General features: G+C 64.3%; 107 protein-coding genes, 1 rRNA gene and 1 riboswitch (2 of these 109 cut by a window edge). Of the genes, 54 read left to right on the top strand and 54 right to left on the bottom strand.

All coding sequences use genetic code 11. From position 1 onward, the window contains the following. A 16S ribosomal RNA gene (locus tag NLM32_RS42780) occupies positions 1-1,188 on the bottom strand (it extends 299 nt beyond the left edge of the window). Positions 1,189-2,209: 1,021 nt separating this feature from the next. Between NLM32_RS42780 and NLM32_RS42785 the strand changes: the two genes are divergently transcribed. Both NLM32_RS42785 and NLM32_RS42790 read left to right on the top strand, forming a co-directional pair. Then, positions 2,210-4,273: a M23 family metallopeptidase gene (locus tag NLM32_RS42785; RefSeq protein WP_254134645.1), complete on the top strand. Its 2,064-nt coding sequence runs from the start codon at positions 2,210-2,212 to the stop codon at positions 4,271-4,273. Positions 4,274-4,428: 155 nt separating this feature from the next. Next, positions 4,429-6,048, top strand: coding sequence for a hypothetical protein (locus NLM32_RS42790; protein WP_254134646.1), 1,620 nt, complete (start codon positions 4,429-4,431; stop codon positions 6,046-6,048). Positions 6,049-6,142: 94 nt separating this feature from the next. Here the strand turns inward: NLM32_RS42790 and clpB are convergent, their stop codons facing one another. Beyond that, complete coding sequence (gene clpB, locus NLM32_RS42795; protein ID WP_254134647.1) at positions 6,143-8,782, bottom strand: ATP-dependent chaperone ClpB; 2,640 nt, start codon at positions 8,780-8,782, stop codon at positions 6,143-6,145. Positions 8,783-9,025: 243 nt separating this feature from the next. Here clpB and NLM32_RS42800 point away from each other — a divergent pair, with 243 nt between their 5' ends. After that, the gene (locus NLM32_RS42800; RefSeq protein WP_254134648.1) at positions 9,026-9,829 is read left to right on the top strand and encodes an MOSC domain-containing protein; all 804 of its coding nucleotides are present in this window, start codon (positions 9,026-9,028) and stop codon (positions 9,827-9,829) included. Positions 9,830-9,962: 133 nt separating this feature from the next. On the opposite strand, the gene NLM32_RS42805 is transcribed toward NLM32_RS42800, so the two are convergent. Beyond that, positions 9,963-10,622 (bottom strand): TIGR02594 family protein, encoded by a 660-nt coding sequence (locus NLM32_RS42805; protein ID WP_254134649.1) that lies wholly within the window; start codon positions 10,620-10,622, stop codon positions 9,963-9,965. A 216-nt stretch (positions 10,623-10,838) separates the two neighbouring features. Between NLM32_RS42805 and NLM32_RS42810 the strand changes: the two genes are divergently transcribed. Further along, positions 10,839-11,702, top strand: a complete 864-nt coding sequence (locus NLM32_RS42810) for an alpha/beta fold hydrolase (protein WP_254134650.1) — start codon at positions 10,839-10,841, stop codon at positions 11,700-11,702. A 14-nt stretch (positions 11,703-11,716) separates the two neighbouring features. Here the strand turns inward: NLM32_RS42810 and metW are convergent, their stop codons facing one another. Further along, entirely contained in the window at positions 11,717-12,379 is a 663-nt protein-coding gene (metW, locus tag NLM32_RS42815) for a methionine biosynthesis protein MetW (protein ID WP_254134651.1), read from the bottom strand. 2 nt (positions 12,380-12,381) lie between these two features. Further along, on the bottom strand, positions 12,382-13,584 hold the full coding sequence (locus NLM32_RS42820) for a homoserine O-acetyltransferase (protein WP_254134652.1): 1,203 nt from the start codon (positions 13,582-13,584) through the stop codon (positions 12,382-12,384). Positions 13,585-13,676: 92 nt separating this feature from the next. After that, positions 13,677-13,756, bottom strand: a riboswitch (SAM riboswitch). Positions 13,757-13,950: 194 nt separating this feature from the next. On the opposite strand from NLM32_RS42820, the gene NLM32_RS42825 reads away from it, so the two are divergent. Genes NLM32_RS42825 through NLM32_RS42835 form a run of 3 tightly spaced genes read left to right on the top strand, consistent with a single transcriptional unit; the run spans position 13,951 to position 16,866 of the window. After that, the gene (locus NLM32_RS42825; RefSeq protein WP_254134653.1) at positions 13,951-14,799 is read left to right on the top strand and encodes a chorismate mutase; all 849 of its coding nucleotides are present in this window, start codon (positions 13,951-13,953) and stop codon (positions 14,797-14,799) included. Between the two features lie 34 nt (positions 14,800-14,833). Further along, entirely contained in the window at positions 14,834-15,928 is a 1,095-nt protein-coding gene (gene hisC / locus NLM32_RS42830; RefSeq protein ID WP_254134654.1) for a histidinol-phosphate transaminase, read from the top strand. Next, a complete protein-coding gene (locus tag NLM32_RS42835) occupies positions 15,925-16,866 on the top strand; it encodes a prephenate/arogenate dehydrogenase family protein (protein ID WP_254134655.1) in 942 nt (313 codons plus the stop codon). The genes hisC and NLM32_RS42835 overlap by 4 nt, the downstream gene beginning before the upstream one ends. Here the strand turns inward: NLM32_RS42835 and NLM32_RS42840 are convergent. From NLM32_RS42840 to NLM32_RS42855, 4 genes are all read right to left on the bottom strand, one after another. After that, positions 16,863-17,306: a hypothetical protein gene (locus NLM32_RS42840; protein WP_254134656.1), complete on the bottom strand. Its 444-nt coding sequence runs from the start codon at positions 17,304-17,306 to the stop codon at positions 16,863-16,865. The genes NLM32_RS42835 and NLM32_RS42840 overlap by 4 nt on opposite strands. 103 nt (positions 17,307-17,409) lie before the next feature. Continuing rightward, positions 17,410-18,987, bottom strand: a complete 1,578-nt coding sequence (locus NLM32_RS42845) for a hypothetical protein (protein WP_254134657.1) — start codon at positions 18,985-18,987, stop codon at positions 17,410-17,412. Positions 18,988-19,267: 280 nt separating this feature from the next. Next, positions 19,268-19,489 (bottom strand): hypothetical protein, encoded by a 222-nt coding sequence (locus tag NLM32_RS42850; protein WP_254134658.1) that lies wholly within the window; start codon positions 19,487-19,489, stop codon positions 19,268-19,270. A gap of 139 nt (positions 19,490-19,628) precedes the next feature. Then, positions 19,629-20,813: a DUF2125 domain-containing protein gene (locus tag NLM32_RS42855; RefSeq protein ID WP_254134659.1), complete on the bottom strand. Its 1,185-nt coding sequence runs from the start codon at positions 20,811-20,813 to the stop codon at positions 19,629-19,631. 110 nt (positions 20,814-20,923) lie between these two features. Here NLM32_RS42855 and NLM32_RS42860 point away from each other — a divergent pair, with 110 nt between their 5' ends. Beyond that, the gene (locus NLM32_RS42860) at positions 20,924-21,523 is read left to right on the top strand and encodes a gamma-glutamylcyclotransferase (protein ID WP_254134660.1); all 600 of its coding nucleotides are present in this window, start codon (positions 20,924-20,926) and stop codon (positions 21,521-21,523) included. Here the strand turns inward: NLM32_RS42860 and NLM32_RS42865 are convergent. The 4 genes from NLM32_RS42865 to ftsE form a co-directional block, all read right to left on the bottom strand. After that, entirely contained in the window at positions 21,520-22,293 is a 774-nt protein-coding gene (locus NLM32_RS42865; RefSeq protein WP_254134661.1) for a 1-acyl-sn-glycerol-3-phosphate acyltransferase, read from the bottom strand. The genes NLM32_RS42860 and NLM32_RS42865 overlap by 4 nt on opposite strands. Before the next feature lie 11 nt (positions 22,294-22,304). After that, complete coding sequence (locus NLM32_RS42870; RefSeq protein WP_254134662.1) at positions 22,305-23,009, bottom strand: YdcF family protein; 705 nt, start codon at positions 23,007-23,009, stop codon at positions 22,305-22,307. 72 nt (positions 23,010-23,081) lie between these two features. After that, the gene (locus NLM32_RS42875; protein ID WP_254134663.1) at positions 23,082-24,050 is read right to left on the bottom strand and encodes an ABC transporter permease; all 969 of its coding nucleotides are present in this window, start codon (positions 24,048-24,050) and stop codon (positions 23,082-23,084) included. Continuing rightward, the gene (ftsE, locus tag NLM32_RS42880) at positions 24,043-24,702 is read right to left on the bottom strand and encodes a cell division ATP-binding protein FtsE (protein ID WP_057746699.1); all 660 of its coding nucleotides are present in this window, start codon (positions 24,700-24,702) and stop codon (positions 24,043-24,045) included. Before ftsE ends, NLM32_RS42875 begins: the two co-directional genes overlap by 8 nt. A gap of 161 nt (positions 24,703-24,863) precedes the next feature. Between ftsE and NLM32_RS42885 the strand changes: the two genes are divergently transcribed. Continuing rightward, positions 24,864-25,739 (top strand): MJ0042-type zinc finger domain-containing protein, encoded by an 876-nt coding sequence (locus NLM32_RS42885; protein WP_254134664.1) that lies wholly within the window; start codon positions 24,864-24,866, stop codon positions 25,737-25,739. 37 nt (positions 25,740-25,776) lie between these two features. After that, on the top strand, positions 25,777-26,151 hold the full coding sequence (locus NLM32_RS42890) for a response regulator (RefSeq protein WP_027530607.1): 375 nt from the start codon (positions 25,777-25,779) through the stop codon (positions 26,149-26,151). Positions 26,152-26,338: 187 nt separating this feature from the next. Here the strand turns inward: NLM32_RS42890 and NLM32_RS42895 are convergent, their stop codons facing one another. Continuing rightward, positions 26,339-28,945 carry a TIGR02302 family protein gene (locus NLM32_RS42895; protein WP_254134665.1) on the bottom strand — a complete coding sequence of 869 codons (2,607 nt, stop codon included), beginning with the start codon at positions 28,943-28,945 and terminating at the stop codon, positions 26,339-26,341. A 181-nt stretch (positions 28,946-29,126) separates the two neighbouring features. Between NLM32_RS42895 and NLM32_RS42900 the strand changes: the two genes are divergently transcribed. The 3 genes from NLM32_RS42900 to NLM32_RS42910 all read left to right on the top strand — a co-directional run bounded on the left by NLM32_RS42900 (position 29,127) and on the right by NLM32_RS42910 (position 32,666). Then, positions 29,127-29,510 (top strand): carboxymuconolactone decarboxylase family protein, encoded by a 384-nt coding sequence (locus tag NLM32_RS42900; RefSeq protein WP_014491654.1) that lies wholly within the window; start codon positions 29,127-29,129, stop codon positions 29,508-29,510. Between the two features lie 201 nt (positions 29,511-29,711). Continuing rightward, positions 29,712-30,620, top strand: a complete 909-nt coding sequence (locus NLM32_RS42905; protein ID WP_254134666.1) for an NAD(P)-dependent oxidoreductase — start codon at positions 29,712-29,714, stop codon at positions 30,618-30,620. Positions 30,621-30,932: 312 nt separating this feature from the next. Further along, positions 30,933-32,666 (top strand): tannase/feruloyl esterase family alpha/beta hydrolase, encoded by a 1,734-nt coding sequence (locus NLM32_RS42910; RefSeq protein ID WP_254134667.1) that lies wholly within the window; start codon positions 30,933-30,935, stop codon positions 32,664-32,666. A 39-nt stretch (positions 32,667-32,705) separates the two neighbouring features. Here the strand turns inward: NLM32_RS42910 and lysA are convergent, their stop codons facing one another. The 3 genes from lysA to argH form a co-directional block, all read right to left on the bottom strand. Then, positions 32,706-33,971, bottom strand: coding sequence for a diaminopimelate decarboxylase (gene lysA, locus NLM32_RS42915; RefSeq protein ID WP_254134668.1), 1,266 nt, complete (start codon positions 33,969-33,971; stop codon positions 32,706-32,708). 23 nt (positions 33,972-33,994) lie between these two features. Beyond that, positions 33,995-34,285 (bottom strand): lipoprotein, encoded by a 291-nt coding sequence (locus NLM32_RS42920; protein WP_254134669.1) that lies wholly within the window; start codon positions 34,283-34,285, stop codon positions 33,995-33,997. 93 nt (positions 34,286-34,378) lie between these two features. Then, entirely contained in the window at positions 34,379-35,776 is a 1,398-nt protein-coding gene (argH, locus tag NLM32_RS42925) for an argininosuccinate lyase (RefSeq protein ID WP_254134670.1), read from the bottom strand. Between the two features lie 101 nt (positions 35,777-35,877). On the opposite strand from argH, the gene NLM32_RS42930 reads away from it, so the two are divergent. Next, on the top strand, positions 35,878-36,543 hold the full coding sequence (locus NLM32_RS42930) for a TlpA disulfide reductase family protein (protein ID WP_254135550.1): 666 nt from the start codon (positions 35,878-35,880) through the stop codon (positions 36,541-36,543). Positions 36,544-36,549: 6 nt separating this feature from the next. On the opposite strand, the gene NLM32_RS42935 is transcribed toward NLM32_RS42930, so the two are convergent. The 6 genes from NLM32_RS42935 to NLM32_RS42960 form a co-directional block, all read right to left on the bottom strand. Further along, a complete protein-coding gene (locus NLM32_RS42935; RefSeq protein WP_212297328.1) occupies positions 36,550-36,744 on the bottom strand; it encodes a hypothetical protein in 195 nt (64 codons plus the stop codon). A gap of 182 nt (positions 36,745-36,926) precedes the next feature. After that, the gene (locus tag NLM32_RS42940; protein ID WP_254134671.1) at positions 36,927-37,808 is read right to left on the bottom strand and encodes a 3-hydroxybutyryl-CoA dehydrogenase; all 882 of its coding nucleotides are present in this window, start codon (positions 37,806-37,808) and stop codon (positions 36,927-36,929) included. A 208-nt stretch (positions 37,809-38,016) separates the two neighbouring features. Beyond that, positions 38,017-38,967, bottom strand: a complete 951-nt coding sequence (locus NLM32_RS42945) for an electron transfer flavoprotein subunit alpha/FixB family protein (protein WP_254134672.1) — start codon at positions 38,965-38,967, stop codon at positions 38,017-38,019. Further along, on the bottom strand, positions 38,967-39,716 hold the full coding sequence (locus NLM32_RS42950) for an electron transfer flavoprotein subunit beta/FixA family protein (protein WP_254134673.1): 750 nt from the start codon (positions 39,714-39,716) through the stop codon (positions 38,967-38,969). The genes NLM32_RS42945 and NLM32_RS42950 overlap by 1 nt, the downstream gene beginning before the upstream one ends. 141 nt (positions 39,717-39,857) lie before the next feature. After that, on the bottom strand, positions 39,858-40,430 hold the full coding sequence (locus tag NLM32_RS42955; protein ID WP_254134674.1) for a cob(I)yrinic acid a,c-diamide adenosyltransferase: 573 nt from the start codon (positions 40,428-40,430) through the stop codon (positions 39,858-39,860). 1 nt (position 40,431) lies between these two features. Next, a complete protein-coding gene (locus NLM32_RS42960) occupies positions 40,432-40,626 on the bottom strand; it encodes a twin transmembrane helix small protein (protein ID WP_254134675.1) in 195 nt (64 codons plus the stop codon). A gap of 164 nt (positions 40,627-40,790) precedes the next feature. Between NLM32_RS42960 and NLM32_RS42965 the strand changes: the two genes are divergently transcribed. Further along, positions 40,791-41,684: a YihY/virulence factor BrkB family protein gene (locus NLM32_RS42965; protein ID WP_254134676.1), complete on the top strand. Its 894-nt coding sequence runs from the start codon at positions 40,791-40,793 to the stop codon at positions 41,682-41,684. Here the strand turns inward: NLM32_RS42965 and NLM32_RS42970 are convergent. Both NLM32_RS42970 and gluQRS read right to left on the bottom strand, forming a co-directional pair. Next, positions 41,611-42,888, bottom strand: coding sequence for an ATP-binding protein (locus tag NLM32_RS42970; RefSeq protein ID WP_254134677.1), 1,278 nt, complete (start codon positions 42,886-42,888; stop codon positions 41,611-41,613). The two genes, NLM32_RS42965 and NLM32_RS42970, sit on opposite strands and share 74 nt — an antisense overlap. 103 nt (positions 42,889-42,991) lie before the next feature. Beyond that, the gene (gluQRS, locus tag NLM32_RS42975) at positions 42,992-43,864 is read right to left on the bottom strand and encodes a tRNA glutamyl-Q(34) synthetase GluQRS (protein WP_254134678.1); all 873 of its coding nucleotides are present in this window, start codon (positions 43,862-43,864) and stop codon (positions 42,992-42,994) included. A gap of 102 nt (positions 43,865-43,966) precedes the next feature. Here gluQRS and NLM32_RS42980 point away from each other — a divergent pair, with 102 nt between their 5' ends. From NLM32_RS42980 to NLM32_RS42995, 4 genes are all read left to right on the top strand, one after another. Continuing rightward, on the top strand, positions 43,967-44,614 hold the full coding sequence (locus tag NLM32_RS42980) for a DNA-3-methyladenine glycosylase (protein ID WP_254134679.1): 648 nt from the start codon (positions 43,967-43,969) through the stop codon (positions 44,612-44,614). A 95-nt stretch (positions 44,615-44,709) separates the two neighbouring features. Continuing rightward, entirely contained in the window at positions 44,710-45,795 is a 1,086-nt protein-coding gene (locus NLM32_RS42985; RefSeq protein ID WP_254134680.1) for a DUF2855 family protein, read from the top strand. 77 nt (positions 45,796-45,872) lie between these two features. After that, positions 45,873-47,648, top strand: a complete 1,776-nt coding sequence (locus tag NLM32_RS42990) for an NAD(P)/FAD-dependent oxidoreductase (RefSeq protein WP_254134681.1) — start codon at positions 45,873-45,875, stop codon at positions 47,646-47,648. A gap of 58 nt (positions 47,649-47,706) precedes the next feature. Next, a complete protein-coding gene (locus tag NLM32_RS42995; RefSeq protein ID WP_254134682.1) occupies positions 47,707-48,684 on the top strand; it encodes a peptidyl-alpha-hydroxyglycine alpha-amidating lyase family protein in 978 nt (325 codons plus the stop codon). Positions 48,685-48,689: 5 nt separating this feature from the next. On the opposite strand, the gene NLM32_RS43000 is transcribed toward NLM32_RS42995, so the two are convergent. Next, positions 48,690-49,667: a tripartite tricarboxylate transporter substrate binding protein gene (locus NLM32_RS43000; RefSeq protein ID WP_254134683.1), complete on the bottom strand. Its 978-nt coding sequence runs from the start codon at positions 49,665-49,667 to the stop codon at positions 48,690-48,692. Positions 49,668-49,829: 162 nt separating this feature from the next. Between NLM32_RS43000 and NLM32_RS43005 the strand changes: the two genes are divergently transcribed. Next, positions 49,830-50,387, top strand: coding sequence for an HNH endonuclease (locus NLM32_RS43005; protein WP_008142962.1), 558 nt, complete (start codon positions 49,830-49,832; stop codon positions 50,385-50,387). Positions 50,388-50,452: 65 nt separating this feature from the next. Here NLM32_RS43005 and NLM32_RS43010 read toward each other — a convergent pair whose 3' ends face one another. Next, complete coding sequence (locus NLM32_RS43010; RefSeq protein ID WP_254134684.1) at positions 50,453-52,081, bottom strand: hypothetical protein; 1,629 nt, start codon at positions 52,079-52,081, stop codon at positions 50,453-50,455. A gap of 280 nt (positions 52,082-52,361) precedes the next feature. Between NLM32_RS43010 and NLM32_RS43015 the strand changes: the two genes are divergently transcribed. From NLM32_RS43015 to NLM32_RS43025, 3 genes are all read left to right on the top strand, one after another. Continuing rightward, on the top strand, positions 52,362-53,606 hold the full coding sequence (locus NLM32_RS43015) for a glycosyltransferase family 87 protein (RefSeq protein ID WP_254134685.1): 1,245 nt from the start codon (positions 52,362-52,364) through the stop codon (positions 53,604-53,606). Positions 53,607-53,714: 108 nt separating this feature from the next. Next, complete coding sequence (locus NLM32_RS43020) at positions 53,715-53,936, top strand: dodecin (RefSeq protein ID WP_254134686.1); 222 nt, start codon at positions 53,715-53,717, stop codon at positions 53,934-53,936. A gap of 180 nt (positions 53,937-54,116) precedes the next feature. Beyond that, complete coding sequence (locus NLM32_RS43025; protein WP_254134687.1) at positions 54,117-56,018, top strand: diguanylate cyclase domain-containing protein; 1,902 nt, start codon at positions 54,117-54,119, stop codon at positions 56,016-56,018. A gap of 189 nt (positions 56,019-56,207) precedes the next feature. On the opposite strand, the gene NLM32_RS43030 is transcribed toward NLM32_RS43025, so the two are convergent. Next, positions 56,208-59,678, bottom strand: coding sequence for an autotransporter domain-containing protein (locus NLM32_RS43030; RefSeq protein WP_254134688.1), 3,471 nt, complete (start codon positions 59,676-59,678; stop codon positions 56,208-56,210). Between the two features lie 466 nt (positions 59,679-60,144). Between NLM32_RS43030 and NLM32_RS43035 the strand changes: the two genes are divergently transcribed. Together NLM32_RS43035 and NLM32_RS43040 are read left to right on the top strand one after the other, a co-directional pair. After that, entirely contained in the window at positions 60,145-61,176 is a 1,032-nt protein-coding gene (locus tag NLM32_RS43035) for a helix-turn-helix domain-containing protein (protein WP_254134689.1), read from the top strand. A 43-nt stretch (positions 61,177-61,219) separates the two neighbouring features. Next, the gene (locus NLM32_RS43040) at positions 61,220-61,888 is read left to right on the top strand and encodes an HAD family phosphatase (RefSeq protein WP_309143719.1); all 669 of its coding nucleotides are present in this window, start codon (positions 61,220-61,222) and stop codon (positions 61,886-61,888) included. Positions 61,889-61,900: 12 nt separating this feature from the next. Here the strand turns inward: NLM32_RS43040 and NLM32_RS43045 are convergent, their stop codons facing one another. The 7 genes from NLM32_RS43045 to NLM32_RS43075 form a co-directional block, all read right to left on the bottom strand. Continuing rightward, positions 61,901-63,151 carry an MFS transporter gene (locus NLM32_RS43045; RefSeq protein ID WP_254134691.1) on the bottom strand — a complete coding sequence of 417 codons (1,251 nt, stop codon included), beginning with the start codon at positions 63,149-63,151 and terminating at the stop codon, positions 61,901-61,903. A gap of 68 nt (positions 63,152-63,219) precedes the next feature. Then, on the bottom strand, positions 63,220-64,188 hold the full coding sequence (locus NLM32_RS43050; protein WP_254134692.1) for an ABC transporter ATP-binding protein: 969 nt from the start codon (positions 64,186-64,188) through the stop codon (positions 63,220-63,222). Next, positions 64,185-65,180, bottom strand: coding sequence for an ABC transporter ATP-binding protein (locus NLM32_RS43055; RefSeq protein ID WP_254134693.1), 996 nt, complete (start codon positions 65,178-65,180; stop codon positions 64,185-64,187). Before NLM32_RS43055 ends, NLM32_RS43050 begins: the two co-directional genes overlap by 4 nt. Next, a complete protein-coding gene (locus tag NLM32_RS43060) occupies positions 65,180-66,097 on the bottom strand; it encodes an ABC transporter permease (RefSeq protein WP_254134694.1) in 918 nt (305 codons plus the stop codon). Before NLM32_RS43060 ends, NLM32_RS43055 begins: the two co-directional genes overlap by 1 nt. Continuing rightward, entirely contained in the window at positions 66,063-67,022 is a 960-nt protein-coding gene (locus NLM32_RS43065; RefSeq protein ID WP_254134695.1) for an ABC transporter permease, read from the bottom strand. Before NLM32_RS43065 ends, NLM32_RS43060 begins: the two co-directional genes overlap by 35 nt. Positions 67,023-67,051: 29 nt before the next feature. Beyond that, positions 67,052-68,842, bottom strand: a complete 1,791-nt coding sequence (locus tag NLM32_RS43070) for a peptide ABC transporter substrate-binding protein (RefSeq protein WP_254134696.1) — start codon at positions 68,840-68,842, stop codon at positions 67,052-67,054. Positions 68,843-69,102: 260 nt separating this feature from the next. Continuing rightward, positions 69,103-70,521, bottom strand: a complete 1,419-nt coding sequence (locus NLM32_RS43075) for a M20 family metallopeptidase (RefSeq protein WP_254134697.1) — start codon at positions 70,519-70,521, stop codon at positions 69,103-69,105. A 285-nt stretch (positions 70,522-70,806) separates the two neighbouring features. Here NLM32_RS43075 and NLM32_RS43080 point away from each other — a divergent pair, with 285 nt between their 5' ends. The 3 genes from NLM32_RS43080 to NLM32_RS43090 all read left to right on the top strand — a co-directional run bounded on the left by NLM32_RS43080 (position 70,807) and on the right by NLM32_RS43090 (position 73,175). Then, a complete protein-coding gene (locus NLM32_RS43080) occupies positions 70,807-71,796 on the top strand; it encodes a S1C family serine protease (protein ID WP_254134698.1) in 990 nt (329 codons plus the stop codon). A gap of 20 nt (positions 71,797-71,816) precedes the next feature. Next, positions 71,817-72,887: a phospholipase gene (locus tag NLM32_RS43085; protein ID WP_254134699.1), complete on the top strand. Its 1,071-nt coding sequence runs from the start codon at positions 71,817-71,819 to the stop codon at positions 72,885-72,887. 81 nt (positions 72,888-72,968) lie between these two features. Then, on the top strand, positions 72,969-73,175 hold the full coding sequence (locus NLM32_RS43090) for a hypothetical protein (RefSeq protein ID WP_254134700.1): 207 nt from the start codon (positions 72,969-72,971) through the stop codon (positions 73,173-73,175). Between the two features lie 78 nt (positions 73,176-73,253). Here the strand turns inward: NLM32_RS43090 and NLM32_RS43095 are convergent, their stop codons facing one another. Continuing rightward, positions 73,254-73,916, bottom strand: coding sequence for a DsbA family protein (locus NLM32_RS43095; RefSeq protein WP_254134701.1), 663 nt, complete (start codon positions 73,914-73,916; stop codon positions 73,254-73,256). A 171-nt stretch (positions 73,917-74,087) separates the two neighbouring features. Here NLM32_RS43095 and NLM32_RS43100 point away from each other — a divergent pair, with 171 nt between their 5' ends. Next, the gene (locus tag NLM32_RS43100; protein ID WP_254128465.1) at positions 74,088-75,518 is read left to right on the top strand and encodes an IS701 family transposase; all 1,431 of its coding nucleotides are present in this window, start codon (positions 74,088-74,090) and stop codon (positions 75,516-75,518) included. A 35-nt stretch (positions 75,519-75,553) separates the two neighbouring features. On the opposite strand, the gene NLM32_RS43105 is transcribed toward NLM32_RS43100, so the two are convergent. Both NLM32_RS43105 and NLM32_RS43110 read right to left on the bottom strand, forming a co-directional pair. Further along, the gene (locus tag NLM32_RS43105; RefSeq protein WP_254134702.1) at positions 75,554-76,030 is read right to left on the bottom strand and encodes a PaaI family thioesterase; all 477 of its coding nucleotides are present in this window, start codon (positions 76,028-76,030) and stop codon (positions 75,554-75,556) included. Between the two features lie 3 nt (positions 76,031-76,033). Then, positions 76,034-76,462 (bottom strand): thioesterase family protein, encoded by a 429-nt coding sequence (locus NLM32_RS43110; protein WP_254135551.1) that lies wholly within the window; start codon positions 76,460-76,462, stop codon positions 76,034-76,036. Between the two features lie 106 nt (positions 76,463-76,568). On the opposite strand from NLM32_RS43110, the gene NLM32_RS43115 reads away from it, so the two are divergent. Next, the gene (locus NLM32_RS43115; RefSeq protein WP_254134703.1) at positions 76,569-77,117 is read left to right on the top strand and encodes a TetR/AcrR family transcriptional regulator; all 549 of its coding nucleotides are present in this window, start codon (positions 76,569-76,571) and stop codon (positions 77,115-77,117) included. A gap of 107 nt (positions 77,118-77,224) precedes the next feature. On the opposite strand, the gene NLM32_RS43120 is transcribed toward NLM32_RS43115, so the two are convergent. Further along, complete coding sequence (locus tag NLM32_RS43120) at positions 77,225-77,725, bottom strand: hypothetical protein (protein ID WP_254134704.1); 501 nt, start codon at positions 77,723-77,725, stop codon at positions 77,225-77,227. Between the two features lie 186 nt (positions 77,726-77,911). Here NLM32_RS43120 and NLM32_RS43125 point away from each other — a divergent pair, with 186 nt between their 5' ends. After that, positions 77,912-78,193 carry a PsiF family protein gene (locus NLM32_RS43125; protein WP_254134705.1) on the top strand — a complete coding sequence of 94 codons (282 nt, stop codon included), beginning with the start codon at positions 77,912-77,914 and terminating at the stop codon, positions 78,191-78,193. A 100-nt stretch (positions 78,194-78,293) separates the two neighbouring features. Then, entirely contained in the window at positions 78,294-79,379 is a 1,086-nt protein-coding gene (locus NLM32_RS43130; protein ID WP_254134706.1) for an AbrB family transcriptional regulator, read from the top strand. Here NLM32_RS43130 and NLM32_RS43135 read toward each other — a convergent pair. Then, positions 79,376-80,005 (bottom strand): pyridoxamine 5'-phosphate oxidase family protein, encoded by a 630-nt coding sequence (locus NLM32_RS43135; RefSeq protein ID WP_254134707.1) that lies wholly within the window; start codon positions 80,003-80,005, stop codon positions 79,376-79,378. The genes NLM32_RS43130 and NLM32_RS43135 overlap by 4 nt on opposite strands. Positions 80,006-80,128: 123 nt before the next feature. Between NLM32_RS43135 and NLM32_RS43140 the strand changes: the two genes are divergently transcribed. Then, positions 80,129-81,013, top strand: coding sequence for a LysR family transcriptional regulator (locus NLM32_RS43140; protein WP_254134708.1), 885 nt, complete (start codon positions 80,129-80,131; stop codon positions 81,011-81,013). A gap of 3 nt (positions 81,014-81,016) precedes the next feature. On the opposite strand, the gene NLM32_RS43145 is transcribed toward NLM32_RS43140, so the two are convergent. Continuing rightward, positions 81,017-81,436 carry a PaaI family thioesterase gene (locus NLM32_RS43145; protein ID WP_254134709.1) on the bottom strand — a complete coding sequence of 140 codons (420 nt, stop codon included), beginning with the start codon at positions 81,434-81,436 and terminating at the stop codon, positions 81,017-81,019. 225 nt (positions 81,437-81,661) lie between these two features. Beyond that, the gene (gene pobA / locus NLM32_RS43150) at positions 81,662-82,831 is read right to left on the bottom strand and encodes a 4-hydroxybenzoate 3-monooxygenase (protein ID WP_254134710.1); all 1,170 of its coding nucleotides are present in this window, start codon (positions 82,829-82,831) and stop codon (positions 81,662-81,664) included. Between the two features lie 265 nt (positions 82,832-83,096). Here pobA and NLM32_RS43155 point away from each other — a divergent pair, with 265 nt between their 5' ends. The 9 genes from NLM32_RS43155 to NLM32_RS43195 all read left to right on the top strand — a co-directional run bounded on the left by NLM32_RS43155 (position 83,097) and on the right by NLM32_RS43195 (position 91,874). Beyond that, on the top strand, positions 83,097-84,113 hold the full coding sequence (locus NLM32_RS43155; protein ID WP_254134711.1) for a TRAP transporter substrate-binding protein: 1,017 nt from the start codon (positions 83,097-83,099) through the stop codon (positions 84,111-84,113). A 74-nt stretch (positions 84,114-84,187) separates the two neighbouring features. Further along, the gene (locus NLM32_RS43160) at positions 84,188-84,694 is read left to right on the top strand and encodes a TRAP transporter small permease (RefSeq protein ID WP_234684575.1); all 507 of its coding nucleotides are present in this window, start codon (positions 84,188-84,190) and stop codon (positions 84,692-84,694) included. 2 nt (positions 84,695-84,696) lie between these two features. Beyond that, complete coding sequence (locus NLM32_RS43165) at positions 84,697-86,016, top strand: TRAP transporter large permease (protein ID WP_254134712.1); 1,320 nt, start codon at positions 84,697-84,699, stop codon at positions 86,014-86,016. Between the two features lie 11 nt (positions 86,017-86,027). Next, positions 86,028-86,489 carry a DUF3237 domain-containing protein gene (locus NLM32_RS43170; protein WP_254134713.1) on the top strand — a complete coding sequence of 154 codons (462 nt, stop codon included), beginning with the start codon at positions 86,028-86,030 and terminating at the stop codon, positions 86,487-86,489. Between the two features lie 227 nt (positions 86,490-86,716). Next, positions 86,717-87,526 carry a crotonase/enoyl-CoA hydratase family protein gene (locus tag NLM32_RS43175; RefSeq protein ID WP_254134714.1) on the top strand — a complete coding sequence of 270 codons (810 nt, stop codon included), beginning with the start codon at positions 86,717-86,719 and terminating at the stop codon, positions 87,524-87,526. Next, positions 87,523-89,406 carry a feruloyl-CoA synthase gene (locus NLM32_RS43180; RefSeq protein ID WP_254134715.1) on the top strand — a complete coding sequence of 628 codons (1,884 nt, stop codon included), beginning with the start codon at positions 87,523-87,525 and terminating at the stop codon, positions 89,404-89,406. Before NLM32_RS43175 ends, NLM32_RS43180 begins: the two co-directional genes overlap by 4 nt. Before the next feature lie 22 nt (positions 89,407-89,428). Then, positions 89,429-90,190 (top strand): SDR family NAD(P)-dependent oxidoreductase, encoded by a 762-nt coding sequence (locus NLM32_RS43185; RefSeq protein ID WP_254134716.1) that lies wholly within the window; start codon positions 89,429-89,431, stop codon positions 90,188-90,190. Between the two features lie 22 nt (positions 90,191-90,212). Beyond that, positions 90,213-90,632 carry a thioesterase family protein gene (locus NLM32_RS43190; RefSeq protein ID WP_254134717.1) on the top strand — a complete coding sequence of 140 codons (420 nt, stop codon included), beginning with the start codon at positions 90,213-90,215 and terminating at the stop codon, positions 90,630-90,632. A 90-nt stretch (positions 90,633-90,722) separates the two neighbouring features. Then, on the top strand, positions 90,723-91,874 hold the full coding sequence (locus tag NLM32_RS43195) for an ABC transporter substrate-binding protein (protein ID WP_254134718.1): 1,152 nt from the start codon (positions 90,723-90,725) through the stop codon (positions 91,872-91,874). A gap of 78 nt (positions 91,875-91,952) precedes the next feature. Here the strand turns inward: NLM32_RS43195 and NLM32_RS43200 are convergent, their stop codons facing one another. Both NLM32_RS43200 and NLM32_RS43205 read right to left on the bottom strand, forming a co-directional pair. Continuing rightward, complete coding sequence (locus NLM32_RS43200) at positions 91,953-92,681, bottom strand: glutathione S-transferase family protein (RefSeq protein WP_254134719.1); 729 nt, start codon at positions 92,679-92,681, stop codon at positions 91,953-91,955. A gap of 38 nt (positions 92,682-92,719) precedes the next feature. Further along, complete coding sequence (locus tag NLM32_RS43205) at positions 92,720-92,983, bottom strand: hypothetical protein (protein ID WP_254134720.1); 264 nt, start codon at positions 92,981-92,983, stop codon at positions 92,720-92,722. Positions 92,984-93,095: 112 nt separating this feature from the next. Here NLM32_RS43205 and NLM32_RS43210 point away from each other — a divergent pair, with 112 nt between their 5' ends. Together NLM32_RS43210 and NLM32_RS43215 are read left to right on the top strand one after the other, a co-directional pair. Next, positions 93,096-93,794 (top strand): YafY family protein, encoded by a 699-nt coding sequence (locus NLM32_RS43210; RefSeq protein ID WP_027530661.1) that lies wholly within the window; start codon positions 93,096-93,098, stop codon positions 93,792-93,794. A 19-nt stretch (positions 93,795-93,813) separates the two neighbouring features. Then, a complete protein-coding gene (locus NLM32_RS43215; RefSeq protein ID WP_254134721.1) occupies positions 93,814-94,128 on the top strand; it encodes a YkgJ family cysteine cluster protein in 315 nt (104 codons plus the stop codon). Here NLM32_RS43215 and NLM32_RS43220 read toward each other — a convergent pair. Next, on the bottom strand, positions 94,125-94,523 hold the full coding sequence (locus NLM32_RS43220; protein ID WP_254134722.1) for a hypothetical protein: 399 nt from the start codon (positions 94,521-94,523) through the stop codon (positions 94,125-94,127). The genes NLM32_RS43215 and NLM32_RS43220 overlap by 4 nt on opposite strands. Positions 94,524-94,813: 290 nt before the next feature. Continuing rightward, positions 94,814-95,161 carry a DUF3307 domain-containing protein gene (locus NLM32_RS43225; protein ID WP_177248139.1) on the bottom strand — a complete coding sequence of 116 codons (348 nt, stop codon included), beginning with the start codon at positions 95,159-95,161 and terminating at the stop codon, positions 94,814-94,816. A 405-nt stretch (positions 95,162-95,566) separates the two neighbouring features. Here NLM32_RS43225 and NLM32_RS43230 point away from each other — a divergent pair, with 405 nt between their 5' ends. The 4 genes from NLM32_RS43230 to NLM32_RS43245 all read left to right on the top strand — a co-directional run bounded on the left by NLM32_RS43230 (position 95,567) and on the right by NLM32_RS43245 (position 99,429). After that, positions 95,567-97,015 carry a TAXI family TRAP transporter solute-binding subunit gene (locus tag NLM32_RS43230; protein ID WP_254134723.1) on the top strand — a complete coding sequence of 483 codons (1,449 nt, stop codon included), beginning with the start codon at positions 95,567-95,569 and terminating at the stop codon, positions 97,013-97,015. Between the two features lie 122 nt (positions 97,016-97,137). After that, the gene (locus NLM32_RS43235; protein WP_254134724.1) at positions 97,138-97,356 is read left to right on the top strand and encodes a hypothetical protein; all 219 of its coding nucleotides are present in this window, start codon (positions 97,138-97,140) and stop codon (positions 97,354-97,356) included. A 166-nt stretch (positions 97,357-97,522) separates the two neighbouring features. After that, positions 97,523-98,632, top strand: coding sequence for a cyclic nucleotide-gated ion channel (locus NLM32_RS43240; RefSeq protein WP_254134725.1), 1,110 nt, complete (start codon positions 97,523-97,525; stop codon positions 98,630-98,632). A gap of 11 nt (positions 98,633-98,643) precedes the next feature. Beyond that, the gene (locus tag NLM32_RS43245) at positions 98,644-99,429 is read left to right on the top strand and encodes an enoyl-CoA hydratase/isomerase family protein (RefSeq protein ID WP_254134726.1); all 786 of its coding nucleotides are present in this window, start codon (positions 98,644-98,646) and stop codon (positions 99,427-99,429) included. A gap of 3 nt (positions 99,430-99,432) precedes the next feature. Here NLM32_RS43245 and NLM32_RS43250 read toward each other — a convergent pair whose 3' ends face one another. Both NLM32_RS43250 and NLM32_RS43255 read right to left on the bottom strand, forming a co-directional pair. Further along, positions 99,433-99,867 (bottom strand): DUF6157 family protein, encoded by a 435-nt coding sequence (locus tag NLM32_RS43250; protein WP_254134727.1) that lies wholly within the window; start codon positions 99,865-99,867, stop codon positions 99,433-99,435. Positions 99,868-99,883: 16 nt separating this feature from the next. Next, positions 99,884-100,528, bottom strand: a complete 645-nt coding sequence (locus tag NLM32_RS43255; protein ID WP_254134728.1) for a glutathione S-transferase family protein — start codon at positions 100,526-100,528, stop codon at positions 99,884-99,886. Between the two features lie 87 nt (positions 100,529-100,615). On the opposite strand from NLM32_RS43255, the gene NLM32_RS43260 reads away from it, so the two are divergent. Both NLM32_RS43260 and NLM32_RS43265 read left to right on the top strand, forming a co-directional pair. Further along, positions 100,616-101,596 carry a YafY family protein gene (locus NLM32_RS43260; RefSeq protein ID WP_254134729.1) on the top strand — a complete coding sequence of 327 codons (981 nt, stop codon included), beginning with the start codon at positions 100,616-100,618 and terminating at the stop codon, positions 101,594-101,596. 137 nt (positions 101,597-101,733) lie between these two features. Next, positions 101,734-101,970 carry a hypothetical protein gene (locus NLM32_RS43265; RefSeq protein WP_148771245.1) on the top strand — a complete coding sequence of 79 codons (237 nt, stop codon included), beginning with the start codon at positions 101,734-101,736 and terminating at the stop codon, positions 101,968-101,970. A gap of 57 nt (positions 101,971-102,027) precedes the next feature. Here the strand turns inward: NLM32_RS43265 and NLM32_RS43270 are convergent, their stop codons facing one another. The 5 genes from NLM32_RS43270 to NLM32_RS43290 all read right to left on the bottom strand — a co-directional run bounded on the left by NLM32_RS43270 (position 102,028) and on the right by NLM32_RS43290 (position 107,643). Continuing rightward, positions 102,028-102,975, bottom strand: coding sequence for a fatty acid desaturase (locus NLM32_RS43270; protein WP_254134730.1), 948 nt, complete (start codon positions 102,973-102,975; stop codon positions 102,028-102,030). A 15-nt stretch (positions 102,976-102,990) separates the two neighbouring features. Then, positions 102,991-104,010, bottom strand: a complete 1,020-nt coding sequence (locus NLM32_RS43275; protein ID WP_254134731.1) for an alpha/beta fold hydrolase — start codon at positions 104,008-104,010, stop codon at positions 102,991-102,993. 150 nt (positions 104,011-104,160) lie between these two features. Further along, entirely contained in the window at positions 104,161-104,964 is an 804-nt protein-coding gene (locus NLM32_RS43280; RefSeq protein ID WP_254134732.1) for an MBL fold metallo-hydrolase, read from the bottom strand. A gap of 179 nt (positions 104,965-105,143) precedes the next feature. Next, complete coding sequence (locus NLM32_RS43285) at positions 105,144-106,757, bottom strand: acyl-CoA synthetase (RefSeq protein ID WP_254134733.1); 1,614 nt, start codon at positions 106,755-106,757, stop codon at positions 105,144-105,146. Positions 106,758-106,875: 118 nt separating this feature from the next. After that, on the bottom strand, positions 106,876-107,643 hold the full coding sequence (locus NLM32_RS43290; RefSeq protein ID WP_254134734.1) for a FadR/GntR family transcriptional regulator: 768 nt from the start codon (positions 107,641-107,643) through the stop codon (positions 106,876-106,878). Between the two features lie 163 nt (positions 107,644-107,806). Here NLM32_RS43290 and NLM32_RS43295 point away from each other — a divergent pair, with 163 nt between their 5' ends. Next, complete coding sequence (locus NLM32_RS43295) at positions 107,807-109,012, top strand: ABC transporter substrate-binding protein (RefSeq protein ID WP_254134735.1); 1,206 nt, start codon at positions 107,807-107,809, stop codon at positions 109,010-109,012. A 45-nt stretch (positions 109,013-109,057) separates the two neighbouring features. Here NLM32_RS43295 and NLM32_RS43300 read toward each other — a convergent pair whose 3' ends face one another. Then, on the bottom strand, positions 109,058-110,002 hold the full coding sequence (locus NLM32_RS43300) for a helix-turn-helix domain-containing protein (RefSeq protein ID WP_254134736.1): 945 nt from the start codon (positions 110,000-110,002) through the stop codon (positions 109,058-109,060). 268 nt (positions 110,003-110,270) lie between these two features. On the opposite strand from NLM32_RS43300, the gene NLM32_RS43305 reads away from it, so the two are divergent. The 3 genes in view from NLM32_RS43305 to NLM32_RS43315 are tightly spaced (at most 46 nt apart) and all read left to right on the top strand, a layout consistent with a single transcriptional unit that may run on beyond the window. After that, a complete protein-coding gene (locus tag NLM32_RS43305) occupies positions 110,271-112,160 on the top strand; it encodes an AMP-binding protein (protein ID WP_254134737.1) in 1,890 nt (629 codons plus the stop codon). 41 nt (positions 112,161-112,201) lie between these two features. Next, positions 112,202-113,173 carry an ABC transporter permease gene (locus NLM32_RS43310; protein WP_254134738.1) on the top strand — a complete coding sequence of 324 codons (972 nt, stop codon included), beginning with the start codon at positions 112,202-112,204 and terminating at the stop codon, positions 113,171-113,173. Positions 113,174-113,219: 46 nt separating this feature from the next. After that, positions 113,220-113,616, top strand: partial view of a sugar ABC transporter substrate-binding protein gene (locus tag NLM32_RS43315; protein WP_254134739.1) — the 5' end (the start) only. The gene runs 620 nt beyond the window's last position; the window shows 397 of its 1,017 coding nt (coding positions 1-397); it begins with the start codon at positions 113,220-113,222; the stop codon falls past the right edge of the window.

A 113,616-nucleotide genomic window follows, 5' to 3' on the forward strand; every position in this document is an offset into this window, starting at 1 on the left:
CCATTGTAGCACGTGTGTAGCCCAGCCCGTAAGGGCCATGAGGACTTGACGTCATCCCCACCTTCCTCGCGGCTTATCACCGGCAGTCTCCTTAGAGTGCTCAACTAAATGGTAGCAACTAAGGACGGGGGTTGCGCTCGTTGCGGGACTTAACCCAACATCTCACGACACGAGCTGACGACAGCCATGCAGCACCTGTGTTCCAGGCTCCGAAGAGAAGGTCACATCTCTGCGACCGGTCCTGGACATGTCAAGGGCTGGTAAGGTTCTGCGCGTTGCGTCGAATTAAACCACATGCTCCACCGCTTGTGCGGGCCCCCGTCAATTCCTTTGAGTTTTAATCTTGCGACCGTACTCCCCAGGCGGAATGCTTAAAGCGTTAGCTGCGCCACTAGTGAGTAAACCCACTAACGGCTGGCATTCATCGTTTACGGCGTGGACTACCAGGGTATCTAATCCTGTTTGCTCCCCACGCTTTCGTGCCTCAGCGTCAGTACCGGGCCAGTGAGCCGCCTTCGCCACTGGTGTTCTTGCGAATATCTACGAATTTCACCTCTACACTCGCAGTTCCACTCACCTCTCCCGGACTCAAGATCTTCAGTATCAAAGGCAGTTCTGGAGTTGAGCTCCAGGATTTCACCCCTGACTTAAAAACCCGCCTACGCACCCTTTACGCCCAGTGATTCCGAGCAACGCTAGCCCCCTTCGTATTACCGCGGCTGCTGGCACGAAGTTAGCCGGGGCTTATTCTTGCGGTACCGTCATTATCTTCCCGCACAAAAGAGCTTTACAACCCTAGGGCCTTCATCACTCACGCGGCATGGCTGGATCAGGGTTGCCCCCATTGTCCAATATTCCCCACTGCTGCCTCCCGTAGGAGTTTGGGCCGTGTCTCAGTCCCAATGTGGCTGATCATCCTCTCAGACCAGCTACTGATCGTCGCCTTGGTAGGCCATTACCCTACCAACTAGCTAATCAGACGCGGGCCGATCTTTCGGCGATAAATCTTTCCCCGTAAGGGCTTATCCGGTATTAGCACAAGTTTCCCTGTGTTGTTCCGAACCAAAAGGTACGTTCCCACGCGTTACTCACCCGTCTGCCGCTGACGTATTGCTACGCCCGCTCGACTTGCATGTGTTAAGCCTGCCGCCAGCGTTCGCTCTGAGCCAGGATCAAACTCTCAAGTTGGACTTGAACTTTGAACCGGCTGATCACAACGTTTGACGAGGTCCCACCATTGTCGACCGAAATCGACTTGCTGTCTGCGATTCACATCGCGGACAACGATGGTGTTTCCTTTGAAACGTGTACCGCCGAAGTCTTTCGTCCTCTCTCAGTACTTAAAAGCCGAAGCTCTTAAGTGGTCCGAGAGGCGCAAGGACTCCGCCGTCCACGTTTCTCTTTCTTCATCTTCACTTGTCAAACAGCCCGGGACCAGGAGGCCCCAACCTTCCAGAGTGGAAGGGTTCCGACACTCTTACCGACGTCGAATGACTCCAACCGATTGTGTCGGCTGTTGTGTCACTCAACAAGTTGAGGAGCATCAGTGGCGCGTTCGCTCGCCTTGGTCAGTGACCCGGCGGCGCCGCGCTCAGTGGTTGGGGTTATAGGCCCCACCTTCCGGGCTGTCAACGCCAATCGTCAACAAATCGTCGCACAGTGGATTGCGGAAAATAATCCAGCGATTCCAGTCAATTAGAAGGCCACTGGTTCGCCGAGGCGACGCTGCCCGGCAAAAAATCTGAAAAAAAGTTTGGGTCCCAGGGGGCTCGGAAGGGGCTCGGAAGGGGCTCCGGAGGGACCCGGGTGGGGACTCCGGAAGCGGCTTGGGGCGACCCTCTGCCTGGGGCCCTGGCGCCCGGCCGTTCAGGAAACTTTTTCCATATTAGGCGCCGTACTAGAGCCACAATCCCGCGGCGTTCTGGTATGAGACAAGCTTGAATCGCGGAATGCCAGTGGGGGCTGCCGGCGATTTTCATGGGGTTCAGAGAAGGCGATCTGATGATGACGCGGCCTTCTTCGGACATTCGAAAGACATCGAGAGACCTTCACCTGCCCAGCTGTTCGTAATTTCGGCCGGGCCCTGCATCGGGGCCTTCTGAGCGCGAACACCTGTACGGCGCGGCTTTTCCTGCGATGCCCCTGCAAGAGGGCGACCAGAGAACAGCACGGAGCGAAGGGTCTCGGGTCGTTGATTGGGGGACTTGGGTTGAACCAGAGGACGTCACGCGGCGCTTACGGGCGTGAAACCGGGATCATCGATCTCGGCCACGAGCCGCCGCTGTCCGTCGATGGTTCCGAGGCCGCCGTGATCGATCGCCGTCGCGTCTCGGTGCAATGGTTCAGCGGTACAATTCTGACCGGACTCTGCGGCGCAGCCCTGATCGGCGGCGCCGTTTTCGCATCTCTGGACGGCGAAATGACCTTCGCCAAGGTTCCGGAGCGGGTCGAAGGCGCGCTGCGCGGTGCGTTCAGTGCCGCCGATCGTGCAGCCACGCTGCACAAGAGCGACCGCCTGCCGCCGCCGAACGATTCCACCGCCTCGCGTAACATCGTGCGCGTCTCGACGGTCGCCCGCGTCGGCAACCGCGACGTGATGCGCGTGCGTCCCTTCGTCCGGATCGCCGGCAATCTGTCGATGACGACGAGCGATTTGTCGGCGAAGATTCCGCCGTTCAACGCGCAGCGTCTGCTCACCGACGTCGGCTCCGATCCGAAGACCGCAACCGACGATCCGAACAATCCCGAGGCCGTCGAGCCCGACGCCGAGGTCTCCTTCGTCACGAAGGATCTCTCGCCGGTGCTGCCGAAGGCCAAGATTTCCGCCGTGGTGGCGCTCGACGACATCCTGATGCGGGTGCGCGATGCCGCCAATTGGCGCGGCAATGGCGGGGTTCGCTACGCCTCGCTCGCCAATGCCACCGCCGACATCTCCGGCGCGACCGGCCCGTCCGACATGAAGATGGCCTATGCCACCGAAGTGTCGCCGTCCGATCCCTATGCCGGCTTCGAGACCCGCGTGGTGCCGGAAAACGTCACGCTGCTGCCGAAGACCAAAGAGCAGATCACCGGTGGCAATCCCAACGGCGAGCGCGTCCACGTCGTCAAGAAGGGCGACTCGGTCTCCTCCGTGCTGCGCGATCTCGGCGCCACGCCCGACGAAATCAAATCGATCGCCGCAACCCTCGGGCCCCGCGGCCGCGACGGCGGCCTGAAGGACGGCGAAAAGCTTCGCATCCTGATGGCGCCCGCAAGCCCCGGCGCCAGGCTCCAGCCCTATCGCGTCGTCGTCGCCAACGACACCATGGTCGAGGCGATCGCGGCGCTGTCCGATCTCGGCAAATACGTCGCGGTCGACGTTTCCAGCATGAACACCGTCGCCGACGCCACGGCCAACGCCAACAGCGAAGACGATGACGATGACGACGGCACCGGCGTGCGGCTCTACCAGAGCATCTACGAGACCGCGATGCGCAACAAAGTGCCGATGCCGGTCATCGACGACATGATCAAGATCTACTCCTACGACGTCGATTTCCAGCGCAAGGTCGCGCCGGGCGACTCGTTCGACGTGTTCTACGCCGGCGAAGACGAGGGCTCGACGGCGGTCGACAAGAGCGAGGTGCTGTTCGCATCGCTGACGGTCGGCGGCGAAACCAAGAAATATTACCGCTACCAGAGCCCCGACGACGGCGTCGTCGACTACTACGACGAGACCGGCAAGAGCGCGAAGAAGTTCCTGGTCCGCAAGCCCGTCAACAGCGCCATCATGCGCTCCGGCTTCGGCGGCCGCCGCCATCCGATCCTCGGCTATGTGAAGATGCACACCGGCGTCGACTGGGCCACCGCCTACGGCACGCCGATTTTCGCCGCCGGCAACGGCGTGATCGAAAAGGCCCAACTCGAAGGCGGCTACGGCAAGTACGTCCGCATCAAGCACAACAACGGCTACGAGACCGCTTACGGCCACATGTCGGCTTTCGCCAAGGGCATGGAGCCCGGCAAGAAGGTGCGGCAGGGCCAGGTCATCGGCTTCGTGGGCTCGACCGGCCAGTCGACCGGCCCGCACGTTCACTACGAAATCCTGGTCAACGGCCGCTTCGTCGATCCGATGCGCGTGAAACTGCCGCGCGGCCGTTCGCTGGAAGGGCCGATGCTCGCGGGCTTCGAGAAGGAACGCGACCGTCTCGACGGCATGATGAGCGGCCGCGGCGGCGCCATCGCCCGCATGTCGGACGCCACCGGCGGCCCGCTCCAGGTCAGCAACCGCTGATTGGATCAACGGTCGTCATCGACCGGACGTCTCTGCAAAAAAATGATCTGACATGACGTCGTGGTGCGACGTCATCCCACAGCGCTACAATTTCAAGTTTCGTTTGCCAAAGCGGTGCAACGGGCGAATACTTTCCAAAAAAGGGAGGTCTCGCCATGACGCACAGGCTCGCCTGCGCAGCGTTCATCGCTGCAATTTTCTCGAGCACGAGCACATTTGCGGAGAGCTGGGAGGTCACGAAGCTCGTCCCGGGCTCGGCGTTCCACGGCGTGCACGGACTCGGTATCGACAAGGCCGGCCATCTGTTTGCCGGCAGCGTCGCGGGCGCGGCCCTCTATGAGGTCGACATCGCGGGCGGCACGGCCAAGATCGCGATTCCCTCACCGATCGGAATGGCCGACGACATCGCATTCGCGCCCGACGGCACCATGGCCTGGACCGGATTCCTGGCCGGCGATCTCTATTCGCAAAAGGGCGACGGCCCGATCAAGAAGCTCGCCAGCGGCCTTCCCGGCATCAACTCGCTCGCCTACCGCAAGGACGGCCGGCTCTACGCCACCACCGTTTTCCTCGGCGACACGCTCTACGAGATCGACGTCGAGGGCGTCAAACCGCCCCGTCAGATCATGGAGAAGATGGGCGGCCTCAACGGCTTCGAGTTCGGTCCGGACGACAAGCTCTACGGTCCGCTCTGGTTCAAGGGACAGGTCGCCAGGGTCGACGTCGACAAGGCCGAGCTGACCGTCGTCGCCGACGGCTTCAAGGTCCCGGCCGCGGTGAACTTCGATTCCAAAGGCAACCTCTGGGTGGTCGATACTGCGCTGGGCCAGCTCGTCCGGGTCGATCCCAAGTCCGGCGCCAAGACCATGGTCGCGCAACTGAAGCCGTCGCTGGATAATCTCGCGATCGACGACAAGGACCGCATCTACGTCTCCAACATGGCCGACAACGGCATCCAGGAGGTCGATCCGACGACCGGCCAGGCGAAGCAGATCGTCATCGGCAAGCTCGCTTTGCCCGGCGGCATCGGCGTCACCTCGGACAACGGCAAGGATACGATTCACGTCGCCGACGTGTTCGCTTATCGCACGGTGGACGGGGCGACCGGCGAGGTCACCGAGAAGGCGCGCATGCATGCCGACGGCGTCACCCTCGAATATCCGATGAGCGCGACCGCGAAGGGCAACGACGTGATCCTGTCGAGCTGGTTCACCGGCACGGTGCAGGTGATCGACGGCAAGACCGGCGCCACGCGCGAGATGATGCACGGCTTCAAGGCGCCGCATGACGCGATCGTGCTGGGCGACGGCACTATCCTGGTGGCCGAGCTCGGCACCAAATCGCTGGTCCGCGTCAGCGGCGAGCATGGCAAGGATCGCACCACGGTGATCGGAGGTCTCGAGGGCCCGGTCGGGCTCGTCGGTGGCTCCAGCGACGAGGTCTATGTCACCGAAGCCTTTGCCGGCACCGTCTCCAGGATCGACAAGAACGGCGAAAAAACCGTGCTCGCCAAGGAGTTGAAAATGCCCGAAGGCATTGCGCGCGCGAGCGACGGCAGATTGATCGTGGCGGAGGTCGGCGCCAAGCGCCTGATCGAGATCGCGCCCGACAGCGGCAAGGTCACCGAGATCGCGGCCAATCTTCCGATCGGCCTGGCCGGTGCGCCCGGCGGCCTGCCCAGCAACATCCCGACGGGCGTCGCCGTCGGCGCCTCCGGCGTCATCTATTTCAGCTCCGACATCGAGAACGCGATCTACAAGGTCGTGAAGAAATAGCGCGGTCCTCGGCCGGCCGGTCGACGCGAACAAAAATCGCCCCGGAAAGGATGACCTTTCCGGGGCGATTTTATCTAGCTATGCGCGCCGATGATCAGTTCAGCTTGCGCTTCGATGTCGGCGCCTCGAACTGCGTGATCTCGGCGGTCTGCGACACCTTCCCGTTGAAGGTCAGCACGTTGCCTGCCGACGAGATCGCAACATGATCTCCGTCCCTGACATCGCCGCCCAGGATCATCTCGGCCAGCGGATCCTGGAGATAGCGCTGCACCACCCGCTTGAGCGGCCGAGCCCCGTAGGCGGGGTCCCAGCCCTTGGCGGCGAGCCAATCGCGGCCCGCAGCGTCGAGCGTCAGCACGATCTTGCGATCGGTCAGCAGCTTCTGCAGCCGCGCGAACTGGATCTCGACGATCCGTCCCATCTCGCTCCGCTGCAGGCGGTGGAACAGGATGATCTCGTCGACGCGGTTCAGGAATTCGGGGCGGAAATGTCCGCGCACCATCCCCATCACCTGCTCACGCACGGCAGAGGTGTCTTCGCCCTCGGGTTGATTCACCAAAAACTCCGAGCCGAGGTTCGAAGTCATGATGATCAGCGTGTTGCGGAAATCGACGGTGCGGCCCTGGCCATCGGTCAGGCGGCCGTCATCGAGCACCTGCAACAGGACGTTGAAGACGTCCGGATGCGCTTTCTCGATCTCGTCGAACAGCACGACCTGATAAGGCCGGCGCCGCACCGCTTCGGTGAGCGCACCGCCCTCGTCGTAACCGACATAGCCCGGAGGCGCGCCGATCAGCCGCGAGACCGAATGCTTCTCCATGTATTCGGACATGTCGAGGCGAACCATCGCGGTCTCGTCGTTGAACAGGTACTCGGCGAGCGCCTTGGTCAGCTCGGTCTTGCCGACGCCGGTGGGGCCCAAGAACATGAACGAGCCGGTCGGCCGGTTCGGGTCCTGCAGGCCCGCGCGCGAGCGGCGCACGGCGGTCGCGACCGCACGCACGGCCTCGGCCTGGCCGACGACGCGCTGTCCGAGCTGCTCCTCCATCTTCAGGAGCTTCTCCTTCTCGCCTTCCAGCATCTTGTCGACGGGCACGCCGGTCCAGCGCGAGACCACCTGCGCGATGTGGTTGGCGGTCACCGCCTCCTCCATCATCTCGCCGGAGCCTTCACGCGCCTCGATGTCGGCGAGTTGCTTCTCCAGCTGCGGGATCCGGCCATAGGCCAGCTCACCCGCCTTCTGGAATTCGCCGCGCCGTTGCGCATCGGCCAGATCGACGCGCAGGGCGTCGAGTTCCGACTTCAGCTTCTGGGCGTTGGAGAGCTTGTTCTTTTCCGAGCTCCAGCGCGCGGTGAGCGCCGCTGATTTCTCCTCGAGCTCGGCGAGCTCCTTCTGAAGCGACTCCAGACGGGTCTTGGAGCCGAGATCGCTCTCCTTCTTGAGGGCCTCCTGCTCGATCTTGAGCCGGATGATCTCGCGGTCGAGCGAATCCAGCTCTTCCGGCTTGGAATCGACCTGCATCTTCAGCCGCGCGGCCGCCTCGTCCATGAGGTCGATGGCCTTGTCGGGCAGGAAGCGGTCGGTGATGTAGCGATTGGACAGCGTCGTCGCCGCCACGAGCGCGGAATCGGTGATCCGCACGCCATGGTGCTGCTCGTACTTGTCCTTCAAGCCGCGCAGGATCGAGATCGTGTCCTCGACCGAGGGCTCGCTGACGAAGATCGGCTGGAAGCGCCGCGCCAGCGCCGCATCCTTCTCAACATGCTTGCGGTACTCGTCGAGCGTGGTCGCGCCGATGCAGTGCAGCTCGCCGCGCGCAAGCGCCGGCTTGAGCAGGTTGGAGGCGTCCATCGCGCCATCGCCCTTGCCCGCGCCGATCAACGTGTGCATCTCGTCGATGAACAGGATGAAGGTGCCCTCGCTCGCGGTGACTTCCTGGAGCACGGCCTTCAGCCGCTCCTCGAACTCACCGCGGTATTTTGCACCCGCAATCAGCGCGCCCAGGTCGAGCGACAGCAGCTTCTTGTCCTGCAGGCTCTCGGGCACGTCGCCATTGACGATGCGCAGCGCGAGCCCTTCCGCGATCGCGGTCTTGCCGACGCCGGGCTCGCCGATCAGGACGGGATTGTTCTTGGTCCGGCGCGACAGCACCTGGATGGTGCGGCGGATCTCCTCGTCGCGGCCGATGACCGGGTCGAGCTTGCCGTCGCGCGCAGCCTGGGTCAGGTCGCGGGCATATTTCTTCAGCGCGTCATAGGCATTCTCGGCGGTCGCGCTGTCCGCGGTGCGGCCCTTGCGCAGCGCCTCGATCGCGGCGTTGAGATTTTGCGGAGTGACGCCGCCCTTGGCGAGGATGCTGCCTGCCTCGCTGGTCTTTTCCAGCGTGAGCCCGAGCAGCAGCCGCTCGACGGTGACAAAGCTGTCGCCGGCCTTCTCGCCGGCCTTTTCGGCGGCGTCGAAGGTGCGCGCGAGCTCGGGCGCCAGATAGATCTGGCCGGCACCGCCGCCCGAGACCTTCGGCACCTTGTTGAGGGCGTCCTCGGTCGCCTTCAGAATTGCGCGGGAATTGCCGCCGGCGCGGTCGATCAGGCCGGAAGCCAGCCCCTCATTGTCGTCCAGCAGCACTTTCAGGACGTGCAGGGTCGAAAACTGCTGATGCCCCTCGCGCACCGCAAGCGACTGCGCGGACTGGATGAAGCCCCTGGAGCGTTCGGTATATTTGTCGATGTTCATGGTGTTTTTTGTCCCTCGGCCTGCCCCTGGGGCCCTCTAAGGCACCCCAAACGGCATCTTCATTGGGTTTCCGCATGCTGCGTTGACGTTCCTCAACCAACAGCGGTCGTTATCAGCCGACGCTGGCGCCGGCCTGACCCAGATGTGGGAAGCGTGCCCTCGGATCGGAAGAGGCGAGTTCACAATTTCGTGCTCTGATCAGCCTGCTTGGCGGCGGCGGGTCGAATCCCCATAAGTAGGCCCATGAACTTCAGCGCAAAGACAGCCAGCCGGACCGCCGAAATCACCGGCCTCTACCGCTACCCGATCAAGGGCCTGACGCCGGAATCCCTGCTCCGGGTTCCCCTGCGAACCGGCCAGACCCTCCCCGCCGACCGCCGCTACGCCATCGAGAACGGCCCGAGCGGGTTCGATCCGGAAGCTCCCGCCTGGAAGCCGAAAATCCAGTTCCTGATGCTGGCCCGCAATGAGCGGCTGGCGTCCCTCGATAGCCGGTTCGAGGACGCCACCAACAGCCTCACCATCCGCAAGGACGGCCAGGTCGTCGCCAGCGGCGATCTCGAGACCGCGGCGGGGCGCACCGCCATCGAGGGTTACTTGACGGAGAATTTCCAGCCGGAGCTGAAGGGGCCGCCAAAAGTGCTGTCCGGCCGGGACCACAGCTTTTCCGACGTCGCCCGCAAGGTCGTGTCGATCATCAATCTCAACAGCGTTCGCGCCATCGAGACCATGCTCGGCGGTGTCGCCGTCAATCCGCTGCGCTTCCGCGGCAATCTCTACCTGACGGGCTGGCCGGCGTGGTCCGAACTCGAGCTGGTCGGCCAGACGCTCGCGATCGGGCAGGCCCGGCTGAAGGTGGTCAAGCGCATCGTGCGCTGCCCGGCCGTCAACGTCGATCCCGACACCGCCATACGCGATCTCGAGATACCGCCGACGCTGTCGCGCAATCTCGGCCACATGGATTGCGGCATCTATGCCGAGGTGGTGGCGGACGGCGAGATCGGCGTCGGTGATGCTGTCGCGGTGGAAGAGCCGAAGCTCGTGTGAGCTGATACCGGTCCCGTAGGGTGGGCAAAGCGAAGCGTGCCCACGTTCTTTCCGACTTCAGAGAGGTGGTGGGCACGGCGCGTGCGCGCCTTTGCCCACCCTACGACACCCTCGCTACGGCACTGTCACTCCGTCAATTCGGCATCACATACGCATAGATCCGGCCGCGCGAGATCGGAGCTTCGCGGACGCGGTTGCCGTTGTTGCCGGAGATCATGATCGGATTGCCCTGCGCGTCGATGCCGGTGATGATGCCGACATGACCGCCGCGGCGGCCACGCGACATCACCGCGATGGCGCCGACCTGCGGACCGGAGACGCGCGTACCGTAATGCGCGAACGAGCTCGCCATGTCGGAGCCGGTGCCCTGATGGCCGGTGTGCTGCAGCACCATGTTCATGAAGCGCGCGCACCACAGGCTGCCGCGACCGGTCGGGTTGCCGCCAATGTAGCGGCGCGCCTCGGAGACGAGACCGGACCCGCCGCCAACACCGGCGCCTGCAGCCATGCCGTTATTGGCCATGCCACCGACATTGGCATTCGGATTGTAGCTGGCCTGGGTGTCGGCGAATCCGCTCGCCTGCAATTGCGCCGCGCCGCGCTCGAAGCGCGAGCTGCGTGCATGATGGCGATAGTGATGATGTCTGGCGTGATGCACGTAAGCGTGCCGCTCTGCGCTATGACGATAATGCGGCCGCGCTGAGGCCGGAGAAACGAACACGGCAACCGCCGCGAAGAAAATCGCCAGCGCGATAACACAGCGCGACAGGCGAGACGCAAACAACTCCAACATTACTCATCCTTCGTTGACACCCCCACTTCCAATCGGCCCGTGCGGTGACCGACCTCCGTCTGGCCGTTAAGCCGCCGGATGTGGCGAGAAAAAGACGCCGAGGACGGCGAATAGCTGCGATGATCTTGCGTCAGTGCTGGTGTGAAGCTGCCTCATTGCGGACAACAGCATTAACTGCAATCCTGAAGTCACGGCCTGAAGAGAGGGAAACAGTTAATGCCCCACGCCACGACCAGGGACGACGTCCGCATCTATTTCGAAGAAGCGGGTCAGGGAACGCCAATCATTTTTCTGCACGAGTTCGCGGCCGACTACACCAATTGGGAGCCGCAGATGCGTTACTTCTCGCGCGGCCACCGCTGCATCACCTATTCCGCGCGCGGCTACACGCCATCTGACGTGCCGGCGGGCGAGGTCTACAGCTACGAACATTTCTACAACGACGCGCTCGCGGTGCTCGACCATCTCAAGATCGAGCGCGCGCATCTCGTCGGTCTTTCGATGGGTGCTTACTCGTCGCTGCAGATCGGCTTGAACGCGCCGCAGCGCGCGCTGTCGATGACGCTCGCCGGTGTCGGCTCCGGCTCCGAGCTCGAGAACCTGGATAACTGGCGCAAGCAGTGCCGCGCCAATGCCGAGCAATTCGAGACACTCGGCTCCGCCGAGGTCGCAAAGGTCACGCGCGAGGCGCCGAGCCGGATTCCCTTCCTGGTGAAGGACCCGCGCGGCCACGCCGATTTCTACGCCGCGCTGGCGCGGCACGATTCCAAGGGATCAGCGAACACGATGCGCGGCTTTCAGGGCGGCCGTCCCTCGATCTATACCATGACGAATGCGATCAAGGCCGTGGCCACGCCGGCGCTGATCATCTGCGGCGACGAGGATGACCCTTGCGTCGGGGCGAGCCTGTTCCTGAAGAAGCATCTACCGGCGGCGGGGCTCGCGATGTTTCCGAAATCGGGTCACGTGCTCAATCTCGAAGAGCCCGCGCTGTTCAACGCGAGCGTGGAGCGGTTCGTGGCGCTGGTGGAGGCCGGGAGATGGCCGGTGCGCGATCCGAGGTCGCTGGCGGCGCACTGACTGCCAGCTCCTCGTCACTTCCCCTGCCCGCGGCTCAGCAGGAACACGCCCTGCTCGCCGAACAGATTCCACACCCACCAGGGCAATCGCAGCCGCAGCGGGCGGCCGTAGAGGTCGAGTGCCTCGGCGCGCTCCATCTTGACGCCGATGGCGTCGCAGAGCTCGACGAAGTCCTTGATGGTGCAGAAATGGATGTTGGCGGTGTCGTACCAGCTGGCCGGCAGATTCTCCGTGCGCGGCATGTGGCCGCCGACCAGGAGCTGCAGGCGCATCCGCCAGAAGCCGAAATTCGGGAACGACACGATGGCGCGACGGCCGATGCGCAGCAAATTCTCCAGCACGGCCTTGGGCTGCCGCGTCGCCTGCAGCGTCTGCGACAGGATCACGTAGTCGAAGGCGTCATCGGGGTAGTTGACGAGGTCGGTATCGGCATCGCCTTGCACCACCGCGAGGCCTTTTGCCACGCAGCGGTTGACGCCCTCGCGCGACAGCTCGATGCCACGGCCGTCAATGCCGCGGGTCTCGAGCAACTGAAGCAGATCGCCGTCGCCGCAGCCGACGTCGAGCACTTTCGAGCCCGGCTTGACCATCTCGGCGACCAGCAGATGGTCGGCGCGAAACGGGCCGGACTGCTCCGCAGTGAGACCGTTGAGCGGCAGCACTTGCTGTACAGACATCGCTAGCCGTCCTTGCTGGTGAGCCCGCGCGCCTTGCCTGCCGATTGCAGGAAGGCGCGGGAGATGTCGAAGAATTCGGGCACGTCGAGCAGGAAGGCATCGTGGCCGCGGTCGGTCTCGATCTCGGCAAACGACACCCGCGCACTCGACGCATTCAACGCGTGCACCAGCGCGCGCGACTCCGAAGTCGGGAACAGCCAGTCGCTGGTGAAGGAGACCACGCAGAAACGGGTCTGGATTCCCGCGAACGCTTTCGCCAGCACGCCGCCATGGTCGCCGGCGATGTCGAAATAGTCCATCGCGCGCGTGAGATAGAGATAGGAGTTGGCGTCGAAGCGCTCGACGAAGGACGAGCCCTGGTAGCGCAGATAGGACTCGACCTGGAAATCGGCATCGAACGAGAAAGTCGGCAGCTCGCGGTCCTGCATGCGTCGGCCGAATTTTCGATGCAGTGCTGCGTCCGAAAGATAGGTGATGTGCGCAGCCATGCGCGCGACCGCGAGGCCGCGATGCGGATGGATGCCCTGATCGGCGTAGGCGCCGTTGTGCCAGTCGGGATCGGCCATCACGGCCTGGCGGCCGAGCTCGTGGAAGGCGATGTTCTGTGCCGAATGCCGCGTCGAACAGGCAATCGCCAGCGCCGAGTAGACGCGCTCGGGATAGGCCGCAGTCCATTGCAGCACCTGCATGCCGCCCATCGAGCCGCCGACGACGGCGAACAGCGTGTCGATGCCGAGCCGGTCGATCAGCATCGCCTGCGCGCGCACCATGTCGGGGATGGTGATGACGGGGAAATCCAGGCCCCACACCTTGCCGGTAGCGGGATTGATCGAGGCGGGCCCGGTCGAGCCCATGCAGCCGCCGATCACGTTGGAGCAGATGATGAAGTAGCGGCTTGGATCGAGCGGACGGCCGGGACCGACCAGCGTCTCCCACCAGCCGGATTTGCCGGTGACGGGATGCACATTGGCGACGTGCTGATCACCGGTCAGCGCATGGCAGATCAGCACGGCGTTGGAGCGATCGGCGTTGAGTTCGCCATAGGTCTTGTAGGCGATCTGGAACGGGGTGAGATCGATGCCACAATCGAGCCGCAGCGGCTGGTCGGCGCCGAACTGCGCGACCTCCGAACTCGGATGATCGACTTCATGCGACCGGTCGTCGGCACTGATCGCGGGACTGGGGACAGACTTGACGCCAACCATCTCTGACCATCGACCTCGTTTGCGATCAAACGTGAGACCGCGATGAAATCAGGCCATGAAAAACCCGGCCTGAACGATAGGTTCGGCCGGGATCGAAAGCGTCCCCGGCCTGTTTAGCGAGTTTTTTAACGTGGCTGCAAGCCGGCCGGCTCAAATGACCACGGAACAGGCAAAAACCTACCGGCTTGGGCCCTTTTCGTCAAGTCACGGTCCGGATTAGCCAGAATGGCCTCTCTGCGGGCTCCCTGGCAGGTCGTCATTTCTCTTTGCTTTCGTCGCCCTGACTGCCTAATCAAGACATCGACCGCAGCGGATCCGGCTTGCCCGATCCGCATTGGAACGCCTCTCACAACAGCACTCGCAGATATGTCCCAACGTCCGCCCGCGCCACCATCTCTCCAGGAATTGCGCAAGGAGATCGACGCGATCGACGAGGGCATGCATCGCCTGCTGATGCAGCGCGGCGACATCATCGACCGCCTGATCCAGGTGAAGCAGACCCAGGAGGTCGGCTCGGCGTTCCGCCCGGCGCGCGAAGCCTCGATGATGCGTGACATCGTGCAACGCCATCGCGGCATCCTTCCGCTCGACACGGTCGAGAGCATCTGGCGCGTCATCATCTCGACCTTCACCTATGTCCAGGCGCCGTTCTCCGTGCATGCCGACATCTCGGTGAGCGAGCCGGCGATGCGCGATTCCGTGCGCTTCCATTTCGGCTTCACGGTGCCTTACGTCGCGCATTTCAGCGCACAGGCGGCGGTCGAGGCCGTGGCGAAATCCAAGGGCGACCTGGCGCTGGTCTCGGCGACATCGAGCCGCACGCCGTGGTGGCTGGAGTTGGAGGCTGATGGCGCGCCGAAGATCATTGCGCGCATGCCCTTCGTCGAGCGCGCCGATCATCCGGCGGCGCTGCCCGTATTCGCGATCTCGCGCGTCGCCGACAGCGCCGTGGTCACGGAGGTCGAGACCTTCAGCGTGCGCGTCTCGGGGTGGAACGCCGAGGTCGCGCGGGCGCTGTCGCCGCTCGCCGATATCGTGGCGGTGCCCGATACCGCCTTCGACGGCGCAGCGTTGCTGGTCTCGGTGACGAGCGACACCAGCATCGACAAAATCAGAGCTGCCCTGATCGAGGCAGGGGCCTCGGTGCGCTCCACGGCCCTCGTCGGCAGCCACGCAACGCGCTATACGGTGCCCCCGACCGGGCCGAAATCGTAAATCGCGTACCGCCTAAGCCTATCCGGAGTTGAAGATGTCCCGCCCCGTGCCGAATCCCGGCATTCTCGATATTGCGCCCTACACGCCCGGCAAGACCCCGGTGCCGGAGCCGGGCCGCAAGGTGTTCAAGCTCTCGGCCAACGAGACGCCGTTCGGACCCTCGCCCAAGGCAATCGAGGCCTTCAAGCATGTCGCGGACCATATGGAGGACTACCCGGAAGGAACCTCGCGCGTGCTGCGCGAGGCGATCGGCCGTTCTTTCGGGCTCGATCCGAACCGCATCATCTGCGGCGCCGGCTCGGACGAGATCCTCAACCTGCTCGCCCACACCTATCTCAGCCACGGCGACGAGGCGATCTCGACCACGCACGGCTTCCTGGTCTACCCGATCGCAACGATGGCGGTCGGCGCCAAGAACGTGGTCGCGGCCGAGAAGAACCTGACCTGCGACGTCGACGCCATCCTCAAGGCGGTGACGCCGAAGACGAAGCTGGTCTGGCTCGCCAACCCCAACAACCCGACCGGCACCTATATCCCGTTCGACGAGGTCAAGCGCCTGCGCGCCGGCCTGCCGTCGCACGTGCTGCTGGTGCTGGACGCCGCCTATTGCGACTATGTCTCGCGCAATGACTACGAGATGGGGATCGAGCTCGTCGCCACCACCGACAATACGGTGGTGACGCACACCTTCTCCAAGATCCACGGCCTCGCGGCCCTGCGCATCGGCTGGATGTTCGGCCCCGAGCACATCATCGACGCCGTCAACCGCATCCGCGGCCCGTTCAACGTGTCGACGCCGGCGATGTATGCCGCGGTCGCCGCGATCGAGGACACCGCGCACCAGGCGATGTCGAAGCAGTTCACCGAGACCTGGCGCAACTGGCTCACCGAGGAGATCACCAAGCTCGGACTGAAGGTGACGCCGGGCGTCGCCAATTTCGTGCTGATCCACTTCCCGCAGGAAGGCAAGACCTCGGACGCGGCCGATGCCTATCTCACCAAGCGCGGCCTCGTGCTGCGCGCGTTGAAGAACTACGGCCTGCACCACCAGCTGCGCATGACCATCGGCACCGAGGAGGCCAATCGCCTCGTCGTCGACGCCCTGCGCGACTTCATGGCCGGCAAATGAGCGTGGACCCGCACTTCCAGCGCGTCGCGCTGATCGGCTTCGGTCTGATCGGCGGCTCGATCGCGCGTGCTGCCAAGCTTCAGGGCTTGGCTGGCGAGATCGTCACCACCGCGCGCTCGGAGAAGACGCGCGCGCGGGTGCTCGAGCTCGGCATCGTCGACCAGGTCGTGGCGACCAATGCGGAAGCCGTGAAGGATGCCGATCTCGTCATCCTCTGCATTCCCGTCGGCGCCTGCGGGCCGGTGGCACAGGAGATTGCGGCGCATCTCAAGCCGGGTGCCGTCATCTCCGATGTCGGCTCGGTCAAGGGCGCTGTCGTCAAGGACATGGCGCCGCATCTGCCGAAGCACGTCCATTTCGTGCCGGCGCATCCGGTGGCGGGCACCGAGCATTCGGGCCCGGATTCCGGTTTCGCCGAGCTCTTCATCAACCGCTGGTGCATTTTGACGCCGCCGGAAGGCACCGACGCCGCCGCAACCGCGCATTTGCGCGCCTTCTGGGCGGCGATGGGTGCCAAGGTCGAGGTGATGACGCCGGATCATCATGATCTCGTGCTCGCGATCACCAGCCATCTGCCGCATCTGATCGCCTACACGATCGTCGGCACCGCCGACGAGCTGCAGCAGGTGACGGAATCGGAGGTCATCAAGTTCTCCGCCGGCGGCTTCCGCGACTTCACCCGCATCGCGGCCTCCGACCCGACGATGTGGCGCGACGTCTTCCTTGCCAACAAGGACGCCGTGCTGGAGATGCTCGGCACCTTCACCGAGGATCTCGCAAAGCTCACCCGTGCGATCCGTCGCGGTGATGGCGAAGCGCTGTTCGATCACTTCACCCGCACCCGCGCCATCCGCCGCGGCATCGTCGAGATCGGCCAGGATTCGGCGGCTGCGGACTTCGGCCGCCAGCACGGGCAGCTCGACAAGAAACCTAGCTAGCCGCGGTCCTTGACCCCTGCGATACGGCTCCGGCCGGCAAGACCGGCGCCGATCTGCATGCATACGCCCAGCATCCAGGTGGCGCCGAACAGCAGATTGCCGGCGGCATCGGACGTCTCGTCGAACACGAAAGCATAGAGCGCGAGCAGGCCCGCTCCGGCGGCGAGGAACGTGCCGGTCGCGCTGGCGAGGCCGATCGCGGGCGATCGTTGCGCCGGCCCGGGCTCAAGCTGCGGCCAGCGCGGGATGTCGATCCCGAGATAGGCGCCGATCATGCCGAGCACGATCAGCAAGACAGTGAATTCGACGGTGTCGAACCCCGGCAGCTCCGCCCGCATCAGCAATGCGGCGACGAATGTGGCGCCGATCGCACCCGTCATCGCCAGGCCCAGCCGGGCGACGACGTGCGCGAGCCGAAGGATCAGAAGACCGTCGGACAATGGCCGTCCTCTGGTGAGGCCTTGTGTTTGAGCATGATCTCCGCGCAAACGCGTTCCGCGTTTGTCGCGAGGGAAAACCGCTGCACACTTTTCCTGATCATGCTCAGAACGGATAGTACCGGATCTGCGTCATGACGATGTTGTCGTCGGTCTTGGGCGCGCCGCCGACACCGGCGAAGGCGAACCGCTGTGTGTAGGAATACTGCACGCCGGCTTTGAGCGTGCCGTAATTGCCCTGGTAGATGGTGTCGTAGATGCCGGCGGTGATCTGCCGGACTTCCTTGGTATTGCCGTTACAGGTCGCGGCCGGGGTGTTCTCGGTGAAGCAGCCGGTGTTGTTGTAGAGCGGATTGCCGTAACCGAACGGCACCGTTCCGACATTGGCGAAATTGGCCTTGGCCTTTTCGAGGCCCGCGTAGCTGTAGACATCGAGGCTCGGCGTTGCGTGCCAGATCAGGCCGACCGCAGCCGCCGTGATCGTCAGCGGCAGTACCGTGCCGTCCTGCGCCACCGCCGCATCGGGGAACGGCGTCGCCGTGAAGCGGCCGAGCACGCCATGTGCGCCATAGAGCTGAAGGTCGAGGGTTTTCGGGATCAGCTCGGCAAAGATATGGCCGCCGAAGCTGCCGGTGTCGTAGGTGTGGTTGGCGCCATTGAAGCGATCGAACAGCTGGCGATAGAGCGCCCAGGCTTCGACGTGCAGCTTGTAGGGCCCGAGCCGCGGATCCCACGCCGCCTTGACGGTAACGTCAGGCACCTGGTTCAGGCTGACATTGTTGAGGTTGTTGAAGAAGCTGCCGCCCGGCCCGGTGAGATTGACCTGAAGGTTCGGATTGAGCACGCCCTGCGGACCGACCGCGGGCGTACCGACCGTCGGCGTGTTGCCGCCGAAGAAGGCGGTCTGCGGATTCTCGACCGACGCGGCGAGCTTGAATTCGGGCCCGAGATCCTTCCAGACGCGCAAACCAGGCTGCCGTGCCGCCAGAAATCCCGGAACGGATTCGAAGTCGATGACACCGGGCGCGTCGACGCCGCGCGGATCGATGCCCGACTTGGTCGGCGCGTTCAGCGACCAGGATTGGCCGGCGAGGAAGTGCAGGCCGAGATCGGTCCGGTCGAGCTCGAGACTGAGCTGCCGCATCCGAGGATTGAACGAGTTGGTCGCAACCGAGCTCGCCGTTTGCGCCGCGCCCTCGAAGTCGATTTCGCCGTAGCCGGCGAGATGCGTATCGGGATCGGCGTTACCTTCGGCAAGCACCGAGAACCGGCTCTGTCGCGCGGAGAACCGCGTCTCCGGGAAGTAGAAATTGTGGCTCTGCTGATAGGGAATGAAATTGAACACCGAGCCGGTGTCGGAAGCGATGTTGCGCGAGCGGTAGATGCCGGTGAGATCGACCCAGCCGCCGAATGTCAGCGTGATGCCCTTGTAGCAGATCTTGCCGGACGCCGACGCACAGGCATCGACGGGCAGCGCCTTGTAGGTCCCCGACATCGGCATGGCCTTGGCCTGCACGGCTTCGACCTGACGGGTCTTACGTGCCTCCGAATCCACCTTCTGCTGCAGCTCCTTCAGCTTCGCCTTCAGCGCCTGGAGTTCGGTTGTGACATTGTCGTCGGCACGCGCCTGTCCCGAACAGGCAGCGAGTAGTCCCAGCATGAGTCCGCGAGTGATGATCCGCACGTAAGCCTCCCTCCACATGGGAAGCAGGTGCTGTTGGTTGCGCCCCCGGCGCGTGCATGCTTCCCTGGTGTGGAGTGATGCGAATGAGCGGGCTGTTATTCTCGGCGAGGCGCGTCTTCTGCATCACGTTTTCCTGACGATCATGTTCGGAATATTTTCGTGGCTTCCCCGATCCGCACGCGCGCGATTGCTGCGCTTCCGACGCAACGCGCATTGGGCCCGACCGGGACATGGCCGGGCCCAACTCCGCGACGCGCAAAGCCTCAAGGGGGGATGGCGGCTATTGACCCTTGGTCGCGCGGATCACCGTGGGGCGCGGTGATTTCGCAGACGGCGCGTAAGCCATCGCATCGCGCGGCGCAGGGCTCGCGAGATGGCGGTCGCCGTTCGGATACTGGGCTTGGTGGGCGGCCGGCTGCTGCGACCGCCACTGCGCGAAGGCAGGCGTCGCGAGTGCGGTCGACATGGCGATGGCGGCAATGAACAGCTTGGACGTCGTCATGGGTATCTCTCCTGCCTCGGTGGCCCGCGTCATCGGGCAGCCGACATGGAGAGAGACCGGGCTTGGCGGCTCCGCATTCCCGGCGGACGATCACGATCCAGCGAAGAGACCGTGACGTCGCCGGTGAGAGCAACGACCGCTAGTACAGCGGCGGAATCTGGCCGACCGTGATCGGGCCGAGCAGCACGGCGCCGTCGACGAATTTCAGCGGGAAGCTGCGGGCCTTCTTGCCCTCGAGGGTGCTCTCAGTGCCGATCGAGTTGATGCCGGCGGCGACGCCGGCATTGGCGTTCTGCTTGATGACCTTGCCGAGGCCGGGAACGGCACGGTCGAGCGCGCCGAAGAGATTGTTGAGGTCCTTCGACTTCACGCCGGGGGCGACGCGATCGAGCGTCGCCTGCGGTACGCCCTCTTCCAGCATCTTCTCGATCCCGAGCGCCGGAATGACGCGTTCGAGACCGGTCACGGTCATCTGCAATTCGCCATCCAGTCGGCCATTGGCCGATAGGCCCAGCGTGCCGGCCGCGACTGCGATCATCTCGCCCTGCTGGATCCGCGACTGCACGATTTCGATATGGCCGCCGGCGGCCTGGATCTCGCGGAAGCGCTGCGGCCAGGGCTTTGGGGTGAGATCGGAGAGCCCGGTGATCTTCGCACGCGTGTCGGCTTCGAACGGCTCGGCGAGCAGCGGGTGCACGCCCTGGATGCTGCCCTGCGCGACCTGAAGCACGGTCTCGATCACGGGGTGATCGGCCGGCGATCCGTCGGCGATGCGACCATGCAGCTCAATCTGCTTGGCGCGCGCGAGCGGCACCTGCACCGAACCATCGAGCCGGTTGATGCTGGGATCGTCGAACACGATGGAGGCGCGTTCCGGGATGGCCGGCAAGCCCACCACGCTGCTGCGGCCATTGCTCCAGTTCACCACAAAGGTGTTTTGCGTGACGCCGTCAGTCAATGTTGCCGGCGCGGAAAACTCGGCGATGACGTGCTTGGGATCGTAGACCTGCGCCAGAACCAGAATGTTGTCGAGCTTGGCCGTGAACGGCGTCTTGCTCGCATTCTGTGACACCAGGGCGACGCTGGCGCCGGAGCACTGGACCTCGAAGCGGAACGGGAAGCCGGCAATCGAGCGCTTGGCGCAGTCATAGATGCGGCCGGATTTGGCCTCCTGCGCGCGCCAGGCATCGGCCGCGACCTCGGCCTGCGAGGCCGCATAGAACCAGAAGCCGCTCCAGGCGGCCGCGAGGATCAACAGGATGACGGGAGCAATGAAAAGGCCCCAACGGGAGCGCCGGCCTGCGGCAATGGTCATATCGGACATGCGGCGACCCTTTGACCCCAGATTTTGTCAAATGTAAGCGAGGCTGGCCCCGGGCGAAAGGCCGAGAATTCGCTTCGCTTGGGGGCACGGTTCTGGTAGCCGTGCCCGAAATGTCGGAAATCACCCTTCCCACCGTCACGTCAGCCAAGGGCGACCTCTGGGTGTTCGGCTACGGATCGCTGATGTGGCGGCCGGGCTTCGAATTCGAGGAGCGCGTCCCGGCGCGGCTGGTCGGCGAGCATCGCGCGCTCTGCGTCTACTCCTTCGTGCATCGCGGCACGCCCGAGCAGCCGGGCCTGGTGCTGGGGCTCGACCGCGGCGGCGCCTGCCGTGGCATCGCCTTCCGTGTCGCTGAAAAGAACCGTGCCGACGTGGTCGCCTACTTGCGGGCGCGCGAGCAGGTGACGTCGGTCTATCGCGAAGTGATGCGCTCGGTGTGGCTGGAGAACGAAGCGCGCGAGCGCGTCTCGGCGCTCGCCTATGTCGTCGACCGCGGTCATGTGCAGTATGCCGGCCGGCTGTCGCTCGCCGACCAGCACCGCCATGTGCTGCAGGGTCACGGTCAGTCCGGCGCCAACCGCGACTACGTGACGGCGACCATCAAGGCGATCGAGGCCGAAGGCTTTCGCGACACGCAATTGCATCAGCTCGCGACGATGCTGCATGGTGCGCACGCGCCGGCTCCCGCAGAAGATCGAGAGAACCGCTAGCTCCCCGAGGGCGCGTAGCTCGGCGCGCTGCCGATCAATTGCTCCTGCTCCTTGCGGCCGGCCTCGACGAGGCGAGCGGTCGCATCCTCGATCGCCGTCTGCACGCGGGTGAGAAACTCATCCTTGGGCAGGCCCGGCGGCAACGGATCGAGGAACTCCACCACCAGCGTGCCGGGATAGCGCATGAACGTCCGGCGCGGCCAGAACAGACCGGAATTGAGCGCGATCGGCAGGCACTGCACGCCGCAGGATGAATAGATCTGCGCAAACCCGGTCTTGTAGTCCGGCGGCGCCCCCGGCGCACGACGCGTGCCTTCCGGAAAGATCACGAGCTGGCCGCCTGCGCGCACCGCCTCGCGCGCGCGCCGCGTCATGTCCAGCAGCGCCTTGACGCCGGCATTGCGGTCGATCGCGATCATCCCGGTCTTGACCAGGAACTGGCCGAACACCGGGATCTGCATGAGCTGGCGCTTGAGGATGAAGATCGGGCGATGAAAGAAGCCCGGCAGCACGAAGGTTTCCCAGAACGACTGGTGCTTCGCCACGATCACCAGCGGCCCCTGCGGGATCTTCTCGACCCCACGAAATTCGATTTTGATGTTGCAGACCACGCGCATCAGGAAAAGCGTCGCCTTCGCCCACCATTCGGCGACCGTCAGCATCGCGCGCGGCGGCAATGCGAAGGTCGGCAGCGCCACGATCGCGAGGCACACCAGCACGGCGTAGAACAGCACGTTGAACAGCAGCGAGCGCACGAAAATCAGGAACATCGAAAATCCGATCAATTGGCCTGCGCCGTGGCGGGCCGCCTGGATTGCAGACCCGCAGGCTGCTCCGACACTTCGGGGGAAAGGTCAATGCCGAAATCTTCCAGCCGCACCCTGAGCTCGGCGGCGATGTACTTGACATATTCGGACAGGAGCAGCCGCAGCGTCGAGGCCGAGGTCCACCACGGTTCCTCGCGCCATTTGTCGCCGACCACGGCGAACGGGATCAGCGCGGTCTCCGGCATCGCATGCGAGAACTCCACCAGCGCGCGCGGCATGTGATAGTTCGAGGTCACCACGATCAGCGACTTGAAGCCGCGTCCATCGGCCCAGCGCCGCGCCTCAGCAGCGTTGCCGCGGGTCGTCAGCGCAGTACGATCGAGATCGACGCAGCAGGTCATGAAAGACTGGTTCTCCGGCAGCGTCCGGGAGATGTCGCTCGCGGTCGAGGTCGGATGCACACCCGAGATCAGAAGCCTTTTGCCGTAACCGGCCGCCAGCAGCTCCATCGCATCCGAGACCCGCGAGGAGCCGCCGGTCAGCACCACGATGCCGTCGGCCTTGCGGTCGGGCGCCATCTCGGCGCCGCGCAATTGCGACAGGAACGCGACGAACCCCGCCGCCGCGCCGACAAAGGCGAATGCGATCGTCGACACGACGGTCGCGCGGAGCCAGCCGCGCGGCAGTTTCGGCGATCGATCGTCGGTCGGCGAGGTCATATGATGTCGGTGATCCCTTCCCCGGATTATTTTAGGACGTTTTGAGGCGAAGTGGAGTCCGGTTTAACGGACTCAATCCACGTCATTCAGCGTCGCGAACAGGGTCTGGCGCGAGGCGGCCGCGGTGATGGCACCGATCAGGACGGCCTGCACCGCGAGCACGACATAGCCGGACGGCCGCAGTGAGAAGGTGCCGAGCAGGGCTGCGAACTGGTCGCCGACCGGGGTGCCGGAGAACCAGCCGGCAATCGACTCGGAGAAGCCGAACAGCAGCATGGCGACGCCGCCGCCGATGACGCCGCCTTCGAGGCCGAGCCTGAGGAAGTGCCGCAGGAAATGATTGGCAATGTAGCGGTCGCCGGCGCCGACGAAATGCAGGACCTCGACGATCGGGCGGTTCGCCGCCATCGCGCCGCGGGTCGCGAACGAGACCGAAATGATGGTCGCGACGATGACGAGCGCGAGGATACCAATGCCGGCGAACACGGTCGCATTGGTCATCGAGCGCATCCGTTCGATCCAGGCGCGATGATCGTCGACGCTGGCGCTCGGTGCCACCTGCGTCACGCGGGCGCGCAGGGCGCCGAGATCGAGCGCGGTGCCCGGCTGCACGCGCGCGATGATCATGCGCGGCACCGGCAGATCGTCCATCGACAGCCCGGTGCCGAGCCAGGGCTCGAGCAGCTTGCCGCTCTCGTCCTTGGTGAACGGCTTGACCTCGACGATGCCGGCTTGCGCGCGCATCGCCTCGGTGACGGCGGCAGTGTCGCGCTCGATATCGCGGCCCGATTGCGGGCGAACCTGGATGGTGATCTCGCTCGCGACATCGGACTGCCATTCCGCAGCCGACGCGCTGACCAGCAGCACCGTGCCCGTCGTCATCGAGGCGAGGAAGGTCATGATGGCGACGACGGCGACCAGCGCGCGGCCATGGATCGAGGCGCGCGGCACGATCGGCGACATGTTGCGCGCCTTTGCGGGGAGCTGCGGACGTTCCTGTCCGAGATCGACCAATACGCCGCGCTCGTCGGTCTTACTCATAGACGTGCAACCGGCCCTGATGCAGCACGAAGCGGCGCGCTTCGTACTGGTCCATCAGCGCGATGTCGTGAGTTGCGATAATGACGGCCGTACCCGACTTGTTGAGCTCGATGAAGAGCCGCAGCAGACGGCGCCCCAGCGTCGGATCGACGCTGCCGGTCGGCTCGTCCGCGAGCAGCAGTTGCGGCCGCGAGATCACCGCGCGCGCGATCGCCGCGCGCTGCTTCTCGCCGCCCGACAGGATCGGCGGCAGCGCATCCATGCGGTCGCCGAGGCCGACCCAGCGCAGGAGGTCGATGACCTCCTTGCGGTAGCTCGATTCGCTGCGGCCCATGACGCGGAACGGCAGCGCCACGTTCTCGTAAGTCGTCATGTGGTCGAGCAGGCGGAAATCCTGGAGCACGATGCCGATGCGCTTGCGCAGATCGGCGATCTCATCCTTGCCGAGCGTCGAGATGTCGTGACCGAACAGATTGACGAGACCGCGCGTCGGCCGGTGCGACAGGAACAACAGGCGCAGCAATGACGTCTTGCCGGCGCCGGACGGGCCGGTGAGGAACTGGAAGGAATGCGCAGGGATCTGGAAACTGAGATCGCGCAGGATCTCGGGCCCCAGACCGTAGCGTAATCCGACATTTTCGAACCGAACCAAGCTCAGCTCCGTTCGAGAGAGGACGCAAGCCGCACCGCGACGCACCGCCACAGACGTTCCACGGGTTTTGCGACCGTTATGGTTTCCGGTTCGTTAACGGTCGCCTTGTAGCATCCTGGCCGCCCGGTTTCGCACGATCGGGTCATCGTCGAGGCCCGTCCATGCATATCGTCTGTCCCCATTGTACGACATCCTACGCCATCAAGCTTGCGAGCCTTGGGGCCAACGGGCGGACGGTCCGCTGCTCCCGCTGCAAGGAAACCTGGATGGCGCATCCCGAGGATGCCATCGAGGAGGCCGTCGTGCCGGCGATGGCCGCAGCCAGCCAGGCTGACGACCAGTCCGACCTCGCCGAGCAGTGGAACTCCTACGCCAAGGACGACGCCGCTGCCGAAACCCCGGTGGTCGAAAGCCCCTCGATTGCCAGCGACTGGCCGACCGAGAATGCCGAGCCCGAGGACGAGTGGTCCGCGGCGGCCCGGGCCGCCGAGGAGGACGTCGTCGGCGTGCAGCACCAATCCTGGTTCCGCGGCCTGTTCAGCCGGCGCGGGGCAAAGGTCAGCCGCCCGGCCCCGGCCGTGGTCCGACGCAAATCCTATTTTGGCCTGCCGACCGCCTGCGCGGCCATGGGCGCGCTGGTGCTGGCGCTGGTGATCTGGCGCGGCGACATGGTCCGCCTGCTGCCGCAGACCGCGGCCTTCTACAAGATGGTCGGCCTGGAGGTGAACCTGCGCGGGCTGGCCTTCAAGGACGTCAAGCTCTCGACCGAGACCGTGGACGGTAAGCAGGTGCTGGTGATCGAGGGCGTGATTGTCGGCCAGGGCAAGAAGCCGCTCGATATTCCGCGCCTGCGCTTTGCCGTGCGCGACGCGCAAGGCGCCGAGATCTACGCTTGGAATTCGGTGCTGGAGCAGACCGTGCTGCAACCCGGCGAGCGCGCCTTCTTCCGCTCGCGCCTGGCCTCACCGCCGCCGGAAGGCCGCAATATCGACGTTCGCTTCTTCAACCGGCGCGACATTGCCGGCGGCAGCGTGTAATCAGCCTGTAGGAGTCCCGCACGGGAAAGTGTGTCCCATGCCAAAAGTGTTGATCGCCGATGACGAGGATTCGATGCGCCAGCTGGTGGCGCGTGCCATTGCCATGGACGGCCACGAGACCGTCACCGCACAGGACGGCGCGGAAGCGCTCGAGATCCTGACCCGCGAGGACGGCGCGTTCGACCTGTTGCTCACCGACATCCAGATGCCCGTCATGGACGGCATCGCGCTCGCACTCTCCGCCGCGCGTGACTTTCCCCAGTTGACCATTTTGCTCATGACGGGCTTTGCCGACCAGCGCGAGCGCGCCTCGAACCTCAACGCACTGGTGCATGACGTCGTGACAAAGCCGTTCTCGGTCGCGGATATCCGCACGGCGGTGGCCGATGCGCTCGCGGCGAAAAAGGGGTAGCGGACGCGGCATACTCCGCTGTCATGCCCCGGCTTGACCGGGGCATCCAGTACGCCGCGGCGTTTCGAATCTAACCATGACTGTCTCGGAGTACTGGATCGCCCGATCAAAGTCGGGCGATGACAGCGAGAATGTGGTGGGAAGTTGCACAAGCCGACCATTCAAGCCTGCGCGATAACTTCGCCCCTCAAAAATCCTTCAGCAGCCGCTCGATATAATCGAGCTCGATCTGCGGGCGCGAGGGGTCGCCGAGGCGGCGGCGGAGCTCTTCGAGGATGCGGCGGACGCGCTGGACGTCGATCTCGCCGGGAATCTTGACCGTGTAGTCGTCGCCGAATTCGCGGCCATGCAGCGGACGGCCGAGCGGGTCGGTCTGGTTGCCGCCGCTCTGCTGGCGCCCGGCGCGATTGCCGGGACCATCGCCCTGGCCGTCGCCGTCGCCCTGCTGCATCGCCTCGGCCATCTTCTGCGCACCCTTGCGCATCGCATCCAGCGCCTTGCCCTGGGAATCCACCGCGCCGTCGGCATTGCCGTCGCCGAGCTTCGAGCCCGCGTCGCCCATGGCGTTGTCGGCGGAATCGAGCCCGCCGTCATCATCGCCCTGATCGGCGTCCTGATCGCCGTCCTGGCCCTGGTCGCCTTGCTGACCCTGCTGGCCCTTCTGCCCCGGCTGGCCTTTCTGGCCCTTCTGCGAGAGCCCGCGCTTGGCCATTTCGTCCTGCAGCTTCTTCAAGCGATCGCGCAACGCCTGCTGATCCTGCTGCAGGTCCGACATCGACTGGTCGCCCTGCTGCTTGCCGCGCATGCGATCGCGCCGGGAGTCCTGGCCCTGCTTGTAGGTCTTGTCGCGCAATTGCTGCTGCTTGCGGATCATGTCGCCGAGCTCGTTGAGCGCCTGCTCCATGTCGCTCTCGCCGGACTGTCCCGGCTGCGCCATCTGAAGGCCCTCCAGCATCTGCTGGAGCTGGTCGAGCAGCTGCTTGGCCGCGTCCTTGTCGCCCGAGCGCGACAGGCGCTCCATGCGGTCGATCATGTTCTGGAGGTCCTGCTGGCGCAGGATTTTCGTGTTGGGATCGAGCGGACGCGCGAGCTGCTGGGCGTCCTTGTTGTTGCGGAACTGCTCGGCAAGCTGGCGCATGAAATTGTCGAGCGCCGCCCGCAGATCCTGCGTGAGCTTCTTGATCTCCTCGTCGCTGGCGCCGCGCTCCAGCGCCTGCTTCAGCGCATCCTGCGCCGCGCGCAATGCCTTCTCGACGTCGGAGATGTTGCCGTCCTCGATCGTCACGGCGAGCGCCCACAGGCTCGCCACGACCTCGCGCAATGCATCATCCGTGCGCGCGGCCTCGAGCTGGCGCGCGACGCTATAGAGGCCGAGATATTGCCCGGTCTCCTGCGTGAACAGCTCGGGCGCGATCATCAGCGCGTCGAGCGCGGTGTAGACGTCGGAATTCTTGTTGGCGTCGAGCGCGAGGATGCGGCGCTGCTCGATCAGCGCGCGCGCCAGGGGCTTGGTGAAGAGCCGCTCGGGCAAGCGCATGTTGAACGGCTCGCTCTTCGCCTCGTTGCCGGCCTCGTCCTTGGCGGTCAGCGTCAGCGCGACATCGGCGCCGGCATAGGGATCCTCGCTGAGATCCTTCACCGTCTGGCCGACACCGTTACGGGTCCGCGCATTCGGCAGCACGAGCGGGAATTGCGGCGGCTGGAACAGCGGCCGCGCGGCGGTCTTGGCGTCGCCGTCCTTGCCGGCATCGCTGGAGCGCGGAGCGACTTGCGCCTCGGCGCCGGTGACGCCGTAATCGTCCTCGATCTTGTAGACGAGCTGGAGCGCGCCGCGCGCCTGGCGCTCCGGATCCTTGGCCAGCGCGATCGTCGGCGGCCGGTCCGGCGTCGCCGCGAAAGCCCATTGCGGCTGGCCCGAGGGGGCGCGGACATGCGCCGTGCCGTCGCCGGTGATGGTGAAGTGCTTCTCGTTGGTGCCCTTGGGCGTGGCCTCGGTCGGCGCAACTTCCTTGAGGCCGCCGGACACAACGACATCCAGGCTACCGCCCGAGGAGCGCACGATCAGCGTCGAGCCGGCGGGAACGGGAAGCGGGCCGGAGGCCGGAAGCGCTGCGGCTTCCTTGTTGGCGGCCGACAGGATCACCGGCGGCTTTCCGGTGTAGAGCGGCGGCGTGACCCAGGCGTCGACGCGGATATTGGCCGGCGCCAGCACGCCGTTCCAGTCGAAGGCGGCACCCAGCCGCATCGTGCGCTCGTCGCCGGCGGCAAAGAAGGTTGCGACCAGCATCACCATGACCAGCGCACGCAGCGCCCAGGGGTCGTGGATGGCGAGGCGCGGGTGCGGCAAACCGGCGCGGATGCGCTTGAGCGAGGCCAGCGTGCGCTCGCGCTGCGCCTGCCAGAGCGCCTGCGCGACCGGGTCCTGCGAGGTCAGCGTGTCCGTGAGCGTCGTGGCCGGGCGATGACGGATGCCCGAGCCGCGGTCGAGCCGGGCGAGCGCCTCCTCGCGGCTCGGCCAGCGAAACCGAATCAGGGGGAACAGGGCGGCAGCCGCAAGGCCTGCGAAAACGACGAGACCGATGGCACGGGCGACGAAGGGCAGCGCCAGCCAGAGTCCGGCCCAGGACACCACCAGAAACAGGCCGACGACAGTGAGAACACGCGCCAAGCCGGGCCAGGCACGCTCCCACGCGATGGCATAAGTGGACCGCTCGAGGGCCTGCGCCAGCTTCAACCGCGACAGAGCATCGCCATCGCGGATCGGGTCTGACGGGTCGGGGGTGACGCCGTTCAATCAACTCTCCAGGTTACCCGGCAGAGTGGAGCGTACCACAACGGCAGCACTGAGGCATCCGTTCCTGTACGGGAGACACCCCTTTTCCCGCATAACACGAGGACGTGACTGCCCCGGCGCAACCCCGTAGTTTCCGCGGCGCCATTCCATCGGGACATGCAAGGGAAGTCGAGGAAACGCCATGGACAAGAAGATGCACGACAAGGGCCTGGAAGTCCGCAAAGCGGTGCTGGGCGAAGCCTATGTCAACAACGCGCTGAAGAACGTCGACGATTTCAACCGTCCGTTCCAGGAGATGCTCAACGAATATTGCTGGGGCACGGTGTGGGGCCGCGAGGAGCTGCCGCGCAAGACCCGCAGCATGCTCAACATCGCGATGATCGCGATCCTCAACCGCCAGCACGAGTTCCGCGCGCATCTGAAGGGCGCGCTCACCAATGGCGTCAGCCGCGACGAGATCCGCGAGATCCTGATGCAGGTCGCGATCTATGGCGGCATGCCCGCCGCCGTCGACAGCTTCCGCATCGCGCGCGAGGTGTTCGCGGAGATCGACGGGAAGGCGTGAGGGGATCAGCCTCTCACCGTCGTCCCGGCGAAGGCCGGGACCCATAACCACCGTCGGATGTGGCTATGGGGACTCGGAGTCACCGCCATCACACAACGACTCCTCCCTGGGGTTATGGGTCCCGGCCTTCGCCGGGACGACAGCGGGGGATTGGGCGCGCACCTCGCTTCCAACAACGAAGAATCAAACAAAGGAAACACCATGGACATCGGATTCATCGGCCTCGGAAACATGGGTTTCCCGATGGCGCGGCGGCTGGTCGAGGCCGGGCACAAGCTCGTCGTGTTCGACACCCGCAAGGAAGCCGTCGACCAGCTGGTCGCGCGCGGTGCCACCGCTGCGACGTCGCCGAAGGACGTTGCCGACAAGGTCGAGACCGTGATGGCGAGCCTGCCGTCGCTGCAGGCCTCGCTCGAGGTTGCGACCGGCGCGAACGGCGTGATCGCGGGGAGCCGCGCAAAACGCTTCATCGATCTGTCGACCGTCGGCTCGCAGATGGCTGCGAAGATTCACGGCCTGCTGGCCCGGCGCAACATCGTGCAGATCGACTGCCCCGTCTCCGGCGGCGTCGGCGGCGCCGAGAAGGGCACGCTGGCGGTGATGGTCTCGGGGCCGAAGGCGGAGTTCGAGCTGTTGAAGCCCGCGCTCGACGTGATCGGAAAGGTGTTCTTCATCGGCGAGAAGCCCGGTGCGGCGCAGACCATGAAGCTCGCCAACAATTTCCTCTCGGCGACCGCGATCGTGGCGACCTCGGAAGCCGTGGTGATGGGCGTGAAGGCCGGACTCGATCCCACCGTGATGATCGACGTCATCAATTCGGGCTCAGGCATGAACACCGCGAGCCGCGACAAGTTTCCGCGCTCGGTGCTGCCGCGGACCTTCGACTTCGGCTTCGCCACCGGATTGATGGTGAAGGACGTCCGGCTGGCGCTGGAGGAGATGAAGCAGCTCGGCCTGTCGATGGAGGTCGCGGATGCCGTCGGCCGCCTGTGGGAGACGGTGATCAGCGCGGAAGGCGCCGAATCCGATTTCACCGCGGCGATCAAGCCGATCGAGAAGAAGGCCGGCGTCGTGGTCGGCGGCAAGACCGGCGGGTTGGCGGGGAAGTAGCGCCACCTTCTCCGCTGTCGTCCCGGACAAGCGAAGCGCCGATCCGGGACCCATACCCACAGGGAGATGTTTGGCGAAGACTCGGAATGGGAGCTTTGCCCCACACGCCTCCCTGGGGTTATGGGTCCCCGCGTTCGCGGGGACGACAGCGAGTTGATTGAACTGGCATCACGCCTCATCACCGCTCGCGTCCTCGCAACCGAAGCGCGAAGTCGCCAACCACTTCGCGACACCACCGTTCACCCTTGAGTTGTAGTCTTTGTAAGTTATCCTGTCCGCCCTACACGACTGCAAAAAATCAGGGAGGACGGAATGAAACGTCATCGACACTTACTTGTCGGTGCGACCATGGCCCTGTTTGCCTGTGTCGCATTCGGTAATTCGCCCGCCATGGCGACGGCGTGCACCAATCTTCGATCCTTGCAACTCCAGCACACGGTGATCAATTCGGCGGACGACAACACCACCGGCACCTTCGTCCCGCCTGGCTCGAGCCCGATCACCGGCCTTCCCGCATTCTGCCGCGTCACCGCAACCCTGATCCCCAGCTCGGACTCCGCCATCAAGATCGAGGTCTGGCTGCCCGAGACGAATTGGAACGGCAGGTTCCTCGGCACCGGCGGCGGCGGCTTCCAGGGCGTGATCACCTACAACGAGCTCGCCCTTGGCATCCAGGGCGGCTTTGCCGCGACCAACAGCGACCTCGGCACGGGATCGTCGGGATGCAATCCGCTGTTCTGCGGCTCTGCCGGCAACATGGGCAATCCGCTCGCGATCGACTTCGGCGATCCGACGGCGCCGTCGACGGGCCTGTTCGGACATCCCGAGCGGATCAAGGATTTCGGCTACCGCGCGATCCATCTGATGACCGAACGGGGCAAGGAGATCGTCAGCGCGTTTTACGGCCATCGATCGCAGCGGGCCTATTTCGCCGGCTGCTCCACCGGCGGCCAGAACGCCCTGATGGAGGCGCAGCGCTTCCCCAACGACTATGACGGCATCCTCGCCGGCGCTGCCGCCTTCAACCGCACCCACCTGCACATGGCGGGGCTCTATGGCTGGCAGAATACGCATGCGAGCCCCGGCCGGTTCATCCAGACCGGCCAGATGACGCTGATCAACCAGGCCGTGCTCAAGCAATGCGTCGGCCAGGATGGCGGCGCCAAGACCGATCAATTCCTGACCGATCCGCGCGACTGTCATTTCGATCCGAAGGTCCTGCAGTGCACCGGCGGCAACGCGCCGCCGGCCTGCCTGACCTCCGATCAGGTCACCACCATGCAGCGCTATTACGCCGGTACGATCGACCCGGTGAATGGACAGCTCGTCAATCCGGGCTCCGAGCGCGGCAACGAGACCGACGACATCCTTGCGCTTGGCCTGGCGTTCCAGGAGCGACTGCCCGAGCCGGCCTTCGACGGGTTGTTCTACTGGGTGTTCGGCCCGAGCTTCGGTTACCCCGCAAGCGCGACCAACTTTTCCAATTTCGATTTCCACCGCGACATCGACAAGGTCGACGACCAGCTCGCCGCAGTGCTCAACGCGACCAGCACCGATCTCAGCGAATTCAGGGGGCATGGCGGCAAGCTGCTGATGTACCATGGCTGGGCCGACCCGCTGATCCCGTCGCAGAGCAGCATCAACTACTTCCTGGCGCTGGTGGGAAATGAAGGCCAGAGCGCCCAACCGGTCGGCTTCTTCGACCACGGCAACGGCAATCCGGCGCTGCGACGGACCCAGAGCTACGCGCGCCTGTTCATGGTGCCCGGGCTGTACCACTGTTCCGGTGGCCCCGGTCCCAACACGTTCGATGCGCTCACACCACTGGTCAAATGGGTCGAGGCCGGCGTCGCGCCGGAGACGATCCTCGCCACGAAATTCGTGGCCGATACGCCGCCCGCGGTTCAGATGACCCGGCCACTCTGCGTCTTTCCCAAGGTCGCGAGATACAACGGCAGCGGCGACACCAACGTCGCGGCGAGCTTCACCTGCGTCACCGACGAGAACGACTTCAACCAGAAGCCGGCTCCGAAATACGGGCCGTGAACAACAGGCAGCGCCGGCGAGTCCAACCTCGCCGGCGTCTCACAGCCACGGCGCCGGCGTGTCCATCGCGATGAGCTGCTCGACCTCGATGCGCGGGCGAACGACCGCGTATTGATCGCCCTTCACCAGCACCTCCGGCACCAGTGGCCGGGTGTTATAGGTGCCGGCCTGCACGGCGCCATAGGCGCCCGCGGTCATGATGGCGATGAGATCGCCCGGCTTCGGCGTCGGCAAGGTGCGGTCCAGAGCGAGGTAGTCGCCGGTCTCGCAGACGGGACCGACGACGTCGGCCATGATGGTCGCCGCACCCTTCGCCGGCTCCGTCACCGGCAGGATGTCGTGATGCGCCTCGTACAACGTCGGGCGGATCAGGTCGTTCATCGCAGCGTCGATGATGACGAAGTTCTTGCCGTCGCCGTGCTTCACATAGATCACCTTGGCGACCAGGATGCCGGCATTGCCGACGATCATGCGGCCCGGCTCGAACATCAGCGTGCAGCCGAGATTGTGGCTGACGCGCTTGACCATCGCGGCATAGGCGTCCGGCGCCGGCGGCGCCTCGCGGTCCATGTAATAGGGAATGCCGAGCCCGCCGCCGAAATCGACGTGGCTGATGTTGTGGCCGTCGGAACGCAGCGTCTGCACGAATTCGGACAGGATACGGAACGCGGTCTCCATCTTGGAGAGATCAGTGATCTGGCTGCCGATATGCACGTCGGTGCCGGTCACCTCGATGCCGGGCAGCTTCGCAGCCCGCGCGTAAACCTCTCGGGCGTGGACGATCGGAATGCCGAATTTGTTCTCGGACTTGCCGGTCGAGATTTTTGCGTGCGTCCCGGCATCGACGTCCGGATTGACGCGGATGGAGATCCGCGCGGTCTTGCCCGTCTCGGTCGCGAGGCGCGACAGCAATTCGAGCTCGGGCTCGGATTCGACGTTGAGACAGAGGATGTCGGAGGCCAAGGCGGCGCGCAGCTCGGTCTCGGTCTTGCCGACACCGGAGAACACGATCTTGCTGGCGGGAATTCCGGCGGCCAGCGCGCGCTTCAATTCACCGCCGGAGACGACGTCGGCGCCGGCGCCGAGCTTCGCCAGCGTGCGCAGCACCGACTGGTTCGAGTTCGCCTTCATGGCGTAGCAGACCAGCACCTTCTCGCCGGCAAAGGCATCGGCGAAGACGCGATAGTGCCGCTCGAGCGTGGCGGTCGAATAGCAATAGAACGGCGTGCCGACGGTCGCGGCCAGCTCGGACAGGTTCACCGCCTCGGCGTGCAGCACGCCGTAGCGATAGTCGAAATGGTTCATGGCGTTGGCTCAGTTGCCCCAGCCTATCGGCTGGGCTTTTCGTCCAGGAGCGGGTCGAGGATAAACGGTTTCTTCTTGCCCTTGGTCGCCGCCGGAGGGGCATCCGCGCCATAGGTCGGATTGAACACGCTCGGCGTTTTCTGGGCTTCGGTCTCGGTGTCGGTGGGCGCGGCGATGTTGGCCGTGGACGCGTTGGAGGCGGTCGGCGGCAGATCGAGCGGACCCTTGCGGCCGCAGCCGGCGAGCGCAAGCGCGCTCAGGCTCAAGACAATGATGGCCCACCCCGAGCCGGCCGGGCGAAACTTTGACGTCACGACGAAATCCCCACTACGCGGGCCGCACCATACAGAGATTGGCGCGCTCTGGCGAGAGCCGGATGACCATGAAACATAAGCGAAATTTTGCCTTCAGCCCAATTTTCGCTCTTTTTCCAGCCGCTTCGCCCAGGCCTTGGCCTGCGACGTCACGTTCTTCGGCGCGGTGCCGCCGAAGCTGGTGCGGCTCTTCACCGACGATTCGACCGAGAGCACACCGAGCACGTCCTTGGTGATCTTCCGCTCGATCGCCTGCATCTCCTTCAGCGGCAGCTCGTGCAGCGCCACGCCGCCCTCCGCGGCCTTGGCCACGATGCGGCCGGTGACATGATGGGCCTCGCGGAACGGCATCTTCAGCGTCCGGACCAGCCAGTCGGCGAGGTCGGTCGCGGTGGCATAGCCCTCGCCGGCAGCCGCTTTCATCTTGGCTTCGTCGGGCACGAGGTCGCGGACCATGCCGGTCATGGCGCGGATCGCCAGCGACAGCGCGGCAAAGCCCTCCATCGCGCCCTGCTTGTCCTCCTGCATGTCCTTTTGATAGGCGAGCGGCAGGCCCTTCATCACGATCAGGAGACCGTTGAGCGCACCGATGACGCGGCCGGTCTTGGCGCGCACCAGCTCGGCGGCATCCGGATTGCGCTTCTGCGGCATGATCGAGGAACCGGTGGTGAACTTGTCGCTGAGGCGGATCATGCCGACCAGCGGCGAGGTCCAGATCACGATCTCCTCGGCAAAGCGCGACATGTGCACGGCGCAGATCGAGGCGGCCGACAATGTCTCCAGCACGAAGTCGCGGTCGGACACCGCATCGAGCGAGTTGGCCATCGGACGGTCGAAGCCCAATGCCTTCGCCGTGGCGTGGCGATCGATCGGGAACGAGGTGCCGGCGAGCGCGGCGGCGCCGAGCGGGGATTCGTTGAGCCGCTTGCGCGCGTCCTGGAAACGGCCGCGATCGCGCGCAGCCATCTCGACATAGGCGAGCAGATGGTGGCCGAACGTCACGGGCTGCGCGGTCTGCAGATGCGTGAAGCCCGGCATCACCGTTCCCGCATGCTCCAGCGCGCGTTCCACCAGCGCCTGCTGGAACGCGGCGAGCGCGGCATCGGTCTCGTCGACGATGTCGCGGACATAGAGACGGAAGTCGGTCGCGACCTGGTCGTTACGCGAGCGCGCGGTGTGCAGGCGGCCGGCGGCGGGGCCGATCAGCTCCGACAGGCGGCTCTCGACATTCATGTGAATGTCCTCGAGCGCGCGCTTGAATTCGAAGCCGCCCTTGCCGATCTCTGACAAAATCGTGTCTAGACCCTTGCCGATATTTTTCGCATCAGAGGCCGTGATGATGCCCTGGCTGGCAAGCATCGCGGCGTGGGCCTTGGACGCGGCAATGTCCTGGGCAAAGAGGTGACGATCGACGTCGATGGAGACGTTGATCTCTTCCATGATCTCATCGGGACGTTCCGAGAACCGGCCGCCCCACATCTTGTTGCTCATGATCCCCTGCTCACGCCTTGCTTTGCCGCATGTTTGCTGGTGGAGGCCAGCCGTATTAAGAGGCCTCTGATAGCCATATCTGCGACCGGATGACAAACGATATGCTCGACAAGAAGCCCTCCGCCACGCGCCGGATCCCCATTGTCATCGCCACCGTGGTGGTCGGCGGACTGGCCGGCTTCGCCGCGCTGTATGGGCTCGGCCTGAGCCGGGCCCCGTCGGGCGATCCGGCCTGCCGGGCGGCGGTGGCGACGGCCCAAAAGATTGCTCCACTCGCCCATGGCGAGGTGGCGGCGCTGACCATGGCGAGCGCCCCCCTGAAGCTGCCCGACCTGGCCTTCGAGGATGCCGACGGCAAGCCGAGGAAGCTCTCGGATTTCCGCGGCAAGACGCTGCTGGTCAACCTCTGGGCGACCTGGTGCGTCCCGTGTCGAAAGGAGATGCCGGCGCTGGACCAGCTCCAGACCAAGCTGTCGGGCCCGAATTTCGAGGTGGTGGCGATCAATATCGACACCCGCGACCCCGAGAAGCCCAAAAACTTCCTGAAAGACGCCAATCTGACCAGGCTCGGCTATTTCACTGACCAGAAAGCCAAGGTTTTCCAGGATCTTAAGGCGATAGGCCGAGCTTTGGGCATGCCGACCTCGGTGCTGGTCGATCCACAAGGCTGCGAGATCGCGACGATCGCGGGACCGGCCGAATGGGCCAGCGACGACGCGCTGAAGCTGATCCGGGCCGCGCTCGGGCCGGCCGCTGCGTCGCTTTAGGGAAATTCAGGCGGTGACGTTGAGGTTGCCGCCGACGCCGGGGCCGACATTGGCAAGGGAGGGCTGACCGGCGCCCATCAGCGTCAGGACGGTGGATTTCTCCATGTCCATGTTCTGCTTCGTCAGCGTCGCCGCGATATTCGACTGCAGCGCGCCCTGCTGAGAGGCCAGCATCGTGCTGACCATGGCCATCATGTCCATACGCAAAACCCTCGTATCGGGCCGGACACTAGGGCGGATGGGTTAACGCGACATGAATTGATACACGGCGGAGGTGCCGTAGGGTGGGCAAAGGCGCGTTCGCGCCGTGCCCACGATCTCTCTCGGTTACAAAAGTGCGTGGGCACGCTGCGCTTTGCCCACCCTACGGCACCGAGACCGCCTTACCTTGTCGGAACCGGCTTGGCGCCGCGGTAGTCGTAGAAGCCGCGCTGGGTCTTGCGGCCAAGCCAACCGGCCTCGACATATTTCACCAGCAGCGGGCACGGGCGGTACTTGGAATCAGCCAGCCCCTCATGCAGCACCTGCATGATCGACAGACAGGTATCGAGACCGATGAAATCGGCGAGCTCCAGCGGGCCCATCGGGTGGTGGGCGCCGAGCTTCATCGCCGCGTCGATCGCCTCGACGTTGCCGACGCCCTCGTACAGCGTGTAGATCGCCTCGTTGATCATCGGCAGCAGGATGCGGTTGACGATGAAAGCCGGGAAATCCTCGGAGACGGCGACCTGCTTGCCGAGCTTGGCGACGAATTCCTTGGAGGCCTCGAAGGTCGAATCGTCGGTGGCGATGCCGCGGATCAGCTCCACCAGCTCCATCAGCGGCACCGGATTCATGAAATGAATGCCGATGAAGCGCTCGGGCCGGTCGGTGGCGGCGGCGAGCCGGGTGATCGAGATCGAGGACGTATCGGAGGCGACGATCGCCTCCGGCTTCAACACCGCGCAGAGGTCGTGGAAGATCTTGCGCTTGACCTCCTCCTTCTCGACAGCGGTCTCGATCACGAGATCGCAATCGGCGAGGTCGTCGAGCTTCTCGGCAAGCTTGATGCGGGCGATTGCCTTGGCCTTGTCGTCCTCGGTCACGCCCTTCTTGGAGACCTGACGCGCCAGATTTCCGTTGATGGTCGCCATGCCTGACTTGAGGCGGTCGGCCGAGATGTCGTTGAGCACCACGTCAAAGCCGGCCAAGGCCGCGACGTGGGCGATGCCATTGCCCATCTGACCCGCGCCGATCACGCCGACCTTCTTGATTACTGCCGCCATAATGTCATCCACCGGAACGGCGCGCATATCGCGCCCTGCCTATCCCCTGAGCCGGGAGGTCTGATTGATCAGAAGCTTGATTAGATCAGAATCCTGGCTCGAAACCTAGATTGGATCGCTTCGAAGGCGTGCCCCACGCCAAAGAAAACGCCTCAGAAATGCAACACCGGCCGGAGTTTATACCTCCGGCCGGTGTTTTTAACGCGTTTTACTTGCCGAGCTTGCCGAGTTCGGCCGTCAGCTCCGGAACCGCCTGGTAGAGGTCGGCGACCAGGCCGTAATCGGCGACCTGGAAGATCGGCGCGTCCTCGTCCTTGTTGATCGCGACGATCACCTTGGAGTCCTTCATGCCGGCCAGATGCTGGATCGCGCCGGAAATGCCGACCGCGACGTAGAGCTCGGGGGCCACGACCTTGCCGGTCTGGCCGACCTGCCAGTCGTTCGGCGCATAGCCGGCGTCCACCGCCGCGCGCGAGGCACCGACACCGGCGCCGAGCTTGTCGGCGAGCGGCTCGATGTACTTGGCAAAGTTCTCGCGGCTCTGCATGGCGCGGCCACCGGAGACGATGATCTTGGCCGAGGTCAGCTCGGGACGGTCGCTCTTGGCGACTTCCTCGCCGACGAAGGACGACAGGCCGGGATCGGCCACTGCCGCGACGCTCTCGACCGGCGCGCTGCCGCCGGCAGCGGCCGCCTGGAAGGTCGAGGTACGGACCGTGATGACCTTCTTGGCATCCTTCGACTTCACCGTCTGGATGGCGTTGCCGGCATAGATCGGACGCTCATAGGTGTCGGGGGCGACGACCTTGATGATCTCCGAGACCTGCATGACGTCGAGCAGCGCTGCGACGCGCGGCATCACGTTCTTGAAGCGCGAGGTCGCGGGCGCGACGATCGCGTCGTAGGACGGGGCCAGCGAGACGACCAGCGCGGCCAGCGGCTCGGCGAGATCGTGCGCGTAGGGCTCGCCTTCGGCGACCAGCACCTTGGCGACACCGGCGAGCTTCGAGGCCGCCTCGGCCGCAGCCTTGGTGCCCTGCCCGCCGCCTGCGACCAGCACGTGGACGTCGCCGCCGAGCTGCGAAGCCGCAGTGAGCGCCTTGTTGGTGGAGTCCTTGAGGACTTCGTGTTCGTGTTCAGCAATCAGCAACGTCGTCATCAGAGCACCCCGGCTTCGTTCTTGAGCTTCGACACCAGCTCGGCGACGTCCTTGACCTTGACGCCGGCCTTGCGGCCCGCGGGCTCAGCCGTCTTGAGAACTTCGAGGCGCGCGGTGACGTCGACGCCGTAATCGGCGACGGCCTTCTCCGCGATCGGCTTCTTCTTGGCCTTCATGATGTTGGGCAACGAGGCATAGCGCGGCTCGTTGAGACGGAGATCGGTGGTGACGATCGCCGGTCCCTTCAGCTTGACGGTCTGCAGGCCGCCGTCGATTTCGCGGGTGACCTTGAAGTCGGAGCCTTCGACCTCGAGCTTCGAGGCAAAGGTCGCCTGCGACCAGCCGAGCAGCGCGGCCAGCATCTGGCCGGTCTGATTGCTGTCGTCGTCGATCGCCTGCTTGCCGAGAATGATCAGGCCGGGCTGCTCTTCTTCAGCGACCTTCTTCAGGATCTTGGCGACGGCGAGCGGTTCGACGGTGCCCTCGGCCTTCACCAGGATGCCGCGATCGGCGCCCATGGCGAGACCGGTGCGGATCGTCTCCGATGCCTGCGCCGGTCCGATGGAGACCACCACGACTTCAGTCGCCTTGCCGGCTTCCTTCAGGCGCAGCGCTTCCTCGACCGCGATTTCGTCGAAGGGGTTCATCGACATCTTCACGTTGGCGAGTTCAACGCCCGATCCATCGCCCTTGACGCGGACCTTGACGTTGTAATCGACCACCCGCTTTACCGGCACTAAGACCTTCATCGATCCTCTTTCACTCAATTTAGGAGGGGGGTTATTCAACTGGCGCGGAACCTAAAGGCCTGATCCGGCCCGGTCAACGCGCGACAGGGCCAAATTTTAGACCTTAGAAATGCGCGGCTCAATGGGTCAGTGACTTCGGGGTCAGCGGTTCTGGCCCGGAACCCAGAGCACGTCGCCGGCGCCATTATGGTTAGCGGCGCGGCTGGCCACGAACAGGAAGTCCGACAGGCGGTTCATATATTGGATGCCAGCGGCACCGACCGCCTCTCCGGGCTGGGCCGCCAGTTCCACCATCACACGTTCCGCCCTGCGGCAAATCGTGCGGGCGACATGGAGGTAGGCGGCGGCCGGCGTGCCGCCCGGCAGCACGAAGGACGTGAGCGGTGCGAGCTTGTCGTTGAGCGCATCGATGTCGTGCTCGAGCCGCTCGACCTGGCTGGCCACCACCCGCAGCCGCTCCGCCTTACCCTCGCGTTCGGGCACCGCGAGATCGGCGCCGAGATCGAACAGATCGTTCTGGATACGGCCGAGCATCGCATCGAGCTCCGGCGCATCGCTGGTGTGAAGGCGCACCACGCCGATCGCGGCATTGGTCTCGTCGACCGTGCCGTAGGCCGCGATGCGCAGATCATATTTCGGACGACGCTCGCCGGTTCCGAGCGCTGTCGTGCCGTCGTCACCGGTCTTCGTATAGATGCGGTTGAGCACGACCATGTTAGCGCCCCATCGCCCAGACCGCGATCATCGCGATGACGATCGCGACGAACTGCAGGAGAACACGCAGGCGCATCAACTTCTGCGAGGTGTTGGGCGAGCCGCCGCGCATCATGTTGACGAGACCGAGCAACAGCACGATCGCCACGGCGCCGGCTGCCACCGGCAGGATGAAAGTACTCAGGAGAGATGCCATTTGGGGGTGATAACACCGTGTGCGGCGCTCCGCCATGGCGTTCCCAATCTGGCTTTTAGGCCAATAATATCAGAAGCTGGCTGGATGATTTCCGATTTGCGCGCATGGCCTGCCGTCTTCGCCTCTCCAGCCTTGTGGGGAGAGGGAGCATTACGGGGCAGGCTGTGAAGGTCATCCGCACCGTCTATATCGTCGTTGAGGACGCCTTCTACACGTTCCTGGCCGACGACGGCTGGGCGATCTCGAGCCACATTGCGCTGTCGACGCTGATGGCGCTGTTCCCGTTCCTGATCGTGCTGACCTCGCTGGCCGGCTTCTTCGGCTCCAAGGAGCTCGCCGACCAGGCGGCCGGGCTGATGCTCGAGGTCTGGCCGAAGCAGGTGGCGGATTCACTGTCCGGCGAGATTCACGACGTGCTGACCACCACCCGCACCGGCGTGCTGACCATCGGCGCGGTGCTGTCGGTCTACTTTGCGTCCAACGGCGTCGAGGCGCTGCGGGTGGCGCTGAACCGCGCCTATGCGGTGGTGGAGATGCGGCGCTGGTACTGGCTGCGGCTGGAATCGATCGGCTACACGCTGGTCGCGGCCTTCACTGCGCTCGCCATGGCGTTCCTGATCGTGCTCGGCCCGCTCTTCATCGAGGCGGCGCGGCGCCATATTCCGCTGTTCGTTGAATCCAACGAGAGCATCCTCACCTGGCTGCGCTACGGCATCACCATCGGCGCGCTGGTGGTGGCGCTGCTTATCCTGCACGCCTGGCTGCCTGCAGGGCGGCGCAGCTTTTTCCAGATCCTGCCCGGCATCGTTTTCACCATCGTGGCCTCGCTGATCTCGGGCATCGTGTTCGGACAATACCTGGCGCGCTTCGCCAACAATTACGTGACGATGTATGCGGGGTTGGCCTCGGTGATCATCGCGCTGGTGTTTCTGTATTTCATCGCCGCGATCTTCGTGTTCGGCGGCGAGCTCAATGCCGCGATCATCAAGTCGCGACTTCCTCACGGCGTTTCGCTTCAAGCAGCGCAGTCGCTAAGGCCCGCGGGGACACAGGCTTGACCAGGAAGGCGTCGGCGCCGGCCTCGCGCGACGCCGCCTCGTCCTCGCCGCGGCCGGACACGCCGATGATCGGGATCCGAGCCAGCGGCGCCTGCATTGTGCGGATCCGCCGGATCGCCTCGACGCCGTCGATGCCCGGCAACACCATGTCCATCAACACCGCATCGAAGCCGCCTTGCGCGAGCCGATTCACGGCATCTTCGCCGCGCCCGATGAACTCGGCATGATGGCCGAGCTCGGTCAGAATGGTGTTGAGCACGACACGGCCAAATGGATTGTCTTCGACGCTCAGCACGCGCAGCGCCGCCAGCGCATCCGCCTCGCCGCGGCCGGGCTTGCGGGACTTCGCCGGCCCCGCCGCATCGAGAGAGACGGTCAGCGTGAACGTGGCGCCACCGCCGCGCCGCGGCGCAACCACGATGTCGCCGCCCATCGCGCGCGCCAGTTGCTTCACCGAAGACAGACCGAGCCCGGCGCCGCCGAAGCGCGAGGCGATGGTGACATTGGCCTGGCTGAACGGGCGAAACAGCCGCTTGATCTCGGCCATGGTCAGGCCGATGCCGCTGTCGGACACCGAGAAGGCGACGCCGACCCGGCGCTTGTCCTTATCCTTGGCTTTGCCGCTTGCTTTGTCCTTGGCGGGACGCCAGGGCGCCGCCGACATCGCTACGCCGCCCTGGTCGGTGAATTTCACGGCATTGTCGATCAGGTTCTCGAGCGCGGCGCGCAGGCGGACGGGATCGCCGACCACGAGGCCCGCCAGCTTGTCGGAGATCTCGACCTCGGCCTGGAGCCCCTTGGCGGCGGCGCGGCCGGCCAGCGAATCGCCGGTGCTGCGGGCGAGCGCCCGCAGATCGAACAGATCCTGCCGCAGCGTGCTGCCGCCCGCGCCCTTGCCGGTCTTGGCGGCATCGACAAACAGCGTGGCAAGGTTCGCCAGATGCTCGGCACCGGCCTTGATGGTGTCGGCCCAGCGCCGCTCCCGCTCGCCGAGATCGGAGGTCGACAGCAGATCGCTGATCGCGAGAATGCCGGTCAGGGGGGTGCGGACCTCGTGGGCAAAGGCTGCAAGCGCCGCCTGGATCACGTCAGGGGCAACGGCCTTGGTGCCGCGCTTGCGCAACCTCCCGGCTGCCCCGGACCGCTTCCGAGGCGGTTGCCTGGACTTTCGCGTGGTGCGCGCTGAGCGCGTTTTCGCCGCCATAAATCCCCTTCGAAGTATCCCTTCGAACCCCGGGCTATCGGCCCAGCATCGCACGGCGGAACCCCCGGAGTCACGGCGGCGTTTTGCTAACCCCCAGAGAAACTTAGCCTAATCCCACGGACCTGCGAATATCGGCAGGCGAGTGACCTGCCGCGCGCAACTCCCGCAGGCCGGTCGAGCGGTCCGATTTCGACAGCTTCCGCCCGTCGGCGCCGCGAATCAGGGAGTGGTGGCGGTAGGCGGGCTCCGGCAGGCCGAGCAAGGCCTGGAGCAGGCGGTGGACCGAGGTGGCGTGAAACAGATCCTGACCGCGCACGGTCTCGGTCACGCCCTGAAGCGCGTCGTCGACCACCACGGACAGATGGTAGCTGGTCGGGGTCTCCTTGCGCGCCAGAATCACGTCGCCCCACGCCTCGGGCCGCGCGGTGACCGTGCCGCGCTCGCCATCAGGGCCCTCGCCCAACTCGTTCCAGCTCAGGCCGGTGACGCGCCGGCAGGCGGCGGCCATGTCGAGCCGCAGCGCATAAGGCGCGCCGGTATCGATCAGACGCGACCGCTCGTCGGCCGCCAGCGCTTTGGCCTCGCCGGGATAGAGCGGCGCGCCGTCAGGATCGCGCGGCCATGGTCCACCGGCCTCGCGCGCAGCCACAAGCTTTGCGATCTCGGCGCGGCTTTCGAAGGCGGGATAGACGAGGCCGAGCGCAGAGAGCTTCTCCAGCGCAGCGCGGTATTCGGCGAGATGCTCCGACTGCCGCCGCACCGGCATCTCCCAGCCGATCCCCAGCCAGGCGAGGTCCTCATCAATCGCCGCCTCGAACTCCGGCCGGCAACGCGTCGCGTCGATGTCCTCGATCCGCAGCAACAGCCGCCCGCCGGTTTCGCGCGCGCGATCGAAATTGAGCAGCGCCGAATAGGCGTGGCCAAGATGCAAATGGCCGTTCGGGCTGGGGGCAAATCGGAAAACGGGTGGCGGCATATGGCAAGATCTCGTCATGGCCAAGACTCTGTATGACCAAGACTCTGTTACGATAGGAGATGGATGCGCGGGTCAAGCCTGCGCATGACAAGTAGAGCGATCATGACAATCCACCTCGAAACCCAGTCCGATCTCGAAGAGGCCGTCCACGCGCTGGTGAAGCGCGACCCGCGGCTCAAACCCGTGCTCGCGGTCGCGGGCATGCCGGCATTGCGGCGGCGTGAGCCGGGGTTTGCCGGGCTTGCCCATATCGTCTGCGGACAGCAGCTTTCGACCGCGAGCGCGGCGGCGATCTGGGGACGGCTGTCCGCGGCCTTCGATCCATTCGACCACGAGGCGGTGCGCCGCGCCCGCACCGACCGGCTGGGACGGCTCGGCCTGTCGGCCGCCAAGATCAAGACGCTGAAACATCTCGCGCGTGAGCTGACCGCGCAGCGGCTGAACCTCGACGTGCTCGCGGAGGAGGATGCCGAGGCTGCGCACCACACGCTGATTGCACTGCCGGGCATCGGGCCGTGGACAGCCGATGTTTATCTGCTGTTCTGCCTCGGTCACGGCGATGCCTGGCCGGCCGGCGATATCGCCGTGCAAGAGGGCATCAAGATTGGCCTCGGCCTTTCGGCACGGCCGACGGAAAAGCAGATGGCACCGATCGCCGAGCCCTGGCGTCCGTTGCGTGGTGCTGCCGCGCATCTGTGGTGGAGCTATTATCGCGCGGTGAAGAAGCGCGAAGGTGTGCTGACGGCGTAAGCAGCCGAACACCGTTTAAAACTATGTTGCTGTTGCAAACGACGCGCGCGTGATCGATGAGATGCCGGCACAGACACAAGCCGGGATCTGACATCATGACAGCCACCGACTTCATCGTTGCGCGCGACGATTTTGAAACGTGCAGGACGATCGCAACCACGATTCCCGCAGCCGACGCGCTGCCGCAAGATGCGCTGCTGGTGAAGGTCGACCGTTTCGCCTTCACCGCCAACAACATCACCTATGCCGTGCTCGGCGACACCGTGAAGTATTGGGAGCTGTTTCCCGCACCAAAAGGTTTTGGCAACATTCCGGTATGGGGCTTTGGCGATGTGATCGCCTCGGCACATCCGAACGTGCCGGTGGGGGAACGTCTGTTCGGCTATTTCCCGATGGCGACGCATCTCGTCATCGAAGCGGCTGATGTCAGCAAGCGCGGCTTGCGCGACGCTGCCGCGCACCGGCAAGGCGTGGCCCCCGTCTACAACGCCTATGCGCGCGTCAGTGGCGATCCCGCCTATGCCGGACGGCAGGGCGACTACCAGGCGTTGCTGCGGCCGCTGTTCATGCTATCGTTCCTGGTCGATGACTTCCTGACTGAAAACGACGATTTCGGTGCCCGCACCGTGCTGCTCTCGAGCGCATCGAGCAAGACAGCGTTCGGGCTCGGCCATCTCCTGCATACGCGCGGCCGCAAGGTGATCGGCCTGACCTCGGCCGGCAATACCGGTTTCGTCACCTCGCTCGGTTGCTATGACGAGATCGTCACCTATGATCGCGTGGCGTCGCTTCCCTCAGACACGCCGGTCGCCTTCATCGACATGGCCGGCAACAGCGCATTGCGCGCCGAACTGCACCGGCATTTCGGTGACCAGATGAAATGCTCGATGCGGGTCGGATTGACGCATCGCGCCACCGATGCCGACGAAGCCGCGTTGCCCGGCGCAAAGCCGCGCTGGTTCTCCGCGCCCGACACGATCCGCAAGCGCGCCAAGGACTGGGGCCCCGGTGGCATCGAGCAACGCTTTGGCCGGGCTTGGTCCGGCTTTGCACCGACGCTCGACACGCGCCTGACCGTCATCGAAAGCCGCGGGCCCGAGGCGGTGCAGCGGGTCTACCTCGACACGCTCAAAGGGCGCATTCCGCCTGAGCAGGGCCACATGCTCTCGCTGCTCGGGTAAAGCGCTTTTGACGTCGCCTGATCCAGTATAGCGTTCGACCTCAGAGGAAACGCCGCGAAGACGGCACGAGGTCGCGCATGCTGGATAAGACGAAGGATATTTCCGTCTCCGCGCAGGCCTGGCTGGACGGGTTCGAGCGCGCGCTTGCCAGACCCGATCCTGCTGCACTCGACCGCCTGTTCGTTGCCGCGTGCTTCTGGCGTGACGTGTTGGCGCTGAGCTGGAACCTGCAAACCATCGCCGGCCGCGATGAGGTCGCACAAGAACTGACTGCACGCGCGCCCAACGCGTCACCGTCCAACTTCAAGATCGCCCCGAACCGCGCGGCGCCACGCTGGGTGACACGGGCCGGCACCAACAATATCGAGGCGATCTTTCGTTTCGAAACCGCGCTCGGCCGCGGCAGCGGCATCGTGCGGCTCGTGCCCGACACCGCCGACGGCGATCGTCTGAAAGCGTGGACGCTGCTGACCGCGCTCGAGGAGCTCAAGGGCTTTGAGGAGCAGCTCGGCACCTCGCGTCCGCGGGGACAAGCCTATTCGCGCGACTTCCGAGGGCCGAACTGGCTCGACCTGCGCAACGCCTCGCGCGACTATTCCGACCGAGATCCCACCGTGCTGGTGGTCGGCGGCGGTCAGGCTGGCTTGGCGATTGCCGCACGGCTGAAGCAGTTGCAGATCGATACGCTGATCGTCGATCGCGAAACACGCATCGGCGATAATTGGCGCAAACGCTATCACGCGCTCACCCTGCACAACCAGGTGCAGGTCAATCACATGCCCTACATGCTGTTCCCGCCGAGCTGGCCGACCTATATCCCCAAGGACAAGCTCGCGAACTGGTTCGAGGCATACGTCGATGCCATGGAGCTGAACTTCTGGACCGGCACCGAGTTCGAAGGCGGCGCCTACGACGAAGCCGCAGGCCGCTGGACGGTGACGTTGCGCCGCGCCGACGGCAGCAAGCGCACCATGCATCCGCGTCATGTGGTGATGGGGACCGGCGTCAGCGGCATCGCCAACGTGCCGGATATTCCAACCCTCGATCGTTTCAAGGGCACGCTGCTGCATTCCAGCCGCTACGAGGACGGCGAGAACTGGCAGGGCCAACGCGCCATCGTCATCGGCACCGGCAACAGCGGCCACGATATCGCGCAGGACCTCTATTCCAGCGGCGCCGCGGTGACGCTGGTGCAGCGGTCGCCGACGCTGGTCACCAACATCGAGCCGTCGGCGCAGCTCGCTTACGCGACCTACAATGAGGGCACGCTCGAGGACAACGATCTGATCGCGACCTCGATGCCGACACCGCTTGCGAAGAAGACCCATGTGATGCTGACGGAGCAGTCGAAGGAGCTCGACAAGGAGCTGCTCGACGGCCTCCGCCGGGTCGGCTTCAAGCTCGACTTCGGCGAGGCCGGCACCGGATGGCAGTTCAAGTACCTGACCCGTGGCGGCGGCTATTATTTCAACGTCGGCTGCTCCAACCTCATCGTCGACGGCGCGATCGAGCTGACGCAATTCGAGGACATCGACAGCTTCACGGCCGATGGCGCGCAGATGAAGGATGGCACGGCCATCACCGCCGATCTCATTGTGCTCTCGACCGGCTACAAGCCGCAGGAATACCTCGTGCGAAAGCTGTTCGGCGACGCCGTCGCCGACCGCGTCGGCCCGGTCTGGGGCTTTGGCGACGGCTTTGAGCTGCGCAACATGTATGCGCGCACCGGGCAGCCCGGCCTGTGGTTCATCGCCGGCAGTCTCGCGCAATGCCGGATCAACTCGAAATTCCTCGCACTGCAGATCAAGGCGATCGAGGAAGGGATCTTGCCACGCGGGGTGGACGCCGCTTGAGCCTCGCATCGACGCGGAGACAGTGTAGCCCCACGGCAGCGAATGAAGGAGAATACCAATGCCAGCCATTCTCGGTGCCGGCGAGCACCGCTATCGTGTCGTCGAAAATTTCGCAAAGCTTCCGGACGGCTGGCAGCTGACCGACGTCGCGTCCGTGGCGATCGACAGCAAGGACCGGGTCTACGTCTTCAACCGCGGTGAGCATCCGATGGTCGTGCTGGACCGCGAGGGCAATTTCCTGCGCAGTTTTGGCGAGGGCCTGTTCTCCCGTGCCCACGGCCTGCACATCGACGCCGACGATAATCTCTACTGCACCGATGACGGCGACCACACCGTGCGCAAATGCACGACCGACGGCAAGGTGCTGCTGACGATCGGCATCCCGGCGAAGGCGACCCCCTTCATGAGCGGTGAGCCGTTCCACCGCTGCACCCACACGGCGTTGTCGCCGAAGGGCGAGATCTACGTCTCCGACGGCTATGGCAATGCGCGCGTGCACAAATACACGCCCGACGGCAAGCTCATCAAAAGCTGGGGCGAACCCGGCACCGATCCCGGCCAGTTCAACATCGTGCACAACATCGCCACCGACGCCGATGGCTGGGTCTACGTCGCCGATCGCGAGAATCATCGCGTGCAGGTGTTCAACGGCGAGGGCAAATACGAGACGCAGTGGAATAATCTGCACCGCCCTTGCGCGCTGTGCTGTTGCGGCGGGGGCAAGAACCCGACCTTCGTCATCGGCGAGCTCGGCCCCGGCCTGGCCGTCAACCGCAAGGTGCCCAATCTTGGTCCGCGCCTGTCGATCGTGGACGCCACTGGAAAGCGCATCGCGCGGCTCGGCGGCGAGGGCGGCCCGGGTGTCGCCAGCGGCAAGTTTCTGGCACCCCATGGCATCGCGCTGGATTCGAAGGGTGACATCTATGTCGGCGAAGTCGGCGTCACCGACTGGAAGACGAGCTTTCCGGACGAGGAGATGCCGGCCGTCGTGCGCGCGACGCGTTGCCTGCAGAAGCTGGAACGGGTGCGGGAGTAGTCCCCCTACTCCACCTTGATCCCCGACGCCTTGATGATCGGCCACCAGCGGTCCGCCTCCTCCTTCTGGTAGGCGCGCAGCGCGTCCGGCGACTGCTGCACGAGCGGCGAGACCTGGATGCCGAGTTCGGCAAAGCGCTGCTTCAGCTGCGGGCTCGCCAGGATCTGCACCATGGCGGCATTGAGCCTTGCGGTGATGTCCTTCGACGTGCCCTTCGGCACCCACAAACCGTACCACAGCGAAGCGGAGTAGCCTGACAGACCTGCTTCATCCGCGGTTGGAATGTTCGGCCAGGATGGAGAGCGCGCCTTGCTGGTGACCGCGAAGGTCTTGATGCTGCCGGCGCCGACCAGCGCCTTGAAGTTCGAGGCCGGCTCGATCATCGCGTCGATCTGGCCGGCGACGAGGTCCTGCATCGCGGGTCCGTTGCCGCGGTAGGGCACGAATTGGAATTTCGTGCCGGTCTCCTTCTGGAACGCAATGCCGGCGAGATGACCGGTGGCGCCGACGCCGGCGATGCCGACCGACGCCTTGTCCGGATTGGCCTTCAGCCACGCGATCAATTGTCTGAGATCATCCGCCGGCAGATCCTTGCGCCCGACGATCAGCAGCGGCTCGCTGCCGATCAGGATCACCGGATCGAGGTCGCGCAGCAGATCGAACGGCAGCGCGTAGAGCCCGCCGGTCAGCATGTGCGTGGTCGAGGTTCCGATCGACAGCGTGTAGCCGTCGGGGCTGGCGCGCACCGCACGACCGACACCGAGCGAGCCGGCCGCACCGCCGACATTCTCGATCACGACCGGCTGTTTCAGCACGATGTTCAAGCGCTCGCCGAGGAACCGCGCCAACGTGTCGGTCGCCCCACCGGCCGGGAACGGCACGATCATGGTGATGGGGCGCGTCGGATAATCCTCAGCCGCGGCGGAGCCAATCGGCGCCGTGCCGAGCACGGCCGCGAGCAGCGTGGCGAACCAGCCTCGCATCGCCCCTCCCCAAATCGCGGCGTTTTTGAGCGTTTGCCACCCCGCCGCCGTATTGCTTGCACCTGAATAAGTCGCTCAACGGGCTTCACAATCCCGTCACGCTGCATGTAGTATGTCAATACATGCTGCTTCGCAGCGTATATTGGAGGCCGGGAGCGTTACTTGAACGCACATGTCTCGCAAGGCAGTTGGCCGGTGCTGGTCCTCAACGCGGACTTTCGGCCGCTGAGTTACTACCCACTGTCTCTGTGGTCGTGGCAGGACGCGATCAAGGCGGTGTTTCTCGATCGCGTCAACATCGTAGCGCATTACGATCAGGCGGTTCACAGTCCCACGCTGCAAATGCAGCTACCGAGCGTGGTCTCGCTCAAATCCTTCGTCAAGCCGACCACCCACCCCGCCTTCACCCGGTTCAACGTCTTCCTGCGCGATCGTTTCGCCTGCCAATATTGCGGCTCGCCGGAAGACCTCACCTTCGATCACATCATCCCGCGCAGCAAAGGCGGCCAGACCACCTGGGAGAACGTGGTGGCGGCGTGCTCGCCGTGTAATTTGCGCAAAGGCAATCTCACGCCCGCGCAGGCAAAAATGTTTCCGCGCCAGAGTGCGTTCGCCCCGACCGTGCACCAGCTCCACCGCAACGGCCGGCTGTTCCCGCCGAACTATCTGCACGACAGCTGGCTGGACTATCTCTACTGGGATACGGAGCTGGATCCGTAGCGGACGGCCTCACGCACCGATCGCGTTGCGTGGCGTTGGTCTTGCGCTTGATGCGCGATGCGGAGTTACGGCGCGATGATGTCGAGCCTGTCCCGCGGCGGAATAGTCGCCTTGAATGCCTCGAGCGCTGAAGTCACCTCTGCCGCGTCTGCCAACGGCGTACGGTAGAAGGCAACGTCTCGTTGCGACAGGATCACGGTCGTGGTTCGCAACACGGCCACCTTTGTCCAGGTCGATGGCACACCTTTCGGAAACCAGGCGTCGTAGATCATCACCAGGCCGACGCCGTGATCGCTCGCGAGAGCTGCCATTTCCGCAGGTCCATACTGCCCCGCGGTCCTGGCCTTCCGCACCTGTTCCGAGCCAAGGCCCCAGAGATCCAGCGTGTAGTTGGGATTGCGGTAGGCGACCATGCCAAGATCGTTGACCGCGACCGGATGCCGGTAGAACGATTTGGCGAAGCGAGCCAGCTGGTGTTGCTGCTCGTAGATATCGCTGGCCGCGATCGGCGTGACCAGCGCCGTCGTCACGTAGGGCATCGCTGCAATGCCAAGCCCAAGCACCAGCACGATCTTCGTGAGCGACCATTGCAACGCAGGCGGACGCGGCCAGACCTGCGCGACGCTCCAAAGCAACGCGGCCACAGCAAGCGCCATGATGTAGACCTCATAGCGGTTGAACCAGCCATATTGGCCGAACACCAGATGAGCAGCGATGGCAGCGAGAACGGTCAGACAGACGATCACCGCCTTGCGATCGGCACGCAGCCAGGAGGCGCAACCGGCAAGCGCAAGACCGAGCATGATGAGCCGCAGGCCATAGGAGCTGCTGATGCTCCGCAGCATGTTCTTGACGACGGCAGGCAGATTGCTCGTGGATTCGCCATCGAGATTTGCGAGATAGCCCTTCAGCAGCACCGAACTCGGCAGCAGCGGCAGGCCGCGCGAGGCCATCAATGCAAAATAGCCGGACAGGCTGACGATGACGACGAGCGCGGCGCCGCCGGCAAAGCGCCGGTGGCCGAGCAGCGCGAAGCCGACAATGGCCGCACAGGCAAGGGCAATACCTTCGAAGCGGATCAGGGGAAGCAGCACCAGCGCGATGAAGTGGAGCGGCGTCGGCGCGAATCCGCGCGCCGCCGCGGCGAGACCGAGAAAGGTCACGACGGAGGCCCACACGTGAGCGCTGTGCTCCATGCCGGTCATCGGCAGCGCGATTGCGCTAACGTTAAAGATCAGGAGCAATGCGATCAGATAGCCGAACGCGCGATCATTGGCGTCGTCGAACAACCCGTTCGCCTCCAGCGCACGCAGAAGCGCAAACACTGTCGCACAGGCGGTGGCAGCGTTGATCAGCAGCGGGCCGAACGGGCCGAGATAGATGGCCTCGGTCAGCGCGAGAATATAAGGCCAGATGATCGAGGAGCTTGGCGATGAAAATTCGCCGGCGTTGACGCCATATCCGCCGGAGAGGATTTGGTCGGCAACCGCGAGATGGATGTAGGCGTCGTCCAGAGCGAAGATGAGCCTGAAGTCGCACAGCGCCACCATCGCGGCGAGCTCCGCCGCAAACAGCGCCGACCAAAGCAGCACGGCGACGGTCGAAGGACGGGTCCACCGCCCCGCGCCGGAAGCCGCAGACGATTGCCGAGCTGACCGCTCCAGGCCATCGCAATGATTCACGGCAATGGTCACAAAGCTCTCCCCGCGGGCCACGCCGAGCCCATCGCATTCGATACGATCAAGAGTTTAATCCCGCATTTCCGCCGGGCCGTAGCCGACCCGTTGCGTCAGCATTTCGTTAACGACGATGAGCGCCCGGGGGCCTTAGTTCCCCGCTCGCCACGAATCCGGGGAACCGTGAACGGTCCGTTACCGTCCGTTAAGCCAGAGCCGGCAAGCTCAGCCGCAAAGTTCCGTGGCACGTCGCGGTCTTCGATCCACCATCATATTCGGGCCAGGTCGCTTCATCCCCATGCTTGCCGAAACGCTGGAGTCTGTTCGATCGTCGCCGTCGAAACGCACGCTCTATGTGCGCGTCGTCGTCGCGGCACTGGCGGCAATCCTTGTTCTCAAGATCTACTGGTTTGTCCGGTGGGGTTTCTGGCACGACCAGCAGGTGCCCGATTTCGCGGCGTTTCATCTCGTCGCACAGCGGATCTGGCTCGGCGATCTCGACCTGACCTACCAGTTCTCATTGTTCATGAAGATGCAGGCGAGCCTGTCGGGCGGCGCGAGCGGCTTCATGCCCTGGACGTACCCGCCCCAGTTCGACCTGCTGCTCGCCCCGCTCGCCTTCCTTCCGACCTGGGCCGCCTACGCCTTGTTCACCGGCACGACGCTCGCGGCTTACTTGATGACACTGCGCAAGCTCGCCGGAGAATACTTTGCCCAAGTCCTCGTCATCCTGTTTCCGGCGATCGCGATCACGATCGGCTGCGGGCAAAATGGATTGCTCACGGGTGCGCTGATCGGGCTCATCTGCGTCCATGCCGAGAGGCGCCAGGTGCTCGCGGGCCTCGCGCTCGGCGCCATGGTCATCAAGCCGCATCTCGCCGTCGCCATCGGCCTCTATCTGCTGGCGACGCGACAGTGGGCGACGATCGCCGTCGCAGCCGCGCTCGTGCTCGTGAGCTCGCTTGCGTGCACGCTGGCCTTCGGGCCGCAGATCTGGCTCGCCTGGCTCGGTGCGATCAGGGAGTCGGCGAGCTTTCTGGAGCAGGGCTCGTACCCCCTGTTCCGCATGATCTCCAGCTACGCGGCGTTGTACAATTTCGGCGTCCCGGCAAGTGGCGCGTTCTGGGGCCAGATCGCCATAGCCGGCCTTGCGCTCAGTGCCGTCGCACTTGGCATCGCTCGCCGGATGCCTCCTTCGTTCACGCTCGGCATCGCCGCGCTGGTCTCCGTGATGATCAGCCCCTACGCCTATGATTACGACCTGCCCATCGCCGGGATTGGTCTGGCACTGGTCCTTCCATATCTCCCCAAAGTGGCGAACCCGCGCGAGCGCAGCATGATGTACGCTCTCATCATGCTGGCCGGCGCCTACGGCTTGCTGCAATCGACGAACCTCGCCTCCAGCTTCGACGAGCACTTCAAGCCGGCGATCGCCGGTGCCGCACTGATGGTCCTGCTGGCAATGCTGCTGCGGATGATGTGGCGCGATGCGCCGCCGGTTACCGCTGCCGAACTCGGCGCACCGGCAGGCGCGCTCGAATAGCCCGCATCCGCGGGGCCATGGCGGACCATGGAACCGGAAGGGCAGGCTGCCCGTTCAGATGAACGCCACGCGGAGATCGTGGTGCAGCGCAAGCTAGGGAGGCCCGCCATGCCCGCAGCCGAGAAGGATCATGTCTACAAGATCCTGGAACTGGTTGGATCGTCCGAGAGCTCGATCGAGGACGCGATCAAGAACGCGATCAGCCGCGCGTCCAAGACCGTGCGCGAGATGAAATGGTTCGAGGTGGTACAGACGCGCGGCCACATCGAGAACGGCGCCGTGCGTCACTACCAGGTGACGCTGCGAGTCGGGTTTACCCTCGACGGGTGATGCGATGAACGCGAGGCAGACCGTCCCGCCGCGGCAACGTGGTTAACATCCACCGACGCGCGTTGATTAAAACGCCGACTATCCCCGCCGATTGACCACGGCCCCGCGCAATCATCACGGTTCTTGCAACAAGCCGTTAAGACCAAAGTGAGAGGTTTGCGCCGAATTGGAGCAGACCCGATGGCCCCGAGCCGCGAACTCGGCAAAACGCACCTTCCGCTCTGGGCGGCGGGGTTCGTTGCCCTGATCTGCGTGACGATCCTGGGCTTGAGCGTCTGGCGCGAATGGGAAACGCGCAATGCGGAGCTCAGAAGCGCCGAAATCGACGTTGCCAATCTGGCGCATTCGCTGGTCCAGCACGCCGACGACACGTTCGAGCTCGCCGATACGATCCTGGTCGGGCTGGTCCACCGGCTCGAGCTCGACGGATTGGGCCCGGACACAATTTCGAAGCTCCAGACCTATCTGCCGACCCGCAAATCATCGGACCGCATCCGCGGCATCTTCGTCTATGACGAGACCGGCCGCTGGCTGGCCACGACCGAGCACATCGACTTCTCCGGGCTCAACAACAGCGATCGCGAATATTTCCAGCAGCATCGCGCCTCCCCGGACAAGGGCACGCTGATCGGGCGCCCCATCAGGAGCCGCGCCGGCGGCCAGTGGATCATCACGGCGTCGCGCCGGATCGACCATCCCGACGGTAGCTTTGCCGGCGTCGCCCTGCTCACGATCGACGTCGCCTATTTCGCAAAATTCTACGAGCGATTCGACTTCGGGCCGAATGGCTCCGCATCGCTGCTCAACAACACCGGCATCATGCTGGCGCGGACCCATGACGAGAGCGAAACTTTCGTCGGACGGGATCTGTCCAATTCACCCTTGTTCAGAGACTGGGAAAGCCGTCCCGCCGCGGCAGTCTATTACTTCACGTCGCCGCTCGATGGCGTGCAGCGGCTGAGCTATTACCAACGCAGCAGCCACTATCCACTGATGGTGCTGGCGAGCAAATCGCAGGACGACGTGCTGGCTCCGTGGCGCCACGCCGCGGCCGCGCGCATGATCTTCGTCCTCGGTCTTGTGCTGCTGATCGCCGTGATCGGCTTCTATCTGGTCCGTCAGTTGTTGCAACGGCAGCGCATGGCGCAGGTCCTGGTCGCCAAGGAAGCCAATTTCCGCCTGCTGGCCGAGCAATCCAGCGACATGGTGACCCGGATCGGACTCGATAACCGGCTGCTCTACGTTTCTCCCTCATGCGTGCGCATCACGGGCTGGTCGGCCGAGGAACTGCTGGACACATCGGCCCTGTCCGGCATTCATCCCGATGACATGGAACGGGTCGAGCAGGTCATTGCCGCGCTGAAAAACGGCGAAGCCGAGGAGGCGCGGTTCGTCTATCGCCAGCGTCACCGCGACAAGGGCGAGATCTGGGCCGAAGCGGCGCTGCACGTGACCCTGGGGTCGGACAGTGGCGAGATCGACGGCGTCGTCGCTGTCATGCGCGACATCACTGAGCAGAAGGACCTTCAGGACAAGCTCGCCTCGCTTGCGACCACCGACGCTCTCACCGGCCTCGCCAACCGGCGCGCATTCGACGAACGCCTCGCCGAGGAGTGGGCGCGTAGCCGGCGCGACGGCACGCAGCTCTCGCTCCTGCTGATCGACGTCGACCATTTCAAGAAGTTCAATGACCATTACGGACATCTGGCAGGCGACGGATGCCTGCGCGCGCTGGGCCGGATTCTATCCACCACCGCCAGGCGTCCTGCCGACCTCGCGGCGCGCTACGGCGGCGAGGAGTTCGCCGTGCTGTTGCCGAACACCGGTCCGGAGGGCTGCGCCGAGGTCGGCGAAGGGATTCGCCAGGCGCTGCGCGATCTCGCCATGCTGCACGCGCAAAATCCACCTTCCCGCCTGGTGACTGTCAGCGTCGGCGCCGCGACGAGCCTGCCATCCCAGGCCACGGACTCAAGCACGCTGGTCGCTGCCGCCGACCGCGCACTCTACGCCGCCAAGGACAGCGGCCGTGACCGGCTGGTGATGTCGGGACAGGTTGTCCCCTGGCCCGCGAAGACCGCGTGACGGGATCGGTTGCTCCTCAGGCGCAACACATGCCACCCTTGTCGACGGAGCTTCAGTCCCAGACCGCGACGGATTGCAAAGCGGTGGTGCCGCCGACCGCTCGCTCTACAGCGCCACGGCGGCGACCGGCTGGAGATGTCGGGTCAGGTCGTGCCTGGCCGATGCAGAGCGCGGGAGGAAACTGACCGCTCACCAAGCGTAGCGCACGCTGCCCTTCCCCGCATAGCTGCGCGTGACGTTCGAGAATTCGCCTTCGAAGGTCGCCGCTGCCGACCAGCCGTTCAGCCATTTCATCTCGAGCGATGCGGAGGTGAGCGCCGAGTCGCGTGCCTGTGCGGCACCGTTGACGACCAAGCTTGCGCCCGGCAACGCCTGGAAAGTGGCGACGATCGAACGATCCGGATTGAAATCATGCGCCCAGGCGGCGCGGCCGCGCAGCGTCAGAACACCGTTCTGGACTGCGAAGGATTTGTCGCTGCGCAGGCCAAGCTCGCTGCGCGTGTCAGTCACGCTCCTCGCGGCATAGCTCAGCGCAAAGGCAGACGAACCGGAGACGACCTGCTCGGCATAGGCCGGCAGATCGAACGTCGTGAACTGCGCGGCAGCATAGGGCGTGAGGCCGATGCCCCCGATCCAGGGCGCAACGAAGCGATAGCCACCTTCGAGGCGACCGGAATACGCGTTGGCGTCGAACGCGGCCCGCAGGCGATCGGCGCCGGCGATGGTCACTGTGCGATCGGTGGTGATGTTCTGCCAGCCATAAGCGAGCGCAGCAGAGATGTAGGCCGGACCATTGGTGTGACGCAGATAGGCGCCGACCTGAAACAGGTCGGAGCGGCCCGAGCCGAGACCGTTTGCGACGCTGAAATTGGTCCCGCCGCCGGCCAGCGCAAAGCCGGCGAGCGTATCTGCCGAGAACCGGTAATCGGCCCCGGCGGCGGTCCCAAACACGTGGCTGGTCGAGTCGTTCGAACCGGTCGCCGCATTGCCCATCGTGGATTGCGAGCCGCCAAAGCCCGCGGCCCATACACTCCAGCGCGGTGCGAATGCCTGCGGCGGCGCCTTCGTGACCATGGCAAATGCATCGGTGCGCCTGCGTGCTGCATAGGCGCTGGCCCGATCCTCCTCGGCAAAACCGGCCGCACCGCTCGCCGCCCCCGGTCCGCCATCCCGTTGCGAAATCGGATCGGTCAGCAAGCCCACGAACTGGCTCATGGCGTTGAAGCTGGTCTGCTGTGAGCCGGTTCCGGGTTCGCCGGAAACTTGCGTCAGGCCGGCCGGCGTCAGCGTACCGTAGACCGCGGCGATCCCGCCATTGGCGTTGAAGAAATTCGTCAGCGCGTTGCCGACGCGCTGCTGGTTGCCGTTGAGGTCGGACGGAATGGCAAAGTTCAGGGCCAGATCGAGATAGACGTCGTTGGTATCATAGCTCAGACCCACGCTTCTGATGTTGCCCGGCAGGCCGGCTGTAACCAGCGAGCCAAACGTGCCGTTGACCCCGCCACTCGCGGTCAGGATTGTGTAGCGCCTGGAGATGTAACTGCCGCTTGCGAAAACGGCATCTACGGTCGCACCGCCGAGCGTCGCCGTGCCGGTGACAGCCGCGAACGAGGCCGCCGAAGGAGTGACCTGAACCAGATAGACCGCGCCGGAGTGGAAGGCGAGATTGCCGCTCACAGTCATCGCCGTCCCCGCGTTGCCGTTGCCCGGTGCGAAGATGGCTCCGTTCTCGATAACGGCAGATCCGACCGTGCCGCTGCCGCTGAGTGCCGCTCCCGATTGGACGGTGGTCAGGCTGGATGATGCAATCGATCCGTCGACCTGCAACGTTCCGCCGCTGACGATGGTCGCGCCACTGTAAGTATTGCTGCCGGAGAGCAGCAAGAGGCCGGTGCCGGCCTTGGTCAATGCAATCGATCCCGCGCCGTCCTGGATCGTTCCGGAAAAGACCGTTGAGGTGGTATCGCCGCCCGCCGTCAGCGTGGCCGCGCCGCCGCTGTTGGTGACGGTGCCGGCACCGGCGAGCGAGCCGATCGCGTTGGAGAAACCGGCGAGATCGAGCAGCGCACCGCTTGCGACCGTGACCGAGGAGTTATTGCCAAAAGCGCTGGTCGAGCCGGCTTGCAGAGTGCCGGCGTCCACGGTGGTTGGACCAGTATAGGTGTTGACGCCGGAGAGGATCAGCGTTCCGGCGTAGCCGCCCGCCTCGTTGACGACGACGTCGCCCGAGCCGGAGAGCACGCCCGTCAGGTTGACAGTGCTGCCAGTGATGACGTTGTAGATGGGATCGCCAGTCGCGGCGATGTTGTTGGCAATCGTGTAGCTGCCATTGAAAGTAACTGTGACACCGGTCGCGCCGCCATTGAGCGTCAAGGTGCCGGTACCGAGCGCCTGGGCGTTGCCAACAACCAATGTCGAGCCCTCGTTGATGGTAGTGCCGCCGCTATAGGTGTTGGCACTCGACAGAGTTAGCGTGCCGCCATTGCTCTTGGTGATCGCGACGCTGCCGCCCTGGTCGGCCACATTCGTACCGCCGCCCGGATTAGTGCCGCCGGAGCCGGTGTAATCGGCGATGCCATTGGCAATGGACTGGGTGCCGGAACCGAAGTCGAGAATGCTGGCGGTGCCGCTCGTGCCCTGGAAGAAGATGCCGGAGCCGAAGGCCGAACCGTTGGTCCCGCCATTGTAGCCTGCCCCGCCCGAGGCGCTGCCTGCCGTCTGCGACAGGTCGCCCTGAACGGTGACCGATCCGCCGCTCTGCACGAAGATCGCCCCACCGGCGCCGAGGCCGCCGCCGCCGGCGTTGTATCCGCTGACGCCATTGCCGGCGCCGAAGCCGCCGACGCCGGCCGCAGTCATGCCGCTACCACCGCCTCCTCCGAAGCCGCCGACACCACCGACCGAAGTCGACGTGCCGTTAGCGGAGCCGCCGCCGCCACCATAACCGCCTGAGCCGCCCGTTGTTGCTCCGCCGGCATTGGCACCGCCCCCGCCACCGCCAAATCCGCCCGCGCCCCCGACGACGGGTCCTCCGTTCGACGAGGCCCCGCCACCGCCGCTGGCAAAACCTCCGGCACCGCCGGTCGCCGGCCCATTGGCGACATTGTTACCAACACCGCCATTGGGTCCGCCGCCGTTACCCGTGCCCGGAGCGTCCGAGCCGACGAACAGTCCGCCGCCGCCAGTCGGAGTAAGAGGGTAGGACTTGCCGCCCATGCCGCCGCCGCCGCTCATTTCTCCGATATTGTCCACAACGCTGCCACCCTTGGCCTGCGTGTTCGAGACGGCGACATTCGACAGCGTCAGCGCGCCGTTGCTGGAGACGAACGCCGCGCCGCCGAGACCGGCGCCAGCACCGGAGCCTAAACCGGCTCCGCCCTGCGCCACTGCGTTGGCGATGGTCAGGTTCTTCAAGGTGACCGAATAGGTCGAGCCGGTGGTGCCAGCATCGCCGATGAAGAACGGGCGATAGGTGCCGGCGCCGCTGATGGTCGGGTTGTTGCCGTTGCCGTCGATGGCGATGTTCTTGGTGATGACCGGCAGTTCGCTCTGGAGCGTGATCGTGCCACCGACCTGGAATTGGATCGTGTCGCCACTCGCGGCGCTGATGATGGCGGCGCGCAAGCTGCCGGCGCCGCTGTCGGCTGTGGAAGTCACCATCAGCGTCGCCGCACGCCCCGCCTGGGGCAAGCCAAGCGCCATCGCCCAAACTGCAAGGCCGACAAGCGCCACGGGCCGGCCAACGGCATACGGCGAGATCGTCCGCCCAATCAATAGGCAAAGCGGGAGACGGAATCTCGTTGTCATGAAGGGCCTCGGACGCGAACTGGCCGCAAGCGACCGCGCGGCAAGGTTGGGATTTCATCGGCTCGTAGCAGACCGGCGATTTCCGCGATGTGCCCAGTGTCTCAGCCGCTGATTTCGGCATGCACTGATGCATAGATGGCACAGCGATGCTGATTCCACGTGGCGTCCGCCGACACCGATCGGCGACTGTGCTTGTCGTTGCTTGCGCGCCGAATTCAGGGTGTTTACATGATGAAATGATGTTGCTGTGCTGCCGATCCGCGAAATTCGGGTCCCATGCGGTTCTGCCTCATCGCGCGATGATGGGGACGGCACGGCCTTGAACGAGAACATGCTGGCGGACACCCCGGGGCGCGGGGCATTTGCGCTTGCACAATTGCGCGCGATGACGGCCGACATCTGCGACGTGATTCCGCTCACGGCGGATGACGATTTCCATGTCACCAGCTTGACGATGATGACCCGCAATGCGTTGCTGGTCGATACGCGTTCGACCGATCTGGAATACGACCGGACGCCCGCACACGTCGCCCGCGGCGCGATGGACCATTTCCAGATTACGCTCTGCGTCAAAGGCGAGATGCGGTTTAGCTCGGGTCCGCGCGGGGTGACGTTGGGGCCGGGCGACATCTGCCTGCTCGACATGGCGCAGCCGAACCGAACGGTGTTTCGCGGCGGCGCCGACCGCACCCATGTGATTGCGATCATCCTGCAGCGTGCCATGCTCGCGCCGCGGCTCGCACATCCGGATTCCGCGACGGCCATCTTGCTGCCGTCAGATCACCCGCATGCGCGCCTGCTCGCCAACCATTTTGCGGCGCTTGAACTGCCCCCCGAACCCGAGGCCGGCAATGCCGAGACCACGGTCGAGGCAATCGCCGATCTCATGGCCGCGGCCGCCGGCGGTACGGCCGACATCGTCGCCGGCGTCGAACGGGCCGAGCGGCATCTGTATCTCGCGATGATCAAACGCCACATCGCGCATGGTCTCGATACCGACGCACTCTCCACCGCGGAGCTTTGCCGCCATTTCCAGATCTCGCGGGCAACCCTCTACCGGCTGTTCGAGGCCGATGGCGGGCTGGCACATTACATCAGGGAGCAGCGGCTCAATCTGGCCTTCCGGCAACTGATCTCGCCGTCCGCACAGGACGGGCGGCTGATCGACCTCGCCATCGGGATGCGTTTCAGCAGCGACTCGACGTTCATACGGGCGTTCCGCCGAAAATTCGGACTGACGCCGGGCGAGCTCAGGGAGCAGGCGGACCAATGGCTGCGCGAAACCGGAGCCGTTCCGGCCATCGACACGGTGCTTCACCAACTGGCCCGGCGTCGGACATCGCGGCCGTGAGCGACGCCAACGTCCGGGTTTGTCGCCTGCGCTTCGACCGGATATGACTCCGGTCACGGCCGAAGTTCGGCCATCCGAGAGTGCGGCCGTGCCTGGTGACATCAAGCTCGTCCTGTTCGATATGGACAACGTCCTCTGCGACTACGACAGGGGAAAGCGCGTCGCGCGCCTGGCGAAGCTTGCCGGATCGACCGACGAATTCGTTCACCAGGCGATCTGGGACAGCGGCTTCGAACTGCTCGGAGACTCCGGCGCGCTCGATGCCGTCGATTATCTGCGGGGCTTCGGCGAACGGATCGGCTATCCGCTGTCGCTCGACGAATGGGTGGAGGCGCGACGCTGTTCGATGCGGGCCGATCGCGCGATGCTGGAGATTGTCGGGCAGCTCCGCCGAACCGTCGATATTGCGATCCTGACCAACAATACCACGCTGGTCGCCGATCACATCGATACGTTGCTGCCGGAATTGCGGCCGCTGTTCGGCTCCAAAATCTACACATCGGCCGAGTTCAAGACGGCGAAGCCCGACCCGCAGTGCTACCGTCTGTGTCTGTCGGAGCTCAAGGTGAGGCCGGAAACCGTCCTGTTCGTCGACGATCTGGCGGCGAATGTTGCCGGCGCGCGCGAGGCTGGCCTCCTGGCCCATCATCACACATCGCCGGAGACGTTCAGGCAGGCCCTTTCAGGCTATGGCCTGCTTCGCGAACGGTGAACGCATGCGACGTCAGGCGAGATCGACACCGCGCCGCTCCGGGATCAGCGTAAGCAGCGCCACGATGTCGATGAGATAGAGCAGCGCAAGACCCGCGATTGCGGTCGGGAAGCCGTACGCGGCACTGACGATGCCGACGACCAGCGGTCCGAAGCCGGCCACCGCCCGACCGATGTTGAAGAACACGTTTTGTGCCGTCGCGCGCGCCGCGGTCGGATAAAGCTCGCTCATCAGCGCGCCGTAGCCGCCGAGCATGCCGTTGACGAAGAAGCCCATCACGGCGCCGCCGACCAGCAGCGCACCGGCGGTCGTCAGCTGCGAATAGACCACCACCATGACGGCTGCGCCCAGCATGTAGGTCAGAAACGCCACACGGCGGCCGAAACGATCGGCCGCATGACCGAACAGGAAGATGCCGAGCGCCATGCCGGCGATGGTAACGGCCGTCCAGAGCGCCGATTGGGTCAGGCCATAGCCGAACCGCGTCGAGAGATAGTTCGGCAGCCAGATCATGATGCCGTAATAGCCAAAATTCTGCACCGAGCAGAGAATGATCATTCCGATGCCGATCCGGGTCGTCCCCGCATCAGCCACGAGCGCGCGAAGTGACGAACCGGTCTTCATTGCCTTCGCCTTGTGCGCGATGAAGACGTCCGGCTCGTGCAGCTTGCGCCGGATCACGTAAGCGACCACTGCCGGAAACACGCCGAGCGCAAACATCCCGCGCCAGCCAATGATCGGCAACAGCACCGGCGTCACCAGCGCCGCCGTAAGCACGCCGAACTGCCAGCCGAGCCCGACATAGGACGTGGCCCGGGCGCGCTTGCTCGCGGGCCAGGTCTCGGCCACCAGCGCCATGCCGATGCCGAATTCGCCACCGAGGCCGATGCCGGCAATGGCCCGGTAGGCCAGCAGGTCCCAATAGCCCTGCGCCAGCGCACACAGGCCGGTGAAGACCGCGAACAGGACGATGCTCCAGGTCAGAACCCGCACGCGGCCAAGCCGGTCCGACAGCATGCCGAAGACCAGGCCGCCGACGACCGCGCCGACCAGGGTCCCCGTGACCAGCGAGGCCGCCTGCGGCTGGGTAAGATGAAGGTCTTTCGAAATCGCCGTCAGCATGAAGCCGAGGATGAGGAGGTCGAACCCGTCCATGGCGTAGCCGAGCGCTGATCCCCACAGCGCCCGGCGCGCTGCCGCATCGCGGTCCGTCGCACGGTCCGTATCGACCGCGCCGAGAGTCACATCCTGTAGCTGGCTCATGTGTCCCCCCCCCTACGCCAGCCAGTCCGTTGGGATCAAGGCCTCCGAGGACCTATGCACCGCGCAACTCAGGCCAGATGACACGCCACGAAGTGTCCGCCCGCGCCTTCCTTCAGTTCCGGCGCACTTTCCGCACAGCGCGGCTGGGCGATCGGGCAACGGGTGTGAAAGTGACAGCCCGACGGCGGCTTCATCGGGCTCGGCACGTCGCCCTTGAGGCGGATGCGGTTGCGCTTGAGCTTGGGGTCCGGCACCGGTACGGCGGAAAGCAGCGCCTTGGTGTAGGGATGCTGCGGATTGCGATAGAGGTCGCTCGCCTTCGCCAGCTCGACGATGCGGCCGAGATACATCACGGCGACGCGGTCGGAAATGTGCTCGACCACCGAGAGGTCGTGCGCGACAAAGAGATAGGTGAGGTTCAACTCGGCCTGGAGATCTTCCAGCAGGTTGATGACCTGCGCCTGGATCGAGACGTCGAGCGCTGACACCGGCTCATCGCAGACGATCAGCTTGGGTTCGACCGCGAGCGCCCGCGCGATCACGATGCGCTGGCGTTGACCGCCGGAGAACTCATGCGGATAGCGCCGCATGTGCTCGGCCTTGAGGCCGACCTTGACCAGCAGGCCCGCGACGCGCTCTTCGCGCTCCCTGGCGTTCGATGCGAGATTGTGGATGGTGAAAGCTTCGCCGAGAATGGAGCCGACCGTCATGCGCGGGTTGAGCGAGGCGAACGGATCCTGGAAGACCAGCTGCATGTTCCGCCGCATCGCGCGCAGATCGTTGCCGCCGAGCTTGCCGATGTCCTGGCCGTCGAACATGACTTCGCCGTCGGTCGGCTCGATCAGGCGCAGCACGCAGCGCCCGGTCGTCGACTTGCCGCAACCGGATTCGCCGACGAGACCGAGCGTCTCGCCCCGATTGACCGAGAACGACACGCCGTCGACCGCATGGACGGTACCGACCTGGCGAGACAATAGGCCGCCGAGCACGGGGAAATATTTCTTCAGGCCGCTGACGCGGAGCAGAGGCTCGCTCATGCCGCGCCTCCCAACTGTGTATCTCCGAGATGGCAGGCCATGCGGTGGCCGGGTGCGATCTCGCGCAGCAGCGGCTCCTTCTCGGTGCAGACGTCCATGGCAAACTTGCAGCGCGGCGCAAAACGGCAACCGACCGGCGGGTTGATCAGGATCGGCACCGAGCCACCGATCGCCTCGAGGCGCGTCTTGTGCTCGCTGTCGAGATCGATGCGCGGGATCGAGCGGATCAGGCCCTGCGTATAGGGATGGCGCGGATCGGCGAAGAGCGCGTCGACATCGGCCTCCTCCACCACCTTGCCGGCATACATCACGACGACGCGCTGCGCCGTCTCGGCGACGACGCCCATGGCATGGGTGATCAGCATCACCGCCATGCCGAAGCGCTCCTTCATGTCCTGGAGCAGGTCGAGGATCTGCGCCTGGATGGTGACGTCGAGCGCAGTGGTCGGCTCGTCGGCGATGATCAGCTTGGGCTTGCAGGCCAGCGCCATCGCGATCATCACGCGCTGGCGCATGCCGCCGGAGAACTGGTGCGGATAATTGTGCACGCGGCCTTCGGCATTGGGGATCTGCACCAGCTTCAGCATCTCGATGGTGCGATCGAGCGCCTGTTTCCTGGTGACGTTCTCGTGGCGACGCAGGCTCTCGGCGATCTGCTCGCCGACGGTCAGCACCGGATTGAGCGAGGTCATCGGCTCCTGGAAGATGAAGCCGATCTCCTTGGCGCGGATCTCGTCGAGCTGGTTGCTCGTCAGCGGCACCAGATCGCGGCCCTCGAAGATGATTTCGCCCGCCGCAATGCGGCCCGGCGGCATCGCGATCAGCTTCAGAATCGACATTGCGGTGACGGTCTTGCCGCAGCCGGACTCGCCGACGACGCAGAGCGTCTCGCCCTTGTTGATGGTGATGTCGACGCCGTCGACGGCCTGCAGGATGCCGTCGTCGGTGGAGAAGTGGGTCTTGAGACCCTTGATCTCGAGCAGCGGCGCCATCAGATCACCCGTCGCGCATCGAGCGCGTCACGCAGACCGTCGCCGATGAAATTGATCGCGACCACCGCGATGAAGATCGCGCCGCCCGGGAACAAGGCCCAGTGCGGGCCGATGTCGAGGAAATCCTTGGCATCGTACAGCAGCCGGCCCCAGGTCGGGGTATCCGGCGGAAAGCCGAGGCCCAGGAAGGACAGCGTCGATTCCGCGATGATCGCGGCGGCAACGTCGATGGTGCCGGCGATGATCACCGGACCGAGCGCATTGGGCAGGATGTGCTTCACCACCTGCCGCACCGGGCTCGCACCGAGCGCGCGCGCGGCCTCGACGAACTCCTTCTCGCGGATCGACAGGAACTGCGCGCGCACGAGGCGCGCCACCGGCATCCAGCGCAAGCCGCCGATGACGAGGACGATCAGGATGAAGATGCCGCCTTCGGGACCGAACATCTGCTTCAACCCGTCGCGGAAGAGATAGATCAGCAGCAGGAGCAGCGGCAGTTGGGGCAGCGACAGAAAGAGGTCGGTGAGCCACATCAGACCATGCCCGAGCGCGCCGCGGGACATGCCGGCGAGCGCACCGATCAGCGTGCCGATGAACACCGAGACCAGCATCGCGGCCAATCCGACCGCAAGCGAGATACGACCGCCATAGATCATCCGCGCAAGGATGTCCTGGCCGAGGTCGTCGGTGCCGAAGGGATGCGCGAGCGACGGCCCTTGCATGCCCGCCACGATATCGATGTCGTTGATCTTGATCCGCCAGATGAAGGGGCCGACCACCACAGCAAGAATCAGGACGAGCAGCAGGATCGCGCTGACGACGGCGAGCTTGTGGCGGCTGTAGCGCCGCCACGTCTCGCGCCAGGGCGAGTAGACGCCCCGCTCAGCGGAGGGAGATGCGAGGGTCAAGCCAGCCATACAGCACATCCGCGATGAGATTGAAGAGCACCACCAGACAGGCGAACACAAAGGTCACGGCCATCACGACCGGGGTGTCATTGGAGAGAATGGAGGAGATCAGCAGCGAGCCGATGCCGGGAATGCGAAAGATCTGCTCGGTGACGATGGCGCCACCGAACACCGCGGGCATCTGCAGCGCGATCAGCGTGACGACCGGAATCATGGCGTTGCGCATCACATGCTTGACGATGACCTTGGCCTGCCCGAGCCCCTTGGCGCGCGCCGTGGTGACGTAATCGAGCCGGATCACGTCGAGCATCGCCGAGCGCACGAAGCGCGTCATCGACGCCGCCTGGAACAGGCCGAGCACGGCGACCGGCATGATCGCCTGCCGGATCATCTCGAGCACGTAGTGGATGCCCGTGGCCTTGATGTCGGTGGTGTAGACGAAGGGCAACCAGTCCAGCGTGACCGAGAAGATCAGGATGAACAGGATGCCCGTGAAGAAGGTCGGCAGCGAAAAACCGACGAAGGCGAGCGTGTTCGCGACCTGGTCGAACAGCGAATAGGGCTTTGTCGCCGCATAGACGCCGACGGGAATCGCGATCAGCAGCGCCAGGATCTGTGCCGAACCGATCACGTAGAGCGTGGCCGGCAGGCGCTGCAGGATGAGCGTGTCGACGTTCATCCGGCTGACGAAGGAGAAGCCCCAGTCGCCGTGCACCATGGCGGATAGCCAGTGCAGGTAGCGCAGATAGATCGGATCATCGAGCCCGAACCTGGCCCGAAGTGCAGCCTGCACTTCGGGTGGCACGTTCGGATTGGTCGCCAGTTCCGAGAAGGGATCGCCGGGCGCGAGCGCCAGGACGAAGAACAGCACCGCCGAGATGCCGAGCAAGCTCGGAATGGCGATCAGGAGGCGACGCAGGACATACTGGCTCATGGGGAATAATCCCGTCTATGCCCTCGCGATCATGCCTCCCGGTACCAATCCTGGATGTTGTCGGTCCGATTGGCCCAGCCCGAGATGACCGGCTTCAGCGTGTTGGCGCAGGCGTCCACCGTAAGACGGTGCATCACCGGAATGAACACGGTGTCCTGCCACAACAGGTCGTTGCACTTGATGTAAAGCGCCGCCCGTTTGACCAGGTCGATCTCGGTCTCGGCCGCGGCAATCGCCGCATCATAGTCCTTGTTGACATAGCGGGGATAATTCGGGCCCTGCCACTTGTTCTCTTTGGTTGCCACATTGGCCGAGATGTAGCGGCGCATATGCAAAGCCGGATCCGGTTGTGTCATCGGGATCTGGAACATCTCGATGTCGGCGTAAAACTTGGGATAGGTGTCGTTGTTGGCAACGTCCGACGAGAAGAACACCGAAGCAACGACCGACTTCAGCTCGACGTCGATGCCAGCCTTCTGGCAGGCCTGCTTGACGATGGCCTGAGTCTTCTGGCGCGGACCGTTGGTCGAGGTCTGGTACAGGAGCTTGAATTTCTTTCCATCCTTCTCACGGATGCCGTCTGCGCCAACCTTCCAGCCGGCGTCGTCCAGCATCTTCGACGCCTTCTCGATGTTGAACTCCCAGGAGGTGTTCTTGGAGACGAACTTCTCGGGACCGTTGAGGTAGTTGGCCGTGGTGCGTCCAGCGCGACCGTAGATCGCCTTCTTGACGGACTCGCGGTCCACCAGGAGAGCCAGCGCCTTGCGAACGTTCGGATCGGAAAAGATCGGATGCTTGGTCTTCATCGAGGACCGCTCGCCATCGACCTCCGTGTTCGGGTCGGTGAAATTGATAGCGATGAACTCGATGTCGCCGCCTACGGCATAAACGGTCTTACCCTTGCCGCCCTTCTCCAGGCGCAGCAGCACGTCGTCCTCGACTTGCATGTTCCAGGCAAAATCGAACTCGCCGGTCTGGATCACCGCGCGTGCCGCAGAGACGGCATCGCCGCCGCCCTTCATGTCGATGGTGTCGAAATACGGACGGTTGGGCATGTGGTAGTCGGGGTTCAACGCACCACGGACGAGATCGCCCGGCTTGAACTCGACGAATTTGTAGGGGCCGGTGCCCACCGGGGCCAGATTGGTCGGCGCCTCACGGGATTTCGATCCGATGTAGTCGCCAAACAGATGCTTCGGGATGACGCATCCGTACGCGCCGACGAAAGCATTGGCCCAGAACGGCGTCGGGTTCTTGAACAGGATACGAATGGTAAGGTCGTCCACCTTCTCGACCGTCATGTCGGCGTAGGTGCTGATAGAGACAGCCGCCGTGGCAGGATCGCTGGCATAGGTGAAGGTGAACACGAAATCGTCGGCTGTCAGCGGCTTGCCGTCATGCCATTTGACGCCGGGCTTGATCTTCCAGATCACCGACTTGCCGTCGGCGGCGAGGCCGCCATTTGCTGTTGACGGAATTTCGGCGGCGAGAATCGGGTTGAGATTGCCGTCCACGTCCCAGCTTGCGAGCGGCTCGTAGAACACGCGCGAGCCGTCCTGGTCCTTGGTGCCGGTCGCGAAATGCGGATTGAGCAAGGTTGGTCCCTGCCACCACAACAGCTTGAGCGGGCCGCCGCCGCCACGCTTGGTCGGCGGATAGGGGGACGGGCTCTGCGCCATGGCGACGCCGCCGATGGCGAGGATCTGGTTGGCCATGGGAGCGGTGAGGCCGACGGCGGCCAGGCGCTGGATGAAGGCGCGGCGATCCATGCGCCCGTCCTTCACGTCACCGATCATCGAACGCAGTTCTTTATCCAGCATGGTTGTCCCCCGTCTGGTTCCCGTATGGATGCAGGCGGCCGCAGCCCGGCCGCCGAGTTTGGCTGGCGGTAGATGGCACACTGAATAGGCCGCGCGTCAACTGCGGCCGTGTGTGTGCAAACGGTGTTCTGGCTGTCTGTTGAGCAAAACTTCCTTCCGCAGCCCAACGGTTCGGCATTCCCGCGCCAAAATCCGCGGGAAACCAAGTTGCACTGCGGAAAATTTGTTCTTCAGATCAGACGAAGTATCGAGATGGAATTCTACGCCACGGACATATTGAGTGGCGGCGCGACGTGGTCCGGCAGCGGGCAGATATAAGGCGTTTTGGTCGTCCGCTTCGTGAGATCGGCCTTCGCGGCCTTGATCAGTTCCGGTTCGGTCATCGCCTTGATGCCAAGGCCGGCCATCGCCTTGGCCGCCTGCACCATCGCCTTGTGGGCATGCGGGCTCTTGCCCTGCGCGACCACCTGCCAGGTGTGGAACGGGGTGCCGATTGCAACCGTTGGTGCGTGTACCTGCACGGTCGGCACCACCCAGCTCACATCGCCGACGTCCGTCGAGCCAACCAAGGGGTTGCGCTTGGCGTCGAGCGGCACCAGGAAGTCGGCCAGCGGCCGATCGGTCGGCTCCATGCCGATCGCATAATAGACCGACGCGATGTCCTTGTCGGTCAGCGTCGCGCGGATCTGGCTGGCAAAGCCATTGTCGGCATCGTCGAAATGCGGCGGTCCGAGCTCTTCCATGACCCGGTGCAGCGCCTGTTCCAGCGGCGTGTTGGGCAGGATGTTGGAGACCGCGGAGATGATCTTCATCTCGACCTTGGTCTCGGTCATCAAGGCCGCCCCCTCTGCGATCTTGCTGACGCGCCCGACCAGCTCGTTCATGCCGGGCAGATCACGGGCGCGAATGGAGTAGCGCACGCGGGCATGGGCCTGCACCACGTTGGGCGCAATGCCGCCGGTGTCGAGCAGCGCGTAGTGCACGCGCGCATCGCTCGGCATGTGCTCGCGCATGTAGTTTACGCCGACATTCATCAGCTCCACCGCGTCGAGCGCGGAGCGGCCGAGATGGGGCGACGCCGCAGCATGCGAGGTGCGGCCGGTGAAGATGAAGTCGGCGCGGGTGTTGGCCAGCGACGGCGTCACCGCGACTTCCCAGAAACTATGCGGATGCCAGGTGATGGCGATATCGGCGTCCTCGAACGCGCCGGAGCGCACCATGAAGGCCTTGGCCGCGCCGCCCTCTTCCGCCGGGCAACCGTAATAGCGCACACGGCCGGGCACCTTGTTCTCGGCGAGCCAGTCCTTGACGGCGGTGGCGGCGAGGAGCGCTGCGGAACCGAGCAGATTGTGACCGCAGCCATGGCCGTGACCGCCGGTCTCGACCGGACGATGCTCGGCGACACCAGCCTCCTGGCTCAGGCCCGGCAGGGCGTCATATTCACCCATGAAGGCGATGACCGGACCGCCCTCGCCCCATTCGCCCATCACCGCGGTCGGAATGCCCGCCACTTTCTCGGTGATGCGGAAACCCTGGTGGCGCAACTCGGCGAGATGCTCGGCGGCGGAACGCGCCTCGGTGTAGCAGACCTCGGGCATGCCCCAGACCTTGTCGCTCAGGTCGATGAAACGTCCCTTGATCGTGTCGATGCCACGCCAGATGTCGCTGCGATTGTCCATGGTTTGGTCCGTGATCTCTTGGTCAAACGAAGCGGCAATGGTTAGCAGCTTCATTGAACTCCGCCTAGCATCTCGCGAGACACCAGCCATGCGACCGATGCCGGATTGGCGGTTGCCGCCCGGCTTTAGGTGAACAATGCCTGTCATCTTCGGAAACCGGCGGCGCGACATCTGGAATAGTTGCGGTCAAGCCTTTCAAGACGGCCTCCTCCGGCCTAAATTATGCTTGCTTCGCGCGTCGTTCCGCAGCCATGGCGGAGCGATGCTCTCAGCCAGGAGAACTCCATGCCCGCCTTGACCGAATGGAGAGTGCCGCCGGCCAATCAGCCGCGTGCGAGCGATTACGGCTTCGATCTCGATCGTGCGCTCGCCTCCGTCGTCGGCCTGCACGCCATCATTCCGCCGGACGCTTTCAGCGCCGAAACACTCGGCACCGAGCGCGCCGGCAACGGCGTCGTGATCGACGACGGGCTGGTGCTGACCATCGGCTATCTCATTACCGAGGCGGAATCCGTCTGGCTTCACCTCGGCGACGGGCGCGTGGTGGAGGGACATGTGCTCGGCTTCGATTCCGTCACCGGTTTCGGCCTGGTGCAGGCGCTCGGCCGGCTCGACATCGAGCCGCTGCCGCTCGGCTCCTCGGCGGACACCCGGCTCGGCGACCGCGTCGTGGTCGGCGGCGCCGGCGGGCGAACGCGATCGGTCGCGAGCCAGATCGTCGCCAAGCAGGAATTCGCGGGTTACTGGGAGTATCTGCTCGACGAGGCCTTGTTCACCTATCCGGCTCATCCGAACTGGGGCGGCACGGGACTGATCAACGAGCGCGGCGAGCTGATCGGCATCGGCTCGCTCCAGCTCGAGCGTGAACGCGACGGCAAGGCCGAGCATGTCAACATGATCGTGCCCATCGATCTGCTAAAGCCGATCCTCGACGACCTCCGCAAGTTCGGCCGTGTCAACAAGCCGGCACGCCCGTGGCTCGGACTCTTTTCGACCGAGATCGACAACCGCGTGGTGGTGATCGGAATCTCCGCCAACGGTCCCGCCGCGCGCGCCGAACTCAAGACCGGCGACGTCATTCTTGCCGTGGATGGCGAGAAGGTCACGAGCCAGACCGACTTCTACAAGAAGATGTGGGACCTCGGTGCCGCCGGCGTCGACGTGCCTCTCACCGTGCATCATCAAGGCACCGCGCATCATGAAGGCGTCACCTTCGACGTCACGGTGACCTCGACCGATCGCTTCAAGCTTCTGAAAGCGCCGAAGCTGCACTGATCCAGACAGAGGAAGCAGCGATGACCGAGGCCGTCGTTGACGACATCGTGGCCGTGCTGCCGCCGTTGCTCAATGCACTGGAGGCGCTCGGCTACTTCGCCCGGCACTTGCATCCGCCGGCCTTCGGCTCGGTGATGAACGCCATCGGCGCACCGGACGACGCGCTTCAGTCGGCACGCGCAGCGATCGGAGCGTGGCCGGAGCAGTTCGCCGGACTGCGCGAGCGGCTCGATCGCGCCTGCGACGAGACGCTGTCCGCCTTTGCCGGCATTCGCGACGTCGAGCGCGGCAATGGCGATCTCGTCGCGGTGTTCCGCGCGCTGCGCCATCTGCCGCGGGCACAAGAGGCGCTTTATCCGCTGTCTGCGCAGTTTCCACCGGTGAGCAATTTCTTCCTCAACACCGGCAATCGCGAGAATGGTGAGTTGCTGGCGCGGCTGGAGGTCGCCGCCGGCGAGGACACCGGCGTCTTCCATGATCACAACGAGCCCGGCAGCCGCGGCGGCTTCTCGGTCTACGTTCCCGAGTATTACACGCCCGATCGCAACTGGCCTCTGGTGATGGCGCTGCATGGCGGCAGCGGCAATGGCCGCGGCTTTCTGTGGAGCTGGCTGCGCGATGCCCGCAGCCTTGGCGCGATCCTGGTGGCACCGACCGCGACCGGACAGACCTGGGCGCTGATGGGCGACGACACCGACACGCCCAATCTGATGCGGATACTCGAAACCGTGCGCGGCCGCTGGCGGGTCGATGCCTCGCGGATGCTGCTGACCGGCATGAGCGACGGCGGCACGTTCTGCTATGTCAGCGGGCTGGATGGCGCCTCGCCCTTCACTCATCTCGCACCGGTGTCGGCGACCTTCCATCCGCTGATGGCGGAGATGGCCGATGCCACGCGCCTGCAGGGCCTGCCGATCTTCATCACTCACGGCAAGCTCGACTGGATGTTTCCGGTGCAGACCGCACGGCAGACGCAAGCGGCACTCGCGGCCGCCGGCGCCGATGTGACCTATCGCGAGATCGACGACCTCAGCCATACCTATCCGCGCGAGATCAACGCCGTGCTGCTGCAATGGCTGAATGAAGGATGAACGAGCCGTCCTTACCCGCGCCGTAGTGCCGCGGAACCATCACTCCGGGCCGACGTTATCCGCCCACACCGGAGGTTCGCCATGCAGACTTTTTTCGGAATGATTTTGGGTGCGCTGCTGCTCGGCTGCGGCGTGTATGTCTATGATTCCATGCAGACGTCGTCCGTCGCCAATGGCGATGTCGCGACTGCCAATCGCACCATCGTGAACTGGGATGTCGCGAAGGCCGACTGGAATGCGCTGCAGGACCGCGCGCACAAGGACTGGGTCCGGATTTCGTCGAAGTAATCTCGCCCGCAATGAACAAGGCGCCGTCGCGATCCGCGGCGGCGCCTTTGTGTTGGCTGCGATGAACGCTGCTGCGCGTCAGTTCATCTTGGCCTTGCGGGCGTCGGCGATGACCTGCTCGAACTCGGCCATGCTGAGCGCACCGGGTACGCGATACTTGCCGACAATGAAGGACGGCGTGCCGCGGAAGCCGAAGGCCTCGGCCTGCTCGTTGTTGCGCTTGAGGATCGCGTCGATGTCCTTGGCGCGCGCGGTGAGATCGCTCTTGAGGCGGTCCATGTCGACGCCGGCGGCCGCGAGCAGCTCGTTGATGCGCGACTCGGTCAGGCGCGAGCTGACGCCCATCATGGCGTCATGGGCCTTGTGGTACTTGTCCTGGTATTTCGCGGCGAGTGCGATCCGGGCGGCCGTCACGGAGACGGGCCCGAGGATCGGCCAGTCCTTCAGAACCAGCCTGACCTTGCCGTCGTCCTGGATGACCTGGCGCAGCTCGGGCTCGAGCTTGCGGCAATAGGGACAATTGTAGTCGGACCACTCGATGATGCTGATGTTGCCATCGGGATTGCCGGCGACGGGGACGTCGGGATCGCGCAACACCCTGGCTTCGGTCAGCACTTCGTCTTCGCTGCCAGCAGCCGCGCGCGCCAACGTCACCCCGCCAGCCGCGAAGCCGCCCGCCCCGATCAACGTCAACGCGGCGCGTCGTGTCGGCCCAAAGCCCTTAGTCCTGAATCCAGTCATATCTCGTCCCGTTTCGGTCCTATCGCCGCAAGTACGGCCCCGGACCGGGAATTGTTACGGCTCATATAGTACTACTGAGTCAGAAAAAGTGTCTGATTCAAAAGATCGCGGGCGAGATCCTGTGAGAATCAGTTACCTGTTGAGATTCAGGCATCGGCAACGGGGGCTGATATGGATCTCCGGACATCAGGCGGCAGTGAATCGCGATTTTCGGCTTTTGTCGAGAAACTTGTGAGTGTGATCGGACATGCGGACCGGGCCCAGCCGTTGTTTGATTATTGCATCGGCTTAATCATGCCGGGGGAGCGTAAAAGCGTTGAGCCTATGGCAGCGGTAACGGCACCTGATCGGACGGCGGCGCAGCATCAGTCGCTGCTGCACTTCGTCGGCCAATCGCCTTGGTCTGACGAGGGTGTTTTGGCCAAAGTGGGTGAGATGGTACTGCCGGCGATAGAGCGCCATGGACCGATCGAAGCGTGGATCATCGATGACACCGGTTTTCCCAAGAAGGGAGCGCACTCGGTCGGTGTGGCGCGTCAATATTGCGGGCAGCTCGGCAAGCAGGATAACTGCCAAGTCGCGGTATCCCTGTCGCTTGCCAATCACCACGCCAGTCTGCCGGCGATGTATCGTCTCTATCTGCCGCAGGAATGGGCGGCAGATAAGAAACGTCGGCGCAAAGCGGGCGTGCCCAAGGAGATCAGCTTTAAGACCAAGCCAGAGATCGCGCTTGAACAGATCGAAGCAGCCTGCAGAACCGGGCTTCCTCGCGGCGTGGTGCTGATGGATGCCGGATATGGCTGCAACACGGACCTGCGGACCAGCATCAGCGCGTTGGCGTTGACCTATGTGGCTGGTATCTTGCCAAACACCACGGTGTGGACATCCGACACGGCGCCGCTACCGCCGAAAAAATGGTCGGGCAAAGGGCGACCACCAAAGCTGCTGCGCCGCGACCACAAGCATCAACCGATTTCGGTCAAGGAGCTTGCTCTTTGCCTTCCTAAGCGGGTCTGGCGCACGATCAAGTGGCGAGAGGGCGCGGCCGAGCGGCTATCGTCGCGCTTCGCTCGCGCGCGCGTTTGCGTCGCGCATCGAGATTACCAACTCACCGAAAGCCGACCGGAAGAATGGCTTTTGATCGAATGGCCAGAAGGTGAGGACGAGCCGACCAAATACTGGCTTTCAACGTTGCCGGAAACGATCACTTTTGGAAGGCTAGTCGATCTAACCAAGCTGCGCTGGCGCATCGAGCGCGATTATCAGGATCTCAAACAAGAGGTCGGGCTCGGGCATTTCGAAGGGCGAGGTTGGCGTGGCTTCCACCACCACGCTACGCTGTGCATCGCAGCCTACGGATTCCTGGTCTCCGAGAGGGAGACGATTCCCCCCTCGGGATCTCGTTCCACCAGGCCGTTCAAGAGACTTGCGGTTTCCAACGGTTACCGACCCAGAGGCTCCGCTGCTGCGACCCGAACGTCACATCCCGAACTCGATTGCGACGATGCGGCGAAGACTGATCGTTGCCATCGTCCGCACCCTCTCACGCTGTCCCTGTTGCATTCGCCCGATCAAACAGCGCCTTCTTTTGTGACGCAGTAAGAATAGGACGTTGTGGGTGGGATGTCATTGCCGCGTTATGACACGACAATGGCCTGCGCGCCCCGAGTGTCGGCGCGGGGCAGCATCGCCATGAGCGTTCCGGTCATGGTGGCAATCAGCGTGGTCCTACCCTCGTGCTCGGCAAACGCCTTGGCCTCGCAGAAGGTCAACGTACGGCCAGGCTTGATCACCTCGGCCTTGAACACGAAACGCTCGCCGCGGGCAGGGGCGAGCAGCGTGGTCTTGAACTCGACGGTGAGGATATCGGCCTCCGACGGCATCAGTGTGAAGGCGGCGACACCGCAGGAATTGTCGAGCCCGGCGGTGATGATCCCGGCATGGATAAAACCGTTCTGCTGCGTGAATTCAGGGGAATGCAGCATCGCCAGCTCGACCTCGCCCGGCGCGAGGCGGACAATCACGATGCCGAGCGTGCGCATCGCCGGCTGGCCCTCGAACATCGCAATGGCCGCCGCACGATAGCCGGGGTTTTTCGGCTCGAACGCAGCCATGGCTCAGACCTCGGCCGGTTCGACGAGATATCTCAGTGCGATCTCGCGGATGGCATCCGCGAACGCCGCGGATTTCCGCTGCCTGCGATCCATGTGCACGGCGGTGATTTCGCAGAACGCAGCCATCTCGCCGGTCTCGGCATTCGTCATCTCGTGCCGGAAGCGGATTGACTTGTCGCGAACCTCCAGCAGATGGCTGCGTATCTCGACGATGTCGCCGGCGAGCAGCTCGCGCTTGTAGGTGATGTTCTGCTGCACCGCCGCCATGCCGCGGCCGGAGGAGCGGAGATAGCTCGGCGTCAGCCCGAGCCGGGCGAACCAATTCCAATTGGCCTCGTCGAATTTGCCGACGTACCACATGATGTTCATGTGACCGACATGATCGCACTGCCATGGATAGACCGTGCCGCGATAGGTCGCCTCTTGCTCCATCGCCATTCCCTGCCCTGTCTGTCTTTTGATCTTGATACGGTAGCGTATCAGGCGTTGGACGCGTTAGCAATACGGCACCGTATCAAGAACCGGTGAGGCTTCCTTCATGAACGACGGCAAGGGCGATGTCTGGGTCGAGGCAGGGTTTACCGAGCTCGCCCGCGCTGGGGTCGAAGGGGTACGGGTCGAGGTGCTCGCCAAGAATTTGGGCGTCACCAAGGGCGGCTTCTACCGCCGCTTCGCCGACCGCGCCGCGCTGCTCGACGCCATGCTGGTGCACTGGCGCGAGGGACGCTCGGCATCAATCGCACAGCAGACCAGCCTGGACGGGCAAGCGCCCCGCGAGCGGCTGAGGGCGGTGATCCAGCTCTATTCCGAGCGGCTCAATCCGGAGGGCATGGCGATCGAGCTCGCGATCCGGCAGTGGGCGCGCTCCGACGAGAGCGCCGCTGCGGCGGTGGCGAGCGTGGATGCAGCCCGGCTGAAGCACGTTGCCGAGCTCTATCGCGCGACCGGTCTCGAGCCCGAGGAGGCCGAGGCGCAGGCGTTCCTGTTCTATTGCTTCATCTTCGGCCAAAGCCTGTTGTTCGTCGAGCGCGGCCCGCGCAAGCGGTCGCAGCTCGTGGCGAAATCGGCCGAGAAATTGCTGGACTAGAGCATGATCCGGAAAAGTGTGAAGCGGCTTTCCGAAAAGATCATGCTCTAACAATAACCTAAGCAAGAGGCCGGAGCTTGGCTCCGGCCTCGGCGTCAGTTTGAAGCTCAGGCGGCGCCCTTCAGCTTCTTGTTGCATTCGCTGTAATAGCCGCCGCCCTTCTCGATCCACTTCATGCCGCCATTGCCGTTGGTGGCCTTGTTGGCGTTGTACTGGTCGACGCAGGTGTGGAGGCGAGCCTTGCCCGCGCTCTCCTTGGCGTATTTGGCATCGACCGCGTTCGGGAAGACGGCGTTGCCCATCGGCATGGTCGGCGCCGGGGCGGCGACGGGAGCCGCCTCCTTCTTCGCGGCCGCCTTGGGCTCGGCAGCAGGCGCGGGCGCTGCCGGGGCCGCCGCTGTCGGTGCGGCAGCCGGAGTTGCATCGGCGCCGCACTGGGCCTTGCGGAAGTCATTCCACTTCATGGTGCCGAGCGAGCCGTCCTTCTTGGCGGCCTGGTATTTCGCACTGCACTCCTGCGAGGTCAGCGCCTGCGCCGGCGCACTCGCCATCAGCGCGGCAACGCTCGACGCCGCAATCGCAGACAACAATTTGGCTTGAATGGTCATCCTTGGTCTCCCTCAGGGAAGCAAACGAGGATTGCTATCCTAGCGTGCCCCGGACTTCCGACAAGGAAGCGATGGGGTTCGGAGCCAAAATATAGTGATCGCACCGTTCAGGATTATTCATGTGGCGTTCAGCAAGGCAGGCCGACGTTCGCGCTCCTCCGCAACTCTCGCAAGAAGAGCCACACCATGACCCTCGCCACCCGCCTCGCCGTCGTCGCGATCGCCTCGCTGTTCGCCACCGGCACTGCCTTCGCGCAGACCGCTGCGCCGGCCGCAAAGACCGATGCCGCTGCCACCACCGACAAGAAGGCGCCGAAGGAGCACTCGGCCGAGTCGCTCGAATGCTCCAAGCAGGCGGACGCCAAGGGCCTGCATGGCAAGGAGCGCAAGAAATTCCGCTCCGAGTGCATCAAGACCGCGAAGGCCGGTGGCGCTGCTGCTCCTGCGCCTGCCGCCGACAAGAAGTAAATCCGTCACAATCCTCCCCTCGCCTTTGGCGGGAGGCGCACGCATTGCGGCATGACGAGCCTGCAATTGTGCGCCTCTCGCCGATTTGCGATAAGGCGGCGTGAAGCAAATCACCGCCTCCCTCCCGTTCGAATGGCCGAGCCGTGCCAAGGTTTTGAGCACCGCGGAGACGCTCGTCATCGGCGCCGCCGGGGGCCTGGCCTTTCTGGCCGCGGGCCTTCCGGGCGGATTGATCTCGGGATCGATGATTGCGGTCGGGATTGCCGCGATTGCCGGACGCCAGCTTTCGGTGCCGCCGCTCCTGACCCAGACTGTGCTGGTGCTGCTCGGCATTTCGCTGGGCTCCGTCGTTTCGCGCCATCTGATCCAGCAGGTCAGCGCCTACCCGCTCACCATCGGGCTGCTGGCGCTCGCGACATTCTGCTCGACCTTCGGCTCGAGCTATTACTTGCAGCGCGTCCACGGCTGGGACCGTACGTCGGCTTTCCTCGCCGGCAGCCCCGGCGCGCTGTCACAGATCACGATTTTGGCGGTTGAGCGCGGCGCCGACCTGCCAGGCATCGCGGTGGTGCAGACCATGCGCGTGATCATCCTCACCGCGGCGCTGCCGATGGTGCTGGCGATCGCGGGCGTCGCCCCCTCCGTCGCGCCATCGCTGACGACGGCCATTGCTTCGCCGCTCGATCTTCTGGAGCTGGTGGCCGCATCGCTGGCGGCGTCGCTCGTGCTGCGTCTGATCAAGTTTCCGGCAAGCTGGATGTTCGGCGCGATGATCGCCTCCAGCGTGCTGCATGGCGCGGGGTGGGTCGAGGGCGGTCTGCCGAACTGGGTGCGCGGTGTCGCGCTGGTCGGCATCGGCGCGCTGATCGGCAGCCGCTTTGCCCGGATGCGGATCAAGACGCTGGCCGGCCACATCAACGCCGCGCTCGGCTCGTTCGCCGTGGCGATCGCCGTCTCCTCGATCTTCGTCGGTATCGTGGCAATCACGACGCAGGTGAAGTTCTCCGACGTCGTCGTTGCCTTTGCGCCCGGCGCGATGGACGCCATGCTGGCGCTGGCACTGACGCTACACATCGATCCGATCTTCGTCGGCGCCCATCACCTTTCGCGCTTCGTGTTCGTCACCATCGCGACGCCGGGCATCGTGCATCTGTTCGGCCGCACGCAGGACGACGTCGACGATTAGCGTTCCGCTGGCGTCGCCTGCCCCGTCAGCGCCGCGACCTGCGCCTCGAGCTCCGCAATCCGCTGGTCCCTCGCCGCCAGCGCCGCCGCCACATCCGCGGCGTCGAACTTCTGCGGAATGTGCTGCGGGCAATTGGTGTCCCAGGCCGCGATCTTGAACACGATCACCTGCTCGGGCCGGGCGCGATAGCCTTTCGGCATCAGCGCGTCCGTCAGCGCATCGTCGTCCTCGACCACGCGCGCCTCGCCCCAGATCTTGACCCGGCGGCGATGGGCATAGTCCATCACGAAGATGTAGGCCTTGGGGCTCTCCGAGAGATTGCCCTGGGTCAGATATTGCTGATTGCCGGCATAGTCGGCGAAGGCGAGCGTCTGCTTGTCCAGCACCTTCAGAAACCCCTTCGGGCCGCCGCGATGCTGGATATAGGGCTGGCCGTCCGCCGAGGCCGTGGAGAAATAGAAGCTGTTGGCGTCGGCGAGAAATGCCTCGAGGTTTTCATCGACCTCGGTGCGCCAGCCGCGCTGCTCGACGCGGCCATAGGCTTCGCGCGAGCCCTTGCGCGCCTGGATCGCCTTCACCGCGGGGGTAAAGGCGACGTCGCTGGCATAGGTGTGGACTGCGGTCATCGGAATATCTCCTGAAAATTCCGGCGCATCTCTGCGTCTTTCGGGGATTAAAATGGACCTTCCGGCGATCAAAACAATCGGACCTATTGACACTTCATCGTTGCAATATATGCAATAATGCCCATGGATCGCCTGGAAGCCATGCACGTGTTCGTCACCGTCGCCGATCTGCGCGGCTTTGCGCCCGCGGCGCGCAAGCTACGGCTGTCGCCCTCGGCGGTGACACGACTGATTGCTGCGCTGGAAGAGCATCTCGGCGCGCGGCTGCTGCAGCGGACCACCCGGCAGGTGAGATTGACCGACGTCGGCACCCGCTATCTGGAACGCGCCCGTCGAATCCTCGCCGACGTCGAGGAGGCCGACGGCTCGGCGCGGGAGGAGCGCAACCGGCCGAGCGGAAAGCTGGTGGTGTCGGCCCCGGTCGGCTTCGGGCGGCTGCATGTCGGCCCCGTCATGACCACCTATCTCAAACGCTATCCCGAGGTCGCCTGCGAGCTCAGGCTCTCGGACAACCTCGTCAACCTCGTGGAGGACGCCGTCGATGCCGCCGTCCGTATCGGCCACCTCGCCGATTCCTCACTGGTTGCGCGCCAGGTCGGCGAGATGCGGCGGATCACGGTGGCCACGCCCGGTTATTTGAAGCGCCATGGCGAGCCGAAGACGCCGGAGGCGCTGACCGAGCATCAGACCATCCTGTTCGGTCCCGCGATAGCGTGGCGCTTCGCGCAGGACGGCCGCGATATCGAGGTGGCGCCGTCCCCGCGCTTCACCAGCAACAGCGCCGACGCCGCCCTGCAATATGCCGAGGCCGGCGGCGGCATCACGCGCGTGCTGGCCTATCAGGCCGCCGACGGCTTGAAGAGCGGGCGGCTGAAGATCCTGCTGGCGAAATACGAGCAGCCGGCCCTGCCGATCCACATCGTCTATCCGACCTCGCGCCTGCTCTCGGCCAAGGTGCGCGCGTTCATCGATCTCGTCGTGGAGACGGCGGATTGGCGATTTGGGTAGGTCTTACGCCTTCCTCGGCACCACGCGAAACGTCCCGCTGGCGCGCGCGATCACGACATCATCGGCCTTCGCCAGGCACTGCGCGAAGCAGATGGTCTTGCCGGTCTTGATCACGTCGCTCTCGATGGCAAGCCACTGGCCGATCCCCGCTTGGCCGACGAAATCAACCGTGAGCGAGACCGTCACGAACGAGGTGGTCCAGCCCGTCGCCTGCGCGCAGCTGTAGCCCATCGCATTGTCTGCAAGTGCTGCGATGAGGCCCCCGTGAATCATGCCACGGCCGTTGGTATGCGGCCGGTCCAGCCGAAGACCGAGGATGAAGGCCTTCTCGGTTTTCTTTGCGTAGATCGGTTTCCAGGGCTCCGTGAGCGGACCGCTGCGGAGATGCGGCTCGAAACCTGCGGGGATGGCGGTGTCGGTCATGCGTGTCTCGTATCCGTTGCAATGATTGTTGCCATTGAACGCGATGGACGTGACGGACGCATCAATTACAAAGTTTTAAACGAGATTTGCGCGGGTGTTTGAAATGGACGGGCCGCAAGGACGGTGCCGTAGGGTGGGCAAAGCGAAGCGTGCCCACGAGCTTTCGCAATTATAGGAAGACGTGGGCACGGCGCTTCGCGCCTTTGCCCACCCTACGGCACCTTCCTAAAACGGCAACCCCACGTAATTCTCCGACAGCGACGTCATCGCGGCCTGCGACTGCGTGACGTAGTCGAGCTCGGCAACCTGGATGCGTGCGCCGATGCTGCCGTTATCAGGGAATTTGTGCAGCATCGATGTCATCCACCAGGAGAAGCGCACGGCCTTCCAGACCCGCGCCAGCGCCCTGGCGGAATAGGCATCGATCCCCGCGCTCGATTTCTCGTCGTAGAATTCCCGGAGCGCGCCCGACAGGTAATGCGCATCGCTTGCCGCCAGGTTCAGCCCCTTGGCGCCGGTCGGCGGCACGATGTGGGCAGCATCGCCGCACAAAAACATCTTGCCGAAGCGCATCGGCTCGGCGACGAAGCTGCGCAGCGGCGCGATGCTCTTCTCGATCGAGGGGCCTGTCACAAGACTGTCGGCGGCCTCCTGGTCGAGCCGGCGCTTCAATTCGTCCCAGAAGCGATCGTCGGGCCACTCGTCGACATGGTCGTTGAGCGAGCACTGCAAATAATGTCGGCTGCGCTTCAGCGAGCGCATGGTGCAGAGTGCAAAGCCGCGGGCATGGTTGGAATAGATCAGCTCGTGGCTGACCGGCGGCGTCTCTGAAAGAATGCCGAGCCAGCCGAACGGATAGACCCGCTCGAACTCGGCGATCGCCGAGGCCGGGACGCTGGCGCGGCTGACGCCGTGAAAGCCGTCGCAGCCGGCGATGAAGTCGCAATCGAGCGTGTGGGTGATGCCGTCCTTGACCCAGGTTACGCGCGGGTGACTGCCGTCGAAATCGTGCGGCTGCACATCCTTGGCTTCGTAGACGGTGATGAGGCCTGCCGCTTTCCGCGCATTCATCAGGTCGAGCGTGACCTCGGTCTGGCCATAGATCATGACCGTCTTGCCGGTCGCGGCCTTCATGTCGATGCGATGACGGCGGCCATCGAAGGCGAGCTCGATACCCTCATGCACCAGGCCTTCGGCATGCGCCCGCGCGCCGGCGCCGATCTGGTCGAGCAGCCCGACCGTTCCCTCCTCCAGGAGACCGGCGCGGATGCGGCCCAGCACGTAATCCGGGCTCTGCCGCTCAAGAATGACATTGTCGATGCCGTATTGGTGCAGAAGTTGCCCAAGCAACAATCCTGCCGGCCCGGCCCCGATGATTGCGACTTTTGTCCGCAATACTTGCTCCTCCCGATCCTGTAGGCTTTCGTCGCGGCTCGCTTGTGGCGGTCGTCCGCGCGCGATAATTATATCATATAACGGTTGGGCAAAAGGGGAGTGCTCGTCGCCGCATCGCGACAAATCCATGCAACATGGCTGACATAGATGACGCGGCGGCACGCCGCGGCAGTTCCGGCTTGAACGCGCCAGCCAATTAGATAACATGTTAATTAATGAGGCCGGGCCAGCGAAGCCCGCCGTCGAAAAGAGGGAGACACGACCGATGAGGAAAGCCTGTCTGGCTTTGCTGCTGGCAGCAAGCGTGACGCCTGCGTTCGCGCAGGACAAGACTTTTGACCTGAAGGTCTCGCATTGGGTGCCGGCGTCGCATCCGCTGCAAAAATCTCTGGAAGACTGGGTGGCCGCGGTGAACAAGGATTCCGGCGGCACCATCACGGGCAAGGTGTTTCCGGCCCAGCAGCTCGGCAAGGCTTTTGACCATTACGACATGGCGCGCGACGGCATCGCTGACGTCACTTATGTCAATCCCGGCTACCAGCCCGGCCGCTTCCCGATCATCGGCGCCGGCGAATTGCCGTTCCTGATCTCGGATGCCAAGGGCGGCTCGGAGGGCCTGGACGCCTGGTATCGCAAATATGCCGCGAAGGAGATGAAGGACGTCAAATACTGCCTCGCCTTCGTCCACTCGCCCTCCTCCTTCCACTCCCGCACCAAGAAGATCGTGATGCCGGAGGACGTGAAGGGCATGAAGATCCGCCCGGCTCACGCCACCATGGCGAATTTCGTCACCGCGCTCGGCGGCACCAATGTGCAGTCCTCCGCGCCTGAAGTGCGCGACATCATCGAGCGCGGCGTCGCCGACGGCGTCACCTTCCCCTGGGGCTCGCTGGTGCTGTTCGGCATCGACAAGGTCACGAAGTACCATATGGAGGCGCCGCTCTACACCACGACCTTCGTGTTCGTGATGAACAAGGACAAGTACGACGCAATGTCCGACAAGCAGAAGGCCGCGATCGACAAGAACTGCTCGACCGAAATGGCCGGCGTGGTCGGCGAGCACTGGGGCAAGTTCGAGGATGCCGGCATCGACAAGGTGAAGGCGGAGGAAGGCCACGAGGTCTACAAGCTGACGCCGGACCAGACCGCCGCCTGGAAGAAGGCGTCCGAGCCGCTGGTCAAGACCTGGGGTGATGGCGCCAAGAAGGCCGGCATCGATCCCGACGCAGCGCTGGCGGATTTGAAGGCGTCGTTGAAGAAGTACAACGCGCTGGCGGAGTAGTTTTCACCGAAACAGAAGCGGCGGCGGGAATCGTTCCGCCGCCGCTTTCCTGCAAATTTGAGGACCCTCCACCCATGAAGCGCTGGATGGATCGCGTCATCGACTCGATCGAATGGATCGCCGCTGCCTTCGTCGGCATCGTCGCGCTCGACATCTTTCTGTCGGTGCTGCTGCGCAACACGCTGAACTATTCGATTCCCGACAGCTTCGACATCGGCCGCATGCTGCTCGGCATCCTCATTTTCTGGGGCATCGCCGCGACCTCCTATCGCGGGACCCACATCACGGTCGACCTGGTCTGGGGCAATGTCGGGCCGCGCTATCAGCGCTGGATCGACGTGTTCGCGACGCTGGTGCTGCTGTTCGTCGTCACCGTGCAGACCTGGACGCTGTTCGACAAGGTTCGCGGCACCTACAACGACAACGTCCAGACGTTCGACATGCACATGCCGACCTGGCCGTTCTTCGCGATCGCCTGGATCGGTGACGTTTCGGCTGTTCTGCTGATCGCGATCCGCACCTACCGGCTGATCTTCCATCCCGAAGAGATGCACGACCCCAAGCTCAAGGCGACGGAGTAATCATGAGCACCGATGCCGTCGCCGTTATCGGCTTCGTTTCCCTGTTCGCTCTGATGCTGCTGCGCGTGCCCGTCGGCATGGCGATGGGCCTCGTCGGCGTCTCCGGCTTCTCCTATCTGGTCGGCGCAACGCCGGCGTTGAAGCTGGTCGGCCAGACCTCGATGCGCACGGTGACCGACTACACCTTCGGCGTCATCCCGATGTTTCTGCTGATGGGCTCCTTCGTCAGCAATTCCGGCATGAGCCGCGAGTTGTTCCGCGCCGCCAACGGCTTTGTCGGGCACTTGCGCGGCGGCCTCGGCATTGCCACCGTCGGCGCCTGCGGCGGCTTTGCCGCGATCTGCGGCTCGTCGGTCGCGACCGCGGCGACGTTCTCGGCGGTCGCCTACCCGGAGATGCGCCGCTTCGGCTATCCGCAATCCTTTGCCACCGGCGTGATTGCGGCCGGCGGCACGCTGGGTGCGATGCTGCCGCCCTCCACCGTGCTTGCCGTCTACGGCATCATCACCGAGCAGGACATCGGAAAACTCTTCATCGCCGGCATCATTCCGGGCCTGCTGGCGATGACCATGTACATGATCACGATCTTTCTGATCGGCTATTTACGCCCCGACTTCCTGCCCAAGGGCAAGGTGCTGCCCTGGCGCGAGCGCTTCGCCGGCCTGAAGGACATCTGGGCGCCGGTGCTGCTGTTCGTGTTCGTGATCGGCGGCCTCTACGGCCTGCCGTTCCTGCCGCGCTTCACGCCGACGGAAGCCGGCGGCGTCGGCGCCACCGGTGCTTTCATCATCGGCGTCGTCACGGGCCGGCTCGATCGCGAGAAGATCCTGGCTTCGCTGCTCCAGGCAACGCGCACGGCGGCGGCCGTGTTCACCGTACTGATCGGTGCGCTGATCTTCGGCTATTTCCTCACGGTGACGCAGACGCCGCAGAAAGTGACGGAATTCCTCACCGGCCTGGGCTTGGGCCCCTACGGCGTGCTGGCGCTGATCATGGTGATGTATCTCGTGCTCGGCTGCCTGATGGATGCCATGGCGATGATCATCCTGACCGTACCGATCATCTTCCCGGTCATCACGCATCTCGGCTTCGATCCGATCTGGTTCGGCGTCATCATCGTCATGACCGTCGAACTCGGCCTGATCCATCCGCCGGTCGGCATGAACGTCTTTGTCATCAAGAGCGTGGTGAAGGACGTCTCCTTCTCCACCATCTTCAAGGGCGTGATTCCGTTCGTGGCGACCGACCTGGTGCGTCTGGTGATTTTGATCGCGTTCCCGCTGCTGGCGACCTGGCTGCCGACGCGCATGATGGCGCATTGAAGGGTGAAGCGATGACCACACCGACACTCGAGACAAGATACGCCTTCACCATCACCGCAAAAATCGGCGACGTCATCACCGCCGGCGAAACCGGCATCGGCGTCCGTCGCATCATCCCGATCATCGGTGGCGAGGTGACAGGTGCGATCACCGGCAAGGTGCTGCCCTTCGGCGCCGACTTCCAGACCATCCGCCCGAACGAGCTGATCGATCTCGAAGCCAAATACGCCTTCGAGACCGACGACGGCGCCATCGTCTATGTCGAGAACAAGGGCATGCGCTTCGGCCCGGTCGACCTCTTGCAAAAGCTCAAGCGCGGCGAGCCGGTCGATCCGAAACTGATCTACTTCCGGACCGTGCCGAAATTCGAGACGGGGCACGAGACGTACCGCTGGCTGATGGAGCACATCTTTGTGGGCTCAGCGGCGCGGCATGCGGACCGGGTGGTGATCGACGTCCACCAGGTGGTGTGAGCTACACACTCGGCCGTCGTCCCGGCGAACGCCGGGACCCATACCGCGTGATCTATCGATCGCGGACGGTAGGAGCGTCGGACGACGAATCTTCGCCAAATTTCTCCCTGGGACTATGGATTCCGGCTTTCGCCGGGACGACATCGAATGTGAAGGCCACGGCGCCGGCCCCATATTGACTCCCGCAGAATTCGTTATACAACATAACTATTCTGATAAGGACGCAAATGACACAGGGAAACGCCGAAACCGCTGCCGCGGGCGCCTCCGGGCTGCTTCAAATCGAGAGGGTGGACCGGGTTCTGACCGTGGGTCTGAACCGGCCGGCCAAGCGCAATGCGCTCAACGACGGCATCATCCTTGAAATCGGCGAATGTTTTGCGTCCCTGCCCGAGGACATCGGCGCGGTCGTCATTCACGGCATCGGCGATCATTTCTCCAGCGGCCTCGACCTCTCCGAACTTCAGGATCACGACGCCACGGGCGGGCTCCTCCACTCTCAAATGTGGCACCGGGTGTTCGACCGCATCCAGTACAGCCGCGTGCCCGTGATCGCGGCGCTCAAGGGTGCGGTGATCGGCGGCGGGCTCGAGCTTGCCTGCTCCGCCCACATTCGCGTCGCCGAGCCCACAGCCTATTTCGCGCTGCCTGAGGGCCAGCGCGGCATCTTCGTCGGCGGCGGCGGCTCGGTGCGCCTGCCACGGCTGATCGGCGTCGCGCGCATGATGGACATGATGCTGACGGGCCGCGTCTATAGCGCGACCGAGGGGGCGTCTTACGGCTTTGCGCAATATGTCACCGAGGCCGGCAGCGGCCTCACCAAGGCGCTGGAGCTCGCGACCAAGATCGCGTCGAACGCACCGCTGACGAATTTCGCCGTGCTCCAGGCATTGCCGATGATCGCGGAGGCCAATCCGCAGACCGGCCTGCTGATGGAATCACTGATGGCCACCGTCGCGCAGAGCGACAAGGAGGCCAAGCGCAGGATTCGCGAATTCCTCGAGCACAAGACCGCCAAGGTAAAGCCGAAATCATGAGTGCGAAGCCGTCCTCTTCCAGCACAGAGCGCGGCGAGAGCAATTCTCCGCTGCGGCCGATCTCGTTCGGCGATCCCGTCATCGACATCGATCGTCGCGCCGATGGCACGATCTATTTGCGGCCGAAGCAGCCGCTCGGCGACTATCCCATCCGCATCACCGACCGCCTGCATCACTGGGCGACGACGACGCCGAACCGCGTGTTCATGGCGGAGCGCGAAGGCGGCCACGGCTGGCGCAAGATCACCTATGCCGAGCTGCTCACGGCGAGCCGTCACATCGCCTCGGGCCTGATCCAGCGCGGCTTGTCGGCCGAGCGGCCGGTCGTCATCCTCTCCGGCAATTCGATCGATCATGCGCTGCTGGCGTTCGGCGCGTTCTATGCGGGCATTCCGTTCTGTCCGGTATCGCCAGCCTATTCGCTGGTGTCGAAGGATTACGGCAAGCTCTCTTACCTGATGAAGCTGCTGACGCCCGGCCTCGTCTTCGCCGAGGACGCCGACAAGTTCGCGGACGCCCTTGCCGCCAACGTGTCGCTCGGCACCGAGATCGCCGCATCCTATGGCAGCGTGCCCGGCCGCGACGTCACCTTGCTCGCCGACCTCATGGCAACGCCTGTTCGCAGCGACCTCGACGCGGTGCATGGCAAAATCGGCCCCGATACGATCGCAAAATTCCTGCTGACGTCGGGCTCGACCGGCAATCCCAAGGCCGTCATCAACACCCAGCGCATGATCTGCGCCAACCAGGTCATGCTGCGCGAGACGCTCGCCTTCCTCAAGGACGAGCCGCCCGTCATCATCGACTGGCTGCCCTGGAATCACACCTTTGGCGGCAACCACAATATCGGGCTGACGCTCTACAACGGCGGCTCTATGTATCTCGATGCCGGCAAGCCCATGCCCGGCGGCATCGAGGAGACCGTGCGCAACCTCCAGGAGATTTCGCCGACGGTCTATTTCAACGTGCCCAAGGGCTACGAGTCGCTGCTGCCTTATTTGCGCGACGACCAGGGCCTTCGTGCCAAGTTCTTCGACCGGCTGCATGCGATGTTCTTCTCGGGTGCGGCGCTGTCGCCCTTCGTCTGGAACAGTCTCGACGAACTCGCGGTGAAGGAAAAAGGCTATCGCGTGCCGATGCTGACCGGCCTCGGCGCAACCGAGACCGCGCCATTCTTCATGTCGGTTAATCCGCGCACCAGCCGCTCCGGCCATGTCGGCCTTCCCGTCTCGGGTAACGACGCCAAGCTGGTTCCGAACAACGGCAAGATGGAGGTTCGCGCCAAGGGCCCGAACGTGATGCCCGGCTACTGGCGCCAGCCCGACATCACCGCAAAATCCTTCGACGAGGAGGGATTTTACAAGATGGGCGACGCGCTCAAGCCCGCCGATCCCGATGATCTCAACGCCGGCTTCGATTTCGACGGCCGTGTCAGCGAGGATTTCAAGCTCGCGAGCGGCACCTGGGTCAGCGTCGGCCCGCTGCGTGCGCGCTTCGTCGCGGCCTGCGCGCCGCTGGTGCGCGACGTCGTTATCGCCGGCATCAACCGCGACGAGGTCTCCGCGCTGGTGCTGCTCGATCTCGACGGTTGCCGCCTGATCAACCCGACGCTGCCGGCCGATAGTCTCGCCGTCACCGCCCGGGATAGATTGGTGCGCGAAGCTTTTCGCGAGCGGCTCACGCGTTTCCTCTCTTCGGCCACCGGCTCCTCGACGCGGATCACGCGCGCGATCCTGCTGGACGCGCCGCTGTCGATCGACAAGGGCGAGGTCACCGACAAGGGCTCGATCAACCAGCGCGCGGTGCTCGAGCATCGCGGCGCGCTGATCGAGGAGCTCTACGCTGCCAATCCATCTGATCGTGTGATATCGGTCGGCTAAGAATTCATCGAAGGAGAACGCCATGTTGTTGAAGGATCAGGCAGCCGTCGTCACCGGCGGCGCATCGGGACTGGGCGCCGCCACCGCTCGCAAGCTGGCGGCACAGGGCGCCAAGGTCGCAGTGTGCGATCTCAACACCAAGCTCGCGGAGACCGTTGCCGCCGAGATCAAGGGCGTCGCCGTGACCTGCGACGTCTCCGACGCCGCCTCCGCTGAAGCCGCGATTGCACAGGCCGCCAAGGCCCACGGCCCGGCCCGCGTGCTGGTCAATTGCGCCGGCATCGGCGTGGCAAAGCGCGTCGTCGGCCGTGACGGCCCGATGGCGCTCGCCGATTTCGACAAGGTGATCAAGGTCAATCTGATCGGCACCTTCAACATGCTGCGCCTCGCCGCGACCGAGATGTCCAAGCTCGAGCCGCAGGCGAGCGGCGAACGCGGCGTCATCATCAACACGGCCTCGGTTGCCGCCTATGACGGCCAGATCGGCCAATCAGCCTATTCGGCCTCGAAAGGCGGTATCGTCGGCATGACGCTGCCGATCGCGCGCGAGCTGGCCCAGTTCGGTGTTCGCGTGCTGACGATCGCGCCCGGCCTGTTCCTGACGCCGCTGCTGGCCAACCTGCCGCAGGAAGCCCAGGACTCGCTCGCCGCCGCGATCCCCTTCCCGCGCCGGCTCGGCCATGCCGACGAGTTCGCCGCGCTCGCGCTGCACATGGTCGAGAACTCCTACCTCAACGGCGAAGTGGTGCGCCTCGACGGCTCGCTACGCATGGCGCCCAAGTGACTTCGTAGAGTAAGAGCCCCGCATGTTCGTGAACCGGCGCGACGTCCAGATCCAGTGGGGCGACTGCGACCCTGCCAACATCGTCTACTATCCGCGCTATTTCGCGATGTTCGACGATTCGACCTCGACCCTGTTCGAGGTCGCCGGGTTCTCAAAACAGGACCTGGTCCGCAAATACGGCCTGGTGGGCATCCCCATGGTCGACACGCGGTCCAAGTTCTACATCCCCTCGACCTATGGCGACTGGATCACCATCGAAACGAAGATCGAGAGCATCAAGCGCTCGAGCTTCGAGGTGAAGCACAATGTCTACAAGGGCGATGCGCTCGCCATCGAAGGTTTTGAGACCCGCGTCCTGGTCGGCCGCGATCCCGTTAACCCCGACAAGCTGAAATCGGCACCGTTTCCGCCGGAAATGGTAGCGAAATTCATAGGGAGTTAGATCCGGAGCTAAATCGCCGCATCACCAAAAGACGGGGCTGAAATAGCCCCGAATTTCTGCTTTCAAAGAAATACGAAAAGGGAGGAATCGATGAAACGCTTTTACCTGACCGCCGCCATCGCCGCGGCCGCGCTGGCGCTGCCGGCCCTGCCGGTGCTGGCCCAGACCAACGAAATCACCATCGGCATCAGCGTGACCACCACAGGTCCCGGTGCCGCCCTCGGCATCCCCGAACGCAACGCGCTGGAATTCGTGCCGAAGGAGATCGGCGGCGTGCCGCTGAAGGTGATCGTGCTCGACGACGGCGGCGACCCGACCACCGCGACCACCAATGCGCGCCGCTTCGTCACCGAATCCAAAGCCGACGTCATCATGGGCTCCTCGATCACGCCGTCGTCGATCGCGATCTCCAACGTGGCGAACGAAGCCGGCATCCCGCATTTCGGCCTTGCGCCGTTCCCGATCACGCCCGAGCGCGCCAAGTGGTCGGTGTCGATGCCGCAGCCGATTCCGATCATGGGCAAGGTGATCTACGAGCACATGAAGGCCCACAACGTGAAGACGGTCGGCTATATCGGCTACTCCGATTCCTACGGCGATCTCTGGTTCAACGATTTCAAGACCCAGGGCGTGCCGATGGGCATGACCATGGTCGACGAGGAGCGCTTTGCGCGTCCCGACACGTCGGTGACCGGACAGGTGCTCAAGCTCGTCGCGGCCAATCCGGACGCGATCCTGGTCGGCGCTTCCGGCACGGCCGCGGCGCTGCCGCAAACCGAGCTGCGTGAGCGCGGCTATCAGGGCCTGATCTACCAGACCCACGGCGCGGCCAGCATGGACTTCATCCGCATCGCCGGTAAGGCCGCCGAGGGCGTGCTGATGACGTCGGGCCCGGTGATGGATCCCGAAGACCAGCCCGACAGCGCCCTCACCAAGAAGCCGGGCCTGGCGCTCAACTCCGCCTATGAGGGCAAATACGGCCCGAACAGCCGCAGCCAGTTCGCCGGCCATTCCTACGACGCCTTCGAGGTCCTGAAGCGCGTCATCCCGACCGCGCTGAAGACGGCGAAGCCCGGTACGCCTGAGTTCCGCGAGGCCATTCGCCAGGCCTGGCTGACCGAGCGGGAAATCCCGGCAAGCCAGGGCGTCTACAACTTCACCGAAAAGGATCGCTACGGCCTCGACGACCGCTCGCGCATCCTGCTTACGGTCAAGGACGGCAAATACACGCTCGCGAAATAAGCAGCGACGAGTTTCCAATACGACGAGAGCCGGCCCGATGGGCCGGCTCTTTTGTTTTGCGTTACCGGCGCGACTGCATCAGGCCGCCTGCCGCAGCGGCGTCCAGGCGAACTCCGGATAGTAGGTGTCCATCATCCGGTCGACATAGGCGGTGAGGTTTTGAAATCCTTCCGCGCGCTCGCGCAGACGGGATTCGAAGAACGGCGTGAGAATTCCGGCGAGCGCGCCGAACGCCGTCGCGTCGACCCCGCTGGGCCTGTTGCCCATCAGATAGGATTTGTCGCCGAGCTGCACCGAGAGCGCAAACAACGAGCGCACCGCGAGCTCGACATCGTCATCGGGCCCATGACGGCCGAGGCCGGAGAGCAGGTAGTTCTCGGCGACGCGGAATTGCGCGTCCTCGCGCAGTTTCTCGCGGCTGTGCTCGGGCGCCCCGTCGAAGAAATGCGCAGGGCCCTTGGCGAAATTGGCAGCATCGACCCAGCGCGCGCCGACCAGCGACCAATAGACGTGGTGCTCGATCATGCGCTCGAACGCCCAGGCCTGGGCGCGTTCGTGCAGGGAAAGGCCGGCGTCGAAGTCGAAGCCGTAGCGGCGCTCGATATGGGCGCGGATGAAGGTGGAATCGGCCACCGCCTCGCCGCCGTCGTCGATGAAGGGCAGCTGCCCCTTCGGCGAAGCCGGGGGCATTGCGCGCTCCTTCCGGTAGGGCAGTCCCGCCATCTTGAGCTGCACCTCGGTCTTGGTGACGAAGGGGCTGATTTCCGGCAGGCCGAAGCCGGTGCCAAAGCCGTAAAGCGTTATCATTGGAGCTCTCCTGAACCTGCCGAAAGAGTTGACGGAACCTAGTGACGGGCTGCTGCCACCATGGTGGCAGCAGCCGTGATATCTTCTGCGAAACGGGCCCCCCGCCAGGCGCGGCTCATGACATGGCGGACCAGCGCGTCCGCAGCCTGGATCAGCGCACGTACCAACAGGGTCGCAAGCGCAACGCGGAGATCGACGACGGTGAGATCGAAAAGCGCAAGGCGGCCAGGGACTCTGGCATGCAACGAGGTCTGCGCCCGCCACAACGGACCGACCAGGCCGAGATGGATTGGAATGATCATGGACAAACCCTCTTCAGTCGATGTGTTGTCCCGGTATAGAACTCCCCTGCTGCCAACATCCTGTCAGCAGCCACGCGCCGTTTTCTGATCCGCCCCCGATGAGAGAATTGTCATGAGACGCGCCGACCGGCTGTTTCAGATCATCCAGGTGCTGAGACGCACCCGTAAGCCGCTGACGGCGGACGCAATTGCGGCCGAACTCGAGACGTCGAAGCGAACGATCTATCGCGACATCGCAACGCTGATGGGCCAGCGCGTGCCGATCCGCGGCGAGGCCGGCATGGGCTACATCCTGGAGAAAGGTTTCGACCTGCCCCCCTTGATGCTGACACCCGACGAGATCGAGGCGGCGGTGCTCGGTGCGCAATGGGTCGCGGGCCACGCCGATTCCACGCTGGCGCGCGCGGCCGAAGATTTGATGGCCAAGATCGCCGACACCGTGCCCGAGCGCCTGCGCCCCTTCGTGCTGGAGCCTGCGAGCCGCGCGCGCCCGAGCTGGAACAGGGAGCCTGACCGCCTGGACATGGCGCGCACGCGCACCCAGATTCACGAGGGCAAGAAGATCATGCTGCGCTATCGCGACGAGCAGGGCCGGCCCAGCGAGCGCATGATCTGGCCGATCTCGGTCGGCTATCTCGAAGCCGTGCGCCTGCTCGCGGCCTGGTGCGAGCTGCGCAGCGATTTCCGCAGCTTCCGCACCGACCGCGTGGTGGATGCGACCTATCTCGACGAAAGATATCCGGAGCGGCGCGACGTGCTGCGCGCGAAATGGCGGCAGAGCCTGGTCTGGGGCCCGCCCAAGGACACCTGACAAGGGACACGTGACGAGGATGGAAGAAATCGATCTGTCGAGCTGTTGCCAGAGCTGCGGCGCCTGCTGCGGCTATTCGCAGAACTGGCCGCGCTTCTCGATCGAGAGCGACGAGGAGCTTGCAGCGATTCCGGAGACGCTCATCAACGAGCGACAATCCGGCATGCGCTGCGAAGGCGATCGCTGTTCAGCGTTGCAGGGCGAGATCGGCAAGGCAACCGCGTGCGGCATCTACGCGATGCGGCCGGAGGTGTGTCGCACCTGCATGCCGGGCGACGCCGAATGCGCGATGGCGCGGCGGAAGTTCGGACTGCCTGTGATCGTGACCGCTTAAGCGGGGACGGCTTCGCTGATCTCGTCGTCGATCTCGTCGTCCAGCGGTGCGAGCACCGAGAGCGGCTTGGTCGACAGGCTGATCGGCTTGCGGCCGCCCGACAGCGACGGCGGCGATTTGGACGAGCCCTCGCGCGACAGCGCATAGAGCGTCGAGCCGACACGGCCGCCGTTCTCGATCAAGTCGCGCTCGCTGCAGCTGGCTGCGATCGCGACGGCCAGCGAATGAAGATGGCTGCGGCGATAGCAAAACAGCGCCAACCTGGCGCGCGCGTCAGGGGAAACACTCTCAACCAGCCTCGGCAGGCCACTCTCGCTGGCGCGGTACATCTCGCCAAGGAGCTCGTCGCGAACCGGGCAGAAATCGCTTTCATAAGCGTCGCGGCTTGAAAACATTGCAGTTCTCCCTCGTGTCCGGAAGATGCAGCGCAATTCTCTAATGAAAGGTTAACCACCCTGGGCGGTAGTCACCCGGGGTGCTTGCCGTTATGGCGCGAATCGGAGCGGCCCCCTGCCGGGCTGAATACGGGGTCGGCGGTGCCGTTGCGGCCATCCTTCGAGACGCCCGCCTCTGGCGGCTCCTCGGGATGAGGTTTGTTTCCACCGAAAAATTCCAACGCCTGATGGTGAGGCGGCGCGAGGCGCCGTCTCGAACCACGAGGCCGGGCAGCCGACCGCAGGCAGCCTCAGTTGGCCGCCATGAAGATGGAGAGGCCGAAGCCGGTCAGATGGTGCAGCGCCTGGTCGACGCCGATCAGGGTCCAGAACCAGGGGTGCTCCTGGTTGACGCCGAAATTGGCCGAGACCAGTCCCTTGGCGCGGTCGATCGTGATGTGAATGACGAAGTCGATGAGCGCCACGAACCAGAATTTCGGTGCGACGATCAGGATCAGCGGCAGCGCAACTGCAAGGTGAATCAGGCAGTGCACCAGAAGCGGCAAAGCCCAGCCGTGCTTCTGGTCCTTGCCGTGCGCCATCCATGCGGTCTGCAGCACGAAATCGGCGATGATGTGCTTGAAGGTGAGCAGCAACATCCAGCCAATGAGCGCTTCAACCGGAACCGCCGATGACAGAGGTGGAAACGACAAAGCTGACGCCCTCGTTGAATCGAAAAGAAAGAATGGAGCGTTCAGCGCAACTTCTTCTTGGACCCGTCAGATCATCGGGACCGCTGATTTATGACATCTCCCGCGACGGAATGCAGCCGGGGGGAACTGGAAAATCGCCAACTGTGGCTAAACGGTGATAGCATGACCAAACGACGCGGATCGGTCGGGTAAGGTTACCTTCGGCGCGGAATTTGCATTCTCTCGCTGGAGCGCTATCATCCTCAGGTAGAGGATTATCGTTCTTTTTTCAGATGCTTACGAATTTTCCGCGCGTGCCGCCGGCGATGCCCGTGCCGCCCGCCGTCCCAGAAATAAGGCCAGAGTGCTGCCATGAGTGCTGAAGGTCCGACCTCGTCGACCGAGCTCCCGCCGCCCCGGCGTCCCAAGGTGATCAAGACCAATCAGCAGCAGGTCGTGCTGTATGTCGTGCTGACCCTGCTGCTGTCGCTTGCCACCGTCTGGGCCGGACGCGCCTGGTTGCACAATTCGGAGACGCTGACCTTTGCCGTCGGCGCTCCCAACAGCGACGAAGCACTGTTCGCGACCAAGCTCGCCACACTGCTGAAGAACAACGCCTCCCGTTTCCGGATCAAGGTCGTCAACAACGCCGACGGCGCCAAGGCACTCGCGCAGTTCGATCGCAGGCAGGCCGATCTTGCCGTGCTGCGCACCGACGCCAAGGTGCCGCTGCGGGCGCGGACGCTCGCGATCCTCGAGCACGATCTCGTGCTGCTGCTCGGCCCCGGCAGCAAGAAGATCAAGTCGCTCGCCGAGCTCAAGAAGAAGAAGGTCGCCATTCTCGCCGAGAATGATTCGTCCCTCGCCTTCGTTCGCAGCATCCTCGACATTCCCGCCGACAGCCCCGACGCCGCGAAGATCCAGATGGCGCCGCAGGGTGCGACACTGGACAAGCTGTTCGCGCCGGCCAACGGCTTCAGTGCGGTGATTGCCGTCGTCCACGCCTCCAAAGCCGTGCGCGACAAGGCCTATGAGCAGGTCGCCAAGCGTGGCGGCTTCACGCTCAATGCAATCGACGAGGCCAAGGCCCTGGCACGCAAATTCCCCGGCATATCAGACGAGACGCTGACGGCAGGCACGCTGTCCGCCTCGCCCGAGATTCCCGACGACGATCTCGACACGATCGGCCTCGAATGGCTGCTGGTCGCTCAGTCCAAGATGTCGGCGACCACCGCCGGCGACATCGCGCGCATCGTCTACGAGAACAAGTCCGCGCTCGGGCTCGACAACGGCTTTGCGACCCATATCGAACCGGCTTCCGTCGAGAAAGATGCGTACGTGATGGCGCATCAGGGCGCCGCCGACTACATCAACGACGACACCAAGTCGTTCATGGATAAGTACAGCGACATGATGTATCTGGGCGCCGCCGCGCTCAGCGTCATCGGTTCGATCTTCGCTGCGATCTACGCCAAGATCACCCGCATCGCGCCTGAGAAGGCTGGCGAACTTTCTACCGCCGTCCTCGACGTCGGCGAACGCATCGAGCACGCCCATTCGCTGGATCAGCTCGAATGCCTGCAGGACGAGCTCGAGGGCATCTTGCGCGGCGCGGTGATCGGCTTGCGCGACGGCACGATCAGTACCGACGGCCTCGATACCTTCAAGCTCGGCTATGAATTCGTCCGCGACGAGATCGGCATGCGCCGCGACTACCTGAAGCGCCACGCCAGCGAGCTCGAGAAGATCGGCGCCCCCGCCGCGCTCCCGCCGCCCGAAGACAGCAATGTCGTCGTGGTGAAGACGGCTCAGAGTGCCTGACCTATCGAGGCCGTGCCTCGAGATCGGGCTCGCTCGCTTTTTGGGCGAATCGCGAGCCATGCCCCGGGAACCGTTTCCCTCGTACAACCGTTGGCGTTCTCAGCACAACCGGAGAACGCACCATGCGTCTGCTCCTTCTCATCATCTTGCTGGGAATGCTGGTTGCGGTTGGTTACTTCGGCTATTCGGCCATGGCGGTCGAAGGCGACCCGCTCCCGACGGAAGGTTATGTGGCACTGGCGCTCGGAGCGGGGTTCTCCGTGATCGTCGGCGTCGGCCTGATGATGCTGCTGTTCCTGAGCAGCCGCCGCGGCTATGACGAACCTCCACATTTCAAATAGCAACCAGACCCCGCCCCCTTGCGATTGGACGAAGTAGCCGCGCCCTGATCCGGGCGGATGGTTCGGCTGCCCGCCCCGTCGTTGACGGCCCCGGTCCGGGCGGGCACTTTGGCGCCCAAGTCCCTGGCCGGGACCGCCAAGCACCAAGATCGAGCCGCCATTCCGCATGTTCAAGCCGATGTTTCCCCCTCTGGCCCAGTTCGTGGCCGCGACCGCCGGCCGCAACATGACCAAGGCGGCCTATGTGGCCGTGACCGTCGGCGTGGTCAGCATGGTGCTGCTAACGCTCGATCCAGCCTATGAAGCGGCCCACCGTTGGGTCGATTTCCTGCTCTGGGCCTGTCTCGCCTATTTCGTGTTCGAATGGCTGGTCCGGCTGCGCCACATGGCGCGGCAGGGGCGGCTCGCCCTCTACATGTCCTCCTCGGCCGGGTGGGTCGACGCATTGGGGGCATTGGCGGTGCCGGTCGCCCTGATCCTCGGCGCCGAACCCAAGACCGCCTGGCTCCTGAGCGTGCTCTGGGTCTTGAAGGTGGTGCCGGGCATTCCCGGCCTGCGCCAGCTCCGCCGCGTGCTGGTGCTGGAATCCGGACCGCTGCTCAGCGTGCTTGTGATTTTCCTGATGGTGGTCTTCCTGGCCTCCGTCGCCGAATATTTCCTGGAGCGGGACGTGCAGCCGCAGACGTTTGGCAGCGTCCCTGCCGCGCTGTGGTGGGCGGTCGTCACCCTGACCACGACAGGCTATGGCGACGTCGTACCGGTCACGCCGCTCGGCCGCATGGTCGCGGCGCTGGTGATGATCTCCGGCCTCGGCGTGTTCGGCCTCTGGACCGGTATTCTGGCGACCGGGTTCGCGGCGGAAACCCGGCGTGACAACTTCCTCAAGACCTGGGAATCCGTCAGCAAGGTGCCGTTCTTCGCGGCGCTGGGGCCGGCAGCGATCGCTGACGTCACCCACATGCTGCGTACCATGGAGCTGCCGGCACGCACCATGATCATCCGCAAGGGCGCGCAGGGCGACTGCATGTACTTCATCGCGGCCGGCGCGGTCGAGGTCGACCTCCCCGGCAAGAAAGTCCAGCTCGGCGAGGGCGCCTTCTTCGGTGAGATGGCGCTGCTCGGCAACAACATGCGCGGCGCCAATGTCTCGACCACGAAAGTGTCGCGGCTGCTGGTGCTCGACCTCGTCGACTTCCGCGTGCTGATGGCGCGGCACCCGGACCTCGCCGAGACCATCGACGCCGAGGCGAAGCGCCGGGCGCTCGAAAACAAGTAATGGAGACAAGAATGTCGGACACAGCCGACGCGGCCAGCGGCCCCGTGCTCGAAATCAATGGTGCGCGCGCCACCATCCGCCTGAACCGGCCCAAGCATCTCAACCGGCTGCAGGCGGAGGATCTCGGCGACCTGGTCAGGCTGTTCGACCGGGTCGAGGCCGATCCAGCCATCCGCGTGCTGGTGTTGACCGGCACCGGACGCGCGTTCTCCGCGGGATACGATCTCAATTCGGTCGCCGAACGAGCCGTGAGCGCCAACGAGCAGCAGAGCGCGGGCTCGGCCTTCGAGGTCGTCGTCAATCGGCTGGAAGACCTCGGCGTGCCAACGATCTGCCGTCTCAATGGCGGCGTCTATGGCGGCTCGACCGACCTTGCGCTGGCCTGCGATTTCCGCATCGGCGTCGATACCGCCGAGATGTTCATGCCTGCGGCGCGGCTCGGGCTGCACTATTACAGGAGCGGCATCAAACGCTATGTGACGCGGCTCGGCGCCGACAACGCCAAGAAGCTGTTCTTGACGGCGCAGAAAATCACCGCGCCGGAGATGCTGCGCATCGGCTATCTCACCGCCATGGTGCCGGTCGAGACACTCGACGAGGAGGTCGACAGGCTCGCCAGCATCCTCGCCGGCAATGCCCCGAACGCGATGCGCGGCATGAAACGCGCAATCAACGAATTCGCCCGCGGCGAGCTGGATGAGCAAGCCGCCGACCAGCGCCACCGCGACAGCATGCGCGGCGACGAGATCAAGGAAGGCATCAAGGCCTTTGCGGAAAAGCGGCCGCCGCGGTTTTGAGGATCACCCCCGCTTCGACCGCATCGCGCGTGTCTGCGTGAGCTCTGAATCGTGCGACAGCGCCTGATAGCGTTTGCTGTCGACAGCGTAGATCGCGATTCGGCCCTCACTGTCGGCGTGCACACCCCAGCCGTAGCGCTTGCCGAGACCCGAGGCACGCATGCAGGCCTGGCCCCGCGAGAAGAACGTCGCGCGGGCAGCGTTCTTCTCGGACCTGGTCGCCTTGGCTCCAAGCTCACGCCCAGGCGCTGAGGTTGCGAAAATCACATCGTCCGACGTGTACGTGTAAGGTGCATTCGCGATCATCTCATATTGCAGGCCGGCCACTGTCGGTCGCCCGGCCCGCGGCGGCGGCTCCTCACCGAAGCGCGCCGGACAGTCCTCGGCAACCCGAATGAACGTGTCGAAACAGTTGGTCGTATGGAGCGGCTTGGCCATATGAGGTCCGGCCTCTTTAGCTTCCCGCGGCCGCAGCATGCTGCGCAGCCATCTCGTCATCCGCCGCACTGATGCGCTGGTACGCCGGCCTTGACGTGATGCGCTCACTGTAGCGGACAAATACGTCCTTCTTCGGCACGATGCCAAACATCATCGTCCAGCTGAACGCGACACCCCAAAGAATATCTGCTGCCGTCATCCGCTCGCCAAGCAGATAAGGCCCTTTCGACAACTGTGTTTCGAGCGCGCCCAGCATGGTGTCGTAGTCAGCGTAGGGCGACTGCGTGATCGGCATAGGATCGCGCTTCATGAACTTGTCGATCAGGGCAGGCTCGAAGGAGGCGCCGTAATAGGCGGTCCAGCGCAAATACGGACCGCGCAGCGGATCGCCAAGCGCAGGCGTGAGGCCGGCCTGCGGAAAGAGATCGGCGAGATAGATCAAGATGGCGACCTGCTCGGTCACGAGCGCATCACCATGGCGGATCGCAGGCACCTTGCCGAGCGGATTGATGGCGAGATAGGGAGGCCTCCGCTGCTCGCCGGCCTTCATGTTAAGGACATGAAGATCATAGGGCGCGCCGAGTTCCTCCAGCAGCACACGCGTGCCCATGGCCCGGCTTTGCGGCGAATAATACAGCGTGATGCGGTTCGGATCGGTCATGGCGCGTCTCCTCGGGTCGGCTTGCGATGGATGACCTTGTAGCGAACCATACCTGACATCCTGTGTCAGGTATGGTTTAAGGAGATCATGCGCGCGAGCCGGATGCTGTCGATCCTCACCACCCTCCAGGCCAAGGGACAGGTCACTGCGCCCGAACTCGCCGAGTCCTGCGAGGTGTCGGTGCGCACGATCTATCGCGACATCGACGCGCTCGCGGCGTCCGGCGTCCCCGTCTATGCCGACCGCGGCGCGGAAGGTGGCTACCGTCTGCTCGACGGCTATCGCGTACGCCTGAACGGCCTGTCGCAGAGCGAGGCAGGCGCGCTGTTCCTCGCGGGACTGCCAGGCCCGGCGGCCGCGCTTGGGCTCGATGCAGCGATGATCGCCGCACAGAACAAGCTGATGGCGGCGCTGCCCGCAAACTTGCGCGAAGACGCCGGGCGGATGCAGGAGCGTTTTCATCTGGACGCGCCGGGCTGGTTCGGCGAGGCAGAAGAGCCAAAGCATCTGCGCGCGATTGCCGGCGCGGCTCTGCGCGGGACATTGATAAAGATCCGCTATCAGAGCTGGCGCGCTGAGAAGCTGCGCCGTGTCGCCCCGCTCGGCCTCGTGCTGAAGGGTGGCAGCTGGTATCTCGCAGGCCAGGTCGACGGCAGCGTGCGCACCTACCGCATCGCGCGCGTGCTCGACTGCAGCGCGCTCGACGACCGCTTCGATCGTCCCGCCGATTTCGATCTCGCCGCCTACTGGCAGGATGCCACACTGCGGCTCGAGGCCGAGATGCACCCGAACGTCGCGGTCGTGCGGCTCTCACCATTGGGCGTAAAGCTGCTCGACGCGCTGAGCCAGCCTTACGTCAGGGCGCGCACGCAGATCGACGAAACCACTGATGCCGATGGCTGGCGCATCGCGAAGGTGCCAACCGGGAAAACCTCGTGGCATGCCGCCGCCGAATTGCTGCGGCTCGGCTCCGAGGCCGAGGTGCTGGAGCCCGCCGATCTCCGCGAGAAGATGGCCGAGATGACGCAGGCGATGGCCGCGCGCTATCGCGCGGCGCGGAAAGCCTGACAGCGGCGCACCTCGCCGCGGCCGATGAAACAATCCTGAAACACGATTCTCCCTCCTCCATGTGAACGCAATCACGCTTCGGCCCGACCGAGAAGCAGGGACACAACAACGGCCTCGCGCCACACTGGAGAATGAAGATGTTTCGTAAGCTTGCTCTTGGTCTGATCGCCGCCGGTTCGCTCGGCGCTGCCGCTCTCGCACCCACCGCGGCGTCGGCTCACGGCTTCCACCACTGGGGTCCCGGCTGGGGCTTCGGTTATGGCGGCCTCTACGTCAACACCGGCGTCAGCAACTGCTACCAGGAGCGCGTCGTCCCGACCCGCCACGGCATGCGCGTCCGCGTCGTGAATGTCTGCGCCTACGGGATCTACTGATATCGTGCCTTCACGACAAAGCTCCGGTCGCGCTGCGGCCGGAGTTTTGCGTTGAGATCAAGCGCTCTTCCGATGCCGGCGAAACCAGGCCCATGTCTCGCGCGTCGTTCTGATATAGCCACGGCCACGATAGACGATCTCACCATCGACGATGCCGTTCAGCCTTGGCAGGGCATGAAACGGAATCGAAGGATAGGCGTGATGCTCGACATGGTAGGGCATGTTCCAAGCAATCCATTTGACGACCGCACCGGTGTAGGTGGTGCGGGTGTTCTCGAACGCGCTGCGGGTCCGCTCGCAGCCGGTGTGCTCGGCGTAGAGATAGGGCCGCAAGAAAAATTGCCCGATGATCAGCGGCACGATCCAGACCCACAGCAGCAGCGCCGACGAGAACCACAGCGACAATGCGAGCAGCAACGCGTAGGACGCGACATAGGCGCGCGCCTCGGTCACGATGGTGGCGCGCTTGTTCTCGGGGATCCAGGGCACGACGACCTTGCCGGTGATGGCATGGCCGAGCATCAGCCGGAGGCGGCCGGCGACCTGGAGCAATCCGCTATAGGCGATCGCAAGCTGCGTGTCGGATGCCGGCTTCACGCCGACGATCAGCTCGGGGTCCTTGTCCGGATCCTGGGTATAGCGATGATGGTCCCAATGGAACAGGCAGTAATATTCGTAGGGAAGGCCGATGATGAACGCGGAGAGATAGCCGACCGCGAGATTCAGGCCACGACTCCTGAACGCGGTCTTGTGGGCAGTTTCGTGCACGGCCATGAACAGGAAGGCGACGAGATAGCCCTGCGCCACCACCAGCGGCAGCGCCCAGAGCACGCCATAGCGCGAAGACACCATCCAGATCAGCGCCCCGACCAGTACGATCGTTCCGTAGTGACCGAGGCTCTGCGCCGCGCCCCTGAGATTCGAGCGCACCGACAATTCGCGCAGCATGGCCGGGCTTAGCGGCTTCAGGCGATGGCCGGGCTCTGAAACTGTCGCATCGCTCATGATCGAGGACCTGTCTTACTTGCTGAGAAGCGCTGCGACCTCGGCCTTGAGGAAGGCCTGATCGCGCGGATTGTTGATGGGATTGCCAGCGCGATGGCCGTGCAGCGACGGGATCGGATGCAGCACCGCCGATTTCGCGTTGACGAGCTTGCCGAGCTCGTCCTCGTTGTCGCGAACATCGAAATAACGATCGGTCGCGCCCGGCATCAGCAGCATATGCGCCCTGACCGCCGCCAGCGCGCGATCGAGATCGCCGCCGAAGGCATCGCAGCGGCTGATATCGCCGCGCTGCCAGATACCGACCTGCGCCAGCAGATCGTTGGCGTCGCGGCGCGCAAATATCGTGTCCCAGGCGCGGACGAGATAGTCTTCCAGCGAGGTGAAGCCTGCCTCGCGCCACAGCTCGTCGCGATAAAATCCGTGCGACATCGCCCAACCGGCATAGACGCGGCCCATGGCGCGATAGCCGATCGTAGGCCTTTCGACGAAGCGGCCATCGCGAAAGGCCGGATCGCCGGTCAGTGCGGCCTTCACACTTTCAAGAAACACCTGATTGTATGGCGCACAGCGCGCGCTACCGCAGACGACCGCGGCACGCGCCACCATATCAGGGTGCAGCGCCGCCCAGTGATAGGCCTGCATGCCACCCATCGACCAGCCATAGACCAGCGCGAGCTTCGTGATGCCGAAGCGCTCGGTCAGCAGCCGGTGCTGGACCGCGATGGCGTCGTGGTAGGAAATTTGCGGGAACGGCCCGTTGCCGGAGTTCGATGGCGAGGACGACAGGCCATTGCCGAACAGATTCGGGATGATGATGAAATAGCGGGTGGGATCGAGAACGCCGTCGGGCCCGATCAGCCACTCCGTGTCGAAATGCTGCGCATTGAACGAGGTCGGATAGAGGATGACGTTGTCTTTGGCCGGATTGAGTGTGCCATAGGTCTTGTAGGCAAGCTTCAGCGAAGGGAAGACCGCACCGGATTGAAGCGTGACATCGCCAGCCTCGAAGATCTCGTAGTCGCTCTGCCCGGTCATGCGTCCAAATCCCGCTCGCGCGGCCGCGGAATGCGCCCGCCACGACCACGATGCATCGATCGTGCCGGACCGGCAAACGCATCGTTGCGTCGCATCTAATAACTGTACCAATAGTACAGTTATTAGGCCAATGCAATGAAATTCTGGCTGTCAGGCGATCGCCGCGATGTATCGCTCCACCGATGCCGCGAAGGCGTCCTTCGCACCCGAGGCAATGTTGCGCCCCCACCAGGCGCCATAGATGCGGTCGAAGGCGAGCGGCTCGACGGCCGCAGCGATCCGCCGTACCGCGGCCGCGTTGAGCGGCACGTAGTTCGGATAGGAGTACATGAAGCTGAGGAAGCGGCGGTCCATCGTCACCTGCGCGATGTCGCCTGTAAGCAATGCGCCCCTGCCCTCGGCGCCGCGCGAATGGTGCAGCATGGTCGCACCCGCGAAATGACCGCCCGTGCGCAGCAACAGCAAGTCATCCGAGATGCGATGGTGATCGCCGGTCCAGTGCACGATCGACAGATGTGGACGCGTCACCCAGTCGCGATCATCGGCATGAAGATAGACCGGCACGCCACCAAATGCCTCGCTCCAGTCGGCGAGCGCGCCATAGAAATGCGGATGCGAGATCGCGATCGCTGTCAGGCCGCCGAGCGATTTAACATGCGCGATCGCCTCCGAAGTCGCGAGCGGGATGCAGTCCCACATCACGCACCCCTTGCCATCCGGGATCAGTAACGCACGCTGGCCGATCGCGAAGCTCGGATCTGAGCCGATGCCGATCAGGCCGAGATCATCGCGCCAGACGAGGCGATGGTATTCCGCCAACGTCTCGCGCGTCAGGAAGGTTTGCCCCTTCCAGTTCACGAACTGCCGTTCGTCCTCGCAGATCTGGCAGGAGGCAGGCGGCTTTTCGTTGTCCGGGAATTGTGCGCCGCAGGTTTCGCAGGTCCAGAGAGGCATGGTGGGAGCTCCATTGCGGGATGCAGCACCCTATTGCCTCAAGCCGATCATTGCGAGCGCAGCGACGCAATCCAGAGATGCACCCGCGGAAAGACTCGGGATTGCTCGCTACGCTCTCATCGACGATGTCGAGGCCCGATCGTTTCAAACCGACCCCGGACTCGCAGAGAGTCAGACCCTCACGTCCCAAAGCTCTTCTGAACCGCCTTGTCGAGGGTGTCAGCCCCGACGAAGCGCTGGCGCAGCTCGCGCTTGAGCAGCTTGCCGCTCGGGTTCTTCGGCAGGCTGTCCACGAAGATCACGCGCTTCGGCACCTTGAAATGCGCCATCTGGCCGGCGCAGTGCTGGATGACAGCGTCTTCATCCAGCTTCTCGCCGGTCTTGACCACGACGATGGCCGTGACCGCCTCGATCCAACGCGGATCGGGCAGGCCGACCACGGCGACTTCGGAGACCGCGGGGATGCGATAGACCATCTCCTCGACCTCACGGCTGGCGACGTTCTCGCCGCCGGTCTTGATCATGTCCTTGACGCGGTCGACCACGGTGATGTGGCCTTCGTCATCGACCGTGGCAAGATCGCCGGAGTGAAACCAGCCGCCGGTAAACGCCGCCGCGGTCTTCACGGGATCATTGTAATAGCCGGAGAGAAGATGCGGCGAGCGGTGCACGATCTCGCCGACCTCGCCGACCTCGACGTCCTTCATCGACGTATTCACCACACGCGTCTCGACATTGAGCACCGGCTTGCCGGCCGAGCCGGCCTTGCGCAGCTGATCCTCCGGACGCAACACTGTCGCGAGCGGTGCGATCTCCGTCTGGCCGTAGAAGTTCCAGAATTTTACCGCGGGTAGGCGGCGCTGGAGCTCGAGCAGCACCTCCACCGGCATGATGGAGGCACCGTAATAGCCCTTCTGGAGCGTCGAGAGATCGGTCTTGTCGAAATTCGGCGAACGCAGCATCGCGATCCAGATCGTCGGCGGCGCGAAAAACGAGGTGATCTTGTGCGCCTGGATCAGCGCCAGGATGTTGTCGGCGGTCGGCTTGCCCGTGATCACGCCGGAGGCGCCGAGATAGACCTGCGGCCCGAGGAAGACGTCGAGCTGGGCGCAATGATAGAGCGGCAGCGCGTGCAGGAACTTGTCGTCCACGCTCATGCCGCCGTCGATGATGCAGCTGACATACTGCCACATCACGGCTTCGTGGGTCAGCATCGCGCCCTTGGGCAGCGACTCCGTGCCGCTGGTGTAGACGATCTGCGCGAGATCGCGGCTGTCGACGGACGCCTCGAGGAACGAGCCGTCGGGATCAAGCAGATCGTCGAAAGTGGTGAGGCCCGCGGGCGCCGTGGCGGGATCCTCGCCCGGCAGCCAGATCATCTTTTCGACAGCGCAATCCTTCGCGCTCGCGGCGCGCGCCGGCTCAACGAAATCCGGACCGGTCGCGAGCAACTTTGCGCCGGAGCTCTTGAGGATGAAATTGATCTCGTCCGGATTGAGCATGAAGTTAATCGGCACCAGCACCGCGCCGATCCGCGCAACCGCGAAGCGTAGCGCGGCGAAAGCATGGGAATTGCGCGAGAGAACGGCAAGACGATCGCCCTTCTTCACGCCGAGACCGAGCAGGCCGCGGCCGAGCCGGTTGCAGATCGTATCCATCTCGGCAAAGGTCCAGCTCACGCTGCCGCAGCTCACGGCGAGCTTGGCCGGCTCGCGACCCGCGGAACGGCGCAGAAGATCGCCGATGGAATGCTCGCGCGCCTTCGAGATGGTGGCTGCGATGTCGCCGGTCATGTGTCCCTCCATGTGATGGCTTTGCTTGTTCGATTTCTTGCTTGAAATCTTGCGTCTTGTGCTTCTTGCGGATGATCTTGCCGGAAAACCGCTTCACACGTTTCCGGATCATGCGACGCTATCTGCGCCGGACCGCCTGCGCGTGCTCCATGTACATGTGCTCGACCGACCGATCGAGCGAGGCGATCTTCTCGAACCCGCGGCGCCAGTCCTGCAGGTGCCGGCGCGTCCAGAGTACGCCGGCCTCGCGGTCGCGTCGACGGATCGCGTCGATGAGATGGCGGTGCGCGGCAACGAGGCGCGGGCCGCCTTCGGCGACACCCGTCACGATCATCTCGGTGGTCGGATAGAACAATTGCGCCGCCGGCTCGCGCGCGAGTTGGAGCACGCGGTTCTGCGAGGCCTTTGCGACCAGCACATGGAATTCTGCGTCGCATTCCGCAAGCGCCGCGGGATCGCCGACCACCGCCTCGCTGCGCGCAAGGTTCTCGCCGAGTTCGGCCAGATTCCCCTCCGTCGCCCGCTCCACCGCACCTTCGATGCTGGCGACCTCCAACGTCATCGAGGCCTCGAAGAGCTCGCGAAACGTGACCTCATGCAGCACCAGCGCGCGGCTGAGGCGGCTCGCGAGCTTGCTGTAGCGCGGCAGGCAGGCATGCAGGCGGCGCGAGGAATCGCGGCGGATCAGGCCCCCCTCCTCCAGCACGCGGATGCCTTCGCGAATGGTCGAGCGGTTGACGCCGAACTGCCGCACGAGGTCGTGCTCGGTGCCGATGGGATCGCCTGGCTTGATACGGCCATTGACGATCTCGCGTTCGATCGCGTCGGCGACCTTCTGATAGGCCGGCGCGACATCGATCGGACGGAAGAGCGGCGAGACTGGCAAGATAGCCCCTAATGGCGATTGTCCGACAAAGTATAGGAGCGACCGAAAAGCGCGTCAAACCCGGTTATAAATGTTGCATCTGCAGCAAATTGACTCCTGCGAAACCCCGCTCTAGCTTTGTCGGACAAAGGGACGGAACAGTCCCGCAAGAGGAAACGTGTCCATGAGACCTATCGCAGCACTCATGTCTGCGGCCGGCCTGCTGTCGGCTGCCCTGATCGCTCCCGCCTCCGCCCAGCAGACCCCGCTCAAGATCGGCGTGCTCTCCGACTTCTCCTCGGTCTATTCCGACATCGGCGGCCAGGGGAATGTCGAGGCCACCAAGATGGCCATTGAGGACTTTGGCGGACAGATGTTCGGCAAGCCGATCGACATGGTCGCGGCCGACGTGCTCAACAAGCCGGACGTCACCTCCACCATCGCGCGCAAATGGTGGGAGACCGAAGGCGTCGACATGATCATCGACCTGCCGACCTCGGCCACTGCGCTTGCGGTGATGGAGCTGTCGAAGCAGTACGAGAAGATCATGATCGTCACCGATGCGGCGAGCTCCGACATCACCGGCAAGTCCTGCTCGCCCTACACCGCGCACTGGACCTACGACACCTATTCCAATGCCCATACCGTCGGCAGCGCCATCGTCAAGAATGGCGGCGACAGCTGGTTCTTCCTCACCGCCGATTACGTGTTCGGCCATTCCATCGAGCGCGACACCGGCGATGTCGTGCGGGCGGCGGGTGGCAAGGTGCTCGGCAGCGTCAAGCATCCGCTCAACACCGCTGATTTCTCGTCATTCCTGCTCCAGGCCCAGGCTTCGAAGGCAAAAATCATCGGGCTCGCGAACGGCGGCGGCGACACCATCAACGCGATCAAGCAGGCCGGCGAGTTCGGCATTGTCGCCGGCGGGCAGAACCTGGCGGCGATCGTGATGTTCATCTCCGACGTGCACAGCCTGGGGCTGAAGCTCGCGCAGGGGCTGATCATCACCGAGGCCTATTACTGGGATCTCAACGACAAGACCCGTGCCTTCGGCAAACGCTTCATGGAACGCGTCAAGCGCATGCCGACGATGAACCAGGCCGCGACCTACAGCGCGACGCTGCATTACCTCAAGGCCGTGCAGGCCGCCGGCACCAAGGACACCAAGACCGTGATGGCGAAGATGCGCGAGTTGCCGGTGAAGGACGCCTTCACCGACAACGGCATCCTTCGCGAAGACGGCCGCATGGTGCACAGCATGTTCCTGTTCCAGGTGAAGAAGCCCGAGGAATCCAAAGCTCCCTGGGACTATTACAAGCTGCTCGCCGAGGTGCCGGCCGACCAGGCCTTCCGTCCACTCAAGGACGGCGGCTGTCCGCTGGTGAAGTAACGCTCACGACGACGGACCTGCATCGCCTTGCGCGGCGCAGGTCCTCTAGCGGCGACGCAATTCCGACGGGCTGTGTCCGAACTTCCTGCGAAACACCGTGCTGAAATATGACGAGGAGCTGAATCCCAGCTGATAGGCAACCTCGGTAATCGACAGGGACCGCAACTCCGACCGTGTCAAGACGTCGTAGCAACGCTGCAACCGCCGATCCAGGATCCATTCGGACACCGAGACATCCGTGAGCCGGAAGAGATAGTGCAGATGCCTGAGCGAGACGCCATTGCTCTTCGCGATCCTCTCCAGCGACAGATCCGCGTCGGTGAGGTGCGCTTCGATCCAGGCCTTGACCGAGCGCAGCCGGGCCTGCTGCGCGGCCGCGTCCTCGGAGAATTCCTCCCGGTCGCCCATGTCGAGCGCAAGTGCCAGCACGTCCATCAGTTCGCCGCCAAGCCGCGCCCTTGCGATCTCGTCCAGCTGCCCGCCTTCCTGAGCAAGTGTCGTGCAGAACTCGGCAGCGATCCGACCCAGACCGCGACTCGTCGTCATCGTGGTGATGACAGGCAGGCGTCCATCGCTGAAGCGCTCCGCGAACTCCGTGCGGGGTATCTCGAGGTAGAGCGATCGTACCTTGCCGATGCATTCGAGGTCATAGGCCTCGGAAGCCGAGAAGACCGTGCTCATTCCAGCGTTCGAACGCATGGTCTGGCCGGCCTGAAGGACGTTGATCCTGCCTTGTTGAACGAATTCAAGGTAGTAGCAATCCTTGTCGAGCTTTGCGATGTGCCGCTCGCGCCGGGAGATGCGCTGCTCCGACAGCAACACGTCGGTCATCGTGATCGCGCCGAATTTCGCCTCACGTATGAAGCCCTGATAATCGGATCGCGCTTCCGCATTGACGTCGACATGAACGTAGACGTCGCAAATGGCACCTTGCCACGCGGCGAAACGTTTGGACGGCTCGAGGTCGTCCGTCGAGAATATCAGGTCCATCGTGCGCCCATCCGTTGCAAGGCCATGATGAACGTCGTTTGTGCGTCGCACAAGCCGGCCCGACTGCGAAATTCTAGATGGCCGCCGCCTACGCGCAAGACCGGTTTGCGCGGACAAGCAAAAGCTTTGCGCTCCGGAGCAAGCCGAGTCCGGGCATGTGGCCTATGAAGAACAAAAATCGCCCAACGGGATAGGCAGGAAACGTTCGCTTGCATCAGGACAGATCAGCTGCCGCACATTCCTCCGTGCCGCTTGATTGGCGGTGTCCGTGAGCGCGCCCTCGCTGATCACGACGCGGTTCACGCAGCCGATCCAAACCATCGCCGACATCGAGGCGCTGGAAGGTCGGCCTTACGATTCCCTCATCCCCTCCCGCAATCTGCATGATCTCTTCGAAGCCACGGCGCGCCTGCATCCCGACCGGCCCGCGCTGACGGTGCTGACCAAAGGCTCGCGCGAGCCCGGCGATGTCACGCTGACGCATCGGCAATTGCTCGCGGAGATCACGCGCGCGGCCAATCTCTTTCGAGTGCACGGAATCAATGAAAGCGGCGGCACCGTCGCATTCCTCTGCCCAATCCTGCCACAGCTCTTCCCGGCACTGCTCGGGGCCCAGATCGCGGGCGTCGCCAGTTCGATCAACTATCTCCTGACCGAAGATGCGATTGCCGATCTGCTCGAAGCACAGGACGCAACTGTCCTGGTGGTCGCGTCCGAGGCCGCCGATCGCACGATCTGGACCAAGGCGGTCAATGTCGCGAGCCGCGTCCCATCGCTCAAGACGATCTTCGTGGTCGGTGCGAACGGCCGCCTCTCCGGCGGCGCCACGAGCTTCGATGAGGCGGTCGCAACCATGCGCGACAGCCTGGACTTCGTGCCATCGCAGGATCGCGACACCATCTGCGCGCTATTTCACACCGGCGGCACCACTGGGCGACCGAAACTTGTCCGCCTGACGCATGGAAACCAGATTCATGCCGCCTGGAGCTTTGCGCAGGTCCACGGCCTGGATGAGCTCGATGCCGCCATCAACGGCTTCCCGCTGTTTCATGTCGGCGGCACCATGACGCTCGGCCTGTCCATCCTGGCGGCCGGTGGCCACGTGATCATTCCCTCGCCCTACAGCCTCAGAAGTCCGGATGCGATCCGCGACTATTGGCACACCGTCGAGCGGTTTCGTGCGACCATCGTGAGCGGCGTGCCGACCTCGATTGCCGCGCTGGCCGAGGTGCCGATCGGGTCTTCCGATGTCAGTTCGGTTCGCATGGCCCTCACCGGCGGGGCGGTGGCGCCGAAAGCCGTCAGCGAGAGGTTTCAGGCGCGGACCGGGATCACGCTGTTCGAGACCTACGGCATGACGGAGACCGCGGCGGCGATCGCGTTCAATCCCGGCCGCGGCGCGCCGGTGCAGGGCAGCGTCGGCTTCAGGGCGCCGTTTGCGCAGACGAAAATCGTCGCGCTCGATGATACCGACCTCGATACGGAATGCCCGCCGCTCACCAGCGGCCTCGTGCTTGCGAGGGGACCGCAAGTGTTTCCCGGATATCTCGATCCCCAGCACAACAGGGGCGTGCTCACCGCCGACCACTGGATCGTCACCGGCGATGTCGGCTACCTCACCCCGGACCAGCGACTGGTGCTGACCGGACGCGAGAAGGACCTGATCGTCCGCAGTGGTCACAACATCGACCCCGCCGCGATCGAGGACGTCGCCAATGCCTTCCCCGGCGTTCAGATGAGCTCAGCCGTCGGCATGCCCGACGCCTATGCCGGAGAGGTTCCCATTCTCTTCGTGGTGCCGTCGCCCGGACAAACCATCGACCTGCCGCGGCTGAGCGAGCATCTCGAACGCAACGTGAATGAGCCTCCCGCCCGGCCGAAGCGCGTCGTGCTGCTCGAGACTCTCCCCGTCACCGCGGTCGGCAAGATCTTCAAGCCCACGCTTCGTGACCTCGCTGTCCGGGAAAAAGTCCGAACCGAGATTGACCGAATCTTCGGGCCCGACACAGCGGCAGACATTCTCGTCGACAAAGACGCCAGACTGAATACGCTGGTCCACATCTCGATCAGCTCCAACGACCAGGACCTGGTGAAGGCCCTCACGGAAAGTCTGACACCGCTTCCGCAGACCTATCGCATACGGACCCGATCGTCATAACGGACCCACAGAGGCCGACGTCGAAGAAAGGCAATAAGGGGATGAAGCGTTTCCGGTTCAATCAGCAGGAGATCGTTTTCGCCGTCTTCGCGCTGCTGTTCCTCGTGTTCTCGATCTTCCTCAACGGTTTTCTGACGTCAGAGAACATGCTGACGCTGCTCCAGAACGTGGCAGTGCTCGGCATTCTCGGCCTCGCCATGGCGATCGTCGTGATCGGCCGCGGCATCGACATTTCGCTGATCGCGGCGCTCGCCGTGCCCCCGGGCCTCGTGCTCCAGATGGTGCAGAACGGCCATTCGCTACCCTTCTCGCTGCTGACCGCGGTGCTGCTCACGATCGCCTTCGGCCTCGTCAATGGCTGGCTGATCGCCTATGCCGAGGTGCCCTCGCTGTTTGCGACGCTGGCGACGGGGCTATTGCTCGCCGGACTCGGACAAGCCGCGCTGTTCCAGCTCGACGTCGTGCAATGGAGCCCGGGCATGAACGGCTTCGAGCGGCTCGGGCAGGGCACCGTTCTCGGCATTCCGACGTCGATCTGGATGTTCGCGATCGCCTGCATCGTGGTCGCGTTCCTGCTGCGTCAGACCCGCTGGGGCGCCTATATTTATGCGATCGGCGACAATCCCTACGCCGCGCGTGTCACCGGCATTCCCTCACGCCCGATCATCGTCCTGCAATATGTGATCACCGCACTGATCGGCTGCTTTGCCGGCCTCGTGCTGGCGGCCTCGGTCAATTCGATGCCGACCCGCATCTTCAACTCGACGCTGATCTACGACGTGATCCTGGTTGTCGTGCTGGGCGGCATCGGACTGTCAGGCGGCCGTGGCGGCGTGCTGAACGTCATCATCGGCACGCTGCTGATCGGCACCATGCTCAATGGCATGACCATCATGGACATCTCCTACGCCGGGCAGAATTTGATCAAGGGCGTGGTTCTGCTGCTCGCCGTCATCACGGACTCTTTCCTGAATCCGCGCAACGAAGAAACGGCACAGCAGGGCGATATCTGAACGACCGACAAGAACGACAATGACAAATACAACCAAGGAGGAAGCAATGAAGACCTTTGGCAACCCGACACGGGTGACCCTCGCCGCACTGGCTCTCGCGGCACTGACCGGACCGGCACTCGCTCAGCAAGGCCTGGACGAACCATTCCAGAAGCCGTTCAAGGAAGCGCTCGCCGGCAAGACCGTGGCCTATGTGCCGGTCGCCATGAACTTCGACCTCACCGAGGGCTGGTACGCCGGCCTGAAGAAGGAGCTCGAGCCATTCGGCGTCAAGTTCGTGATCCGCGATGCCAACTGGAACACCAATGCCGGCGCGCAGGCCGTCACCTCGTTGATCTCCGAGAAGCCGGCGGTGATGGTCGTGCATAATCCGGACGTGCAGACCTATGCCAAATTGCTCCAGCGCGCCGAGAGCGAAGGCATCTACGTCATCCAGATCAACA

The sequence above is a fragment of the Bradyrhizobium sp. CCGUVB14 genome (assembly GCF_024199935.1).
Classification (GTDB): domain Bacteria; phylum Pseudomonadota; class Alphaproteobacteria; order Rhizobiales; family Xanthobacteraceae; genus Bradyrhizobium.

Coding starts and splice junctions, on each gene's coding strand:
- NLM32_RS42790 (WP_254134646.1), top strand. CDS start 4,429: ATGACGCACAGGCTCGCCTGCGCAGCGTTCATCGCTGCAATTTTCTCG.
- clpB (WP_254134647.1), bottom strand. CDS start 8,782: ATGAACATCGACAAATATACCGAACGCTCCAGGGGCTTCATCCAGTCC.
- NLM32_RS42800 (WP_254134648.1), top strand. CDS start 9,026: ATGAACTTCAGCGCAAAGACAGCCAGCCGGACCGCCGAAATCACCGGC.
- NLM32_RS42805 (WP_254134649.1), bottom strand. CDS start 10,622: ATGTTGGAGTTGTTTGCGTCTCGCCTGTCGCGCTGTGTTATCGCGCTG.
- NLM32_RS42810 (WP_254134650.1), top strand. CDS start 10,839: ATGCCCCACGCCACGACCAGGGACGACGTCCGCATCTATTTCGAAGAA.
- metW (WP_254134651.1), bottom strand. CDS start 12,379: ATGTCTGTACAGCAAGTGCTGCCGCTCAACGGTCTCACTGCGGAGCAG.
- NLM32_RS42820 (WP_254134652.1), bottom strand. CDS start 13,584: ATGGTTGGCGTCAAGTCTGTCCCCAGTCCCGCGATCAGTGCCGACGAC.
- NLM32_RS42825 (WP_254134653.1), top strand. CDS start 13,951: ATGTCCCAACGTCCGCCCGCGCCACCATCTCTCCAGGAATTGCGCAAG.
- hisC (WP_254134654.1), top strand. CDS start 14,834: ATGTCCCGCCCCGTGCCGAATCCCGGCATTCTCGATATTGCGCCCTAC.
- NLM32_RS42835 (WP_254134655.1), top strand. CDS start 15,925: ATGAGCGTGGACCCGCACTTCCAGCGCGTCGCGCTGATCGGCTTCGGT.
- NLM32_RS42850 (WP_254134658.1), bottom strand. CDS start 19,489: ATGACGACGTCCAAGCTGTTCATTGCCGCCATCGCCATGTCGACCGCA.
- NLM32_RS42855 (WP_254134659.1), bottom strand. CDS start 20,813: ATGTCCGATATGACCATTGCCGCAGGCCGGCGCTCCCGTTGGGGCCTT.
- NLM32_RS42860 (WP_254134660.1), top strand. CDS start 20,924: ATGTCGGAAATCACCCTTCCCACCGTCACGTCAGCCAAGGGCGACCTC.
- NLM32_RS42865 (WP_254134661.1), bottom strand. CDS start 22,293: ATGTTCCTGATTTTCGTGCGCTCGCTGCTGTTCAACGTGCTGTTCTAC.
- NLM32_RS42870 (WP_254134662.1), bottom strand. CDS start 23,009: ATGACCTCGCCGACCGACGATCGATCGCCGAAACTGCCGCGCGGCTGG.
- NLM32_RS42875 (WP_254134663.1), bottom strand. CDS start 24,050: ATGAGTAAGACCGACGAGCGCGGCGTATTGGTCGATCTCGGACAGGAA.
- NLM32_RS42885 (WP_254134664.1), top strand. CDS start 24,864: ATGCATATCGTCTGTCCCCATTGTACGACATCCTACGCCATCAAGCTT.
- NLM32_RS42890 (WP_027530607.1), top strand. CDS start 25,777: ATGCCAAAAGTGTTGATCGCCGATGACGAGGATTCGATGCGCCAGCTG.
- NLM32_RS42900 (WP_014491654.1), top strand. CDS start 29,127: ATGGACAAGAAGATGCACGACAAGGGCCTGGAAGTCCGCAAAGCGGTG.
- NLM32_RS42905 (WP_254134666.1), top strand. CDS start 29,712: ATGGACATCGGATTCATCGGCCTCGGAAACATGGGTTTCCCGATGGCG.
- NLM32_RS42910 (WP_254134667.1), top strand. CDS start 30,933: ATGAAACGTCATCGACACTTACTTGTCGGTGCGACCATGGCCCTGTTT.
- lysA (WP_254134668.1), bottom strand. CDS start 33,971: ATGAACCATTTCGACTATCGCTACGGCGTGCTGCACGCCGAGGCGGTG.
- argH (WP_254134670.1), bottom strand. CDS start 35,776: ATGAGCAACAAGATGTGGGGCGGCCGGTTCTCGGAACGTCCCGATGAG.
- NLM32_RS42930 (WP_254135550.1), top strand. CDS start 35,878: ATGCTCGACAAGAAGCCCTCCGCCACGCGCCGGATCCCCATTGTCATC.
- NLM32_RS42935 (WP_212297328.1), bottom strand. CDS start 36,744: ATGGACATGATGGCCATGGTCAGCACGATGCTGGCCTCTCAGCAGGGC.
- NLM32_RS42940 (WP_254134671.1), bottom strand. CDS start 37,808: ATGGCGGCAGTAATCAAGAAGGTCGGCGTGATCGGCGCGGGTCAGATG.
- NLM32_RS42945 (WP_254134672.1), bottom strand. CDS start 38,967: ATGACGACGTTGCTGATTGCTGAACACGAACACGAAGTCCTCAAGGAC.
- NLM32_RS42950 (WP_254134673.1), bottom strand. CDS start 39,716: ATGAAGGTCTTAGTGCCGGTAAAGCGGGTGGTCGATTACAACGTCAAG.
- NLM32_RS42955 (WP_254134674.1), bottom strand. CDS start 40,430: ATGGTCGTGCTCAACCGCATCTATACGAAGACCGGTGACGACGGCACG.
- NLM32_RS42960 (WP_254134675.1), bottom strand. CDS start 40,626: ATGGCATCTCTCCTGAGTACTTTCATCCTGCCGGTGGCAGCCGGCGCC.
- NLM32_RS42970 (WP_254134677.1), bottom strand. CDS start 42,888: ATGGCGGCGAAAACGCGCTCAGCGCGCACCACGCGAAAGTCCAGGCAA.
- gluQRS (WP_254134678.1), bottom strand. CDS start 43,864: ATGCCGCCACCCGTTTTCCGATTTGCCCCCAGCCCGAACGGCCATTTG.
- NLM32_RS42980 (WP_254134679.1), top strand. CDS start 43,967: ATGACAATCCACCTCGAAACCCAGTCCGATCTCGAAGAGGCCGTCCAC.
- NLM32_RS42985 (WP_254134680.1), top strand. CDS start 44,710: ATGACAGCCACCGACTTCATCGTTGCGCGCGACGATTTTGAAACGTGC.
- NLM32_RS42990 (WP_254134681.1), top strand. CDS start 45,873: ATGCTGGATAAGACGAAGGATATTTCCGTCTCCGCGCAGGCCTGGCTG.
- NLM32_RS42995 (WP_254134682.1), top strand. CDS start 47,707: ATGCCAGCCATTCTCGGTGCCGGCGAGCACCGCTATCGTGTCGTCGAA.
- NLM32_RS43000 (WP_254134683.1), bottom strand. CDS start 49,667: ATGCGAGGCTGGTTCGCCACGCTGCTCGCGGCCGTGCTCGGCACGGCG.
- NLM32_RS43015 (WP_254134685.1), top strand. CDS start 52,362: ATGCTTGCCGAAACGCTGGAGTCTGTTCGATCGTCGCCGTCGAAACGC.
- NLM32_RS43020 (WP_254134686.1), top strand. CDS start 53,715: ATGCCCGCAGCCGAGAAGGATCATGTCTACAAGATCCTGGAACTGGTT.
- NLM32_RS43025 (WP_254134687.1), top strand. CDS start 54,117: ATGGCCCCGAGCCGCGAACTCGGCAAAACGCACCTTCCGCTCTGGGCG.
- NLM32_RS43030 (WP_254134688.1), bottom strand. CDS start 59,678: ATGGTGACTTCCACAGCCGACAGCGGCGCCGGCAGCTTGCGCGCCGCC.
- NLM32_RS43040 (WP_309143719.1), top strand. CDS start 61,220: ATGACTCCGGTCACGGCCGAAGTTCGGCCATCCGAGAGTGCGGCCGTG.
- NLM32_RS43045 (WP_254134691.1), bottom strand. CDS start 63,151: ATGAGCCAGCTACAGGATGTGACTCTCGGCGCGGTCGATACGGACCGT.
- NLM32_RS43050 (WP_254134692.1), bottom strand. CDS start 64,188: ATGAGCGAGCCTCTGCTCCGCGTCAGCGGCCTGAAGAAATATTTCCCC.
- NLM32_RS43055 (WP_254134693.1), bottom strand. CDS start 65,180: ATGGCGCCGCTGCTCGAGATCAAGGGTCTCAAGACCCACTTCTCCACC.
- NLM32_RS43060 (WP_254134694.1), bottom strand. CDS start 66,097: ATGGCTGGCTTGACCCTCGCATCTCCCTCCGCTGAGCGGGGCGTCTAC.
- NLM32_RS43065 (WP_254134695.1), bottom strand. CDS start 67,022: ATGAGCCAGTATGTCCTGCGTCGCCTCCTGATCGCCATTCCGAGCTTG.
- NLM32_RS43070 (WP_254134696.1), bottom strand. CDS start 68,842: ATGCTGGATAAAGAACTGCGTTCGATGATCGGTGACGTGAAGGACGGG.
- NLM32_RS43075 (WP_254134697.1), bottom strand. CDS start 70,521: ATGGACAATCGCAGCGACATCTGGCGTGGCATCGACACGATCAAGGGA.
- NLM32_RS43080 (WP_254134698.1), top strand. CDS start 70,807: ATGCCCGCCTTGACCGAATGGAGAGTGCCGCCGGCCAATCAGCCGCGT.
- NLM32_RS43085 (WP_254134699.1), top strand. CDS start 71,817: ATGACCGAGGCCGTCGTTGACGACATCGTGGCCGTGCTGCCGCCGTTG.
- NLM32_RS43090 (WP_254134700.1), top strand. CDS start 72,969: ATGCAGACTTTTTTCGGAATGATTTTGGGTGCGCTGCTGCTCGGCTGC.
- NLM32_RS43095 (WP_254134701.1), bottom strand. CDS start 73,916: ATGACTGGATTCAGGACTAAGGGCTTTGGGCCGACACGACGCGCCGCG.
- NLM32_RS43100 (WP_254128465.1), top strand. CDS start 74,088: ATGGATCTCCGGACATCAGGCGGCAGTGAATCGCGATTTTCGGCTTTT.
- NLM32_RS43105 (WP_254134702.1), bottom strand. CDS start 76,030: ATGGCTGCGTTCGAGCCGAAAAACCCCGGCTATCGTGCGGCGGCCATT.
- NLM32_RS43110 (WP_254135551.1), bottom strand. CDS start 76,462: ATGGAGCAAGAGGCGACCTATCGCGGCACGGTCTATCCATGGCAGTGC.
- NLM32_RS43115 (WP_254134703.1), top strand. CDS start 76,569: ATGAACGACGGCAAGGGCGATGTCTGGGTCGAGGCAGGGTTTACCGAG.
- NLM32_RS43120 (WP_254134704.1), bottom strand. CDS start 77,725: ATGACCATTCAAGCCAAATTGTTGTCTGCGATTGCGGCGTCGAGCGTT.
- NLM32_RS43125 (WP_254134705.1), top strand. CDS start 77,912: ATGACCCTCGCCACCCGCCTCGCCGTCGTCGCGATCGCCTCGCTGTTC.
- NLM32_RS43135 (WP_254134707.1), bottom strand. CDS start 80,005: ATGACCGCAGTCCACACCTATGCCAGCGACGTCGCCTTTACCCCCGCG.
- NLM32_RS43140 (WP_254134708.1), top strand. CDS start 80,129: ATGGATCGCCTGGAAGCCATGCACGTGTTCGTCACCGTCGCCGATCTG.
- NLM32_RS43145 (WP_254134709.1), bottom strand. CDS start 81,436: ATGACCGACACCGCCATCCCCGCAGGTTTCGAGCCGCATCTCCGCAGC.
- NLM32_RS43155 (WP_254134711.1), top strand. CDS start 83,097: ATGAGGAAAGCCTGTCTGGCTTTGCTGCTGGCAGCAAGCGTGACGCCT.
- NLM32_RS43160 (WP_234684575.1), top strand. CDS start 84,188: ATGAAGCGCTGGATGGATCGCGTCATCGACTCGATCGAATGGATCGCC.
- NLM32_RS43165 (WP_254134712.1), top strand. CDS start 84,697: ATGAGCACCGATGCCGTCGCCGTTATCGGCTTCGTTTCCCTGTTCGCT.
- NLM32_RS43170 (WP_254134713.1), top strand. CDS start 86,028: ATGACCACACCGACACTCGAGACAAGATACGCCTTCACCATCACCGCA.
- NLM32_RS43175 (WP_254134714.1), top strand. CDS start 86,717: ATGACACAGGGAAACGCCGAAACCGCTGCCGCGGGCGCCTCCGGGCTG.
- NLM32_RS43180 (WP_254134715.1), top strand. CDS start 87,523: ATGAGTGCGAAGCCGTCCTCTTCCAGCACAGAGCGCGGCGAGAGCAAT.
- NLM32_RS43185 (WP_254134716.1), top strand. CDS start 89,429: ATGTTGTTGAAGGATCAGGCAGCCGTCGTCACCGGCGGCGCATCGGGA.
- NLM32_RS43190 (WP_254134717.1), top strand. CDS start 90,213: ATGTTCGTGAACCGGCGCGACGTCCAGATCCAGTGGGGCGACTGCGAC.
- NLM32_RS43195 (WP_254134718.1), top strand. CDS start 90,723: ATGAAACGCTTTTACCTGACCGCCGCCATCGCCGCGGCCGCGCTGGCG.
- NLM32_RS43200 (WP_254134719.1), bottom strand. CDS start 92,681: ATGATAACGCTTTACGGCTTTGGCACCGGCTTCGGCCTGCCGGAAATC.
- NLM32_RS43205 (WP_254134720.1), bottom strand. CDS start 92,983: ATGATCATTCCAATCCATCTCGGCCTGGTCGGTCCGTTGTGGCGGGCG.
- NLM32_RS43210 (WP_027530661.1), top strand. CDS start 93,096: ATGAGACGCGCCGACCGGCTGTTTCAGATCATCCAGGTGCTGAGACGC.
- NLM32_RS43215 (WP_254134721.1), top strand. CDS start 93,814: ATGGAAGAAATCGATCTGTCGAGCTGTTGCCAGAGCTGCGGCGCCTGC.
- NLM32_RS43220 (WP_254134722.1), bottom strand. CDS start 94,523: ATGTTTTCAAGCCGCGACGCTTATGAAAGCGATTTCTGCCCGGTTCGC.
- NLM32_RS43225 (WP_177248139.1), bottom strand. CDS start 95,161: ATGTTGCTGCTCACCTTCAAGCACATCATCGCCGATTTCGTGCTGCAG.
- NLM32_RS43230 (WP_254134723.1), top strand. CDS start 95,567: ATGAGTGCTGAAGGTCCGACCTCGTCGACCGAGCTCCCGCCGCCCCGG.
- NLM32_RS43235 (WP_254134724.1), top strand. CDS start 97,138: ATGCGTCTGCTCCTTCTCATCATCTTGCTGGGAATGCTGGTTGCGGTT.
- NLM32_RS43240 (WP_254134725.1), top strand. CDS start 97,523: ATGTTCAAGCCGATGTTTCCCCCTCTGGCCCAGTTCGTGGCCGCGACC.
- NLM32_RS43245 (WP_254134726.1), top strand. CDS start 98,644: ATGTCGGACACAGCCGACGCGGCCAGCGGCCCCGTGCTCGAAATCAAT.
- NLM32_RS43250 (WP_254134727.1), bottom strand. CDS start 99,867: ATGGCCAAGCCGCTCCATACGACCAACTGTTTCGACACGTTCATTCGG.
- NLM32_RS43255 (WP_254134728.1), bottom strand. CDS start 100,528: ATGACCGATCCGAACCGCATCACGCTGTATTATTCGCCGCAAAGCCGG.
- NLM32_RS43260 (WP_254134729.1), top strand. CDS start 100,616: ATGCGCGCGAGCCGGATGCTGTCGATCCTCACCACCCTCCAGGCCAAG.
- NLM32_RS43265 (WP_148771245.1), top strand. CDS start 101,734: ATGTTTCGTAAGCTTGCTCTTGGTCTGATCGCCGCCGGTTCGCTCGGC.
- NLM32_RS43270 (WP_254134730.1), bottom strand. CDS start 102,975: ATGAGCGATGCGACAGTTTCAGAGCCCGGCCATCGCCTGAAGCCGCTA.
- NLM32_RS43275 (WP_254134731.1), bottom strand. CDS start 104,010: ATGACCGGGCAGAGCGACTACGAGATCTTCGAGGCTGGCGATGTCACG.
- NLM32_RS43280 (WP_254134732.1), bottom strand. CDS start 104,964: ATGCCTCTCTGGACCTGCGAAACCTGCGGCGCACAATTCCCGGACAAC.
- NLM32_RS43285 (WP_254134733.1), bottom strand. CDS start 106,757: ATGACCGGCGACATCGCAGCCACCATCTCGAAGGCGCGCGAGCATTCC.
- NLM32_RS43295 (WP_254134735.1), top strand. CDS start 107,807: ATGAGACCTATCGCAGCACTCATGTCTGCGGCCGGCCTGCTGTCGGCT.
- NLM32_RS43300 (WP_254134736.1), bottom strand. CDS start 110,002: ATGGACCTGATATTCTCGACGGACGACCTCGAGCCGTCCAAACGTTTC.
- NLM32_RS43310 (WP_254134738.1), top strand. CDS start 112,202: ATGAAGCGTTTCCGGTTCAATCAGCAGGAGATCGTTTTCGCCGTCTTC.